The organism is Paenibacillus sp. JNU01 (assembly GCF_059130585.1).
Map to the genome: position 1 here is coordinate 2,883,572 of NZ_CP169723.1, position 115,343 is coordinate 2,998,914.

General features: G+C 46.5%; 99 protein-coding genes and 2 pseudogenes (2 of these 101 running past the window's edge). 17 read left to right on the forward strand and 84 right to left on the reverse strand.

Translation table 11 applies throughout. From position 1 onward, the window contains the following. From NLBNIHML_RS12625 to xylA, 10 genes and pseudogenes are all read right to left on the reverse strand, one after another. Positions 1 to 2,040: the beginning of a collagen binding domain-containing protein gene (locus NLBNIHML_RS12625; RefSeq protein ID WP_494354482.1), read on the reverse strand. The gene continues 2,484 nt to the left of window position 1, outside the view; 2,040 of the gene's 4,524 nt are visible here — the first part of the coding sequence; its start codon is at positions 2,038 to 2,040; its stop codon lies beyond the left edge, outside the window. Positions 2,041 to 2,203: 163 nt separating this feature from the next. After that, positions 2,204 to 3,331, reverse strand: coding sequence for a transglutaminase domain-containing protein (locus tag NLBNIHML_RS12630; RefSeq protein ID WP_494354483.1), 1,128 nt, complete (start codon positions 3,329 to 3,331; stop codon positions 2,204 to 2,206). Between the two features lie 198 nt (positions 3,332 to 3,529). Then, a complete protein-coding gene (locus NLBNIHML_RS12635; RefSeq protein WP_339237764.1) occupies positions 3,530 to 5,917 on the reverse strand; it encodes an S-layer homology domain-containing protein in 2,388 nt (795 codons plus the stop codon). A gap of 225 nt (positions 5,918 to 6,142) precedes the next feature. Beyond that, complete coding sequence (locus NLBNIHML_RS12640; protein ID WP_339237766.1) at positions 6,143 to 7,069, reverse strand: alpha/beta hydrolase; 927 nt, start codon at positions 7,067 to 7,069, stop codon at positions 6,143 to 6,145. Between the two features lie 166 nt (positions 7,070 to 7,235). Continuing rightward, positions 7,236 to 7,862 (reverse strand): bifunctional 4-hydroxy-2-oxoglutarate aldolase/2-dehydro-3-deoxy-phosphogluconate aldolase, encoded by a 627-nt coding sequence (locus NLBNIHML_RS12645; RefSeq protein WP_339237768.1) that lies wholly within the window; start codon positions 7,860 to 7,862, stop codon positions 7,236 to 7,238. A gap of 249 nt (positions 7,863 to 8,111) precedes the next feature. After that, positions 8,112 to 9,182 carry a glycosyltransferase gene (locus NLBNIHML_RS12650; RefSeq protein WP_445252847.1) on the reverse strand — a complete coding sequence of 357 codons (1,071 nt, stop codon included), beginning with the start codon at positions 9,180 to 9,182 and terminating at the stop codon, positions 8,112 to 8,114. A gap of 489 nt (positions 9,183 to 9,671) precedes the next feature. After that, positions 9,672 to 10,298 (reverse strand): annotated as a pseudogene (locus tag NLBNIHML_RS12655) (glycosyltransferase family 2 protein); the annotation flags it as partial. Then, the gene (locus tag NLBNIHML_RS12660) at positions 10,286 to 11,158 is read right to left on the reverse strand and encodes a glycosyltransferase (RefSeq protein WP_339237772.1); all 873 of its coding nucleotides are present in this window, start codon (positions 11,156 to 11,158) and stop codon (positions 10,286 to 10,288) included. The gene NLBNIHML_RS12660 and the pseudogene NLBNIHML_RS12655, both read right to left, overlap by 13 nt. 61 nt (positions 11,159 to 11,219) lie before the next feature. Next, a complete protein-coding gene (gene xylB / locus NLBNIHML_RS12665; protein WP_339237774.1) occupies positions 11,220 to 12,713 on the reverse strand; it encodes a xylulokinase in 1,494 nt (497 codons plus the stop codon). 947 nt (positions 12,714 to 13,660) lie between these two features. Beyond that, positions 13,661 to 14,977 (reverse strand): xylose isomerase, encoded by a 1,317-nt coding sequence (gene xylA, locus NLBNIHML_RS12670; protein WP_091019299.1) that lies wholly within the window; start codon positions 14,975 to 14,977, stop codon positions 13,661 to 13,663. Positions 14,978 to 15,175: 198 nt separating this feature from the next. On the opposite strand from xylA, the gene NLBNIHML_RS12675 reads away from it, so the two are divergent. Beyond that, complete coding sequence (locus tag NLBNIHML_RS12675) at positions 15,176 to 16,342, forward strand: ROK family protein (protein WP_494354484.1); 1,167 nt, start codon at positions 15,176 to 15,178, stop codon at positions 16,340 to 16,342. A gap of 147 nt (positions 16,343 to 16,489) precedes the next feature. Beyond that, a complete protein-coding gene (locus tag NLBNIHML_RS12680) occupies positions 16,490 to 16,687 on the forward strand; it encodes a hypothetical protein (protein ID WP_339237780.1) in 198 nt (65 codons plus the stop codon). A 128-nt stretch (positions 16,688 to 16,815) separates the two neighbouring features. Here the strand turns inward: NLBNIHML_RS12680 and NLBNIHML_RS12685 are convergent, their stop codons facing one another. From NLBNIHML_RS12685 to trxB, 3 genes are all read right to left on the reverse strand, one after another. Next, entirely contained in the window at positions 16,816 to 18,648 is a 1,833-nt protein-coding gene (locus tag NLBNIHML_RS12685) for an AraC family transcriptional regulator (RefSeq protein WP_494354485.1), read from the reverse strand. Between the two features lie 374 nt (positions 18,649 to 19,022). Further along, on the reverse strand, positions 19,023 to 19,253 hold the full coding sequence (locus tag NLBNIHML_RS12690) for a glutaredoxin family protein (protein WP_339237784.1): 231 nt from the start codon (positions 19,251 to 19,253) through the stop codon (positions 19,023 to 19,025). A 70-nt stretch (positions 19,254 to 19,323) separates the two neighbouring features. After that, positions 19,324 to 20,265, reverse strand: coding sequence for a thioredoxin-disulfide reductase (gene trxB, locus NLBNIHML_RS12695; RefSeq protein ID WP_105601888.1), 942 nt, complete (start codon positions 20,263 to 20,265; stop codon positions 19,324 to 19,326). Positions 20,266 to 20,521: 256 nt separating this feature from the next. Here trxB and NLBNIHML_RS12700 point away from each other — a divergent pair, with 256 nt between their 5' ends. Then, a complete protein-coding gene (locus tag NLBNIHML_RS12700) occupies positions 20,522 to 21,253 on the forward strand; it encodes a ZIP family metal transporter (protein WP_253440965.1) in 732 nt (243 codons plus the stop codon). Positions 21,254 to 21,430: 177 nt separating this feature from the next. Here NLBNIHML_RS12700 and NLBNIHML_RS12705 read toward each other — a convergent pair whose 3' ends face one another. The 23 genes from NLBNIHML_RS12705 to NLBNIHML_RS12815 form a co-directional block, all read right to left on the reverse strand. Then, positions 21,431 to 21,925 carry an alpha/beta fold hydrolase gene (locus NLBNIHML_RS12705; RefSeq protein ID WP_494354486.1) on the reverse strand — a complete coding sequence of 165 codons (495 nt, stop codon included), beginning with the start codon at positions 21,923 to 21,925 and terminating at the stop codon, positions 21,431 to 21,433. A 118-nt stretch (positions 21,926 to 22,043) separates the two neighbouring features. Further along, a complete protein-coding gene (locus NLBNIHML_RS12710) occupies positions 22,044 to 23,993 on the reverse strand; it encodes a heavy metal translocating P-type ATPase (protein WP_494354487.1) in 1,950 nt (649 codons plus the stop codon). Between the two features lie 427 nt (positions 23,994 to 24,420). After that, positions 24,421 to 25,728, reverse strand: coding sequence for a homocysteine synthase (locus NLBNIHML_RS12715; RefSeq protein ID WP_339257438.1), 1,308 nt, complete (start codon positions 25,726 to 25,728; stop codon positions 24,421 to 24,423). A 241-nt stretch (positions 25,729 to 25,969) separates the two neighbouring features. Next, the gene (locus NLBNIHML_RS12720) at positions 25,970 to 26,815 is read right to left on the reverse strand and encodes a sugar phosphate isomerase/epimerase family protein (RefSeq protein ID WP_339237793.1); all 846 of its coding nucleotides are present in this window, start codon (positions 26,813 to 26,815) and stop codon (positions 25,970 to 25,972) included. 37 nt (positions 26,816 to 26,852) lie between these two features. Continuing rightward, positions 26,853 to 27,605 (reverse strand): 2-dehydro-3-deoxy-D-gluconate 5-dehydrogenase KduD, encoded by a 753-nt coding sequence (kduD, locus tag NLBNIHML_RS12725; protein ID WP_339237795.1) that lies wholly within the window; start codon positions 27,603 to 27,605, stop codon positions 26,853 to 26,855. 78 nt (positions 27,606 to 27,683) lie between these two features. After that, positions 27,684 to 28,442, reverse strand: coding sequence for a DeoR/GlpR family DNA-binding transcription regulator (locus tag NLBNIHML_RS12730; protein ID WP_339237797.1), 759 nt, complete (start codon positions 28,440 to 28,442; stop codon positions 27,684 to 27,686). 221 nt (positions 28,443 to 28,663) lie between these two features. After that, entirely contained in the window at positions 28,664 to 29,503 is an 840-nt protein-coding gene (gene kduI, locus NLBNIHML_RS12735; protein ID WP_036606918.1) for a 5-dehydro-4-deoxy-D-glucuronate isomerase, read from the reverse strand. 214 nt (positions 29,504 to 29,717) lie between these two features. After that, a complete protein-coding gene (cyoD, locus tag NLBNIHML_RS12740) occupies positions 29,718 to 30,047 on the reverse strand; it encodes a cytochrome o ubiquinol oxidase subunit IV (RefSeq protein WP_091019256.1) in 330 nt (109 codons plus the stop codon). Then, a complete protein-coding gene (gene cyoC / locus NLBNIHML_RS12745) occupies positions 30,048 to 30,668 on the reverse strand; it encodes a cytochrome o ubiquinol oxidase subunit III (RefSeq protein ID WP_253440979.1) in 621 nt (206 codons plus the stop codon). It abuts the gene before it with no gap. After that, complete coding sequence (locus tag NLBNIHML_RS12750; RefSeq protein ID WP_124118137.1) at positions 30,669 to 32,639, reverse strand: cbb3-type cytochrome c oxidase subunit I; 1,971 nt, start codon at positions 32,637 to 32,639, stop codon at positions 30,669 to 30,671. Between the two features lie 21 nt (positions 32,640 to 32,660). Then, positions 32,661 to 33,635, reverse strand: a complete 975-nt coding sequence (cyoA, locus tag NLBNIHML_RS12755; protein WP_494354488.1) for a ubiquinol oxidase subunit II — start codon at positions 33,633 to 33,635, stop codon at positions 32,661 to 32,663. Between the two features lie 318 nt (positions 33,636 to 33,953). Then, entirely contained in the window at positions 33,954 to 34,217 is a 264-nt protein-coding gene (locus NLBNIHML_RS12760) for a hypothetical protein (protein ID WP_091038518.1), read from the reverse strand. 373 nt (positions 34,218 to 34,590) lie between these two features. Beyond that, a complete protein-coding gene (locus NLBNIHML_RS12765) occupies positions 34,591 to 35,937 on the reverse strand; it encodes a GH1 family beta-glucosidase (RefSeq protein ID WP_339257447.1) in 1,347 nt (448 codons plus the stop codon). Positions 35,938 to 35,953: 16 nt separating this feature from the next. Then, positions 35,954 to 38,335: a glycoside hydrolase family 95 protein gene (locus tag NLBNIHML_RS12770; protein WP_494354702.1), complete on the reverse strand. Its 2,382-nt coding sequence runs from the start codon at positions 38,333 to 38,335 to the stop codon at positions 35,954 to 35,956. A 194-nt stretch (positions 38,336 to 38,529) separates the two neighbouring features. After that, a complete protein-coding gene (locus NLBNIHML_RS12775; protein ID WP_445252588.1) occupies positions 38,530 to 40,227 on the reverse strand; it encodes an ABC transporter substrate-binding protein in 1,698 nt (565 codons plus the stop codon). 322 nt (positions 40,228 to 40,549) lie between these two features. Then, positions 40,550 to 42,253: an ABC transporter substrate-binding protein gene (locus tag NLBNIHML_RS12780; protein ID WP_339237807.1), complete on the reverse strand. Its 1,704-nt coding sequence runs from the start codon at positions 42,251 to 42,253 to the stop codon at positions 40,550 to 40,552. Between the two features lie 375 nt (positions 42,254 to 42,628). After that, positions 42,629 to 44,317: an ABC transporter substrate-binding protein gene (locus tag NLBNIHML_RS12785; RefSeq protein ID WP_339237809.1), complete on the reverse strand. Its 1,689-nt coding sequence runs from the start codon at positions 44,315 to 44,317 to the stop codon at positions 42,629 to 42,631. 187 nt (positions 44,318 to 44,504) lie between these two features. After that, on the reverse strand, positions 44,505 to 45,407 hold the full coding sequence (locus NLBNIHML_RS12790) for a carbohydrate ABC transporter permease (protein ID WP_278298248.1): 903 nt from the start codon (positions 45,405 to 45,407) through the stop codon (positions 44,505 to 44,507). Between the two features lie 15 nt (positions 45,408 to 45,422). Further along, complete coding sequence (locus NLBNIHML_RS12795; RefSeq protein ID WP_339257451.1) at positions 45,423 to 46,406, reverse strand: ABC transporter permease; 984 nt, start codon at positions 46,404 to 46,406, stop codon at positions 45,423 to 45,425. Positions 46,407 to 46,683: 277 nt separating this feature from the next. Continuing rightward, complete coding sequence (locus tag NLBNIHML_RS12800; RefSeq protein ID WP_494354489.1) at positions 46,684 to 49,593, reverse strand: glycoside hydrolase family 2 protein; 2,910 nt, start codon at positions 49,591 to 49,593, stop codon at positions 46,684 to 46,686. Between the two features lie 174 nt (positions 49,594 to 49,767). Next, positions 49,768 to 51,366, reverse strand: coding sequence for a response regulator (locus tag NLBNIHML_RS12805; protein ID WP_342571083.1), 1,599 nt, complete (start codon positions 51,364 to 51,366; stop codon positions 49,768 to 49,770). Further along, the gene (locus NLBNIHML_RS12810; protein ID WP_339257457.1) at positions 51,359 to 53,149 is read right to left on the reverse strand and encodes a sensor histidine kinase; all 1,791 of its coding nucleotides are present in this window, start codon (positions 53,147 to 53,149) and stop codon (positions 51,359 to 51,361) included. Before NLBNIHML_RS12810 ends, NLBNIHML_RS12805 begins: the two co-directional genes overlap by 8 nt. Before the next feature lie 232 nt (positions 53,150 to 53,381). Further along, positions 53,382 to 54,560, reverse strand: coding sequence for an MFS transporter (locus NLBNIHML_RS12815; protein WP_494354490.1), 1,179 nt, complete (start codon positions 54,558 to 54,560; stop codon positions 53,382 to 53,384). A gap of 141 nt (positions 54,561 to 54,701) precedes the next feature. Between NLBNIHML_RS12815 and NLBNIHML_RS12820 the strand changes: the two genes are divergently transcribed. Continuing rightward, the gene (locus NLBNIHML_RS12820; RefSeq protein WP_339257460.1) at positions 54,702 to 55,313 is read left to right on the forward strand and encodes a TetR/AcrR family transcriptional regulator; all 612 of its coding nucleotides are present in this window, start codon (positions 54,702 to 54,704) and stop codon (positions 55,311 to 55,313) included. A 96-nt stretch (positions 55,314 to 55,409) separates the two neighbouring features. On the opposite strand, the gene NLBNIHML_RS12825 is transcribed toward NLBNIHML_RS12820, so the two are convergent. From NLBNIHML_RS12825 to NLBNIHML_RS12845, 5 genes are all read right to left on the reverse strand, one after another. After that, positions 55,410 to 55,832, reverse strand: coding sequence for an OsmC family protein (locus tag NLBNIHML_RS12825; protein ID WP_017692209.1), 423 nt, complete (start codon positions 55,830 to 55,832; stop codon positions 55,410 to 55,412). A gap of 278 nt (positions 55,833 to 56,110) precedes the next feature. Continuing rightward, positions 56,111 to 56,857 carry an amino acid ABC transporter ATP-binding protein gene (locus NLBNIHML_RS12830; protein WP_339257462.1) on the reverse strand — a complete coding sequence of 249 codons (747 nt, stop codon included), beginning with the start codon at positions 56,855 to 56,857 and terminating at the stop codon, positions 56,111 to 56,113. A 16-nt stretch (positions 56,858 to 56,873) separates the two neighbouring features. Continuing rightward, the gene (locus NLBNIHML_RS12835) at positions 56,874 to 57,518 is read right to left on the reverse strand and encodes an amino acid ABC transporter permease (protein WP_494354491.1); all 645 of its coding nucleotides are present in this window, start codon (positions 57,516 to 57,518) and stop codon (positions 56,874 to 56,876) included. Between the two features lie 32 nt (positions 57,519 to 57,550). Next, positions 57,551 to 58,402, reverse strand: a complete 852-nt coding sequence (locus tag NLBNIHML_RS12840; RefSeq protein WP_339257464.1) for a substrate-binding periplasmic protein — start codon at positions 58,400 to 58,402, stop codon at positions 57,551 to 57,553. A gap of 158 nt (positions 58,403 to 58,560) precedes the next feature. Beyond that, complete coding sequence (locus tag NLBNIHML_RS12845; protein ID WP_339237825.1) at positions 58,561 to 59,193, reverse strand: TetR/AcrR family transcriptional regulator; 633 nt, start codon at positions 59,191 to 59,193, stop codon at positions 58,561 to 58,563. 238 nt (positions 59,194 to 59,431) lie between these two features. Here NLBNIHML_RS12845 and NLBNIHML_RS12850 point away from each other — a divergent pair, with 238 nt between their 5' ends. After that, positions 59,432 to 60,217, forward strand: a complete 786-nt coding sequence (locus NLBNIHML_RS12850) for an undecaprenyl-diphosphate phosphatase (RefSeq protein ID WP_494354703.1) — start codon at positions 59,432 to 59,434, stop codon at positions 60,215 to 60,217. Between the two features lie 284 nt (positions 60,218 to 60,501). Here NLBNIHML_RS12850 and NLBNIHML_RS12855 read toward each other — a convergent pair whose 3' ends face one another. From NLBNIHML_RS12855 to NLBNIHML_RS12880, 6 genes are all read right to left on the reverse strand, one after another. Beyond that, positions 60,502 to 60,684 (reverse strand): hypothetical protein, encoded by a 183-nt coding sequence (locus NLBNIHML_RS12855; protein WP_339237829.1) that lies wholly within the window; start codon positions 60,682 to 60,684, stop codon positions 60,502 to 60,504. Between the two features lie 211 nt (positions 60,685 to 60,895). Beyond that, positions 60,896 to 61,222, reverse strand: a complete 327-nt coding sequence (locus NLBNIHML_RS12860; RefSeq protein WP_017692202.1) for a thioredoxin family protein — start codon at positions 61,220 to 61,222, stop codon at positions 60,896 to 60,898. 86 nt (positions 61,223 to 61,308) lie between these two features. After that, entirely contained in the window at positions 61,309 to 62,217 is a 909-nt protein-coding gene (locus tag NLBNIHML_RS12865; protein WP_494354492.1) for an aldo/keto reductase, read from the reverse strand. 181 nt (positions 62,218 to 62,398) lie between these two features. Then, positions 62,399 to 62,569 carry a hypothetical protein gene (locus NLBNIHML_RS12870; RefSeq protein ID WP_339237833.1) on the reverse strand — a complete coding sequence of 57 codons (171 nt, stop codon included), beginning with the start codon at positions 62,567 to 62,569 and terminating at the stop codon, positions 62,399 to 62,401. Positions 62,570 to 62,723: 154 nt separating this feature from the next. Continuing rightward, a complete protein-coding gene (gene gpmA / locus NLBNIHML_RS12875; protein ID WP_339237835.1) occupies positions 62,724 to 63,467 on the reverse strand; it encodes a 2,3-diphosphoglycerate-dependent phosphoglycerate mutase in 744 nt (247 codons plus the stop codon). Between the two features lie 63 nt (positions 63,468 to 63,530). Beyond that, a complete protein-coding gene (locus NLBNIHML_RS12880) occupies positions 63,531 to 64,103 on the reverse strand; it encodes a DUF420 domain-containing protein (RefSeq protein WP_017692198.1) in 573 nt (190 codons plus the stop codon). A gap of 376 nt (positions 64,104 to 64,479) precedes the next feature. On the opposite strand from NLBNIHML_RS12880, the gene NLBNIHML_RS12885 reads away from it, so the two are divergent. After that, complete coding sequence (locus NLBNIHML_RS12885) at positions 64,480 to 65,670, forward strand: cation:proton antiporter (RefSeq protein WP_494354493.1); 1,191 nt, start codon at positions 64,480 to 64,482, stop codon at positions 65,668 to 65,670. Between the two features lie 686 nt (positions 65,671 to 66,356). Continuing rightward, positions 66,357 to 67,010, forward strand: a complete 654-nt coding sequence (locus tag NLBNIHML_RS12890; RefSeq protein WP_342571088.1) for a transcriptional regulator — start codon at positions 66,357 to 66,359, stop codon at positions 67,008 to 67,010. Positions 67,011 to 67,634: 624 nt separating this feature from the next. On the opposite strand, the gene NLBNIHML_RS12895 is transcribed toward NLBNIHML_RS12890, so the two are convergent. From NLBNIHML_RS12895 to NLBNIHML_RS12940, 10 genes are all read right to left on the reverse strand, one after another. Further along, positions 67,635 to 68,120 (reverse strand): DedA family protein, encoded by a 486-nt coding sequence (locus NLBNIHML_RS12895; RefSeq protein ID WP_339237841.1) that lies wholly within the window; start codon positions 68,118 to 68,120, stop codon positions 67,635 to 67,637. A 13-nt stretch (positions 68,121 to 68,133) separates the two neighbouring features. After that, positions 68,134 to 68,679 (reverse strand): CDP-diacylglycerol--serine O-phosphatidyltransferase, encoded by a 546-nt coding sequence (gene pssA / locus NLBNIHML_RS12900; protein ID WP_253441014.1) that lies wholly within the window; start codon positions 68,677 to 68,679, stop codon positions 68,134 to 68,136. Positions 68,680 to 68,700: 21 nt separating this feature from the next. After that, the gene (locus NLBNIHML_RS12905) at positions 68,701 to 70,449 is read right to left on the reverse strand and encodes a sensor histidine kinase (RefSeq protein WP_339257470.1); all 1,749 of its coding nucleotides are present in this window, start codon (positions 70,447 to 70,449) and stop codon (positions 68,701 to 68,703) included. Next, positions 70,446 to 71,126, reverse strand: coding sequence for a response regulator transcription factor (locus tag NLBNIHML_RS12910; protein WP_494354494.1), 681 nt, complete (start codon positions 71,124 to 71,126; stop codon positions 70,446 to 70,448). The genes NLBNIHML_RS12905 and NLBNIHML_RS12910 overlap by 4 nt, the downstream gene beginning before the upstream one ends. A gap of 251 nt (positions 71,127 to 71,377) precedes the next feature. Next, positions 71,378 to 72,190 (reverse strand): bifunctional hydroxymethylpyrimidine kinase/phosphomethylpyrimidine kinase, encoded by an 813-nt coding sequence (gene thiD, locus NLBNIHML_RS12915; protein WP_278298228.1) that lies wholly within the window; start codon positions 72,188 to 72,190, stop codon positions 71,378 to 71,380. 105 nt (positions 72,191 to 72,295) lie between these two features. Continuing rightward, a complete protein-coding gene (locus tag NLBNIHML_RS12920; RefSeq protein ID WP_342571090.1) occupies positions 72,296 to 72,994 on the reverse strand; it encodes an ABC transporter permease in 699 nt (232 codons plus the stop codon). Then, on the reverse strand, positions 72,987 to 73,910 hold the full coding sequence (locus tag NLBNIHML_RS12925) for an ABC transporter ATP-binding protein (protein ID WP_339237853.1): 924 nt from the start codon (positions 73,908 to 73,910) through the stop codon (positions 72,987 to 72,989). Before NLBNIHML_RS12925 ends, NLBNIHML_RS12920 begins: the two co-directional genes overlap by 8 nt. Before the next feature lie 126 nt (positions 73,911 to 74,036). Further along, a complete protein-coding gene (locus NLBNIHML_RS12930; RefSeq protein ID WP_339237855.1) occupies positions 74,037 to 74,969 on the reverse strand; it encodes a sensor histidine kinase in 933 nt (310 codons plus the stop codon). After that, the gene (locus NLBNIHML_RS12935) at positions 74,966 to 75,631 is read right to left on the reverse strand and encodes a response regulator transcription factor (protein WP_494354704.1); all 666 of its coding nucleotides are present in this window, start codon (positions 75,629 to 75,631) and stop codon (positions 74,966 to 74,968) included. The genes NLBNIHML_RS12930 and NLBNIHML_RS12935 overlap by 4 nt, the downstream gene beginning before the upstream one ends. Before the next feature lie 212 nt (positions 75,632 to 75,843). Continuing rightward, on the reverse strand, positions 75,844 to 76,689 hold the full coding sequence (locus tag NLBNIHML_RS12940) for a DegV family protein (protein ID WP_339237859.1): 846 nt from the start codon (positions 76,687 to 76,689) through the stop codon (positions 75,844 to 75,846). Between the two features lie 305 nt (positions 76,690 to 76,994). Between NLBNIHML_RS12940 and NLBNIHML_RS12945 the strand changes: the two genes are divergently transcribed. The 4 genes from NLBNIHML_RS12945 (at position 76,995) to NLBNIHML_RS12960 (ending at position 80,333) form a co-directional block, all read left to right on the forward strand. Beyond that, a complete protein-coding gene (locus tag NLBNIHML_RS12945) occupies positions 76,995 to 77,771 on the forward strand; it encodes an ABC transporter permease (protein ID WP_494354495.1) in 777 nt (258 codons plus the stop codon). Then, the gene (locus tag NLBNIHML_RS12950; protein ID WP_494354496.1) at positions 77,768 to 78,568 is read left to right on the forward strand and encodes an ABC transporter permease; all 801 of its coding nucleotides are present in this window, start codon (positions 77,768 to 77,770) and stop codon (positions 78,566 to 78,568) included. Before NLBNIHML_RS12945 ends, NLBNIHML_RS12950 begins: the two co-directional genes overlap by 4 nt. A gap of 22 nt (positions 78,569 to 78,590) precedes the next feature. Continuing rightward, positions 78,591 to 79,559 (forward strand): ABC transporter ATP-binding protein, encoded by a 969-nt coding sequence (locus tag NLBNIHML_RS12955; RefSeq protein ID WP_494354705.1) that lies wholly within the window; start codon positions 78,591 to 78,593, stop codon positions 79,557 to 79,559. Between the two features lie 96 nt (positions 79,560 to 79,655). Next, the gene (locus NLBNIHML_RS12960) at positions 79,656 to 80,333 is read left to right on the forward strand and encodes a M14 family metallopeptidase (protein ID WP_494354497.1); all 678 of its coding nucleotides are present in this window, start codon (positions 79,656 to 79,658) and stop codon (positions 80,331 to 80,333) included. An 89-nt stretch (positions 80,334 to 80,422) separates the two neighbouring features. Here the strand turns inward: NLBNIHML_RS12960 and NLBNIHML_RS12965 are convergent, their stop codons facing one another. The 10 genes from NLBNIHML_RS12965 to NLBNIHML_RS13010 all read right to left on the reverse strand — a co-directional run bounded on the left by NLBNIHML_RS12965 (position 80,423) and on the right by NLBNIHML_RS13010 (position 91,185). Then, entirely contained in the window at positions 80,423 to 80,824 is a 402-nt protein-coding gene (locus NLBNIHML_RS12965; RefSeq protein ID WP_339237867.1) for a MerR family transcriptional regulator, read from the reverse strand. Positions 80,825 to 80,850: 26 nt separating this feature from the next. Further along, positions 80,851 to 82,347 carry an alpha/beta hydrolase family protein gene (locus tag NLBNIHML_RS12970; RefSeq protein WP_494354498.1) on the reverse strand — a complete coding sequence of 499 codons (1,497 nt, stop codon included), beginning with the start codon at positions 82,345 to 82,347 and terminating at the stop codon, positions 80,851 to 80,853. Positions 82,348 to 82,427: 80 nt separating this feature from the next. Further along, the gene (locus tag NLBNIHML_RS12975) at positions 82,428 to 83,990 is read right to left on the reverse strand and encodes a glycoside hydrolase family 32 protein (RefSeq protein WP_494354499.1); all 1,563 of its coding nucleotides are present in this window, start codon (positions 83,988 to 83,990) and stop codon (positions 82,428 to 82,430) included. A gap of 42 nt (positions 83,991 to 84,032) precedes the next feature. Next, entirely contained in the window at positions 84,033 to 84,863 is an 831-nt protein-coding gene (locus NLBNIHML_RS12980; RefSeq protein WP_494354500.1) for a carbohydrate ABC transporter permease, read from the reverse strand. Next, positions 84,860 to 85,744: a carbohydrate ABC transporter permease gene (locus NLBNIHML_RS12985; protein ID WP_494354501.1), complete on the reverse strand. Its 885-nt coding sequence runs from the start codon at positions 85,742 to 85,744 to the stop codon at positions 84,860 to 84,862. Before NLBNIHML_RS12985 ends, NLBNIHML_RS12980 begins: the two co-directional genes overlap by 4 nt. Positions 85,745 to 85,896: 152 nt before the next feature. Beyond that, entirely contained in the window at positions 85,897 to 87,225 is a 1,329-nt protein-coding gene (locus NLBNIHML_RS12990; RefSeq protein WP_472476294.1) for an ABC transporter substrate-binding protein, read from the reverse strand. Positions 87,226 to 87,385: 160 nt separating this feature from the next. Further along, the gene (locus NLBNIHML_RS12995; protein ID WP_339237876.1) at positions 87,386 to 88,366 is read right to left on the reverse strand and encodes a LacI family DNA-binding transcriptional regulator; all 981 of its coding nucleotides are present in this window, start codon (positions 88,364 to 88,366) and stop codon (positions 87,386 to 87,388) included. A 92-nt stretch (positions 88,367 to 88,458) separates the two neighbouring features. Next, complete coding sequence (locus NLBNIHML_RS13000) at positions 88,459 to 88,902, reverse strand: FixH family protein (protein ID WP_472476292.1); 444 nt, start codon at positions 88,900 to 88,902, stop codon at positions 88,459 to 88,461. 19 nt (positions 88,903 to 88,921) lie between these two features. Next, positions 88,922 to 89,371, reverse strand: a complete 450-nt coding sequence (locus tag NLBNIHML_RS13005; RefSeq protein WP_472476290.1) for a disulfide oxidoreductase — start codon at positions 89,369 to 89,371, stop codon at positions 88,922 to 88,924. A 191-nt stretch (positions 89,372 to 89,562) separates the two neighbouring features. Next, a complete protein-coding gene (locus NLBNIHML_RS13010; protein ID WP_445252849.1) occupies positions 89,563 to 91,185 on the reverse strand; it encodes a copper amine oxidase N-terminal domain-containing protein in 1,623 nt (540 codons plus the stop codon). Positions 91,186 to 91,519: 334 nt separating this feature from the next. Here NLBNIHML_RS13010 and NLBNIHML_RS13015 point away from each other — a divergent pair, with 334 nt between their 5' ends. Beyond that, on the forward strand, positions 91,520 to 91,726 hold the full coding sequence (locus NLBNIHML_RS13015) for a hypothetical protein (protein WP_091019193.1): 207 nt from the start codon (positions 91,520 to 91,522) through the stop codon (positions 91,724 to 91,726). 200 nt (positions 91,727 to 91,926) lie between these two features. Continuing rightward, positions 91,927 to 93,036, forward strand: a complete 1,110-nt coding sequence (locus NLBNIHML_RS13020; RefSeq protein WP_494354502.1) for a stalk domain-containing protein — start codon at positions 91,927 to 91,929, stop codon at positions 93,034 to 93,036. A gap of 136 nt (positions 93,037 to 93,172) precedes the next feature. Here the strand turns inward: NLBNIHML_RS13020 and NLBNIHML_RS13025 are convergent, their stop codons facing one another. From NLBNIHML_RS13025 to NLBNIHML_RS13035, 3 genes are all read right to left on the reverse strand, one after another. Then, the gene (locus NLBNIHML_RS13025; RefSeq protein ID WP_339257492.1) at positions 93,173 to 93,562 is read right to left on the reverse strand and encodes a hypothetical protein; all 390 of its coding nucleotides are present in this window, start codon (positions 93,560 to 93,562) and stop codon (positions 93,173 to 93,175) included. A 2-nt stretch (positions 93,563 to 93,564) separates the two neighbouring features. Further along, positions 93,565 to 94,617 (reverse strand): hypothetical protein, encoded by a 1,053-nt coding sequence (locus NLBNIHML_RS13030; protein ID WP_494354503.1) that lies wholly within the window; start codon positions 94,615 to 94,617, stop codon positions 93,565 to 93,567. A gap of 90 nt (positions 94,618 to 94,707) precedes the next feature. Next, complete coding sequence (locus NLBNIHML_RS13035; RefSeq protein WP_494354504.1) at positions 94,708 to 96,423, reverse strand: DUF6138 family protein; 1,716 nt, start codon at positions 96,421 to 96,423, stop codon at positions 94,708 to 94,710. 328 nt (positions 96,424 to 96,751) lie between these two features. Between NLBNIHML_RS13035 and NLBNIHML_RS13040 the strand changes: the two genes are divergently transcribed. Next, positions 96,752 to 96,994: a DUF7662 domain-containing protein gene (locus NLBNIHML_RS13040; protein WP_339237895.1), complete on the forward strand. Its 243-nt coding sequence runs from the start codon at positions 96,752 to 96,754 to the stop codon at positions 96,992 to 96,994. A gap of 67 nt (positions 96,995 to 97,061) precedes the next feature. Here the strand turns inward: NLBNIHML_RS13040 and NLBNIHML_RS13045 are convergent, their stop codons facing one another. The 4 genes and pseudogenes from NLBNIHML_RS13045 to NLBNIHML_RS13060 form a co-directional block, all read right to left on the reverse strand. Beyond that, positions 97,062 to 98,714 (reverse strand): extracellular solute-binding protein, encoded by a 1,653-nt coding sequence (locus NLBNIHML_RS13045; protein ID WP_494354505.1) that lies wholly within the window; start codon positions 98,712 to 98,714, stop codon positions 97,062 to 97,064. A gap of 120 nt (positions 98,715 to 98,834) precedes the next feature. Further along, positions 98,835 to 99,692, reverse strand: a complete 858-nt coding sequence (locus NLBNIHML_RS13050; protein ID WP_445252985.1) for a helix-turn-helix transcriptional regulator — start codon at positions 99,690 to 99,692, stop codon at positions 98,835 to 98,837. A 447-nt stretch (positions 99,693 to 100,139) separates the two neighbouring features. Then, positions 100,140 to 100,427: pseudogene (locus NLBNIHML_RS13055) on the reverse strand (response regulator); the annotation flags it as partial. Then, complete coding sequence (locus NLBNIHML_RS13060; RefSeq protein ID WP_494354506.1) at positions 100,402 to 102,162, reverse strand: sensor histidine kinase; 1,761 nt, start codon at positions 102,160 to 102,162, stop codon at positions 100,402 to 100,404. The gene NLBNIHML_RS13060 and the pseudogene NLBNIHML_RS13055, both read right to left, overlap by 26 nt. Positions 102,163 to 102,480: 318 nt before the next feature. Between NLBNIHML_RS13060 and NLBNIHML_RS13065 the strand changes: the two genes are divergently transcribed. Next, positions 102,481 to 103,401 (forward strand): ABC transporter permease, encoded by a 921-nt coding sequence (locus tag NLBNIHML_RS13065; RefSeq protein WP_124118238.1) that lies wholly within the window; start codon positions 102,481 to 102,483, stop codon positions 103,399 to 103,401. Positions 103,402 to 103,435: 34 nt separating this feature from the next. Next, the gene (locus NLBNIHML_RS13070) at positions 103,436 to 104,314 is read left to right on the forward strand and encodes a carbohydrate ABC transporter permease (protein ID WP_494354507.1); all 879 of its coding nucleotides are present in this window, start codon (positions 103,436 to 103,438) and stop codon (positions 104,312 to 104,314) included. 64 nt (positions 104,315 to 104,378) lie between these two features. Here NLBNIHML_RS13070 and NLBNIHML_RS13075 read toward each other — a convergent pair whose 3' ends face one another. The 6 genes from NLBNIHML_RS13075 to NLBNIHML_RS13100 form a co-directional block, all read right to left on the reverse strand. Then, positions 104,379 to 104,567 (reverse strand): aspartyl-phosphate phosphatase Spo0E family protein, encoded by a 189-nt coding sequence (locus tag NLBNIHML_RS13075; protein ID WP_253441053.1) that lies wholly within the window; start codon positions 104,565 to 104,567, stop codon positions 104,379 to 104,381. Between the two features lie 249 nt (positions 104,568 to 104,816). Continuing rightward, a complete protein-coding gene (locus tag NLBNIHML_RS13080) occupies positions 104,817 to 105,839 on the reverse strand; it encodes a hypothetical protein (protein WP_494354508.1) in 1,023 nt (340 codons plus the stop codon). Positions 105,840 to 105,862: 23 nt separating this feature from the next. Further along, entirely contained in the window at positions 105,863 to 106,861 is a 999-nt protein-coding gene (locus tag NLBNIHML_RS13085) for a cysteine peptidase family C39 domain-containing protein (RefSeq protein WP_339237903.1), read from the reverse strand. Between the two features lie 98 nt (positions 106,862 to 106,959). Next, on the reverse strand, positions 106,960 to 107,859 hold the full coding sequence (locus NLBNIHML_RS13090; protein WP_494354509.1) for a helix-turn-helix transcriptional regulator: 900 nt from the start codon (positions 107,857 to 107,859) through the stop codon (positions 106,960 to 106,962). An 83-nt stretch (positions 107,860 to 107,942) separates the two neighbouring features. Beyond that, positions 107,943 to 108,131: a hypothetical protein gene (locus NLBNIHML_RS13095; protein ID WP_076253532.1), complete on the reverse strand. Its 189-nt coding sequence runs from the start codon at positions 108,129 to 108,131 to the stop codon at positions 107,943 to 107,945. A 250-nt stretch (positions 108,132 to 108,381) separates the two neighbouring features. Next, positions 108,382 to 108,705: an ArsR/SmtB family transcription factor gene (locus NLBNIHML_RS13100; protein WP_339237907.1), complete on the reverse strand. Its 324-nt coding sequence runs from the start codon at positions 108,703 to 108,705 to the stop codon at positions 108,382 to 108,384. Between the two features lie 205 nt (positions 108,706 to 108,910). On the opposite strand from NLBNIHML_RS13100, the gene NLBNIHML_RS13105 reads away from it, so the two are divergent. After that, a complete protein-coding gene (locus NLBNIHML_RS13105; protein ID WP_494354510.1) occupies positions 108,911 to 110,278 on the forward strand; it encodes an MFS transporter in 1,368 nt (455 codons plus the stop codon). An 81-nt stretch (positions 110,279 to 110,359) separates the two neighbouring features. Here NLBNIHML_RS13105 and NLBNIHML_RS13110 read toward each other — a convergent pair whose 3' ends face one another. The 4 genes in view from NLBNIHML_RS13110 to NLBNIHML_RS13125 are tightly spaced (at most 33 nt apart) and all read right to left on the reverse strand, a layout consistent with a single transcriptional unit that may run on beyond the window. Continuing rightward, a complete protein-coding gene (locus NLBNIHML_RS13110; RefSeq protein ID WP_472476269.1) occupies positions 110,360 to 111,382 on the reverse strand; it encodes a BtrH N-terminal domain-containing protein in 1,023 nt (340 codons plus the stop codon). Next, complete coding sequence (locus NLBNIHML_RS13115; RefSeq protein WP_472476267.1) at positions 111,379 to 111,942, reverse strand: beta-sandwich domain-containing protein; 564 nt, start codon at positions 111,940 to 111,942, stop codon at positions 111,379 to 111,381. The genes NLBNIHML_RS13110 and NLBNIHML_RS13115 overlap by 4 nt, the downstream gene beginning before the upstream one ends. Before the next feature lie 33 nt (positions 111,943 to 111,975). Next, on the reverse strand, positions 111,976 to 113,742 hold the full coding sequence (locus NLBNIHML_RS13120) for an ABC transporter ATP-binding protein (protein ID WP_472476265.1): 1,767 nt from the start codon (positions 113,740 to 113,742) through the stop codon (positions 111,976 to 111,978). Beyond that, a protein-coding gene (locus NLBNIHML_RS13125) for an ABC transporter ATP-binding protein (RefSeq protein ID WP_472476263.1) crosses the window boundary here: on the reverse strand, positions 113,739 to 115,343 show its 3' portion. It continues 141 nt past the right edge of the window; the window shows 1,605 of its 1,746 coding nt (coding positions 142–1,746); its start codon lies beyond the right edge, outside the window; it ends in the stop codon at positions 113,739 to 113,741. The genes NLBNIHML_RS13120 and NLBNIHML_RS13125 overlap by 4 nt, the downstream gene beginning before the upstream one ends.

Consider the following 115,343-nt stretch of genomic DNA (forward strand, 5'->3'; position numbering starts at 1 on the left):
ATCAATTGTCCACGTGATCGTTTTGTCTTTGGCGCTGTATTCGCCCTTTTTGTTACCATTTTGAATGGTGTACTCTTGCGGTTTGACCATAGCCGACTTGGTAATCGCAGTCTGTGCTACATTGGACTCTTTCCAATCGACCTTGGCCGAGTTGCGATATTCATTATCCGTTGGCATACCTGCCGTCGGATCAAAGCTTGTCGTATAGGTAATGACATGTTCCGTGTTAATGGTAACGCCGTCCTTTAGGCGAACGGAGAATCCTTTTTCATACGTAGGATCAGCCGGGTCTGGAGTCAATTCAAAGTCGTCTTTGTTAACCCCAGTCACTTGAAGACTACCCGGAATTAGCTTCATGTGTCTGCCTTCATAATTGTCGGTAATGACGATATCCGTCATGTCCTGCAAATCACGGTTCAACACCATCTGCCATTCAATTTCTTTGGTGTTGAAGTTTTCACTTTTTACGCTTTTGGCAAAAATGACTTCCCGAATGTCTTTCCGGCCTGTTTTGGAAGTATTATCATACATGTTCACTGTGTTCGTAATGGTATCGTTTGTATAGACACGATGAATGGATTGTGTATCATATTCAATCTCATAGGCCTTGGTAATGTCGTTCTTAAAATGTAATCTGAAGCCGTCATCAAATCCTGTATTTATCGTTTCAAGTGTGTATTCATTCGGATTCACCAGCGTTCTGTTCGAAGCCGCTCCGCTCGCATTAATATCAACTTGGTATACGTTGACGGAATTGTTGATCAGTTGCTGTTTGGCCGTATCAAAACGGTCTTCAATCCATGCATTCGCTTGCATGATTTCTTGCTGATTGTAGTTATATTGCACTTTCCATGTGATTGTCTGTGTCACCGGATCATACGCACTATCTTGGCCGGACTTGTTCAAAGGCTCGTTAAAACTCACACGAACTCGGCCAATATCCGTTTCGTTATGCTCGCTCTGATCCGTTGTAAGCGCAACCTGGTTTTGAAACTCCACATTGGTGAACGGAGCAGTGGTTGGTGCTTTAACACTTGTCGTATAGGTTACACGATAGGCCTTATCCGTGTCTCCCAATACAATTGGAAACTGTGGTTCCGTTTGAACTATTGGACCTTCTTTTACAGATCCATTCAATTGCACTTCCAATTCACGAATTTCGATATTGCCCTTGAGTTCAAGGTTTGTTGGCAATGTATCTGTAAGAAACGCATTTTTCAAAGCCTTCTCGCCTTGGTTAAAATCTACAGTCCATTTAATTTCATCCGAGTTGAAATTGTCTTTGTTTGCGCTTCCCGATTTCTTCAATTTATCTACGGCTGTGTTGGCAAAATGCACATTAATGCTGCCTTGCCCTACAGAGCTAAAGTCTATCTGTTGTTTCAATCCATCTTCCATCTTGCTCTCATCAAACTTAATCCACACGTAGAAGTTGCCTTCCAACTGCGCATGCTCGATCAGTTCGTTAAAGGTAAAGATGATTGTGCCATCTGGATTCACCACATACTCCCCAACACCGCCATCCAGATCGCCCTTAAGCTGTGATCCAATGATGAATTTATCCGGCAAGTTGAAGGTAAACGTGGAACCATCGCTGTAGTTGTGGGTGTCATTTGCAAGCCCCCATGTAAAGACGACAGCCACCTCATCCTGAATGGATGGACGAATATCCTCAATCTTATCGCCTTTGATATCAATCGTTCCATTTCCATTATCTTGCGGTGCCTGATTGTACATCTGCACACTCGTAATTAATTGCTCTGTAATTACCGGACCTGCAGCTGCACCAAGCAGATGCATCGTATTATCCTCCTGATCTTCCGGAGTACTGACATCCTTATCTTCTTCCGGAATGGCAGGATCTTCTTTCACTTCTCCCGAACCTGCCGAACCGTCTTCTACCGCTGTATCACTGATTGCACTGGCTGGCAAATTAGTTAATTCATCCTGAGCATGCATCGTTGGTGTTAATATCCAACCCTGCATCATTTGTGTGACCAGCAACAGAGCAATGATCACTATGCTCACTTTTTTCCTCATTTTTTGCATATCCTCCTCGTACGTAATGTTGGCATGCGCCGAAGAATAGAATAGCAAAGCGACATATACAAAAAATAGACAACACTAAAACCCTCGTCGTTGAACACAAATTGAACGCAAAAAAGGACACTCCTCAAGCGGAGCATCCTGCTTATAACGATGTTTATAACGTCCAGTTAATTTTGACACGTAGATCTGTGGTACCTTCCATTTTGGACACATAATAAGATATCGATTTCATGCCAAGCTGGTACAAATCCTGTAAATCTTCGATCAGTCCAGCCTCCGTACCCTTGTACCTGAACGTGAGCGAGGTTCCGCCTTCCTTCAGTGTACCTTGAACCTTGGTCTTCAGCGCAGCATGACCTTTAACGGCATCCTGTTCATCATACAGGGAATAGTCCAGAGCATGGTACAGCTTCTGATAAGCGGCCTTTTTGCTATCTCCAGCCTTCACGAGCTTTAATAAAGCTTCTCGATATGGGGCTGGCGCAGCGGGGTACTTGCTTTTGCCTGTCCAGATATGGTCACGTGCCATCTCATCATCACTCAGCAAATAATAGCTGTGGCTTACCTTACCTTTCCGGTCAGGAGTAGGATCATCCCAGGTAGTGTCCATGTGATACCACTTGCCGTCCAGGTTCACGATATTCCAGGCATGAAGCTGCCCGCCTGCTGTACCTTCCACAATCCGGTTATCGATCCCTACTCGCTCCAGCATTCGATAAGCCAGCAATGAGTATCCCTGACAGACGGTACTGCCTGTAACAAGCCCGTCGTAGGCCGTATATTTCTTGAGCGAAGTATCGTAGGACAGGTTAAGCACAATCCAGTCATGGATGACCTTAACCTTCTCATGATCCGTCATGCCGGGTTTGATGATTTCTTTCAACACGTTCGTAACTTTACGATTCACATAATCGGTCTGTTCCTTGGTCTCCCGGTAGGAAAGCGTCACATGTACTTCGGCCGATACATTGGAGCCTTTATAATTAAATGCGTAACTTTTAACGGTATATTGGATATAGGGGTCACTCTTCATTGCCTCATCGATGGAGGTTTGTAATTGTTTTTTGAGGCCTTTCACATTGCCTTTGTATGTAAAAACAAGTTCCTCCGTCCGCTGTGACATTGCGGTAAGCAAGGTCTGGCGCAAATCCGTTGCCGTGGATATATCCGATGTTCCTGATGCAGCATACAGTTGATCCAGATCAATCGTACGTGGTAACGCTACAGCAATCAGACAGCCTGCCAGCAGTACGGTGATAATTCGTTTCCCGTTCTTACCCATGAAAGGAACCCACCCTTCTTTGCAAAGTTCTCACGCCTTATTGTATCACAAAAGGCTCTGGCGTCATTCTAGTTTTGTAAAAGCAAATCAAAAGAGACCTTCTATGGAAGGTCCCTTTGATCTTCAATTCGTTGAATCACGAGTACCCGTTATCTTCATCCTATGATTCGGACGGGCGTAATATGTGTGATTCCTCGTCTAATACAGACGATTGCCACTCATAAACGTATCGGTCTTGCCTTGAAGTTTGGCAAGTCGTTCCAGTACCTGTGAAGCTTCAGCTACCGTCACTTTGCGTGCAGGCATGAAACGTCCCTCAATTGAAGGAAGTAATCCCAGCTTCAAACTCAGGGAAACCGCCCCTTTACTCGAAATGGCACTGGCATCTGCGATATTGGGAAGATCCGATGGCAATGTGTAGAATCCGGCCAGCTTCTCATAGCGCAGTATGCGTACAAGCAGCACCGCCAATTCTTCACGGGTCATCTCTTCTTGCGGGTTCAGATTCTGTTCTGGGTCCGCTCCGGCAAGCCAGCGTTGATCGATTAACACCTTGATTGCCTTATAATAAGGGCTGTCAGGGGTTACATCAGCGTATAGCTTGTCATCTCCGTCCCCACTATAATACAGATCCATATTCGGGTTAATCGCTCTTGCCAAATAGTTAAACCAGTCTCCTCGGGTGATCACCCGATCCGGGAATACACGTCCCTGCTCATCCGCTAGCAACACGCCATGCTGTGTCATATTGCGAAGCGCATCTTCGGCCACATGGCCTGAGATATCCGTAGGTTCTGTCTTGCTTGCAGCACCTGTCTCCCCGTATTGAAGCTTCCACTCTCCCGTGTTAGCATCCAGTACTTCATAAGTGCCATAGATGGAATTCTCATCACGGGTTGGCATATAAGCAAGGTTAACTCCCACCGGAATAACTTGACCATTATTCAGACCATACCCGCCATAACGGGAATATGCGAGGATCAGCTTGAACTCCTCCAGATAGAGCGCCTTGGCCTCTTCATAACTGATGGCTGGCTTATCATCTGCTGGCAATTGTTCAGGCGTTGCTGCAATGCGTGTATAGAACTCGTTCACGGTTCCATCGTTCAACACCTGCACTTGTGCTGTATCATCTTTCACCGGAATTCCATTCAGATAGCGTTGGAACATAAACGTACGAGCATCGTCTACCTCAATAACGTTAGCCAATCTAAATTGCTCCGTTGCATCTGGAACTAACGCAATCACCGTGTTCATCGCCAGTTTCTCAGCTTGCTTTCGGGTAATTAATTTGCCTGTTTTCTCTTCAGTCTGCTTTTCCTGCTCTGGTCCAATGCGTTGCATCATCGTATAGCTGTAGATCTGCCCAGTCACTGCATCCACCTGTGCTGAAATATCCCGCATGAACATATAGGACGTATTGGCACTTCGATCACTCCAGCTCAGACTCCATACCTGATTGTTCGGACTTGCAAAAAAACCTTTGCTTAACTGGCTATGCTCCAGCTTGTAACCTTTGGGAATATCAAAGTTCGTTACCACCCGATTGGCGGCCTGCTGTACATTTAATCTTGTACCATTGCTTGGAACAAAAGGCGTCACGTCCCCTTGCAACTTCGTATCCTGCTGTAAAGAATCCTCGTCCACTGCTTTGCCTGTTAATGTATTAATCCGTTCCAACGTATTGGCTTCAATCGGAACAATACTGATATTCTTCGGTGTATATCCAAGGTAATACTGCTGACCCTGTTTGGAAGACGAGCGATCTTTGGAGATATAAGCCAGCTCTACATCAAACTGTTCTTCAAACTGCTGTCTGGCCTTCTCTTCCGAAGCTGTCGGTTTCGATGAAGGATATTTAGCAGATGTAGTACCTCGTGAGTAACCTGTCACCAAACCACTTTCATCCACATTGATGTGGACTGTCTCTGCGTCAGATAACAATCCGTCATGTTTTAACTGGTAAGCATATCGGTATTCTGTTCTGCCAAACAAAGACTCTTGTTCGATGGAAGAATACAGATCTCCTAGCGGAGCATACTCCGTATCCTTCAAGCCTGGAATCGCTTGATACAACAGTGCCACGGCCTTCTCTTCAGCTTCAGCTTTCGTTAGCTTAACATCCGATCCCGAGACATGTTTATCCAGAATATCCGATGGTAGATGTACACTTAACACTTCCCCTGTGCCTGCATGTACAGTCCCACTGAATCCCGATGTATGATTGCCTTGTGTAATCTGGAATCCAATCTCCCATGCCTTGTAGTCTGGCGGTGGATAGGAATTAGGTGAATCGAATCGTGCAGATGAGATCGTTGCTTTTTTTAACAATGGAAATAATCTAAGTATATTTTCACTGGCTTGCCTGGATGAGATTTTCGCTCCCTCTGGCACGTCATTGCTGGTTGCGTCTAGTTGTTCATTTTCCCCCGTTGTTGCTTCGTTCACCTGCTCTGCTTGCGCGGCTGATGCGCTGCCTGCAAAACCTGGTGTTTGCGAAGCAAGCAGCAGTGTTGCCATCGCTGCAGTTGTTGCTTTGGTTGCGAACATTTTGATACGTACATTGAACTTCCAATTCAAACTCAAATCTGGACCTCTCCCTTCAATTTCATACAAAGAAGCATAACAAATAACCTCGCATGAATATTGCCAGTCTACTCTATGATACCATAAGCTTCCTTTTTAATCGTCTTTTCCCGTCAATTTTACAATTGTGAATTTCTGCATATTGCTCATAAAAGCAAAAAAAACGCCAACCACGTTGGCGTTTTCTCTGTTAGCCTGCACGCTTATGTAGGCTGTTCTATCCTGTTAACTACTCGCTATAGACGAATCATTCAACTTCGCCTGACCATGAACATGGGTTTTCAGAAATGGAATAACGGTATCCCAGAAGGCAGGATCTTCCTCGGAACAACTGTGACCTCCGCTATTAACCCATAGATGTTCCACAGGCGGATCGGCTTTGGACATAAAATATTCAAGCTCACTCGGAGGAATAAAATTATCTCCCTTGGAGTGCACCATGAGCAACGGGAGTTGCATCCCCCTGCGCCGTTCATTCAGCATCATCACCGGATCGCGCTGACGATAGGATTTCAGAGATTCACCCAGTCGCCAGAACCAGATTCTCGGAATTAACTGGGCCAGGGGAAACAGAGGCAGACGTCGGCGTCTCAGCTCCGAACTGACAATAACCTCAAATTGCGATGGCATGGAATCCGTAATTACTGCTGATACCGGAATGCCTTCAGTCACTGCAAGAATCGTACCCAGTCCACCCAGTGAATGTCCAAGCACTCCGATAGCAGATGAATCAATCTCTGGCCGTGCAGACGTATACTGCAATGCCGCCAGCAGATCATCCCGGAACAGATAGGCAGATGCAGCACGAACTGGATCACTGGCCCCATGACTGCGGACATCATACATAAACAGGGCATATCCTGCTTCCCAGATCGGCCTCGCATAACGTAGAACACGAGAGCGATTGGAGCCCCAGCCATGTGCAATAATCACGAGCGGCCATGGTTTCGGAATATCAGCTCTGGCCGGGATGAACCACCCATGCACCCGACCTCCCCCACTGTCAAAGGTCACATCCTCAAATGGCATTGGAGGTGTCAGTGTGATCGGAATCTTCTTGGGTGTCTGGCTCTTTACCGCCGCCTTCCATAATCCACCTGCCGTTACTGCAGCAACGGCCAGCATGCCGCCAATCATTGTTTTAGCTTTCACAGGGCATCTCTCCTCTCCGAATTCTGGCATACATCCATCATACGACACTAGAATGAACGGCACGTTAAATGACATCGGTTCTTATGATAACGAATAATCCAGCAATTGATCTAAAGCTACCTTAATATATACCCAAATGGACATATCCCTCATCTTTCGCTGAAGTCTAAACTTCAGCTGCTTCCACAAATCTCCGTGCACATGCTGCAATCTGCTCATGATCTCCTGCTACAAGGGCTTCACGTGGTAAAAGTGCACTTCCCAGACCTACGGCAGCAGCACCTGCTGCATAATAGTCAGCAATATTCTCCAGTGTAGCGCCGCCTGTTGCCAACAGTGGGATATGGTTCAGCGGAGCTTTAATCTCCCGCAGATACGGTATGCCCAGGCTCGCCATCGGAAACAGCTTCACAACACGTGCTCCCGCCTCATGGGCTGCGACAATCTCCGTTGGTGTCATGGCTCCAGGCCAGATCTCGACACCATGTTCTACAGCATATTCAATGACAGACAGATCGACATTGGGGGACACCAGAAACTGTGCTCCTGCAGCGACCGCTTCCTTCGCCATCTGCACATTCAGTACCGTACCAGCTCCGACATAAGCCTTTCCTTCATGCCGCTCACGCCAGTCTGCAATAATATCATGTGCTCCAGGTGTGTTCAGCGTGACTTCCATCAGTCGAATTCCACCACTCGTCATGCCTTGTCCAGCTGTTACTGCCGCTTCACGGCTAATACCGCGCACAATCGCGACCAGCCTCGACTCCAATAGTACTTCCGTCAGATTCATATCCAGTTCCCCTTATTTCATCAATTCGGCAGCCGAAGACAGGTAATCATGTTCACTGCTTTTCCGTTATTCATTATTGTAAAGCATATCCTCCCCTGGATGAAATACATTAATCCATTTCCAAACTGAATCCGTCTTTTGATCAGTACTAAGAAGTCATTGCATTGCAACGTAAAAAAACCTCTCCATGGACATGGGGATGATTCACCCATTCAATTCCACGAAAGAGGCATCATTGAGACCTTCATGCTAAGCCTTTTCCAATACGTTATCCTTCTCCAGATCTTTAAAGTAACGATCGTTATATAACATGCTCGGATGTGTTGGATGATAGGCGAGTGCGATATCATTATGTTCCCGGGCCTTGGCACGGTTACCCATCCGGTCATAACAGACACATAGTTGCAGATGCGGCATCCAGGTCCAGGCTGCTTCATTTAGCACCACCATAGGATCATCAGGACGTACAGCACGAGTCGCTTGTTCATACCAGAACAGGGCTTTGCGATAATCTTCACGGTCGGCAAAATAACCACCCAATCGACAGCAAATCTCGGCTCTTGGCAGATCATAGGCGAATGATCGGAACAATGCTGTTACTTCCTGTTCTGATCGTTTAAGTGCAGCTTCACAATCCGCAATTTTCTGGCAAGCCGCAATCTGGTCTTCCACCCAACCCAGCCCGGTGTCCAGAAACTTTTCATAGTACTTCACCGCATCCTCATGCTGTCCATGGTCCTTCAGTTCATTGCCAAAATAGTATAAGTCACGCGGTGAGAATTCCTCTCCGGTCTGTTCCCTCTTGCGATAGATCCGCAGATTCCGATCGGTATACTCCTTATCTTTCTTGTGGGTAACCGCTATGTCACTATGCAGCAGATTGCCTGCTACAGCCAGATATTCATGCACCGCGCCAATCCAGCGAAATTGCCGATCTCGACGCACCAGGCGATTCCGGCGCAGACTGTAGGATACTTTGCCTTCTGCCGTAAATGACAGATTGTAATCCATTGTGACACTATCAACAGCCGGGTCCAGCGAACGTTTCAAGGCAATAAGCTTCGCCCGATCTTCCGCTTCAAATACATCGTCGGCATCCAGCCACAGAATATATTCGCTCTTCGCCTGATCGAAGGCAAAGTTGCGTGCTGCTGCAAAGTCATCCACCCATTCAAAATCAACGATACGATCCGTATATCTGGAAGCGATCTGACGGGTACGATCCGTTGAACCGGTATCAACGATCACAATCTCATCGGTAATGCCGTTGACCGAGTCCAGACATCTGGCGAGGGATGCTTCTTCATTTTTCACAATCATACAGAGCGTAATGCTGATCGTCTCTTCCCCACGTCTGGCTCTGCGGTTAAAGGCAGCTACCCCCGGCAGTTCGGACAAACGGTAGATGTGGTACGCAGGGAGATGCGTATCAACGAAAAGGCGAAAACCAAGTGCCTGCGCACGGATACAGAAATGACGATCTTCTCCCCAGAAGGATACATTCGGAATCTGGTCATAGGAAACCCCGGCGGCCAGAACATTTTTGCGAATGAGCGTACATGCCCCCAACCCTCCAACTTCGTAACAACCTGGTATCCGCAGTTGATTCAGAAAAGCAGTCGTTTGCGCGCCCTCGTCTTCCGCTTCATTTCCGGCTGAAGATTTGCCGCCTCGACGATACAAAGCATACTCATCTTGCAGCCATACCTGAGGCATTTCCCTGGCCCCCGGCTGCCACCGGGTCCAAAAGATATTGGACACGATGTCTTTGCCACTCGATACGAGTTGTTCCAATGTCCGCGGATGCAGCACCAGATCAGAGTCTATCAAGAAAACAGCATCGTACTCGTTGTCGCGTGCATAATTCAAAATGCGGTTTTTTAGACCAGCTACACGCCAAATCTGTTCATCCTGCCAATAGTGGCCTCCCTCATCCTTGGTGTACAACCCTTTGTTGTCAGGACTATCGCTGCTATGTTCATCTGCCTGAATAACCGTCCCTTCATGCTGGAGCACAAATTCACGTAATATATTCGACGCAGCTTCTTCCTCGTTATCGTCAACAAACAGATAATCCGTCTTCACTGTTGTTCGTTCTAGTGCATGCAGAGAATCCAAAAATTCACGCAGCACCGGAGTTGTCTGACGAACCGGGCTGGCAATCAGTATTCTTTCCTGGACAAGCGTTTCAAGATTCTCCGGTTGGCGGGTTTCCTTCGATATAACAGAACGCCTGGACGGTCGATGATTACTCTGGCTCTTTACTTGGCTCTCTACATGGCTTTCATGTTGGTTTTGATGTTGCTTCTCTTTCTGTTCCCCATTTATTTGGGAATTCGGCTCTATTGGAGGTTGGGATTCCTCTTGCGATTGCGATTGGTGTAACGGGTCTTTCTTGCTCAACGTGCTCACTCCCCCTCTCCTTATTCGACCCATGCCAACAGTCGTGGCTCTTGATCCAATATCGATTCGTACTGTTCCTTCCAACCGTATCTTGCTTCAGGGTCCAATGCTTGATAGCGCTCATATTTGCGGATGCGGTCTTCTTCCCGCGCCCATCCATAATGCTTCACCCGGGGAGCATGACATCCATAACTCCAATGCTGGATCGTTAACGGAAAACGCCCACAATGCTGGGGTGTTTCCTTCCATTCATAGCTCATCCCCGGATGATAACGAATCAGAAACGGCCGATAGTAGGCATGGGCTTGCCAGAACTCATCTTCCCGGTAATGCGTATCACTCCACATATCAAACAATCTGAAATAAATCGCATCCTCGTTGCCACGAAGCAGCAGATCGCGTACAGCCCCAAAGTCACTGGTTAGAATCTCATCCGCATCCAGATTCAAAATCCATTCCGGATCGGTCGCCACTGTTTCTTCCCATTGTTGTTTCCTCAAGCTTACTTCGTCTGCAAAACGTGAAGAAGCGTTCTCCACCAATACAAGTGGAATACCGTCCAGAAGTTCCCGGCACATCGCCACCGTTCCATCCGTGCTTCCATCATCAATGATTACTGCACGATCAATCCAGGCACGATGTGTCTCCAAAGCCTGCTTGAGATAACGATTCTCCTCATTACGAACGATCATCGACAAGGTAATATGTGGTCTTCCATGTACCTCATGTTCATCCAAAGCTTCACCCCCATGCTCAAGCTTCTTCCTATTAAAATCGCCGGACACCCGATGTCTGGACAGATCACAATCCTCTATTCTCAATCTATGCAGAGCCGGAATGCGGATATGCAGGACAAGGAAACCTTTCACGGGGTTAATCTTGTTGAACGACAAAAAAAGCACCCGCCTGTGCGGATGCTTCTGCATGTATGATATACATGTTTCATGTGATGAATTAACGGTATTCAGCCAAACGATCATTGAGACTACGTGTCTGTCCATAGACTTCCTGGTACAGTGCGAACAATCCATCATAGACAGCAACCGTTTCCGGGTTCGGCTCATAGGACTTCGCCGGACGAATAAACGCCGTTGCACATTCCTGCAAAGACGAGAACCAGCCACATCCATAGGCAGCCAGCATTGCTGCCCCCATAGCCGGACCCTGTTCGCTCTCCAACTTCACAATTGTGGCGTTGAAGACATCTGCCTGCATTTGCAACCAGGCTTCATTTTTGGCACCACCCCCAATGGAGATGACTTCATTAACGGTTTTACCTGCACCGCGCAAAATATCAATGGATTCACGCAGCGAGAAGGTGATGCCCTCCATCACCGCACGTCCAAAGTGCTCCAGCTTGTGCCCGGCATCCATACCGATGAAGCTGCCCCGGATATTCGCATCTGGATGAGGTGTACGCTCCCCAACGATATAAGGTGTGAACAATAATCCGTTGCTGCCGGCCGGAATCTGATCAATGCCCTGTAAGAGCACATCAAAGGATTTGTCCGCTGCAAACGTATCCTTGAACCAGGACAAGCTATATCCTGCGGCAAGTGTTACCCCCATAATATAGAAGGCATCTTTCTCCCCGTGATTGAAAAAGTGTACTTTGCCTTCGAAATCGAGATCTTTACGCTCTTCGTAGGAAAGCACCACCCCGGACGTTCCGATGCTGCACATTGTCTGTCCTTCACTCAGAATGCCTGCGCCAATGGCACCGCATGCATTGTCCGCGCCACCTGCGTATACTTTTGTCGCAGCTGCCAGACCTGTTTGATCCGCAATCTCAGGCAACAGGGTACCCACTTCCTCAAACGATTCCACTAGACGTGGACATAGGGAGATCGGCAGCTTGAATGCTTCTGCAATCTCATTGCTCCACTGCTTGCCCGCAACGTCCAGCAGCAAGGTACCTGCTGCATCGGAATAATCCATGGCATAATCCCCTGTCAGGCGATAACGCACATAGTCTTTGGGTAACAGGAATAAGGATGCTTGCTGTAACAATTCAGGCTCGTTCTCCTGAACCCACAGAATTTTTGGCAAGGTAAAACCCTCAAGGGCGCGGTTCCGGGCAATGCTTAACAGCTTGCCATCCAGCACTTTTTCAATCCGGCGGCACTGAGCCGTTGTGCGTGTATCATTCCACAAGATTGCATTCCGCAGTGGTTTACCTTCGGCATCCACCAAAACCAGTCCATGCATCTGTCCGGAGAAGCTCAAACCTTCAATTTCCGAAGGCTGCACGCCAGATACTTCGAGCAATTTGCGCAGGGAAACAATCGTCTGCTCTACCCAATCTTCGGGATTTTGTTCACTGTATCCAGCCTTGGGCTGGTACAACGGGTATGCCTCCGATGCTTCAAATGCCACTTTTCCTTCACGATTGACCAACACGGTTTTAACCGCACTGGTTCCCAGATCGACACCAATTACGTAACTCATAGGTTAACTCCTCTCGTTTGTAACAGGATTGTATAAATGAAACCCTTGATGCTCATGTGGCCACTCCGTGATCAGAAAACCCTCGGATCGCCGTTACCCCCGGATTTCCGTTAACCCCTTTGGCAAGGGTGAAATCCGGGGATAAATGCGACCGCTTCGCTTCCTCGGGTCCTTTCTGCTCACTCCGTTCTGCATGTACCATTTTAGAAGAACATTTATATCAAAACAGTAAAAACATACTCGTTTTTGTAGCGAAAAGATGATCCAATGACCTTGATTCGTCATTGGTCATAAATGAAACCCTTGATGCTCATGTGGTCACTTCGTGATCAGAAAACCCTCGGATCGCCGTTACCCCCGGATATCCTTTATCCCCTTTGGCAAGGGAGAAATCCGGGGATAAATGCGACCGCTTTGCTTCCTCGGGTACTTTCTGCTCACTCCGTTCTGCATGTACCATTTTAGAAGAACATTTATATCAAAACAGTAAAAACATACTCGTTTTTGTAGCGAAAAGATGATCCAATGACCTTGATTCGTCATTGGTTATAAATGAAACCCTGATGCTCATGTGGCCACTCCGTGATCAGAAAACCCTCGGATCGCCGTTACCCCCGGATTTCCTTTATCCCCTTTAGCAAGGGTGAAATCCGGGGATAAATGCGACCGCTTTGCTTCCTCGGGTCCTTTCTGCTCACTCCGTTCTGCATGCACCATCTTAGAAGAACATTTATATCAGCAATTTAAAAACCTCATTGTTTGTTTAACCAAAAAACCGCCCCCGTCTTCCCAAGGGAAAGTCGGGGACGGTCCGAATGTCATGCTTGTTCAGGCGTTCCATGGTACAAGCTAATCTTGTGCATAGGCTAGTTTGGACACTGATGTCCAACACATATGAGTTGAATAACCATCGGTGGTCGACGTGACCAACCCTGCCTAATCCACTATTAATCAGCCAGAATGTACTGGTTCAGTTGTGCTCTCAGCAATTCCTGACGTCCGGATTGGTTTTTGCGTGGGCTTTCATTGTTGAGTGCATACTCAGCAAGGGAAGCAAGTGTTGCTTTACCTGCAACCACATCTGCACCAATGCCTTCGCTGAAGCTGCTGTAACGTTTTTCGATGAAGTCATCGAATACGCGATCTTCGATCAGTTTTGCAGCTACTTTCAGACCTTTGGCATACGTATCCATACCTGCGATGTGTGCCAGGAACAGATCGTCTGCTTCGAAGGAACCACGACGTACTTTCGCGTCAAAGTTCACACCGCCGCGGCCAATACCACCGTTTTTCAATACTTCATACATTGTCAAAGTCGCATCGTACATATCAACTGGGAACTCATCTGTATCCCAACCGATCAGCATATCACCTTGGTTCGCATCAAGGGAACCGAGCATACCGTTGGTACGAGCAACGCGGATTTCGTGATCAAATGTGTGACCAGCCAGTGTAGCGTGGTTCGCTTCCAAGTTGAGTTTGAAGTGTTTGTCCAAACCGTATTTTTGCAAGAAAGCAATGGAAGTTGCTGCATCATAATCATATTGGTGTTTCGTCGGCTCTTTTGGTTTAGGCTCGATCAGGAATTGTGCGTCAAAGCCAATTTCCTTCGCGTAGTCTACAGCCATGTGGAACATGCGAGCAATGTTGTCTTGCTCCAGTTGCATGTCTGTGTTCAGCAATGTGTCGTAACCTTCACGTCCGCCCCAGAATACATAGTTTTCAGCGCCCAGACGTTTACCCACTTCCAGACCTTTCTTGATCTGTGCTGCAGCATGAGCATACACGTCTGCATTACAAGTCGAAGCTGCACCAAACATGAAGCGTGGGTTCGAGAACATGTTCGCCGTGTTCCAGAGCAGTTTTTTGCCGCTGGATTTCATATGATCTTCAATCAGATCAACGATTGTATCAATGTTGCTGTAGAACTCGCGCAGGTTGTTGCCTTCTGGTGCAATGTCCACATCGTGGAAACAGAAGAACGGGAGATTCATTTTTTCCAAAAATTCAAATGCCGCTTCCACGCGTACTTTCGCGAGGTCCAGACCCGAGTATTTATCCCACGAACGAACAGCTGTCTCTGCACCAAACGGGTCACTTCCGCCTGCAGTTAATGTATGCCAATAAGCCATACCGAAACGGAAATGTTCTTCCATCGATTTGCCGGCTACCACTTCTTCTGGATTATAATGTTTAAAAGCAAAAGGATTCTTGGAATCTTTACCTTCGAATGAAATTTTATTAACGGATTCAAAATAGGCCATGTGTAAAATGCCTCCTCAATAGTTTTAAGAAATCGTTTACACCGTTATCCTAACACATCGAATTTACTTTGTCTATTGGTTAAACAAAGTAAAATAAAATTGTTTTTTACACGCTTGTTTACGCTATAATAGTCGAATAACTTGTTTCGGATGTGGGTCAGAGCCCTTTTACCAGAAGAATAGGAGTGCCTTAACGATATGAAAATTACCGGAGACCAGATGTTGGTCAAAAAAATAAACAAATCGATCGTTCTGGATACGATCCGGCGCCATGCCCCTCTTTCTCGCGCGCGAGTGTCCGAGGTTACCGGGCTGAACAAAGCAACGGTATCCAACCTGGTTGCTGATCTGATCAGTGATGATCTGGTGCAGGAGATTGGCCCTGGGGAATCCAGTGGCGGACGCAAACCACTCATGTTGCTGTTTCGGGGGACATCCGGCTATGCAGTCGGTCTGGAACTCAGTGTGACCCATTTAAAAGGCGTGCTTACAGATCTGGAAGGACACATCATTACAGAATACGCAGTGACCTTGGAGCATCATGACGTGTCCTCTGTATTGGAGCAATTAAAATTGGCAGCAAAACAGCTCATTAAAGCAGCTCCTGCTTCCCCTCACGGTGTCATAGGCATCGGTATCGGAGTACCCGGCATGGTCGATGAGGCAGGAACAGTCCTGTTTGCACCCAACTTGGGGTGGGAGAAGGTAGCGCTGCGCTCCATGCTTGAAGAAGAATTTGAACTGCCTGTCACCATCGATAATGAAGCCAATGCTGGCGCTCATGGAGAGTTAAATTTTGGTGCAGGCATCGGTGTCCGTCACATGATCTATATCAGTGCAGGCATGGGGATTGGTTCAGGCATCATGGTAGATGGTGAATTATACAAAGGCGCGTGGGGTTACGCAGGGGAAACAGGCCACATGTCCATTGAAGCGGAAGGTCTGCCTTGTTCCTGTGGAAATCGTGGTTGTTGGGAGTTATACGCATCGGAAAAAGCCTACGAACACCCAGATCATCAGCTGAAATTACCTGCTCATACCACACGTGAGCTAATCCATTATGCAGAGCAAGGCCATAAGAATGTTCAGGAATTATACGACACGATTGGACGCAAACTGGGTATTGGCATCACCAATATTGTCAACAGTTTCAACCCGGAACGAATTATCATTGGTGGTCCGCTCTCTGAAGCAGGTCCCTGGATAGAAACAGCATTAAAACAGGTTGTGGAGGAACGTACATTACCTTATCACCGTCGCAGTTTGCAGATTGAATGGGCAGCTCTGGGCAGCCGTTCCACCCGTGTTGGTGCCGCTTACTCTGCAATATCCCAATTTTTAGGAAAAATAAGAGTTTCCGTCTAATAACAGCTGAAAATTGACATCATTTCGCCCCATTTCCTCCCTTTTTGTTAAAGAAATCCAGATGTATAATGGGGTTATGTGATTTTTGTCATGGCTGTGTCGATATAGCTGTGTTAATTCCGATAATGAAACGGAGTGAAAAGAAGCGTGACCTACGTGGATACTTCAGATATCTCGGCGCCAGTATTTGTCACCGTCCTCCTGTTCCTGATTGTGCTTGCGCCCCTGTTCAGCCTTGGCATACTCCGATTGTTCCAGAGCAAAAAGAAGGCTGGTTTCATGTACATGCTGTCAGGAGTGCTGGTATATGTTGTATTTCAGACTTTCATGAGTATTTTTTTCTAAAGAATATATTTAATTGAATTGCTAAATCCCCTTTCGCAGTAATTCCTGAAGTTCACATGTTAGCATGTGCTCCAAATTATAGCGGCAAGGGGATTTTTCATTTTATCTTGATAGATTAATCATACTCACTACTTTTGAGTATTCTCCAGAGCTCGTTCTTCCATCATGTCGACAATATCCTGAATCTGACCCATGACGGAAATCGGATCGGAAAAATAAAATTTATATCCATCAATCTCGTATAACTTATTGTTTTTGACTGCTTCTAACGTTCCCCACACCGGATCGCTCGCATAGTCGTATGATTCCGCTTTGGCATTCACGGCCATAAATATGTAATCACCAGCATATGATTCGGCGAGTTCATTGGAGATCGTAGCCCAACCCACTTTTGGATCAATGCTGCGTATTACGTTCTCGTTCATAGGCAAGTCCAATTCACCATGGATCGTTCTGCCCGTATGCGCATTACCATAAAGCGTGATGTCTTTGCTTAAGCCTCCGTCAAACACAGTAACGGTTTCTCCCTCTTTGATTATACTGCTTAAACTCTCCTTGGCCGAAGTCACCTTTTGTTCAAAATCGGTAAGCCATGCCGATGCTTCAGCCTCTTTCCCCAATATAACGCCAAGCTCTTTAACCTGATCACGAACGAGGGCAGAGTTGTCCAGAAAGACGGTTGGGGCGATTTTGGAATAAACATCGTAACTTTTGGCATTGCCTGTAACGATTAGGTCAGGGTTCAGTCCAGTTATTGCTTCAAGATTGTCCGAAATATCCTCGATACCGGAAACCTTGCCCTCCAAATAATGGTTTTGCATGAATACGCCGTTACTTCCCACAGGCTTCACATCCAAGGCCAGAATATGACCTAGGAAGAAATCCGTGACGACACGCTGCGGATTAGCAGGCACTTCGACCTCACCCATGGAAGTATTCACTTTACGTGTCGTTGCTTGGGCATTTTCATTTGTGTTACTTTCGCTTGAACTGTTCGCTTGAGAAGCTGTTGCTTCCGATTGAGCTGTACTTCCATCTCCCGTTGCGGCCCCTGTATTCCCTGAAGAACCGCCACTACATGCATTTAACAGCAACCCAAAAGCCATCAGCAAAGCCACCGGGACTCTCTTTATATTTTTTAACATTTCGTCAGACCCTCCATCTAAGTAATGATAATAATTATCATTATCATATAGAGGAATATAACATGGGGCTGGAGAGCCAACAATATGATTTCTTCCTGCTGAGGATGTAACATCTTCATCTACGAATCGCTTACGGTACTTCTGTGGAGAAACACCCATATACTTTTTGAATGCATTACTAAAATAGTACGCATCCTGATACCCAATAGCTGACGCAATCATTCGTAAGGGAAGCCTTGTTTCGGCTAATTGCTTGCAAGCTTTTTGCATACGCAAACGGATTAGACAGTCAATCGGTCCACGATTAAGCACCTGTTTGAAACAATTCGAGAGATGGCCCGGACTCCGCCCCATTGTTGCCGCCAAAGAGTCCAACGTATGAGGTTTTGCATAGTTCTGCAACAGATACTCCAGCGTCTGTATGACCAACTCGACTGGACTAGCTGTTTTGACGACCGGAGACTGTAGATAATATTGTTCCAACATCTGATAAACCCATTGGTAGAACGATGCCTTGAGTTGAAGCAGAACCGAAGGTCCTTCCTGCTGCTGGGCCTCTAGCATACGATTTGCAATTTCGTATAACATCATTGGCTGCGTTAGTGTCACACGATATGTAATTTGAGTTGGATCTTTGCGATCATCTACAAACAACGGCTCATCGTCGTACGTTTGACCCCGTTCTGCTTTATACGAAATCACTATATACTCTGCTCCGTCTGAACCTGCGTTAACTTCAAACAGACTTCTGGAAGGAGAATGAATGATCTCAAAATGATTGATGGAAAAGGTCTTCTGATTGAGCAATACCAGCAAGTTCCCTCTCTTTATACAAAAAAAACTGCTGGGCTGCATCGTGAATAATATTCTTTGACCCTTTGCAAGAATAGTTCTTTCAACATGGATATCCCGTATACTCGCCTGTTCCCAGAAGAGAAAATGCTCCTCCTGATCTATAATCATGCTGTTTGTTCACCTCAATTAAATGATAATTCATTGCAAGATCATCTTACAACTTCACAATGTTTAGGACCAGCTTCCAATTCATCCAATACACTCATAGAAAACGCACAAAAAACCGTACCCTTCGGGGTACGGTTCTTTCTATATCCTAACGGCTCGCGAAAACCGGAATTGCATATGAATTGAAACGTTCTTCAACACATCATGTTCCAGATGATCAGCGTAATTTAAGCGTCCAATACTTTGGCAAATTGAGTTTTGTTCATACCCAGAATGCGGTGTTCACCAATGACAGTCAATGGCACGGCACGTACACCCATGTCCCACACTTGTTGTGCAAATTCATCGCTAGTTTCGATGTTGCGCTCTTCATAAGAGATCCCTTTGTCAGCCAGGAATGTTTTTACGGATTTGCAGTTCGGGCAGTTCGTTGATGTATATACAATTACGTTTTCCATGTTTAATTCACCTCATATGGTTTATATTATTCTATCGTTTGGTTGAAATCAGTGGAATCAACTCATTCTATTACAGAACAACTGCGCTGTGCTCCAAGCTTTCAATGTATTTCTCGGTGTCCATGGCAGCCATACATCCGCTACCTGCAGCTGTAATTGCTTGTTTGTAACGTGTATCCTGAACGTCACCACATGCGAATACGCCTGGGATGTTTGTCTCGGATGTACCTGGTGTAGTCAGGATATATCCGTGTTCGTCCGTAGTGATCTGTCCGCCAAGGAAACCAGTGTTTGGTGTGTGACCGATAGCTACGAATACGCCGCTTGCCGGAATCACTTCTTCTACACCTGTTTCGTTGTTCAATACTTTCAGACCTGTTACGCCGTTGTCACCAGCAAGGACTTCAAGTGGTGTACGATTCAAAGCCATTTCTACTTTTTCGTTGCTGCGTGCACGATCCTGCATAATTTTGGAGCCACGCAGTTCTTCACGACGGTGTACCAGCGTTACTTTGGAACCGAAACGGGACAGGAAGCTTGCTTCCTCAAGAGCAGAGTCACCACCGCCGATGACGATGATCTCTTTGTTACGGAAGAAGAATCCATCACATGTTGCACATGTGCTGACACCGCGGCCCACATTCGTTTCTTCACCAGGGATACCCAGGTATTTAGCAGATGCACCTGTAGAGAGGATCAATGTTTCCGATACGAGTTCACCCATACCTTCAACTTGAATCTTGAACGGACGCTCGCTCATGTCGATGTTGTTCACCCAGCCTGTACGGAATTCAGCACCGAAACGTTCTGCTTGTTTACGCATGTTGTCCATCAGTTCAGGACCCATGATGCCATCAGGGAAACCTGGGAAGTTCTCCACTTCCGTTGTTGTTGTCAGTTGGCCACCAGGTTGTGGACCTTCAATAACGAGCGGGTTCAAGTTGGCACGTGCCAGATAGATTGCTGCTGTCAGCCCTGCAGGGCCTGTTCCAATAATAATTGATTTATACATGTATAGTTCCTCCCCCGGGTTCTGCAAAAAGGTTAGTCCCTCCGGCATCAAAAGCTGTTGCTTTTGCATACACTAGAACGAAAAGCCTAGATCATGTCCACAAGACCTGCCTGCGTAATGACAATAATCCTATGCAGAAACGGAATTCTAATTTATAATCATTCTAATCTGTTGTTCATTATGATCTCTTTTATGTACGGTGTCAATGCTCGGCAGCGATTATGAAGAAGTCTTCATCAGGAGGGAAAATGGAAGCATGAACGATGCACTCATTGGCAGTATTATATCAGCCATGTCTACCGGCCTAGGGGCCGTACCGATTCTATTTATGCGCAAAATATCGCACCGTCTGCGTGATATCTTGCTGGCATACGCTGCAGGTATTATGACCTCAGCCTCGGTTTATAATCTCATTCCGGAAGCGCTCGGCCAATCGAATCTCTTTGTACTCGCATTTGGTATTATGCTTGGTAGCCTGGTGCTACTGGTGCTCGAGATGAAGATTCCACACGTTGATCTGGAGAATCCCGAGAAAATGCCTTTCAAAATTGAAGCCAAAGCCTTCATGATTATTGCAGCGATTACCATGCATAATCTGCCAGAGGGGTTATCGGTTGGTGTCAGCTACGCAAGCTCGGATGAGAACCTGGGCAATCTTATTGCCTTCTCCATCGGATTGCAGAATGCGCCGGAGGGATTCCTGGTCGCCCTCTTTCTAGTGAACCAGAATATTGGCCGCTTCAAAGCACTGGGCATTGCCACCCTCACCGGAGCAGTAGAGATTATTACAGCGATGATAGGTTATACATTAAGCAGTCTCGTATCCGGCCTTGTCCCTTATGGTCTGGCATTTGCAGCCGGTGCGATGATGTTCATTGTGTATAAAGAACTCATTCCCGAAAGTCACGGCGACGGCAATGCACGAGTGGCAACTATCTCGTTTTTACTCGGACTCATCACGATGATCGGTCTGACCGAACTGTTTTAATTGAAGAATGTATACTTACTATGCACGTTAAACCTTGTTTAAGACTCTTACAGTACAGAAAAAAGAACCCGAGCGAACAGCGCCTAAAGCTGTCGACCGGGTTCTTTTTTTAGCCACAAATGAAGATTCCATGAAATTAATGGGATAGGTTGTAAGGAGCATGATGCCCTCTTCTGATCAGGATTGAATGAAACGAATCAATTCCGAATTGAATCTTTCCAATTCATCATAGAAAGCACCATGACCACTCTCTTCAAAAGCAATCAATTGAGACGAAGCGATGCCTTTATGCATCTGCTCTGCGAATTCGAACGGACAGATCTCATCCTTTTTCCCGTGCAAAATGGCTGTCGGCACCTGAATGGAACTCAGGTCACCTCGTAGATCCTCATCCCGCAGGGCAATTGCACTGCGAATGGTACCATAAGATGAAGCCTCCATACCAAGCGCGTGGAACCAATCCATGAATGGATGGCTGTGTTCTTTCGCGAAGAACATGCCGCCAAATGTCTCCAGCAACTTCGGACGATCTGCAAAAATCGGTTCAATGATCTGCTCGTTCAGCTGCTCTGGAGTCAATCCATACGGATAACCTTCGCGCTGTGTGAACACAGGGGCTGCCGCAGATAACAAGGCCAGCTTGGAGACACCATGTCCCTTATGTCTGGCCATGAATGATTGCAACTTTCTCTTCGAATCATTACCCGTTGACCCAAGGTTCAAACGTGAGCCCTTCAACCAACCGCATACTAATCATGAAACCAATCAACCATTGTCTCTCCAAATCTGATTACCGTAGCAGCCTAAGCCCATTCAGGATAACCAGAATTGTACTGCCTTCATGACCTACCACACCCAGAGGCAATGCGACGTCTTGGAGGAAGTTACCTGCAATTAAGGCCAGAATAACGGTGATGGCAAAACACATATTTTGCTTCACCGTACGCTGTGCTCGGCGTGCCTGCCCAATCACCCAAGCGATCTCTTCGATATTGTCGTTCATCAGCACCGCATCAGCAACCTCCAATGCAGTTCCACTGCCGGACAATCCCATTCCCATACCCACAGTCGCTGCTGCAAGTGCCGGAGCATCATTGACACCATCTCCCACCATTAGCACTGGACCATACTGTTTGCGGAGCATTTGGACCTGCTTCACTTTATCTTCTGGCAGTAAGTCTGCATAGACCATGCTTACCCCCGTTTCACGTGCAATTACAGAGGCTGATTTGGCTCGATCACCTGTTAACATCGCAACTTTAACTCCCATCGCTTCAAGCCTTCTCACTGCAGCTGCTGCCTGAGGGCGTACCGTATCCCGCATGGCGATCAGCCCAGCCATTTCACCATCAGCCATAACAACGGATACCGTTTTTCCCTCCCCCTCAAGACGGGAGCGTACTTCGTTCCATTCAGAAGACTCCATCGATTCCAATCCATTTGTTTTGCCAATGCGCCAGACTACATCGTTCACCGTTCCTTCGATGCCCCAGCCTGTTAGCGCCTGTACATGCTCCGCTTCCTGAAGTGTAATGTTCTCCTTGTTCGCCTGATCTACGATGGCACGAGCCAAGGGGTGCATGGAGATGTTCTCAATCGCTGCTACCGCAGCTAACAGCTCAGCGCGGTCTATATTTTCAGCCGTAATAATATCTGTAACTTGCGGGGTGCCCATGGTCAATGTACCTGTTTTATCAAAAGCAACGACCCGCGTGCGTGCCATATTCTCCATATGGGCACCACCCTTGAAGAGAATGCCACGGCGCGCACTGCTGGACATCGCGGACAGCATGACAGGCATGATCGAAGACACCAATGCACAAGGTGATGCAACAACCAGAAATACCATCGCTTTATAAAATGCCTCGTTCCATGTCCAGCCAAGCAGCAGTGGAGTTCCTGCAATCACAAGTAAAGTCACCCCTACAACAATGCGTGCGTATATCCCTTCAAATCGCTCCATAAAACGCTGGGAATCCGGCACTTCTGCCTGCGCTTCTTCCACCATTTTAATGATTTTTCCGAACAGTGACCCTTCAGCCGATTTGGTGACCTCTACGTATAAGGCGCCCTCCCCGTTTACCGTACCTGCATAGACCTCATCCCCCGCAACTTTGTCCACAGGTAGGGATTCTCCGGTGATGGACGATTGATTGATAAAAGAACTCCCCCGGTACACGACACCATCTGCTGGAATGAGTTCTCCCGGTTTCACCAACAGCAGATCACCTGGCTGGAGATCATCAATAGCCACAAGGTTCATCTGTCCATCCTCAATACGCAGTGCTGTCTCCGGCTTCAGCGCGAGCAACGATGAGATATCCTTATGACTGCGCTCTGTCGCATAACTTTCCAACGCACCACTGAGTGCAAAAATAAAGATCAGCATCGCGCCTTCATTCCAGTAACCAATAGCTGCTGCCCCAAGAGATGCGGCAATCATCAGCAGATTTACATCTAGATCACGGTCCTTGACCAGTGTCTCGATGCCTTCCTTCGCTTTGGTCCAACCCCCCACGGCATACGCCACAATGTAGAGCATGATGGATAAGGTACCAAAATACGGTGCAGTTCCCCAGGCAATCAGCATTAAAAGCCCGCTGCCCAATGCAGATTGCATCTCTTTATTCTGTACCATGGCTCGAAAATCAGGCTTTTTGCCGCGATTGGGGCCAGGTGTTTGGGACGAGCGTTGTTCTGTTTGTTTCTGTCTGTGTAGAGGTTGATGTATCGCTTGCATATAAATCACAATCCTTTCGAATGTTAAATTTGCGGATGACGAGTCTGCCTATTCCGCTCCCAGAAATGAAGTTGTATTGAGAATGAGAGCCATTGTTAATGCCCTAAAAATGACACATGCTGCTGCGGGAATCCCGCAGCAGCATGGTTTTGTGAATGGTTTTGCAATCATCTCGAATGAGAATGATAATCATTTTTGTTCTCATGCAATTATTTTTACCCAATACAACTTTTAATCAGTATATGCCTGTGATCCTCATTTGTAAATGGGTATTTTTCGGACGGTTACTTTTACTCCTACATGCATATTCAAAAAGACAAAAAACCGCTGTCCATAAAGACAGCGGCTTAAAGCATCTATTGATAGGCGTTTGACCAATTTTATAGCATATCGCTTAAGTGAATGTTTCACATCCACCCAATACCATTTATGCGCCTACACCTGCTCCCTGACTTGCTTTGATCGCTTGCTCCAGATCATGAATAATGTCTTGAATGTTCTCTGTGCCAATAGACAGACGAATCAACTCCGGATTAACCCCTGCGGCAGTTTGTTCATCTTCAGTCAACTGCGCGTGAGTCGTACTTGCCGGGTGAATGATCAGTGACTTGGAATCGCCCACGTTTGCAAGGTGAGAGAACAGTTTAACATTTTCAATCAATTTACGACCCGCTTCCGCACCACCTTTGATTCCAAAGGTCAGAATGGCGCCCTGCCCTCTTGGCAGATACTTCTGGGCAAGCTCGTAAGAATCGTGGCTTGGCAGACCCGCATAACTTACCCAGGACACATCCTCATGTTTCTCTAGGAATTCCGCAACCGCAAGGGCGTTGCTACTATGGCGCTCTACGCGCAGATGTAATGTCTCCAGTCCCTGCAGCAACAACCAGGAGTTAAATGGAGAGATCGTTGCACCCAAGTCACGGAGAAGTTGTACACGAGCTTTGATAATATAAGCAATCGGTCCAACTGCTTCCGTATATACAACACCGTTATAACTGGCGTCCGGCTCCGTCAAACCAGGGAACTTGCCGCTTGCTTTCCAGTCAAATTTTCCGCTATCCACGATAACGCCACCAATGGATGTACCATGACCGCCAATGAATTTCGTTGCAGAGTGAACGACAATATCTGCTCCATGTTCGATTGGACGAAGAAGGTACGGGCTCGGGAACGTATTATCCACGATCAAAGGAATGCCATGTTCATGAGCGATCGCTGCCACCGCTTCAATATCCAGCACATTCCCCTTTGGATTACCGATCGTTTCGGCATACAATGCTTTCGTTTTCTCCGTAATCGCTGCCCGGAAATTCTCAGGATCACTGGAATCCACAAATTTCACGTCCAGACCCAGTTTCGGCAAAGTTGTCGAGAACAGATTGTATGTACCTCCATACAAACTCGCCGAAGACACGATCTCATCGCCTGCACCGGCAATATTCAGAAGCGAAAACGTAATGGCTGCTTGACCAGAAGCAGTAGCCAGCGCCCCAGCTCCGCCTTCCAATGCAGCAATCCGTTGCTCAAATACGTCAGTGGTTGGATTCATCAGACGGGTATAGATGTTGCCAAACTCTTTCAAACCAAACAGATTAGCTGCATGCTCAGTGTCCTTGAAGCCATAGGATGTTGTCTGATACAAGGGAACTGCTCGTGCGTTGGTAGTTGGATCAATCTCCTGACCTGCATGAATTGCCAATGTTTCAAATGAAAGCTCACGTTCGTTTGACATAAATCTGAATCCTCCCTTGATATATACGTTCTATAAGTTCATGATGTCTTGACATGGTGGTGTATGTTTTCCATATTCTCTCACAAGATGTCGCATTTGAAAAGACTTATTTCCGATTTTTCCGATGAGAAATATTAAATATATACATTATCATTTCTATACCAAAAAAACCTTTGCCCTCGCAAAGGTTTTTCGGCTGCTGATGAAGATGCGCTGCATCACTTTTCAAACCGGCTGTCTTTTAGACTCGAACTGCATCCCATACTTCACGCAAATGTTTGGCCGCAGGCACAGCTTGCTCCGCAGTTACACCTTCAAGTGAAATATCGATATGCGGCTTATACGTTTTTAGCAATTCAAAAAATAACGGGTAATCCAGTATGCCTGCCCCAGGTACCGGATTAAACTTCTCTCCCTGTGCATCGAAGGCGACATCCTTGGCATGGATCACAATCATGCGCTGATATAGCGATTCCATCACCTCGCGCAAGAAAGCTCCTTGATCTGCTGCATGTGGTTGTTTGATCAGATTACACGGGTCGAACAGCATTCCCAGATTGGATGAAGGAATCTCTTCAAACAAACGTGTCATATGTTCATGAGTATGAAGGGTATGTGTGGACACAGGCTCAATCGCTGCATGCACGCCCCATTTCTCCGCTTCCTCGGCCAACTCCTCAACCGTTTCTTTCAGCACACTCCACGCCTTCTCTTCATATCCATCCGGATGCGTATCCTGATAGGTGTCCAAGCTTCCGGTCTCCGTTGCGACCATGCTGCAACCGAAATCCCGGGCATAACGCAGATGTTCCTTGAATCGATCAATATCCGCACGACGGCTTACCGGATCAGGGTCAATCGGATTAATATAACAGCCCAGTACCGCAATCTTCACTCCGCGCTGTGCAAATTGATCTCCAATCTCATTCGCCAGACCGGGGCTCAGCTTGCCATTCGATGAGTCCACATCGGATAATGCTTTGGCAAGTGCCAGCTGTACAGAGTTGAATCCGTTATCTGCAATTGTCTGCGCGAGCTGTGCTGTAGGCTGTTTACCAAATGTATGTGCCAGAATACCAAGTTTCATCTCACTGCCTCCTTATGCTAATCCGATGATCAAGCGATTAACGTGCCATCCAGCCACCATCGACATTCAGCACATGACCATTCAGATAATCCGAAGCGGCAGATGCCAGAAAGACAACCGGGCCTTTTAGATCTTCCGGTGTTCCCCAACGCCCCGCAGGAATACGGGCTGTAATATCCCGGTAACGATTCTCGTCCGCACGGATCTGAGTAGTATTATCGGTTTCCATATAACCAGGTGCGATACCGTTAATCTGGATTCCCTTCCCTGCCCATTCGTTGGCGAGTGCTTTGGTTAAACCGGCAACACCATGTTTGCTGGCTGTGTACCCTGGCACGTTAATCCCACCTTGATAGGACAACATGGATGCAATATTAATGATTTTGCCGCTTCCGCGTTCAATCATATGTCTGCCAGCCAATTGGCTTAGGAAAAATACCGTGTTCAGGTTCAGACCAATGACATCATGCCAGTCCTTCCCTGCATGATCAGCCGCAGGTGTGCGGCGAATGATTCCCGCATTGTTGACGAGAATATCAATTCTGCCTTGGAACGCAAGCGCCTGTTCGAACACAGCCGCCAACTCATCTTCACGACTTAAATCCGCTTCAATCACATAAGCTTTGCGTCCGAGTGCTTCAATGGCACTTGCCGTTTCGGCAGGTTTGGAATAAGAGACCAGCACCACATCAGCGCCTGCTTCCGCCAAACCAATGGCCATCCCTTGTCCAAGTCCTCCCGAAGTACCTGTTACCATTGCAACTTGTCCGCTTAAATCAAATGGGTTCATGAATGATTCCCTCCGCATGGTTGTAATATGCATTTTATCGATCTGTCCGTTCTTTAATCCCATGAATCATGAATGAGGTTAACTTTGATAATCCACTGTGACACCGCTCTGCTCGTATAAGGCAACTGTCTCTTCATCCAAACGATGATCACTGATAATATAGTCCAGTTCCGAACACTGGGCGAAAGTTCGCAGTGCAAATTGTCCGAATTTATAATGATCCACAACACCATATACCTGCTGGGAGGCAGATATCATTGCTTTTTTCAAGGGAACCAGATCTCCCGTGTATATGGATAATCCAAATTCCGGATGAAGTGCTGTCGTGGATATAAAGGCTTTATGAATGTTAAGACCGGAGATAAATGCAGCCGTGTCATCCCCCACCAGCATATTCCGTACACGAGCCCCGCCAGGCACAACCAGTCGTACTTGCTCCTTCTTGGTAAGCTCCGCAATAATGAACAAGTCGTTGGTCACCACCGTCAGCGGCTGATTGTCGAGACGTTTAGCCATCTCGAGCGTGGTGCTTCCACCATCAAGAGCAACGATATCGCCAGGTCGAATGTAAGCCAGGGCCCTTTCAGCAATCTCCGTTTTCTCCGATTGATGCTTCTCGGTAACTCCCCGGCTGTTCAAGATGCCATACTGGTCATTCTGAGCCAGCATAGCACCACCATGAACACGTACGAGCAGACCCATACTTTCCAACTTGTCGAGATCCTCTCGCACTGTTTTCCCAGTCACCTGCAACAGCTCACTCAGATCACTGACGGTTACTTCCTGGCGCTCCAGCAGAGCCTCCATAATTTTTTCATGTCTTTTCAATGGATTCATCCTAATCAACTTCCTATACCACCTGAGTCAAATGGCAGTTTCACACTTACACTTCGGGTACAGAAAACCTTCCGATCACTCTTATCCCCATATTTCCTTTGATCCCTTATTTAAAGGGAGAAATCTGGTGATAAAGGCGCACGCTTCGCTTCTTCTGGTCCTTTCTGTCCCCTCCGTTATAGTGTCTACCCTGTCAATTTAACTCAGACATCTGTAATTTATTATTTCAGGTCTTTCATCGCTACGCCGTCCATATCTTCGAACGTCTGGTTCTCACCAGCCATCGCCCAACAGAAGGTGTAATTGCTCGTACCCACTCCACTGTGAATGGACCAGCTTGGGGAGATGATCGCCTGACGGTCGCGTACAACCAGATGCCGCGTCTCGTTTGGCTCACCCATCATGTGGAATACAACGCCATCCTCAGGCAGATTCCAGTACAAGTATACTTCGGAACGGCGGTTATGGGTATGTGCAGGCATGGTATTCCACATGTTACCCTTGTCGAGTTCGGTAATACCCATTACCAGCTGACAACTCTGAATTCCACCTTCTCCTTGGTGAATGTAACGATAGATCGTACGCTCATTGGAAGTTTCGATGCTGCCCAGATGATTCGGCTGAGCCTGCTCTTGTGTTGCTTTTACTGTTGGATAGGTATGGTGAGCCGGTGTGGATACAAAATAGAATTGTGCAGGTTGAGCCTTGTCACTGCTCGTGAACACAACTTCTTTCACACCTCTACCGATATAGAGACATTCCTTTGCTCCAATCTCATAACCTTGGCCATCCGCTGTTACTGTTCCATGACCACCTACATTAATGATACCGATTTCACGACGCTCCAGGAAAAAGTTCGTTCCGATATCCTTCAGGTTCACTTCAAGGGTAATGTCTTTGCTCTCAGGTACAGCCGTTCCCACAATATAACGATCCACATGAGAATATACCGTTACCAATTCATCGGTAGCAAACAGTTGCTCCATCAAAAATTCCTCACGCAGGCGAGATGTATCATACGTTTTCACTTCATTGGGATGTGCAGCATAACGATTTTCCATTATTAATCCATTCCTTTCGTCATTTAAATTAGTTGGAATTGAGTTTGAACATGTTCATATAAGTTCATTTTAGTTCATTATGTATCTTTTGTGTACCTTTATTTTTAAAATGATTTATTTCATTAATAATTAACGATGTTTATTTCTTAATAAGAACAAAAAAAGATCTCCCCAGTCTGTATCACAGACCGGGAGATCTTCTTTGATTCACATATTAATGTGCAACAGCGTTGTTAAGCATGATCCAGATCGAACCAATTACGATGGTCATCATAATCAGCAATCCGAAAATAAGTGCCATTACATTCCAGCGTGGTTTTTCTGTTTCACGAATATGCATGAAGAAGAAGAGTTGAACCACAAACTGAAGTGCTGCTGTACCCAGAATCACAATAAGTGTTCCTGTTTTGCCCATCATGTCGTTCAGAACCACCACAAGTGGAATGATTGTCAGTACGACAGACAGAATGAAGCCGATGACATAAGACTTCAGTGAGCCATGTTGTTCATGGCCGTGGGAATCATGTGAGTTGTGCTCTGCCATCTACATCACCCCCATGAGATAGACGATCGACAGGAGGAAAATCCATACGACGTCCAAGAAGTGCCAGTACAAGCTGATAACGTTGATCTTACCACGAGTAACGTCGGTAATCCCACGTTTTTTCAGTTGGAACATGAGTCCGATCATCCAGATCAGACCAAGCGATACGTGAAGTCCGTGAGTACCCACGAGGGTGAAGAATGCACCCGAAGCTGCACTCGTCGTGTAACTGAATCCTTCGTGAACCATCTCAATAAACTCATAAACCTCCAGGGCGATAAAGCTTGCACCCAGCACAGCTGTAACAATCAGCCAGTTAATCAATTGTTTCACTTTACCCTGGTTCATTGCCAGAACGGCAAGTCCGCTCGTAAATGAACTCGTGAGCAAGATAAATGTCTCGGCGATAACGCCAGGCATTTTGATCAGTTCGGACAAAATCGGTCCGCCCGCCGAATTGTCACGCAACACAATGAAGGTTGCGAACAATACGGAGAACAAGATAACGTCGGAAATCAGGAAGAACCAGAAACCGAGAATTTTCATTTCCTGTGGATCATGGTGGCCATGGTCATGACCATGCGCATGATTCTCACCGTGCTTAGCGGCTGCTTGAGCCATCTATACCGACCCCCTTAACGACGCTTCGGTACGCTTAATTTCGTCGACCGGAATGTAATAATCCGTATCGTAAGAGAATGAACGGGCGATCATACAGATGCCTACGCCAGCAAGTCCGAGAATCGCCATCCACAGCCATCCGAATACGAAGCCAAAGCCGGCTACAAACCAGAAGACAGACATGATGAACGGAATCGAAGAATTCTTCGGCATATGAATTGGCTCATATACAGGCTCAGGCGGATGAATGCCTTTCGCACGACGTTCTTTCTCTTCCCACCACTCATCAATATCATCTCCGCGCGGTGTAACAGCGAAGTTGTACTCTGGAGCTGGTGAAGGAATCGACCACTCGAGCGTACGACCATCCCATGGATCGCCGGAAGCTTTAAGTGTTTTGTATTTGCGAATACCGTCTGCAATTTGTGCAACTTGGAACAAGAATCCGACACCCATCAGGAATGCCCCAATTGTGGATACGAAGTTCAGTTCCCACCAGCCAGTATCCCAGCCGTATGTGCTCAGACGACGTGTCATACCCATCAGACCGACAGCGTACTGCGGCATGAAGCAGACATAGAAACCAATATTCCAAGTCCAGAATGCCCATTTGCCCAGTTTCTCTTCGAGTTGGAAACCGAACATTTTAGGCCACCAGTAATACAGACCAGCGAAGTATCCGAAGACAACGCCACCGATCAATACTTGGTGGAAGTGGGCAATCAGGAAGTAACTGTTATGGAACTGGAAGTCAGCAGGAGCAACGGATAGCAGAACGCCTGTCATACCCCCGACAATAAAGCACGGGATAAAGGCAAGTGTCCACATCATCGGAGTCGCCATGCGAATCCTTCCTCGATACATGGTAAACAGCCAGTTAAATATCTTAACCCCTGTTGGAATGGCAATCAACATCGTAGTTACGGCGAAGAATGCATTCACGTCCGCTCCTGAACCCATCGTGAAGAAGTGATGCGCCCATGTGAAGAAGGACAGGAAGCTGATGATTAACATTGCAAATACCATTGACTTGTAACCAAACAGTTTTTTCCGCGAGAAGGTACTTACAATCTCGGAGAACACACCGAATGCCGGCAAGACGACAATGTATACCTCAGGGTGACCCCACATCCAGATCAAGTTGATATACATCATTGGGTTACCGCCCAGATCAAGTGTGAAGAAATGCGCCCCGGCAAACCTGTCGAGGAATAGCAATGCGAGGGTCACAGTCAAGATCGGGAAAGCAAACAAGATAATGATACATGTGGAGAATACCGACCATGTGAACATCGGCATTTTCATCCATCTCATACCTGGCGCACGCATTTTAATGATGGTAACCAGGAAGTTGATACCGGTAGCCAGGGAACCGATACCCGATATCTGTATACCCCATATATAGAAGTTCTGTCCGACCCCCGGACTGTGTGACAGCTCCGATAGAGGTGGATAACTCAGCCATCCTGCATCCGGTGAACCACCGATAACGAAGGACAGGTTAAACAGCATTGCTCCCAGGAAGAATAACCAGAAGCTTAATGCATTCAGAAACGGGAAGGCAACGTCCCTTGCTCCGATCTGTAATGGCACGATAACGTTAAATAAACCAAACATGAATGGCATCGCCATGAACAGGATCATGATCGTGCCGTGAGTTGTAAAGACCTGATTATAATGTTCAGGATGTAAGAAATCCATGTTAGGCATAGCCAGCTGCAGACGCATCATCAATGCATCCACACCACCACGGAACAACATGATAATGGAAGCAATGATATACATAATACCGATCTTTTTATGATCGACGGTAGTTAACCAGTTACGCCAGAGCCAGCCCCATTTTTTGAAATAAGTCAGCACCGTTACGATAGTTATCATCGTAATACCGATGGCCACGTCTGCTCCATAGATCAGCGGGTCGCCAGTTACGAAAAACTCCGATGCGAACTCTTTAAGTCTCTCTAACATTGGGGGCCTCCTTTCGAATCTTTAGTTAGCACTCTTGTCCTCATCTTGATTGGACACATCTGTTTGACTTTGAATGGCTCCAGAAGCTTCACTTGAACTTCCATGCTTACTGTGAGCACTTTGACCATCGACAACATACTTGGTCACAATATTTTGGAACAATCCTTCTGGGAAGGCAGAATAATAAGCTACATTGCTTGTTCCTGGTTCAGCCAGTGCAGCGTAACCCTCTGTAGTCAATTCCTGAGAATTCTGTTTCACTTCAGCGACCCACTTGTCAAAATCTTCGTCCGATGTAGCATTCACATCAAAACGCATTTCTCCAAAATGCTCACCTGTGAAGTTAGCGCCTGAACCCCAGTACTTGCCTTCATGATCTGCTTGCAGATACAAGGTCATCGCCATACCCGACATCGTATAAATCTGTCCTCCAAGTTGCGGAATCCAGAATGAGTTCATCGGTGAATCCGCAGTGAGTTCAAATTTCACGGGCCGGTCTGCCGGAATATTCAGCGTGTTGACCGTTGCAATCCCTTGCTCAGGATACATAAACAACCATTTCCAATCCAGTGAAGACACTTGGATGGTAATTGGTGCTTTCTCGTGAGCCAACGGCTTCGAAGGCTCCAGATCATACGTGTAACGGATAGTAACAATGGCAAGCAGTCCAATAATAATAATTGGAACCGTCCACCAGATTGCCTCCGCCTTCGTACTATGAGACCAGTTAGGCTCATAAGCAGCTTCGTTATCCGGCTTATCGCGGTAACGCCATACGATTACGGCAGACAAAATGAGTACTGGCACAATGATGACAGCACACAAAATTGTCGAGATGACAATCAAATCTCTCTGCGAAGCGCCAATTGGCCCCTTCGGATCCAGAACAACGTATTGTCCGCCTGCCAGCATTGGCCAGACAATCAATGCAATTGTAACCAACGTCAGGACAACCGGAATGATAATCCGGATTAGCGACCTAGGTTTCTTGTTCATTTTGATCCCCTCTCCTTAAATTCGCTCATACTGAAAAATCAGTATACTACTCTCTTCCTACTAAAGATATCAGAAATGAACAACTTTTTTGTTCTTGTTAACAAATTTGTCGATTTTACACCTTAAATGTGTGAATTTTTTCTCACAAATCGCTTGCACGGTTGATATTTGTACATTGTAATCTTTACACATCAAGTCACAAAATAAAACCCTTTGCAGTCCCGTTGATCAGTGTCAACGAATCCGCAAAGGGCTTTATTGACTGGATTCCGGGTACTTATCCAGTCTTATTATGAACGAATTAACGCAGGATTATAATCAATCGGCGCCTTCGTCTTCCCGGCGTGTATGAACAAGGCCAATTGCTTTGGCAATTACGTAAATAAACACACTACCTACAAGGAATCCAATACCGACCATCAAGCCAAGATTACGATCATTAAAATCATTCAAATTGATCAGACACATGACCACTCCCGTAATGAGTGCGACCCATGCCAGAACTGTCATCGTCAAGACGGCGCGCCGCATATTTTTGTCTTTGCGCTCCAATTGGCTGACCATTGCTGTCTTCGATGCCATAGTAAACACTTCCTTTTCCCTTTTTGTAAGTGCTTTCCTTATACCAATATACCACATCAGTATGAATTTTAGTCAACAAATGTTCAAATTTTATTCGCAATTTGGACACTTTATTTTATTTTCAACTGTTGACAAAACATTATTCAATTTACTCATACTTCTTATAACCCAAAAATCGTCTTTTCATAACAGGAACTCTACTTGACCTTATGAAACCTTTATGAACTACTCTTTGATAACTGTAAAAATACAAAAAAGACGGTGCATTGGAATACTCCAATGTTACCGTCTTTTTCTTCATTAATAAGGTATCCATGTATAATGCAAACCTGATTTCCCCTTAAAAATACTTTTGCATTTATTGGGGACCCCCTTAGTTCCTTGTCTCCAGCCAATTATTCTTAATGACATTCTGATACCAGTAATAACTCTCCTTCGGTGTTCTTACAAGTGAACGATAATCGACATGAACGAGACCGAAGCGCATCCGGTAGCCTTCTGCCCATTCGAAATTGTCCATTAATGACCATGCCATGTACCCTTTCAGGTTAATACCGTCATTAATGATGCGGTGGATTTGGGCCAAATGCTGCTCATAATATGAAATCCGGCGATCATCGTTAATTTTGCCATTCTCCAAATCATCATTAATACAAGCACCATTCTCCGTGATATATACATCCACATTGCCGTACTTTTGCAAGTAATGCATGAATTCATACAAACCGCGTGATTCCACCGGCCAGCCGATATCTGTCTTGGTCAAGCCCATATCAACTTCTTCCGATTGAAGAACACCCGCTTCCGGATTGAAGCGATTAATTCCCATCGTGTAATAGTTAATGCCGAGCAGATCGATTGGTTGCGAGATAATCTCCATATCGCCTTCCTGGATTGGCACCGTAGCTCCTGCTTCTGCGAACCAGTCCACCATAAATTGCGGATACGTGCCTTTGTAGATCGGGTCTAGGAACCAATCGGTATTAAGCGCAATGGATCGATCACACGCTGCCTGGTCTTCAGGAGATTTGCTGTACGGCTCAGCCCAGCACACGTTCGGAGCGATACCAATCTGACCGGTTGTTCCCAGGCGACGGAACGATTGAACGGCTTTTCCATGAGCAACCAGCAATCCATGTGCTACATTAATTGATGTTTGCAGGTCTTTGTTTCCTGGCGCATGAATCCCAAGAAGGTTCGACAGGAATGCGATACACCAGGGTTCATTAAACGTTAGCCAAAAGTTGATCTTGCCCGAGAATTCCTTGAAAATCACCTCGGCATATTTCACAAAAGCGTCTACAGTTCTGCGGTTGCCCCAGCCACCGTCATCCTCCAGCGTTTGTGGAAGGTCCCAGTGATACAGGGTGAGGAACGGTTCAATACCCGCCTCTATCAATGCATCCACGAAGCGATGGTAGAAGTCCAGTCCTTCCCGATTGATCTCTCCATCTCCGTCAGGAATAATGCGCGGCCATGCAATGGAGAACCGGTACGTATTAATCCCGAGTTTCTTCATCAGTTCGATGTCTTCCTCATACCGGTGGTAACTGTCACATGCGACATCCCCATTGTCTCCGTTAAATACTTTGCCAGGTGTGCGAGCAAATGTATCCCAGATGGATACCCCGCGTCCACCTTCCTGTGCCGCTCCTTCTATTTGATAGGAAGCTGTTGCTGTCCCCCATCGAAAATCTTGTGGAAATTGAAAAATGGTCATGGTTAGCTCCTCCGTCTCATGATGACACGCGGATCGTTTGTCCTGCGGTCATTGTTAAAATAGTTACATAATCGCCTTGGGGCGTAAGCTCTGCCTTCGCTTGTTCATTTCCTTCCACACGTAACGGATAAGTACTGCGAAGGGTTAGTGAATCACTTCGATCTGCTTTGATAACCGCTGACGCAAGCTTGTTGTCCGTCCACGTAATTGCTACCGTATAACCACCTCTAGCACGAAGCCCTTCAACACGACCTTGAGTCCAGAGTTCAGGCAGTGCCGGTAGCAAATGTAACTCGTTCAAGTGGCTCTGTAATAACATCTCAGCGATTCCAGCCGTACCTCCAAAGTTACCATCGATCTGGAATGGTGGATGGTCATCGAACAGATTCGGATGTGTGGATCGGGCCAGTAACGTGCGCACAAACTGATGTGCATGGCTGCTATCCAGCAGTCGTGCATACAGATTGATCAACCATGCACAGCTCCATCCTGTATGCCCACCACCTTGTGAGATACGACGTTCCAGCGATATTCGTGCTGCTTCCACCAGTTCCGGTGAATGCACTCGATTGATCTGCACCCCGGGATACAGTCCATACAGGTGAGAGACGTGACGATGCCCCGGCTCGGATTCGGCAAAATCCTTAAACCACTCCAGCAATTGTCCTTCACTTCCAATACGGAATGGATAGAGTTTGTCCAGCGCCTCACTCCACTCGCTTGCCAACGATTCATCTATATTTAGCTGCTTCGAGGCTTCAATACAACGGCTAAACAATTCACGAATCAAAGTCATATCCATCGTTGAAGCCATGGATATACTGCGTGCCTCTCCAGCTTCTGTCAGAAACTTGTTCTCTGGTGAAGTGGATGGAATTGTAACCAGATATCCCTCAGGTCCTTCCACCAGCCAGTCGAGACAGAACAACGCCGCTTCCTTCATGATGGGGTAGGCACGTTCCTCAAGAAAACGTTGATTACCGGTAAATTGATAGTGCTCCCATAGATGCGAGGTAAGCCACACACCGCCCATCGGCCAAAAAGCCCAGCTTGCATCTCCACCTGTCGGCGTAGAGGTTCTCCAGATATCTACATTATGATGAGCAGCCCATCCACGGGCTCCATACAGAATACGCGCCGTTCTGCGTCCTGTATCACTGAGATCGGTCAACATATCAAACAGCGGCTCATGACATTCACTCAGATTGCAGACTTCTGCCGGCCAGTAATTCATCTCCGTGTTGATGTTGATGGTATAGTCACTATGCCACGGCGGTTCTACCTGATGGTTCCAGATTCCCTGCAGATTGGCAGGCTGGCTGCCCGGCCGCGAACTAGCCATTAACAGATATCTTCCATATTGGAAATAAAGTGCTTCTAACCCGGGGTCTTGTTCCCCTGCCTGATAGGCCTGTAGCCGCTCATCCGTAGGCAATTCTGCGTTAACCGATGCACCTAAATCAATAGAGACTCTGTTAAACAATGCGCGATGATCTTGTACATGTCTTTCCCGAAGCACTTCCGCACCATGTGTGATCGCTTTGGAGATCATATCCACGCATTCCTTTTCGAGCAACCGGTTATCCTTCACAGGCAACACATCGTAACTTTCAAAGGACGTAGCCGCTGCCAGATAGAAAACAACCTGATCAGCACCCTGAATGTGCAACTTGCCTTCCAGGTTGGAGACCTTTGCGTGCTCCCCTGTTGCCGTAACTGCTACACGTACTGCATATGCGGTTCCCCGATCTTCTTCATTCAGGACGGATTCCGGGTGATCTCTAAAATAATTGGATTCCACGTGACTCGGGCAACGGCTAAACATCGTGAGTGCATCTCCTGAGGTCTCAACGCAATAAGGGTGGGGACTGTCTAGCGTAACGCTGGCATTCAGAGCAGCCTTTCGATCCGTAGTCCATGTGCAAACCATCAGATTATCCGAAGCACTGGAATACACTTCACGTACATAACGAATTCCTTCCCGTGAATACGTCGTGGTAGCAATACCCGACTCCAGATCAAGTTCACGCTCAAATGCTTCATACGAAAGATCGTCCAGACCCTCATGGTGTAACAGAAAATGCCCCATTGGCTGGTAAGCCTCCACGTCACGGCCGAGCATCTCTCGGTTCAACAAATCCTCAGCTTCACCATACTGTCCAGACATGATTAACTCACGCGTCTGCTTCAAATACCGCTGACTGCTGTATTGAATCGTATCCCGCGGAAATCCTGACCATAATGTATCTTCATTGAGCTGAATTCGTTCATCCGCTGCGCCGCCATACACCATGCCTCCAAGACGGCCATTTCCGATGGGTAGTGCTTCTTCCCAGCGTTTTGCCGGTTGTCGATACCATAAACGGTTGATTTTAGTTAGGTTATTGTGTAGGGACATCATTAACTCCTTTTCCTCAATTAGCTATCGAAGTATTTATGTCATAAAACGTTTTCGGTAAGTGCTTACATTAAGGAGATTATATGTGATTTCCAAATTTGCGTCAATGTAAATCATCACACCTCATCCACATAAAAAAAGGCCCTTTTAAAGGGGCCTTTTTTTATTTCAGCATGGGTTGAGGACAATCCATGTTATTTTATATCTTTTCCTGTCCAAAGGGAGACACGGTCTTTCACCCAAACGGTATATTGTTTCTCCATCTCCACTGCACCTGCTTTGTCCAATTCATCCAGGAAAGCATCATAGGTTGCGTCAAAGTTTGCTGGTGAAGTCAGAACAGCCTCCGGAATACGTTTACGAACGATATCCTGTGTTTTTCGGAACGTTACTTCATAATCTGTTCCTGAAGGTACAGACATGTTGTATGCTGCTCCCCATTCCTTGAGCTTCAGATCATCTTCGGAAGGATAGAAATCTTTCCATGTTGTAATACCGTAGGCTTTCAACGTTTCCTTCTCGGCTGCAGTATAACCCGCTTGAATCTGCTCAGGGAAGTTCGTTGTATAATAGTTATCCGTAGAATCTTTCACACCATCGCCGTATCTTGCACTAAAGGCACTATACATCCCGATACCTGTTTCTTTGCTGAAATTCGAATTGTCATTGGTTTTGCGATCCTGAATCTCGTCAGGAATCACACGTTTGCCATTTTCGACGTTATAGTGTTGGCCTTCAATACCCCAGTTTCTCAGCACTTGTCCTTCATCAGAAGCAAGCCAATCCAAGAATTTGATGATACGTACCGGATCTTTGGCCGAAGTTGTGATCCCGATGCCATAACCGTCAAATCCGGTTGGTTGGAACGTATGATCTACAATATCCTTGTTCAAAGACACGGAGAAGTGAGCATATGTGGCATCGTCCTTGCCTGCTGATTTGAGTGCATTTTCAGCTTCTTGATAGTTCCACTCTTGATCGATCAGACCGAGTACACGGCCACTGGCAATTTTGGACTTATATTGATCATCCTTTTGTACAAATGTATCCTTGTCCAACAGTCCTTCATTATACATTTTGTTCAACCAACGGAAGTACTCTTTCTCTTCTGGACGCTTGTAGTGAAGCATCGCTTCATACGTTTCAGGGTTAATGTAGTATTCACCATCATCAGGGGCACCTGTTGCCTGGAAGGCCGGGTTCGTTACCGTGATCATGATCTTCCAGTCATCTGCATTCAATGTCAACGGAATGGTTGGTTGACCATCAATGGTTGGATGTTTTTCATAATAGGCTTTTAGTACATTCTCATAATCCTCAAGTGTCTTCACTTCAGGGTATCCAAGCTCTTTCAATACTCTTTGTTGAATTTCGAATCCGCCACCTGCATCAAATACAACATTATCTACACCCATGTTTGTTGGGATCGTATATATCGACTGATCTTCCGTGTTATATTTCAGACGGTTCATCTGGTCGCCATAGATTTTTTTCAGGTTCGGAGCATGCTCTTCAATCAGATCGGTCAAATCCAGCATTGCACCTGCATCCACAAGCTTAGACAAGTTACCTTTAGGGAAGATGAGGTCAGGGTAATCACCGCTGGCCGCCATAAGTGCAATCTTCTGATCGCCACCGTTGTTCACATCATACTCAGCTTCAATCGTAACGCCTGTTTGTTTAGTAATCTCTTTACCGACTGCATCTTGCATCTTGTTCCAGGTCGGGCTTGGATCTGCACCGAAGAACGTCACTGTAATTGGTTCAGTTCCACTGGACTCCGTAGTTTCTTTTGTTCCCGAATTCCCGCATCCAGCTGTGACCAGCATTGCACTTGCGAGCATCAACATTGCAAACGTCTTGGGTGTATTACCTTTCATCTTGCCTCTCATTGTCTAGTTCCCCCTATTATTTATGAAGGTTTTATCTGTATAACAGGCTTTATGCCTGAGGATACCACTTTTTTGAATGCGCTTACGACTTATGCTGTAAAAGCCTGATTTTCAAAGATAATTGTCAGCAGCAACTATTTTACAACATTGTTCTTATAACAGACATAAAACGTTTTCGAAACATACTATAAAACGCTTACTGAAAGTGCTTACATGATAGATTATAGGCTATCCATCCGCTTACGTCAACAATAAAAAAAGCCCTTTCTCAAGGGCTTTTTTCGCTATGAAAATCCTTCACTTTAATGCTTGGTTTTCAACCTTATTTCACGTCTTTACCAGTCCAGAGGGATACCCGATTTTTAATCCATACCGTATATTGTTTTTCCATCTCCACTGCACCTGCTTTATCAAGTTCAGCCAAGAGACCATCGTATACGCTGTCGAAGTTTTCAGGTTTGGCAAGAATCGCCTCTGGAATACGTTTGCGTACGATATCCTGTGTTTTTTGGAACGTTACGTTGTAATCCGTGTCAGAAGGTACAGGCATGTTATATGCTGCGCCCCAATCTTTCAATTTCAGATCATCTTCGGAAGGGTAGAAATCTTTCCAAGTTGTAATACCATAAGCTTTCAATGTCTCTTTCTCTGCTGCAGTGTATCCAGCCTGAATCTGCTCAGGGAAGTTGGTTGTGTAATAGTTATCCGTAGCATCTTTCACGCCATCTCCGTATCTCGCACTGAATATATTGTACATACCCACGCCAGACTCTTTCGTGAAGGCAGAGTTATCATTGGTTTTGCGATCTTGTACTTCCGCCGGGATAACGCGTTTGCCATTCTCTACTTGGTAGTGCTTCCCTTCAACGCCCCAGTTTCTCAGGACTTGACCTTCATCAGATGCAAGCCAATCCATGAATTTGATAATGCGCACTGGATCTTTGGCCGAAGTTGTAATTCCAATGCCGTAACCATCAAAACCTGTCGGCTGGAATGTATGGTCCACAATGTCCTTGTTCAGGGACACGGAGAAGTGAGCATATGTTTTATCGCCACCGTTGGACGATTTCAAAGCATTTTCCGCCTCACCATAGTTCCATTCCTGGTCGATCAGACCAAGTACGCGGCCACTGGCAATTTTGGATTTATATTGGTCATCTTTTTGAACAAATGTGTCTTTGTCCAGCAGACCTTCATTGTACATTTTGTTCAACCAACGGAAATATTCCTTTTCCTCAGGACGTTTGTAGTGGAGAACGGCTTCATAGGTCTCAGGATTGATATAATACTCACCATCATCCGGTCCACCCGTAGCTTGGAATGCAGGGTTCGTTACCGTGATCATGATCTTCCAGTCATCTGCGTTTAATGTCAACGGAATAGTCGGTTGACCATCAATCGTTGGATGTTTTTCATAATACGTTCTCAGTACGTTTTCATAATCCTCAAGCGTTTTCACTTCAGGGTAGCCAAGCTCTTTTAATACTCTTTGTTGAATCTCGAATCCGCCCGTAGCGTCAAATGCAACGTTATCTACACCCATATTGGTCGGAATCGTATAGATCGCTTGATCTTCCAAGCTATATTTCAGACGGTTCATCTGATCACCATAGATTTTTTTCAAATTGGGAGCATGCTCCTCAATCAGATCGGTCAGGTCCAGCATCGCGCCTGCATCCACAAGCTTCGACAAGTTGCCTTTAGGATAGATAATATCAGGGTAATCACCACTCGCAGCCATCAAAGGAATCTTTTGATCTCCACCATTATTCACATCATACTCAGCCTCAATTGTAACTCCCGTTGCCTTGGTAATCTCTTGACCGACAGCATCCTTCATGTTGTTCCAGTTCGGACTTGCATCTGCACCAAAGAATGTAAAGGTTACTGGACTGGTTGTGTCTCCGGAATCAACCGGCTTTTCTGAAGCGTTACTTCCTCCTCCATTGCTGCTGCATCCTGCTGTAATTGCAAGAGCACTGGCTAACAGAAGCATTGCGAATGTTTTTGGTGTTTTGCCCTTCATGTGTAATCCCCCTTATGGATATAATGAAGCTGTATATTTGTATAACAGGCTGACCTGCACATACCGTGACCAGATGAAACGAATGTCATTTTCTTGTTCTTATAACATTAGAAGCGTTTTCTGAAAAATGAAAAACTGCCCTACACTACCTTACTTCCTTCCCCTTAGGGAATTTTCACCCCTGCAATCTGGCTACATATCACATGATGTACAAGCAAATGTAAGTGCTTTCATAATTGAATAATAATGCCTCTTAAAGTCCTTGTCAATAGTGAATTTATAAAATTGAAAACGTTTTTTAGAAAACGTTTTAGATAAAAAAAGAACCCGTATAACACGGGTTCTTTCTCTTTTTAAATCTGTCTTGCTTATTGTTTATTTAGCCTCTTCACCGCTCCACAACTGAACACGGTTTTGAACGAGTTCTGTATATTGTTTTTCCATGTCCTCTGCTCCTGCTTGGTTCACTTCTGTAATCATGCCATCATAGATGGCATCGAACTGCTCAGGAGTACTCAAAATGGCTTCCGGAATACGTTTCCGGATGATATCCTGGGTTTTCTTAAAGATGACGTTGTAGTTGGAGTCCCCTGGTGTTGGCAGATTGTATGCTGCTCCCCATGGTTTGATTGGGAACTCGTCTTCACTAGGGAACATATCTTTCCAAGTTGTAGCTCCGTAAGCTTTAAGTGTTTCTTTTTCAGCATCGGAATATGCCGCCACGATCTGTTCAGGGAAATTCGTAGTGTAGTAATTGTCCGTTGAATCCTTCACACCATCTCCATAGTGCCCAGAGATATTGGTGTACAGTCCTATACCCGTCTCTTTCTGGAACACAGCTGCATTATTCGTTTTTTGGTCCTGAATGTCGGCAGGAATGACACGTTTGCCGTCCTTCACTTCATACTGTTTACCTTCAATTCCCCAGTTCATCAATACTTGCCCTTCTTCAGAAGCCAGATAATCGAAGAATTTGATCGTACGAACCGGATCCGGATTGGTCGTTGTAATCCCTACACCCCAACCGGATACAAAACCAGGGTCTTGGAAGGTTTGATCCTTGATATCCTCGGAGAGGGTAACCGGGAAGTGTGAATACGTCGCTTCAGACTTGCCCGCGGATTTCAAAGCATTCTCTGCATCGGAATATCCCCAATCCTGGTCAATAACACCAAGAACACGCCCACTTGCAATTTTGGATTTGTATTGGTCTGTTTTCTGGATGAAGCTGTCCTGATCCAGCAATCCAGTGTTATACATATGGTTCAACCAGCGGAAGTACTCTTTTTCCTCTGGACGTTTGTAATGCAGCATTGCTTCGTACGTTTCTGGATCGATGTAATATTCACCATCATCCGGTGCACCCGTTGCCTGGAAAGCCGGGTTCGTTACGGTAATCATGATTCTCCAATCATCCGCATCCAGTGTTAACGGGATGGTTGGCTGACCATCAATCGTAGGGTGTTTCTCTTTGTACGCCTTCAAAACATTCTCGTAATCCTGAAGTGTACGCACTTCCGGATATCCGAGTTCTTTCAATACACGGTGCTGAATTCCAAATCCACCACCTGCATCAAAGTATTTCTGGTCTACCGCATAATACGTCGGCAGCACATAAATAGCCTGATCCTCATTACTGTATTTCAACCGGTCCATGTAATTACCATACAGCTTCTTGAGATTGGGAGCATATTGGTCGATCAGATCTGTCAGATCAAGCATTGCTCCGGCATCCACCAGTTTGCTAAGTTCTCCTTTGGGTGACACGATATCCGGATAGTCTCCGCTCGCCGCCATTAAGGAGATCTTATCCTGACCACCACTAACGGCAAATTCACCGTTAAGCGTTACCCCTGTTTTTTCTGTAAGGACTTTACCCACTTCATCCTTCATGCCATTCCAGTTCGGACTGGGATCAACACTGAAGAAATCGAAAGTAAGTGGAGTTGTCTCTGCGCTGGTATCCTTGAACGACGTATCACCGCCGCTTCCTCCACCACAACCTGCGAGTAAAGACATTGCAAGCACTGGTGCCAGTGCAATCTTCATTTTGGAACTTGCCATAATGGTAATCCTCCCTGTTTCATATGTCTGTTTTGTCCGGGACTTTTTTGTCCCTGTCTATAGCTTCATGAATACCACACCGCAGCCCTATACGGTGAAGCGCAGACCAAATGGCTGCGCTTCGGGTATCCTGATGCTTCATTTGTAGATGTACGGCCACTCTATGTGGCAGCCTATACAAGCTTGCTTATGCTTTTACTGCGCCCAATGTCATACCGCCAACAAAGTACTTCTGTAGGAACGGATATACAATCAGGATTGGAACCGTTACAACGATCGTAATCGCCATTTTGATTGATTCAGGTGAAATCTGTGTCATCTGTTGTGCCATGTCATTGGCATTCCGTCCAGCACCTGAGCCTTGCTGCGTACTTTGCAGTACTTTCATCAGCTCATATTGGAGCGTGGTCAGATGTGCCTTCGAACCATTATACAGGTACGTATCGAACCATGCATTCCATTGACCTACAGCCAGGAACAATGCGATGGTTGCAAGTACCGGTTTACACAGTGGCAGGATGATTCTGTAATAGATCGTAAAGTCATTCGCACCGTCCAGCTTCGCGGATTCCTGCAATGCATACGGCAGACCATCAATGAATGAACGGATAATGAAGACGTTAAATGCACTGATCATGCCTGGCAATACATATACCCAGAATGTACCGATCAGGTTCAGGTCACGCATCAGGATGTATACCGGAATCAGACCACCGGAGAAATACATCGTGAGTGCAAGTGTTGTAGAAACAAATTTACGAAGTCCAAAGTCAGGTCTGCTCAGTGTAAAAGCGATCATGGAGGAACTGATCAATCCGAGCACAGTACCTACAAGTGTACGCAGGATGGAGATCTGCAAACCTTGTAACAATCCATCATATTGGAAGATCGTTTTGTAGTTCTGTAATGTGAATTCGCGAGGCCACAAGTAAATCCCGCCACGTACTGTATCTGTCGAGTTATTGAGTGAGATGGCTAGTACGTTAAGGAATGGATATAGTGTTACGATCAGCACCATGGTCATCGCGAGGATGTTGAATATATCGAACAGTTTATCGCCCCGAGTAGCATTGAATGCTTTGTTCGCCATAATGTCGTCCCCTCCCTACATGATGCTTTCTTTGGTGAATTTTTTGAACAAGCCGTTCGCAGTAAACAGAAGGATGATACTGACAACGGAGTTGAATATACCTATGGCTGTACCATATGAGAATCGTCCCATATTCAAACCATAATTGAGCGCGTATAGATCAAGGACTTCCGAGTAGTCTGTGACCAGACTGTTGCCGAGCAAGAACTGCTTCTCGAAACCGATACTGATAAGATGTCCAATCGACATGATGAAAAGTACGGAAATCGTGGTCCGAATGCCAGGCAGCGTGATGTGCCACATTTGTCTCCAGCGGTTCGCTCCATCTACACGGGAAGCTTCATACAACTCTTGGTCAATACCGGTAATTGCCGCAAGATAGATGATGGCATTCCAACCGGTTTCTTTCCACATATCTGAAGCGGTTACAATGTACCAGAACAAGTTCCCCTTGGCCATGAATTGGATCGGCTGGTCAATAATGTTCAGGCCTACCAAAATGTCATTGATAATCCCTCCATCGGTGGAGAGCATTTTGGTAATGATCCCGGCTACAACGACCCAGGATACAAAGTGAGGCAGATAGGATACTGTCTGCACGGCACGTTTGAAGAACATACCTCTCATTTCATTCAGGAGAATAGCGAAGAAGATCGGTACGATAAAACCGACAACTAGTCCCATCAAGCTCATTGCAAGCGTATTCCGAAGTACCAGATAGAAACGTTCATCACTGAACAGCTCTACAAAGTGTTTAAAACCAACCCACTCTTGATCACCAAACGATCTGGCAGGTTTATAATTTTGGAAAGCCATCGTCCATCCCCATAGTGGCAGATAGTTAAATACGAAAACCCAAGCTACGAATGGCAATGACATGAGATAGAGATATTTCTGCTGTTTCATTCTGTCCCAAATTCCGTTCCGCCGATTCTTTAAAGGCGGTTTGGGGTCACTGCTTCTGTTCGCGGAAGCGGATTTTTTTGTTAGCGTTTCCATCTCCGTTCCCCCTCCTCTGTTTTATAGAATAATCATACTCGATAGAGCGTTTTCAAAATACCATCTGGATTTTAGAGAAAATCATATAAAAATTAGATATAGGCATATATAATCAGACATTATTTCGTTAAAATCAGTGATAAATTCTACTTTCAAATGCATTAAAAGCAATATAAAGGTAAAATTAAGTTTTATATGTAATATTCGAAAACGTTTTATAGTAATCGTTTACTTCAACATAAAGGCACACAAAAGGGACCCTTGAAGGTCCCCGTGTCTACAATGTAAATTGAATGGTCTGCAGTTTGGCGATCCCGAGCAATTGTGCAACCGATATGGAGCTTTCCGGTTGAAAGTGATCTCCATGCAGATACGCAAGTATTTCCTGAAATAAATAGGAGGCTTCCGGACGCTTCATTAACGACAGGTTAGTAAAAGGAAGTGAGGACACCAGAATCTTGCCCTTCCCTATAGTTGCCTCAAATGCATAAGCAAGTCGTTTGGCCCGATGGAAGTGGTCCACCACCTCGATCAGCGGCTCCACTCCTGGCAAAGTATCCAAACATATCGCTGGTGTACCATTTACAAGATGATACCAATGCCAGTCGGAAGCTCCATCATGAGGGAAAGAGCCCAGCAGTGGTACCTGATCTTTCAAATACATGCCCATCGTTGCACCAGGCTGTGTAGCGAACATAAGGTAATTCCAGAATACAGGCAGATATTTGGTCTCCACTGAATCATATAGTCCTTCTGCGATTGGCTGTAGCCAAACAGTTCCACCGTTGACTACATAATCAACAACATTGGGTGTTAAGGACTGAGCGATAATCAAGTCGATCTTTCCATGTTTCAACAACCGGAATCCATCGATGTGATCTACGCGATCATTATGCGCTTCACCTAGGAATGGCTGCAACTCTACAACTGTATTCCAGATCCGATTCGAACCCGGATGGGACTGATACAAAGGAAACGACCAGCCACGCCATACATTGGTTGCATGAATGTCCGAATCACCCGACCGCAGCTCTGCTTCAATCCGAAACGCTGCCGCCCCCTCACGAGGCGCAGTAGCAACAATGCTTCCCATTGAAATGACGGACCCACATTGAATATCTCCGGTTCTCCATTCCCCTTCGGTATGTACCACTTCATCGCTAATCAACTTCCAATGTATGGTAACATTTTCAAGTGGAACTTTACCATAGTGAGATATGCGAACATCCACATCAATGGATTCTCCAGCGTAAAATGTACGCTCCTTGCAGCTTAGCAACACGACCACATCGGAGTTGAACTGCATGAATTCTTCAGGTGTTGTAATGCCTTTGTCGTCCCAGAATACATCCAGAATACCCGTCGTAGCATGTCCCTGACCCGGAAAATCACGGATATCCAGCAATTGCACGCCCGCAGCATCCGGTGTTCGTCTGATCCGCTCCATGGCTTCTTTTAAGGAACGTACCAGATGTGTACCGCTGGCTTGTTGAAAATGCTCCAGATCTGCCATCATTCCTTTGCGAGTAAGCGATTCCTCAATGGGTAGCAACCAGGAGGGACGCAGAACGCCCGTATATTTGTCTCTTTCCTGAGGCCGCACATACATGGTGTATTGTGCATGTTCATGTCCAATTACCGGATGCTCTGCAAGTCTGGTAACGGCATGATAGTCCAGTGTTGTATCTGGTACAGCAGAATATGCAGACTCCAGCGGGGGATGCCAGTTCAACGACTGAATATAATAATCCCCTTCCCGCCCTTGCGCTGGAAGCTGTCCAAAACCTGTATTATCCGTATATAAACGGGTTGGGTCCATCTCTTTTGCCCTGGAGACCCATGCATTAAGTTCCGGATGGCCATTCGCACCGATAAGTTCATTCCCCATGGAAAACATGACAAATGAAGGATGTCTGTGCAATGACAGGAGCAACCCGTCCAGTTCCTGTGTCAGATAGGTCAACACTTCAGCCGGCGCTGACTGATCTGACTTTTCAAAGAATCGAGACCAATGGGGCAGCTCTGCCTGCACCAGCATGCCCTCTTCATCAGCCGCATCCCAGAAAGGCTCCGGCGCGCTCCACCCATGCAGCCGGACATGATTGAAGCCATACGATCTGGCGACTCGAAACTGGCGAATGTAATGTGCCTTGTCCCAGACGGGATAACCTGTGAGTGGAAAGATGCAGCAATCCACATAGCCGCGTAAATAGACAGGCGTTCCATTCAATTTGAGCTGCTTACCATCTGCAACCAGAGAACGTACACCAAATGTTTGCTCTACCTGATCCAGTTCCCGTTCACCATCAAACAGACGGACCACGGCTTTATACATTTTGGGAGATTCATCCGACCATCTGGCGACAGACTTCTCTGCCCCAAGTTCCAATCGCCAATGATCAATTACAGCTTGGCACTCAGTTGAACCTACTGAGCTTGGATCAGTTGGCGGTCGAGCTTCCAGCTTCACATGAGAACTATATCGATCAAGCCACGTGCCATCAGGATGCTGGATATCCACATGTAATTGAACAGCTCTATCCGCTTTACTTGCGGGAGCGCTTACAGTACAGCCCACCAGAATGGTCCCATGTTCAGCATCGGGTTGAATGCGTAACGTCTCTAGTCGACATGGAGGCAGACAGTCCAGATAAACCCCACCGGTAATTCCACCCCAGGCTGTAGCTGTATGCAATGAATGTATATGGCTTCCAGCCAGCGGAAGTTTCATCGTATTATCCACGCGCATCTCCACCCGATTCACTTCTCCCTGCTTCACCAGAGAGGTGACATTCCACTTTTGTTGATTCACCAGACTATCCTGCTGCCCGGCATAATGCCCATTCATCCAGAGATCCGTTGTCCAGCGAACCCCTTCCAGTCGAAATACATACTGGCAGCCAGGGTCATCTGAAGGAATATGAACATCTTGAGCATACCAGGCCGAGCCTTCATACTCACGTATTTTGGTCCAGGTATCGAGCCTTTCGTATTCAGGCTCTTCTCCGTATCCTTGCTCTTCCCATGAACCGGGAATCTGAATGGTCTCCCATGATGTATTTTCACACTGTGAAGGCAGTAGTATCTTTTGTGCAATATGCTCATCGGGCTCCAGATCCAATCGAAACTGCCATGTTCCATTGAAGTTCAATGTATGACGTGCCTTAGCTATATCAGACAAATTCATATCGTATAACCATCCCTTCACCTGAGTTCTTGTAAACTCAGTCTATGATGTAGTGCCCTCCGTGACCATTGCTTATCATGGGAAGTGCATGGACAATATGATGAAGCTGGAACATGTCAGTGATGTCGAAAACGTTTTATTTTATAAACAGGGGCAAGGCCCATTACTTCGTACTCATTCCTCGTTTAGGTCAGCCATTGATGCTTTGGACGAAGATTGGGTTCTCGCCTGTTTGTAAGCAGAAGGAGATTCCCCAACATATTTCTTGAATTTACTGTGGAAGTAGTCCACATTCGCATACCCGACTCTCGCCGCGACCTGATGGACCTTCAATCCTTCATCCAGCAATTCCTTGGCCTTTTCCATACGAACCTTGTCCAGGAATGCATTGAAATACTCTCCAGTATGATTCTTGAACAACTTCCCCAAGTAACTGCTGTTATAGTTAAACACTTCAGCAAGTACCTCCAGCTTGAGATTTTCGCCAGGGTTACGTTGGATAAATTCAATCATCTGTTTCAATACAGTATCCTTGCTCCCCCCACCCATACGTTGAATAAGGCGATTAAAATGTTCCAATGCCATGACCTTGAGATCCGACATCGTAAATTGATGATAGACTTCATTAATCAGAACCGAATGTTCCTGCATAATGGAGTGCATATGTTGATTCGTAGCTGCAAGCTTGTTGAACGCTAGGGAGAACACTTGTGAGAAGGCCGTTTTGATCGCTTGCTCTGTTCGGTGATACGGGACCAAGCGCTCTTCCATCTCAGCCAGTACCCGCATAACGGACTCACTGCTACGGATGTCTAACGCATAATACAGCTTGTCACCGAGTTCGTCCTCAACGGGCTCATGTGTTCCATCCACAGCTTCAGCTCCTGGCTTAGCAACGCCTTTGCCTTCGCTACCTTCAGTCCACAGCATGATGCGCTTCTCTGTGAACAAGAAGCGTTCACCGAGTGTACGATTCGCCTGCGTGAATGAACGCGCAATTTCAGAAGTGAAATGTACGGGTTCACCCGCAGCACCATACATGTGGACCTCCCATTCTCCCAGAAGTCCTTCCAGCTCATCATAAAGAATTCCTGCAGATGACTCGGATGTGATTGTTTCCTTGCTTAACAACCCCAGACCGGAATGGAACGAGAATACGATGCCCCGGTCTTTCTGGTCAAACGCTTCAATCAGTTTGCGTTTCATAACACTTCCTCGTTGCAGATCGGGGGCCGCATGCATCTCAAGCAGAATAATCTGATAATGAGGCCAGTGCAGCCCCAGGCTATCTTCTTCCATGCTGCCCGCACCTTCCAAACTGTCAAAGAGCAACGCCTCAATCTGGTGCTCCAGATAGACAGTATCTTCACCAGCTTGACGTGCCATTGTCTCCCGTTCACGGGTCAGGATCGTAGCAATCCGCTCCAGTTCGCTGATGATCTCATCTTCATCCACCGGTTTGAGCAGATAACCATCCACACCAAAACTGATGGCTTTCTTGGCATAATCAAAATCGGCATAACCGCTCAATATCAAAAAGTGCGAATCCGGATGATTCCGGCGCACTTCTTCAATCACATCCAGCCCGGTCATACCGGGCATGCGAATATCAATAATCGTCAGATCAGGCTCCAATTCCTCAAACCGGGAGATAGCCTCACGCCCGCTGGCAGCTGTCGCGATGACCTGGAATCCGTATTTTTCCCAATCGATAATGGTTGTCAGTCCCTCACGTATGCTCGGTTCGTCATCCACCAAAAACACTTTATACATGTTGGTCCCCTCCTGCTGGCAAGGTGAAAGAAACCTCTGTTCCTTCCCCATATACACTCTTCATCTGCAATCCATATGGCTCCCCGTACGTCAATGTTAAGCGTTGATGTACATTACGCATGCCGATCCGACTCTTCTCCTGTTCCTCCGGTCCACAGATAAACTGCATCACCTCAGCCAGTCGTTCTGGCGTTATGCCTGCACCATTGTCATCCACACGGATCTGCACAATGTTCTCTACTAAACGAATACTTATATGAACACGGACTGTGCCCTCTTTGTTCTCCAGACCATGGACAATCGCATTCTCAACCAAAGGTTGAATAATGAGAGGCGGAATGTACATCTTCTCCACCTCGGGATCAATATCGATCTGGAATGCAAGACGGTCGCCGTAACGGAATTTCTGAATTTCCAAATAGGAACGTACCATTTCAAGTTCAGCCCGGAAGGTTGTTTTTCCACTGCCAATCTCCAGACTCTTGCGCATCAGCTTGCCCAGCAGTCTGACGATGTTGGCAATCTCCGCTTCTCCCTTAATATGCGCTTTCATCCGAATGGACTCCAGTGCATTAAACAAGAAATGTGGATTGATCTGGCTCGCCATCATTTTCAGTTTAATCTCTTTTTGGGCGATTTCCAATTGATTGTTCTGTTCCGTCGCTTCTACCACCTGTGTCATGAGTTCATTGATACTTTTCACCATATAGTTGAACTGTCGTGACAATTGTCCAATCTCATCGTTTCCATCAATCCGCGAAGTCACGTTCAGATCACCTAATGCCAGCTTGTTGAGGTGTTTACTCAGCCGGAGCAATCGGTTGGAAGTGAGGAACGAGATGATATATACGAACAATAGGGCGATAACGAGCACAAGTATAATGAAAATCATGCCAATCATGCTGACGGTGTTCGCGTCTTTGACGATATTTTTGGTGGCAAAAACCGAAATAACCTTCAGACTGTTCATGCTCGATCCAGGACCCAACTCATCAATAACAATGTTGGAGGGCTCCCCCCGGAAATCTGCTTCAATGGTTCCCTTTGCCTGATTCTGCAGATCAACGCCAAAATCAAGCTCGTCCAGCGTTTTCCCTACCAGTTCGGTATTCTTTGCTGCAACCACATACCCCTGCTCGTCCGTAATCATCGTCTCAAACTGTTCCTGACGGAGCAATCCATTCAGTTCATCCTGATTGATGACAATCATCAATACGCCCTCGGTCCGATATTCGGCAAAAGGTACTTTGCGTACCAAGCTGAGCTTGTGTACAGGATTATCTTCCTTGTCCGGAATGTAGAACCACCCGATGCTGGTTGTTTTCAATGCCTGTTGGTACCAGTAGCTCTCTTCCGTCTGCTTGTCTACCGGGATGAATTCGAGGTTGTTGATCAATGTTGGGTTAGTTGAGTAAAAACGAATGCCGGCGATCTCACGGTACAAACGCCTGTACTCCTGAAAGTCTTTGTACGCAAGATAAGCCGAGGTTAGCTCCACAACGCTCTTGTACCGTTTATTCACGATCTCCTTGAGATCCGCATTAAACATTAAAAGATTGGATATATCCGTTGGTACACGCAGCATCGTCGCCGTCTGGCTCTTGATCTTGTCCACATTGATGATTGTCTGTCCTATCGCATTGTCCAGGGCTTGCTGGCGAAAATAACTGGTCACAGCAAGACCAACAATCAATACCGGAATCATGACAACTAGTACATAGGAAATGAGCAATTTATGCTTTAATTTGAGATTATTGGTGGTTCGTATCAGCCTTTTAAACATGTCTGCACCTTCCGTCATCTGTATAAGCGCTTACATATAAAGAGCAGGATCAGGATGTTCTGTCCTCTAAATTAATCATACCACATAACCGCCAGAATTCGGATTGTCATCACAATGGATATATCTGTTGTCGGGTAACAAACCAGCATAGTCTCTAAAAATAGTCTTTAAAAAAAGAAGCCGCCATTAACATGGCGGCCAGATTTACCGAATTATTTCTGCTGCCAGAAGTTTAGTGACTCCTAGATGGGCGAAATCCATATCTTTTGGCACGCCATGCAACAACCAAAGCCATCAATGTTAAAGCCAAGATGGCCCAGTTAAATGACGAAGCTCCCCATTGATTCAGAAGAACACCTCCCGCCATTCCCCCAAGGGCAATAGCCAGATTCCAAACGGTTGTATTAATCGGCATGACGAGATCCACACCTTGTTCGCCCGTAGCTTGAGCAAGTCCGGTCTGCAACAGGGTAGCCGCACCTCCAAATGTCAGCCCCCACAGTGCAACAGAACCGAAGATGACAACCACATGCTCACTCCAAAGACCTAATACAAGGGAAATTAAAGCAAAACCCGCAAGGCTCAGAAGAACCAGCATACGCAACCACCGATCAATGAAAATACCTGTAATCCAGATGCCCACCAATGCCATCAGACCAAATACAAGTAAAATGAGTCCAACCTTGGATTCCAAACCGAAATCGGTGAGAAAAGGAGCAATATACGTGTATAAAATATTATGAGCCAACATCCAGGCTAAAACGACAGTTAAAATGGGAATTACACCGGGGGTAAACAGAACTTGCATGACAGAGATACGCTTATCCGCTGACTGTCCCGGATAGTCGGGTACTTTCCAAAGCACCCAGAAAATCAGTATAAACGCCAGCAATGACATCAGCCAGAACACCGAGCGCCAACCCATTAATGAACCCAGCAGCGTACCTGCCGGAACACCAAATGATAAGGCAATCGGCGTGCCAATCATAGCCACAGCCATCCCCCTTCCCTTGAGATGCTCAGGTACCATCCGTAATGCATAACCACCAATCAGGCCCCAGGAGACACCGGCTGCAACACCGGCCAAGGAACGAGCGAATAGTGTCAGCACATAGTTTGACGAAAGGGCAGTAATGGTGTTGAAGACAAGAAAACCGATAATAGACAGAAGTAAAAGCGGACGACGACGCCAGCCCTTTGTCAGCACCGCCACAGGTATGGCAGCAACCAGCGACCCAACAGCATAAAAGGTGACAAGCTGCCCCGCCCCTGCCTCAGAGATCTGCAGCCCTTCTTTAATTTGCGGCAGCAAACCCGCAGGAAGTGTTTCGGTCATAATGGCTATGAAACCCGCCATAGCCAAGGCCAACAGCCCCAACCATGGAAAACGATGAGAAGATATATCCGACATTTGTGCAGCTCCTTTTAAGGTAGTATGGAATAAATAATTGAATTGTGGATCGATCATTCCTTATATTATTCACACTGCCTCACCTTGTCAATGACTTTTGGATCGATTAGTATATAATTAAGAAAAAGGAGGGAATATTTTATGGCGAGAACGGGACGTCCACGCATTTTCGATCGGGATGAAGCCCTATTACAGGCGATGATGCTCTTTTGGGAGCAAGGATTCGAGGCCACTTCCTTACTTCAGCTTCGAGCAGCTATGGGGGATATTTCAGCAGCCAGCTTTTATGCAGCCTTTGATTCCAAAGAAGCGTTGTATAAAGAAGCAGTAGAACGATATATGGTTACGTTTGGACGTGTGACGGAAAGCTTCTCGGATCTCACACTCTCACCAAGAGAAGCGATTGAAACAACACTAAGAAGTACCGCAAAAATGCAAACAGACAGCGCGCATCCATCTGGCTGTTTAATTGTGCTGTCAGCTAGCACATGTTCTTCCAAAAACAATCATATTCGTGACATTGCCGCTGAGAAAAGAAAGCTGACTCGTAACCGCCTGCAGGATTGCATCCAGCGTGCTGTGGATGTCGGTGAAATTCCTGCTTCCACGAATGTAGCCATGCTAACCACCGTATTTGATACCTTTATGCAAGGCATATCTACACAAGCCCGCGATGGCGTTCCTTTTGCAACGATCGATGAGGCTATCACGGAATTCATGGGCATCTGGAACCTTGTTCAACATTCAGCCTGACTTTATCTACGAACTATATGGATCGGTTAAAAAAGCCAAAAAAGGCACTCCCACAATTGGAAGTGCCTGCTCAGTATAAATTTTATGCGCGTGCTGTTAAGGACGAGGTGTGCTAACGCCGTTCAGGATCAGCTTCGGATGAATGTCAGCGTTCAGTGAAGCGGAAACTGCACAATATTTTTCCTCAGCCATCTGGATGGCTTTCCAGATACGGTAATCTGGGATATCCCCATCGACTTTGAAGATCAGATCAATGGATGTGAAGCCTTTCGGCATCTCTTCGCTGCGTGTCCCCTGCGCTTCAATCTCAATCGACTCAATTTTGTCCAGGAATGCGTCCAGAATCATCGTAATATCGATTCCCATACAGCCGCCGAGACCTGCCAGTAACAATTCCATCGGGGTTGCACCCTTGCTGTCACCACCATAAGCAGCAGTGGCATCCATGCCAACCGCGTAGCCAGACGGTCCTTCGGAAGTAAATGCGCGTTTGCCTTTCCATACGGTTGTTACATTCATGATGTTATCCTTCTTTCTTAAAATAGGTTAAGTTCAAGCGAAAAAGGTTTGCACTTTCCACTCCGATGACAGAACAACCTTCCGATCGCTGTTATCCCCAGATTTTTTTGATTCCCTTCTTCAAGGAGAAAATCAGGGGATAAAGGCGCACGCTCCGCTTCTCCAGGTTTCTTCTGTCCTCTCCGTTCTTGTGCAAAAAGTTTAGTTGAACTGGTATCGTTCACGACCTTAAATACCCGCTTAGGATACGTTCGTTCTTCCGATCGCTGTTATCTTCATCAAAATTCAGTAATTTGTTGCAAGAACCGGCGGGTGCGTTCTTGCGTCGGATGTTCAAAAAAAGCCTGTGGACTTGCTTCTTCCACGATCGATCCATCCGCCATAAAGACGATTTTGTTCGCCACATTACGGGCAAACTTCAATTCATGCGTCACGACCAGCATCGTCATGCCTTCCTCTGCCAGCTCCTTCATGACGGAAAGCACCTCTCCGACAAGTTCGGGATCAAGGGCAGAAGTTGGCTCATCAAACAGCATCACTTCAGGCTCCATCGCAAGTGCACGTGCAATGGCGACCCGCTGCTGTTGTCCACCGGACAATCGGGATGGATATGCATCCTGCTTGTCCGACAGGCCCACGCGATCCAGAAGAATCCGGCCACGTTCGGCCGCTTCGTCACGCTTGATTTTTTTCACCGTCACAAGACCTTCCATGACATTGCCCAGCACCGTCTTGTGCGGATACAGATTGAACTGCTGGAATACCATGCCGGTCTGGCGGCGAATCTCCAATACCCGGGCACGCTGTACACGCAGCGAATCAGCACTGTTAACCACAACACCGTTCACTTCAATCTGTCCTCCAGACAGTTCTTCCAGTCCGTTCAGGCAGCGCAGCAAGGTACTTTTGCCTGAACCACTCGGACCGAGCAATACAACAATATCTTTGGCATCGACATGAAGATCGATGTTCGTGAGCACTTCATTTTGTCCAAAACGTTTGGTAAGTCCGGTTGTTGTAATCATCGGTTCTCTCCTCCCATCAGTAAGCGCGGGCTAACCGGCGCTCCACTTGTTCCAGAATGGCCGAGAAGCCGATACTCATAATCCAGTAGATCACACCGATCGCCAGATAAAACGGCATATTCACCGCATATTGTGATACCAGCAGTTGTGCCGAGCGCAGCAACTCAGTAACACCAATCGCAGCCACAAGTGATGTTTCCTTCAACATGCCAATAAACGTGTTCCCCATCGGCGGGATGGCGATGCGCACAGCTTGCGGGAAGATAATGCGTCTCATTGCTTGAGCCGGGGTCATTCCGGTTGCGTATGCAGCTTCCATCTGTCCTTTCGGTACAGCCTGAATCGCTCCACGGAACGTCTCCGACAGAAACGCCCCTGCATTCAGACTTAGTCCCAGACAGGCAGCTGTAAGGGACCCCAGGGTCACTCCATAATCGACCAATCCGTAATAAATGACGAATAATTGCACCAGCAGCGGGGTTCCCCGCATGATGGATACATAAAACCTTGCGATCAGCCTAAGCCATATCGGACCCTTCAGACGAGCAATAGCAACAAGTAATCCGATGATGAATGCAAAAAACATCGAGATCACCGTTACGTATAACGTATAGTAAGCCCCCTTCAGAAAGAAGGGGATATTCTCAAATACCAGTTCCATGGGTTAAATCTCCCCTTCGCCTTGCCAGTTCATTATTGCGCAGGCTCTTCACCAAACCATTTTTTGAAGATGGTGTTATATGTGCCATCATCTTTCATGCCTTTGAGCGCGTCATTCAATGCTGCAACGAGTTCCGGATTGTCTTTGCGAACAGCGATACCTGCTTGGTCACTCTTGATTGCTTCGCCTACAGCTTTGATCTTTAATCCATTGGCATCAACAATCGGTTTCAGTGCGTACATGTTGTTAATTGTGGCGTCAATCCGTCCAGCATTCAGGTCTTTCAGTGAAGAGATGACATCGTCATAGGTTTTAATCGTGAAGTCTCCCACTTTAGGCAACACTTCATTACGCAGATACGTCTCATCATTTGTACCCAGACCTACGCCAATTGTTTTTCCTTTGAAATCTTCTAGCTTGGTGATATCGTTATTGTCTTCTTTTACAATGATTTTCACTTGGTTCGTAATATACGGATCACTGAAATCGAGAACTTTCTTACGATCATCGGTAATGGTCATCTGGCTGATAATGGCATCCAGCTTCTTCGCTTGCAGACTTGGTGTCAGACCAGAGAACTCCTGGGATACAAATTCAACCTTAACCCCAAGACGCTTCGCAACCTCACGTGCGATATCTGCATCATAACCGTCCATTTCTTTCTTATCGTTCAGGAAGTTGTATGGTGCGTATGTGCCCATCATGCCCACTTTAATCACGCCAGCAGACTTGATCTGCTCCAGTTCATTGCTTGCCTGTGCACCATTCGTGCCCCCATTGTCTGTTGCCTTACTTCCACAAGCACTAAGTACCAGCACAGTCATCAGCAGAATCGCTGTCAAAGACCAGCCTTTACGCGTTTTCGATCCATATGTTTTGTTCATTACGTTAACTTCCTCTCATTCGTGTATTGATCTGGGTGTACATTTGGTTACGTTATTGTGATCAAACAGCAGTTGTACCCATTATTCCCTGCTAGTTGTGTAATCATGTGAATCTCTGGTCTCTCGTTGAAAAATAAAGCTGCGGACTTTGCACATGCTTATGTACCCAATAGTCCGTAAAATTCAAAGCTTGCTGCCTCAGCTGCCAACGAAGAAGCTGTCATGGCGGAGAACTTGCTGTGCAACTCATCCGAACCGAACAACCAGCGCGATATCATGCCTTCGATCATGCTTACCAACAGCGCTGCTCGCAGCGGTACATCCATGCCCTGAGGCAACATGCCGAGTTCGATGGCACGTTCCATATTGTGTCGGAACGCAGTCTCGACGGCATTTCGTGTCTCCTCGACCAGTCGTTGTACGGATTCTTCAGTCACGATGCCTTTAAGCAACAGTTCCATAAAATATCGATTCTGTGCGGCGAACATGAACAGGTCAGTGAATAGCCTCTCCGATGCTTTCACCATATCTTCTACCGATCCGGCATCCTTGCGGTATCCTTGTCCAATCGCCTCAAGCAATTCCTCCTTGCCCGTTAATATAATTTCTGAAGCAATGGCTTCTTTGCTTTTGAAATGCCAGTAAAACGTCCCTTGCGCCACACCAGCCTCACGGACGATATCGGAAATTTTCGTCTGATGGTAACCTTGGGTTGCAAAACGCTCCATTGCTATGCGTATTATTTGGTCCCGCCGTTCTTCACCGGGTTCCAAACCGTTGATTTTGGTCATTGCTGTAACCCTCCCGATTGATGAGTCAGTCAGTTAATGTATATCCTATGGGATAACTAGGTTTTTGTCAATATAGTTTTAAACAAATGATTACAAGCATAAGTTGAAGTTGAGTGCATTTGTGATCATAATAGGTGATAGCCTTGTTCAAATGAACAGGCATGGTCAAGCAGGACAGCCTGTGCTGTCACCTGCATATCAAGGAGGAAGAGAATTGGACATTATATCATCCATTATTATGGGCATCATCGAAGGTTTGACTGAGTTTTTGCCCGTGTCCTCCACTGGACACATGATTCTGACTGCCCACTTGCTGGGTTTATCGGAGGACAACGAGTCAGTCAAAACGTTTGAGGTGGTTGTTCAACTCGGAGCTGTACTTGCTGTTGTTGTACTGTATTGGAACAAGTTCATTGATATGTTCCGCTTCACCGGAGGCAGTAGACCTTACTCCCGCCGCCTCAATCTGGGACATATCTTCCTGGCGATGGTTCCTGCCGTAGTCATCGGACTTGTATTCCGCGACTGGATCAAGGCACATTTGTTTGGTCCGGAGACAGTGCTGTACAGCCTCGTTATAGGTGGTATATTGATGATCGTGGCCGAACGCTGGAGCCGTAAGAGTGAACGAATTACTACCCATGATGTCGATGATATTTCCTACAAACAGGCATTCGCGGTGGGGATATTTCAGATCTTGGCATTGTGGCCAGGCTTCTCCCGTTCCGGATCAACGATCTCAGGCGGTCTCTTTGCAGGGATAAGCCGCGTAGCTGCTGCGGAGTTCACATTCCTCGTGTCTGTGCCAATTATGATTGGTGCTACGGGATATGACCTGTACAAAAGTATTGATCACCTGAACGGCAGTGATTTCCCGATCTTTGCGATAGGATTCATCGCTGCTTTCATCGTCGCCATGCTTGCGATCAAGACGTTCCTGTCCATTTTGAAAAAATTGAGCCTGACCGTCTTTGCCGTGTATCGCTTCGTCTTGGCAGCCGTGTTCTTTATTATTTTAATGTAACCTTACATTGCAATGAATTAAGACAGGCAAAATCAATGGCGGCCTCACATTCCATTTGGAACGAGGCCGCCATATTTATGCTATATGTCATGCTTCTGTTCATTCACGATTCCGTTGATCTATGATTTTTGGGCTATTTAGAAACAGGAATAGCTGTACTTAGATGAAGTCTTGCTCTTCGTGACTTCCTTTTTGGTTGGGTGGGACCATTGGTGATGCCGACTAGGTTCACTATGTATCGTGGACATTCAGATTCATGTTCACTTCTCCAAAAACAGTCTGGCTTAGGACCACTCTTTCACTTGAATGCTCCGGTGTTTCTTCCAATATTTTAATCTTTCACGCAGATTATATCTATTCTCCTTTTGTTGCTGCAGCAATTGCTTGACTCCGATCATCAACAATCGGTATCTTCGGTCATCATTGTGGCTTAATTGGTGCATTTCCTCAAAAATTTCATTTTTCATACGGATCTTGTTCACTCCAAATATTCAGTTTGTTCTCACAGTATACATGGCAGCACTGAACAAATTCTAAACAAGCGCTAGTCCTCAACTTCACTTATTCGAATACACATTTTGCGTGCTGGAATGAAGCAGAAAAACCCCTTCCTGTCGTCGGACAAGAAGAGGTCTCCATAGTTAAGTTAATTAACAAGCTGCTTTTGCCTTCATACGCTTAAACTTTGGATTCAAGCGTCTCCAGATACTCGGAGATTTGAGCAGGTGTTTTAGCCCATTTGCTATGCAGATGTGCGATTTTCTTGCCGTTTTGGAAGACAAGCAGGCTTGGAATACCGCGTACACCATTTTCTTCAGCAAACGGCTGGAACTTTTCTGCATCTAGGGCATAGAAGGTTTTGTCCGTATGTTGGTCGATAACATCCCCGATAAAACGATCCAGGTTTTTGCAGTCTGGACACCAGGTTGTATCAAATTTAATGACGGTAAAACCATCAGAGTTGATTGTATCCAAATATTGCTGTTCACTTTGAATTCTTTCCATATGTCTTCTCTCCCTTATATGTTGCTTTTAATGGCTGATCTTCATTGTACCTTGTATAGTTACAATTGAAAATAGGCTTAATGGCGTTAGCGATGCTGCTTGTATAGATTAGCGGGACTAAGCTCACGTATTTGCTGAATTTCTACGGTGGTAAGTGCAGGCGAATTCGAAGCGGCAATATTGTGCAGCAACTGGTCTCTCGAGCTAGCACCAGGGACAACGGCTGCAACCGCAGGATGGGATAACGCATACCGAATAGCCGTCTGAGCCATGCTGCGTTGGTCCGTAACAAGACGACTTAACCCTTGCCGAATGGTATATAGTTGCTCTGGCGTATAGTCCAGATAACCTTTGTCTGCCTTGGCAGATCCGGAATCGGCGAGCACACCGCTAGCTACGGGCCCACGGGCAATTACACTGATTCCCTTTTGTTCCAATAAAGGCAGCACCTCTTCTTCCGCTCTGCGATCAGCAACACTGTACTGGTTCATCACACTGACGATGGATGCCCTCTTTACATACTCCCGAATCACATTAGGACGAATGGAGGAAATTCCGTAATATCGGATAAGTCCTTCCTTCTTCAGTTCCTCAAACGCTTCGATTGTCTCTTCGATGGGATCGTCCAATGTGCCGCCATGCAGCTGGTACAAATCAATGTAATCGGTCTGCAACCGCTTCAAGCTTTCATGTACAGCCTGCTTAATGTAGGCTTTGGATGGGTCCCAAGACCAACCCTCTTTGCCGGGCATACGACGATTTCCTACTTTGGTCGCCACAACGACTTGGTCCCGGCGCCCCTTAATAGCTTGTCCTACAATCTCTTCATTACGCCCTGCGTCGTAAAGATCGGCTGTATCCAACAGGTTGACCCCATGATCCAGAGCCTCATGAATCAGGCCCATAGCGGGTTCAATTTCGGTTCCAAGTGACATACATCCCAGCCCAATCTCCGACACCATCAGTTCGGATGTACCCAGACGATTTTTCTTCATATGTGCATCTCCCTCCATACGTTCTGCAAGTATCCATTGTATCATTCTTGCTGGCAAAAATCGCATTACACATGAAAGCCATGGGTTGCTCTCAGATTGCACAAAAAAACCTGGAAAGACTTCATCTCCAGGTTTCTCATGATCATCATGTTCATTCAAACGAAAAACGATCGATCAAAATCTATTTCACTTCCACGCGTGGTCTGGATTGACTTGTTCCATTGGACGAATTGGAGCTTTTCATCATACCCGAGACCGTGCTGAACAGCTTATCTCTTGCTTGTTTGTTCCTCATCAGATAAGTCACACCTGCGCCGATCGCCGTCATAAGTATTCCTCTTCTTTTAGACATGTGCTTCTCCTCCTTCAGGATAAATGTACATCGTGTCTTGTTTGACAATTACCCTTTGGGAGCAAAACGAAACGAAGTACAGGCTTGATCACACAAAAAAAGATGACCTCCGAATCGTTCAGAGGTCATCTTTCAAGCCACATTTGCCGTCCGCTTAATCGGACGGTGTTGCCATATGGGTCATTTCTTCATGTTTGTAGGTTGAACCATCCGCGGTCAGATAAAAGTGTCCGAGAGGATGCAGGTTTTCGTCCAACTCATAGACAAGCGGGATGCCTGTCGGGATATTGAGCGCCACCACGTCTGCCTCGGACAATTGGTCCAGATGCATGACGAGTGAACGAAGCGTATTACCATGCGCAGAGATCAGCACTCTTTTGCCCGCAGATACCATCGGTTTAATCTCCGCATTCCAGTACTCCAGCACACGCTTGGATGTATCCATCAGGTTCTCTGTAACGGGGATGGTGCACCCGAGCCGCTTGTACTTGTCCAGATCCTGTACATATCGTTCATCGGTCTCATCCAATGCAGGGGGAGATACGTTAACGGAGCGTCTCCATTCCTTCACTTGGTCTTCCCCATACTTCAGCGCAGTCTGCTGTTTATTCAGTCCTTGCAGCGCACCATAATGACGTTCATTCAGCTTCCAGGTCTTCGTAATGGGAATCCACATGAGGTCCATCTCATCGAGCGCAATATCCAGTGTACGGATGGAACGTTTCAAGACGGAGGCATAGGCATAATCAAAATCAAACCCTTGCTCCTTCATGATCTTCCCAGCTTTACGAGCTTCTCCGTAACCATCTGTTGTGAGATCGACATCCGTCCAACCCGTAAAACGATTCTCTACATTCCACATGCTCTGTCCATGACGAATCAAAACAACTCTGTACATAACCGTGAACCCTCCTTCCATGGAAACATTACCCTCAAGATGAGCAAGATATGCTTAATTACATTAATAATACGGTGCCATCATCAAGTATACGACGACACCTGTGGAACTGACATACAGCCAGATTGGCATCGTCCAACGTGCAATTTTGCGGTGTTTCTTCAATTGATTCGTCCAGCCCCACACAAGTGTGAACAACGCCAACGGAACGATCAGGGCTGCCAGTATACTATGGGTAATCAGAATGAAGAAATAGATGGAACGAATGATGCCCTCGCCGCCATATTTGGACGTCTCTGGTGAGAGGTAGTGAAACGTCAGATAGGTCACGAGGAATAAAAGTGTTGTTGAGAATGCAGCAAGAATAAATCGTTTGTGCAACTTCACATTCCGCTTGATAATAGCAATAAGCGCTGCGAGCAGGAAGATGAAGGTAAAGCTGTTAAACACGGCATTAAACCGTGGCAACACCGTAATATCAAAGGTCACATCACCTTTGTATCCAATGGACGGTGCGAAGAACAATAATAAAATAATGACATTAGCGAGAATGGAAATCGTAATAATGATGCCTGCGAAATTTTTATTGCTCGTCGGGGATGGAATGTTCGGCTCCCCTTTGTTATTTTTGCCCAATGCAAAATCCTCCTCATATCCTAACTTCTATGTTCTATATCATTATATCTCGGCAATTCCGGGCTGTTAAGTGACAACACTCTGAACAAAAACCGTTGCACTCCCCTATAAAATGCCCCTTTGCGGCTGTTTTCAACCAAATCCACCGCAGCTCCCATTTACCCAAGTCTTTATTTGTGGTATAATTAATGCAATTAATCACATACGCGTTGAAACTGGAGGAGCCTGTCACCAAGGGCCCCTCTTTGTCTTTTTCAGGCACAGAACGGCACTTTTCTTAATGCCTTTCTGTGTCTTTTTGTTTTTTGAAGCTGAGAATGGATAGCCCTTGGGCTGGTAATCCTATAAAACGCAACTGCTGGAGAGGAGCACACTTATGGAATTTGTTTTGGTTCTTGCACTTATTTTGATCTTCACCAAACTTGCGGGTGATTTGTCCGTTAGACTCGGTCAACCTTCTGTTTTAGGGAAACTGATCGTCGGTGTCATCCTAGGACCTGCGCTGCTTGGTTGGGTTCAACAGAGTGATTTCGTCCATTATATGGCCGAGATCGGGGTACTTCTTCTGATGTTTATTGCCGGACTTGAAACTGATCTGGAACAATTGAAGAAAAACTGGAAAGCAGCGTTTGCTGTTGCTGTAGGTGGTATCATTTTACCCTTCATTGGAGGTTATGGTTCTGCCATTGCTTTCGGAATGTCGCAAACGCATGCTCTGTTCTTTGGACTGTTGTTCTGTGCAACGTCTGTAAGCATTTCGGTTCAGACACTAAAAGACATGGATCAACTCAGCTCACGTGAGGGGACAACAATCCTTGGTGCAGCTGTCGTCGATGATGTCCTGGTCGTTGTCATTCTCGCTGTTATGATGAGCTTGCTAGGTACAGGCGGTGGAGATACTTCGATCTCTCTACTCATTGGTAAGAAGTTATTATTCTTTGTTATCATTATCGCTGCCAGCTGGTTCCTTGTTCCACGCATCATGAAGTGGATGGCACCATTGAAGGTAACGGAAACCGTTATTACTGCGGGACTGATCATTTGTTTCGGATTTTCCTACTTTGCGGAGTGGATGGGTGTTGCAGGAATTATTGGTGCTTTTGCAGCAGGTATTGCGATCTCTCAAACCAACTTCAAACATGAAGTTGAAACCAAACTTGAACCAATCGCCTACGGAATTTTTGTTCCGGTGTTCTTTGTCAGTATCGGCTTAAATGTGACCTTTGACGGGGTGGGTTCACAGATTTGGTTTATTGTTGTCATCAGTATAATTGCCATATTAACCAAACTTCTTGGTGGAGGAGCCGGTGCACGTCTTACCGGATTTGATCGTACGTCATCCTTGGCTATTGGATCAGGAATGATCTCTAGAGGAGAGGTTGCACTCATTATCGCGTCAACGGGCCTTGCTTCCGGATTGCTTGATTCGGAGTACTTTACCAGCGTCGTGATCATGGTTATCGTGACCACATTGGTTACGCCTCCTCTGCTCAAAATTACCTTTGCACGCAAAAAGGGTGAAAAGCGAGTCGAAAAAGGAATTGAAGAATCACATCTTGGTGGATGAGGGCTGGCTGGGCCTGAAGATTGATCACTTTTTCTAAGGAACCCAGTACGTCTTATTTGGTCCTCTGGCTCTCTTTTTCAATTCTAAGAAACATCAGACACTTTATTTTCCAAATTTCCATAGCAAAACGCTGAAAATGGCTGTATATTCCGATATAGCGTTTCTCAGGTTCCTTATATTACTGCTAGTGCTTCGAATCCCTGAATAAGACGTCTCAGATTCCTTAGTTTTTATTGACGCTCTGCGCTTTTTTTCCAAGCATAGGCCCGGACGGACGACCCATATCGGCTCTACGGAGAACTTAATTAAATGTAAACCGCCTTGAAAGGGCGAATACTCTACTTTTACAGCGTCTACATTGCACTCGCACATTAAGGACGGCGTTCACTCACGTTCAAAGTGTAGCACTTATCAGATCCGAATACGCCAGTCTCGATTTGGCTTTCAGACTAAGGGCTGAGATACGGTCTAGTTGAAAGGTATTGAAATCATTCCGTATTTGAAGCTATACTTGATTTAGAAAAGCAATATATCGGTCGTGAAGCACACGCCGCTTTGATCTATTCTTCCCCTTCGACATGAAGGTTGGAGAGGGTCAGAGCGGCTTTTTGTATTTTCACATAACGACTTGAAGCACTATTCACGTTCGTTTTAATTTATTTTATTTTTAGAGGAGATGAAAGACGATGAGCATTGATTTTGACGAGGCTTATGAAGTTTGGATGCACTCCCTTTTGGAGAAGGAGACGAACCCCCGAGTGCTTTCCAGAATAGAAAATGGACTGGAACATAGCACATTGGAATTTTTGCGTTCCGTTTGGTTTCCAGTGATGAAAAACTTTAACCATCTGCAACCCGAATGGGAGGTTCGTGATTTTCATAACGGCTATCGGTATCTGGATCTTGCTTACCTGCCAGGAAACGGTATCAAAGGGGGGATTGAGATTCAAGGTTACGGGCCACATGCTCGTGATCTGGATGTACGGCGTTTCAAAGATTTATGCTGGCGACATTGTCTGCTGACGTTGGATGATTGGATTTTTCTGCCGATCGCGTATCTCTCCATTAAGGATGAACCGAAACGGTGCCAGCAGCTAGTGCTGTCTTTTATGGGAAAATTCATGGCCACAGATGTGCCCCCGTCCCTTAATTGGCTGGAAGCCGAGACTGTTCGTTATGCCAGACGCATTATCCGTCCCTTTGCCCCGTCGGAACTTGCTACGCATCTGCGAATCACAGATCAGCACGCTCGAAGAGTTCTTCACAGTCTAATTGTTCAAGAGGTATTACATGTCGCAAGTGGCACACAACGATATCGAACCTACATCTTACGAACATGAGACACGCTATTTCACCCGTACGGCACATGTTCATTTTTTAACGAACTCAGGACACCTTATTATGATGATATGGAGTAAATCAGGGCAATTGGAGGGGCATTTTCGTGAAATAAGGTTTACCGGATTCGTTAGAATTCCAACATGCCTCATATCTCGATAATAAGCTCACCTGAGTTCGTCAGCATTTTTGGATATGCCCTTTGAAACGTTTTGAAACGCTCAGAGTTACTAGACTACTCTTAAAGCTCAAAAGCTCAATGCGAACCACTGGAGTTACTGGGGTTTCAGATCCATGAGTCACTAACGAGTTACATGGGGAGTTAAACGGAAATTTACACGAAGAGTTACATAATAGAGTTACTTGGAGTGTTATATGGAGAGCTACTTGGATTGTTATATGAATTGTTATACGAAGAATTAATCAGAGAAATAGCTGGATTAGCTCTGAACTTGAACTGCCTGCAATAGCTTATGGGATAGTCTACAGTTCCGAGAAGTAAGTTACTTGAAGTTGATTAAATTACTTAGAAGAGGCCTCCCATCCTACAGAGAAAACAAAAAAAGACCACCTTACACTCAAGAGGTCTTCCATCTATGCCCGTTCTGACAGCAGGCTGTCCCATTTTAAGTTAACACGCCAACATAAAAACCAATTGAAATAAAGACAGCACACCATACAAATGCGCCGATGCTGGATACCACTACATATCTGCCAATCGCCATACGACTAATCCCGGAGAAACAGCACATCAGATGACGTATGCCTGGAATGAAATAACCCAGGATGATGGACCAATACCCATATTTGAGAAACCATGACTCCACCCTGCCGAATCGTTTGGCATTCACGCCGACCCACTTGCCGTATTTTTCAATCAGTGGTCGGCCGGCCTTCTTACCAATCGTATAGCTGAGCAGCCCTCCGGTAAATGCGCCACCGAAACTGACGGCGATGGATACCGAGTAATTCAATACCGAGATGGAGGCGAGATAACCGACAAAGGTCATCATCACCTCATCCGGAATCGGCATCCCGATAACGCCAAGAGCCAGTAGTCCGTATATTGCGAAATAACCATATTGACCAATAAATTCTTTTGCAAATTCCATACTGACTCGCTCCTTATTTCGGTTCCACAATATCCTTCTCATGTGAGGCTAGCACTTGTTTTAGAGACGGGAATCGGATTTGGCTCACCATGAGACCGGATAATACAATAATGACAAGATAGGCTACACCGTGTGTGAAATAAGGACTCCAGAGGGCGAAAAAGGACATCAGACCTCCGGCAAATGTAATCGGCATCCCGACAAAACCGCTGCTTGCTGTCTTCTGACAGTTATAACGGGCCAGGCGCAATGCACCGCAAACTGGAAACAATGCGGTCAGTGCCATTCCCAGCACACTCACTTCATTCATGGAGTTCAGGTACAGAATCAGCACAGGGGCTGTTCCGAATGAAACTACATCCGCAAGCGAGTCCAGGGCTTTCCCGAACTCACCCTCACAGTGCAATTTGCGGGCTGCATAGCCGTCAAACAGATCAAAAAACATCGCTACCCATATCATCATCACAGCCAGGGCAAATTCACCATGAATAGCCATAATGACTGCCAGCATGCCTGAACTCAGATTCCCCAAGGTTAAAATCGATGGTAAAGACTTCATAAGAGTTGACTCCCTTTCGTACTAGGCTTTAGGAAAAATAATATAAAAACGGACTCCATCCGGTGTATTCTCCACTCCATAATTGCACCCATGCAGATCGAGAATCTGCTTCGCAATGGCCAGACCGAGCCCGGTTCCCCCCATTTTGCGATTACGTGAGCGCTCGACCCGATAGAACCTCTCCCATATATACTGCCGCTCAGCTTCAGCAATGTGCTCGCCCTTGTTCTCAATGGAAATATGGACAAAACCTTCACGCCTGCTGATCTCAATAGTTATATCGGTATGTGGTAATGCATGACGTATAGCATTCATCATGATATTGAAAATAACTTGCTCCAGCTTGCTGCGGTCACCTTCAACCGTCTGTTCTGTTGTGGATACAAGCACCACATCCAATCCTTTGTCCTTCAGTTGCGGACCCAGACGGCCGGCGATATCTTCAATCATGTCAGCTAGTGCAACAGCATCCGTATTCAATTGAACCGCTGAGGATTCCAGTCGCACCAGATCCAGCATCTCTTCAACCATCGTTTCCATCTTGATCGCCTCATCGGCAATGATCTCAATGTAGCGCTCCCGCTTGCTCTCACTCACGCCGTCCTTCAGCCCTTCGGAATATCCCTTAATGATGCTGATTGGTGTCTTTAGTTCATGAGATGCATCGGCAAAAAACTTGCGCTGTCGCTGTTCAATCTGCTGCTTCATTTCCATATCCGTACGCATCTGTGTGTTGGCCTGCCTCAGCTCTTCGAGTGTCTGACCCAATGTCCCCGATAAAGCATTAAGGCTGTTAGACAGACTGCCGATTTCATCGTTACGCCGGATGGGTGATTTCACCGTGAAATCCAGCGTAGACATTTTCTTGGCAACATGGTTCAAGGCCAAGAGCGGCTTCGTTACAATTCGGGACAGAAGCAACGCCAGCAACAGAATCAATATAAATGCCCCAATGCCAAAATATGCATAGAACAAACGTGTTGCCTCATTTGCTTCCCTCATCTCCTGTAGAGAGGTGAGTGAGAAAATCAGTTGCTGCTCAGGTCCGGAACGATGCACTGGAGCAATAGTGATCACATTGCGAACACCACTCCAGCTATCCATCCATTCTTCGTTGAGCATTTTGCCGTTGGCCAACGCAAGTTGGTCTTCTGTGGACAAAGGGAACCGACTATCCAGTGCCTGCACCAGCAATCCCTGCCTCTGGCTCCACGTTGCCAGATTGGGAAGAACTACCTCGGTCAGTACGCCTGACCATTCCTTTACCGGTTCAATGGATTCCTGAAAGCTTTCTGTTCCCCATGCAGCAGAAGTAGCATCCTGGATTTTGTATGGATAGACCATGGACCCGCTGGCCGGGCCTTTCACCGTGAGTTCCTGCCCATATTTCAGATGAGATGTAATCCAGCCAGCATTCTCACTATTGATAAACAAGGACAAGGACACCTTCACGTGACTCCCATCCTGCTGTAACAACGTAATATGGAACGGGTCATTAACCAGTCTTCCGGTGTTGGTCAGAATCACCAGATGTGACTGATTCTGACGCATGAACTTACCGGTTTCCTTGGCTAGCTGCAGATCACTCCAATGGCCATTAGAGTATTGCTGTTCGAACTTGGACAGCTTTTTCTTCATACTGCTGACCTTCTGATGCTGATAGAAGTCCGGGAACCAGACCAACTGGGCAAATACCGTTGTTCCATATAGAAGAACCAGACATCCTGCCATGACCAGGAAAAGCTTCATCGTTACGCCATTTCTTCTCATGCTTCTGCCTCGAAACGATATCCGGTGCCAATCACCGTCCGGATACACTTGGCTTCATCACCTAATTTGCCGCGCAGCTTCTTGATATGAGTATCCACAACACGTGAGTCTCCTTCAAAATCAAATCCCCAGATCCGATTCAAAATGGCATCTCGGGACAACACAATGCCTGCATTTCGCACCAAATAAAGCAACAGGTCATATTCCTTTGGCGCAAGCTCGACTTCAACTCCGTCCTTCTCCAGCCGCCGAGCCCATGGATCAAGCGTTACCTGTCCGAAGCGAATGACACTTTGCTCTCGTCCAACTGCGCCTTCAACACGCTTCATTAATGTCTCTGCACGTGCAACCAGCACACGTGGGCTAAACGGCTTCGTGACGTAATCGTCTACGCCCAGCTGAAATCCATGAATTTTATCGTCATCCTCGGACCGTGCAGTCAGCATGATAATAGGTACGGTGGATTGGGATCGAATATGCTCACATAACGTCCATCCATCCATTTCCGGCATCAAAACATCCAAAATGACCAGATCCACCTCATGCAGAGCCAACAGTTCCAATGCCTGTACTCCATGTTCTGCTTCTATAACGTTCCATTGTTCTTTTATGAAATAATCGGCCACAATCTCACGAATGCGGCTTTCATCTTCCACCAGAAGCACTGTTCTGATCATGGCCGACTCTCCTTTTTAGATTTCTGATGATAACATACCTATTCCATGTGTCGTTCATGTGTCCAGACATGTTTTGGAATGAACTCCATGATATATACGATTAATATAAGCCAAAAGTTACTAATTTTTATCAAAATTCGCACAAAAAAGAAGCCGTCAACGAGCAAGCTCTTGCTCATTGACAGCTACTTGGATGAAATCGACGTGTGTTATCCAGAATTGAAGCGCTACTGCGCGCTCACAGGTAACACTTAGCGTTGTTGCTCCAGACGGTGTGCCACATGCAGTGTAGGACCAACAAAACGATTCAACGGGAATCCGCCGGCAATCGCTTTAGTCACGAAGGCTTTACCTTCACGAACAGCCTCTTTCACTGAAAGACCACGAGCCAAGCCTGCGGTAATCGCCGCAGACGTAGTGCAGCCCGCACCATGCGTATATCCAGAGCCCACAACATCGGCTTCAAACCATTCGTAGTTGGTTCCATCATAGAGTAGATCCATTGCTTTACCCGGGCTAATTACACCTCTGTCCTTGATCAGAACATGTTTCGAGCCATGGGCATGAATGGTTGCTGCTGCTGCTTCCATCTGTTCCTTGGAACGAATCGGTCCACTTTTCGCCAGTTGAGATGCTTCGAACAGATTAGGTGTAACCAGATCCGCACCTGGCAACAGGAATTCGATCATCGCTTCCGTATTTTCAGGTTGCAGCACTTCATCTGTACCTTTGCAGACCATCACGGGATCAATAACGATCTGTGGCAGGCCACTGCGGCGAATATGTTTTGCCACCAATTCAATAATATCTACAGAACCGAGCATGCCTGTCTTCATGGCATCAAAACCGATGCCGTCCAGAACCGTGCGAAGCTGGGCTTCAACCACATTTAATTCCACAGGAAAGACCTGGTGATCCCATGTATCGGGCTCCATCGCCACAACTGTAGTCAGTACGGTCATACCATACACACCCAGCTCCTGGAAAGTTTTCAAATCAGCTTGAATCCCTGCACCGCCGCTCGTGTCCGAACCAGCTATTGTTAATGTTTTTGGAATCGTCATGATCGTTGCATTCTCCTTCGTGTCTCAGTTGACATTATCCTATCCCTTGTACGAGCGGATGTCAATGGCATCTGAAGCCATACGGAGCATGGTTTTCAGGATGATTCAGTTCACATCTTTGGTCTCCAGACGAAACATGGACAACGAAGCAATCCATATCCCTACAGCTCCAAGGGTCAGAGGGATAATAATCAGTGAATGAATGGAATACTCCGACCCGTTAAATCCGGAGCAGACAATCAACACTAGCAGAAGAGAAGAGGTCATTGTAGTTGTAACTGAATGCTTACGCATACCAAAGAATAAGGGAATGAGTGCCATGCTGGCTGCCGATAAGGAACTAATACCATACTTCAACAGAAATCCCAACATATCCTGATATGTCAACGAGCCAGGAATGAAAGGGTAGAATTGATTAGCAATCAACAGCAGTGAGCCCATCAACAGGTCGGTAACCATAATCATCACAAAGGTGAAAAGAAACACGATAATCAATTTGGCTGCAATGATTTTATGACGCTGGATTGGATAGGTGAACATCACGTTCATCGTTTTATTTCGATACTCACTGATCACCAGCTTGGATAATAAAGCTCCTGCGAACACGATAAAGGTTGCCCTCACAAACGTATCAATAATCATAAAGGCCATCTGATAATCGGCATAGGCATAATCGTCTGCTCCAATATCCACAAATCCTATCATAATCAGAAAAAGAAGAATGCCCACATTGGCAATACCTGCAGCTGCAAAATTCCGCGAAAAGCGGTGCTTCCGCATCTCAAGCCTGATCAGTTTAAGCAACGTCATCATCCCCTTTCACAAGCTTCATGAAGTGTTCCTCAAGGGAATGAGCCCGTTTGGATAAGGATTCGATCTCAATGTCATACTGGATCAGCTTGGTGTTTAGTTCCGAAGGAATGATTCCCGGATCATAAATGCGTACCGTGTGGTCATCGACCAATTTATAATTACTCAAACCAAGTTGATGTTCAATGACATAGGTCGCTTTGCGGATATCTACCGCCTGTAGCTCAATGTACTCATTTTGACTTCCCCGAATGCTCTCCATCGATACTTCTTCGACCAAGCGACCACCGCGAATGACACCAACCGTGTCGGCAATCTGCTCTATCTCGCCAAGGATGTGACTTGAGACCAACAGGGTGATGCGATACTCGTTGCTAAGGCGCTTGAACAAATCTCGCATTTCCCGGATCCCTACAGGGTCCAATCCGTTGATCGGTTCATCCAGAATGAGCAGTTCAGGTGTGGTTATGAGTGCACGAGCCAGTCCGAGCCTCTGCTTCATGCCCAGGGAGAAGTCCTTGACCGATTTCTTGCCCGTATCCTTCAACCCTACCATCTCCATCGTGTTGTCGATGATCTTTTTGTTGTAGAATCCCATGTATTCACAGTGAAGCTCCAGATTCTCGCGAGCAGACAATCTATCATAGAAAAAAGGATATTCAATAATGCTGCCCATTCGCTTCAGCACTTCATAGGAGGTCGGCGTAAGCTTCTCCCCAAACAATTCAATCTCCCCTGAGGTGGGTTTGACGAGATTGGTCAGCATCTTCATGATGGTTGTTTTACCTGCACCATTCGGGCCAAGAAACCCATAGATCTCACCTTGCTTAATACTCATATTGACGTTGGATACAACCTCTGCCCCTTCATATACTTTGGTCACATCTATCGTTCGTGCGATATAATTCATCGTCTTGTTCTCCTTTACGTCCCCTGTCCGGGTTCCTATATCTGTATTGTAAAGAGAAAAGTCTGCTTTTTTATTAATCAAATCTTACAAAAACCTTAAGCTTGCCCGATAACACCAAAAACAGTTCTACCAAGCCTTGAAGGTCACTGAAAATACAGTCCGTTGATGTGGCACACTATGTAAATGAATGCTTCCACCCATCCGCTCAACTAACCGCTTCGTGATCGTTAGACCAAGACCGCTGCCCTGATAGAGTCGATTACGGGAATCCTCCAGCGTATACATGCGTTCGAACACACGATTATGCTCACTTTCCGGAATCCCTTTGCCTTGATCCCAGATTTGCAGCGTAACATGTCCACCTGTCGAACGTTCAATAGATAGCCCCAACACCTTACCCTCTGCTCCATATTTCATCCCATTGGTAATCAGATTATCCAACACTCGGTTCAGAGCTTCTTCATTTGCTTGCACGAAGATATCCCCCTCAGGTATCTCCAACTGAACGTGCAACCCGAGCTTCGTCAACATTTCATAAAAGGAGAGCATCTTCACGCGGCTTAATTCGCTTATATTCACCCGACTAAGCACCAGCTCCGTGTCTCCGGATTCCAGCTTCGCCAAGTCAAAAAAGGAATGGATCAAACGCAAAACTTCCTGCGCCTTATCCTGGATTTTCTCCGTCATAATCTTCCGTTCCTGATCGGTCAGTGATGAACTGTGCAGCAAGGTCTCACTGTAACCCAGCACAACTGTGAGCGGCGTTTTCAGGTCATGTGAAATGTTGGAAAGCATATTGCGCATTTCCTTCTCCTGATTCGTATAACCGGCCTTAGCGCGATGCGCATGGTCCAACAGCTGGTTCATGTCTTTCAGAAGCTGGCTAACCTGCTCATCACTGTTGAATACAAGCAAACGCTCAAAGGTGCCTTGATCCAGAATTGCGGATATTTTCTGATGAATATAGGACAGGTGTTGGCTGCGTTTCCGCAATCTCATCCACAATCCAATGACCAGAATGGCTAGAATACCTGTTGTAATAGCAAAAATCAGTGTCATGTCTGCTCCGCCTCCAGCTTATATCCGATGCCCCAGAGTGTCTTGATATACTGGGGATCTGAAGGATCAGCCTCCAGTTTCTCACGCAGACGACGCATATGTACGTTAATGATATTTTCGTCCCCATAGTAATGATCATCCCAGACCGAGGCGTAGATCTGGGCCTTGGTAAACACTTTGCCCGGATGGGTGACCATTAGCTTCAGAATGCCAAACTCCTTGGATGTTAGCTTGACGGGTGTACCTTCACGCTCCACCTCGTACGTCTCCATGTCGACAACAAGTCCTCCAATGTGAATACGCTGATCTTTAGCCACTTCTGCCACAGGCTGAGCGGTATAATTGGCGCGACGAATGGCAGCTTTAATGCGGGCGGTCAGTTCGATTAACGAGAAAGGTTTGCTCAAGTAATCATCTGCGCCGAAGCCCAGACCGAGCGCTTTATCCACCTCCCCATCCTTCGCAGACAGAATGAGCACAGGCACCAAACTCACTGCCCGAATGGTTTGCAGTACATCCATCCCACTCTTGCGAGGGAGCATCAGGTCCAGAATAACCAGATCATATCCCGGTTGTGACTGGCTGAACTGGCGTTCTGCTTCTAATCCGTCATATGCATACGTGACGTCGTAGCCCTCTTTTTCCAGATAAGGTCCGACCATTTCACTAATGGAACGATCATCTTCAACAAACAACAAGCGGTGACTTGACACGTGTTTCCCTCCAACATGAACATTTTTCCTATATTACCTCACAGTTTGGTTGAATTGGCAATGACATACGAAAAAACCTGACAGGAAGTACACTTCGATATAAAGTGTGTTTTCCTGCCAGGTCTATGAGCGTTTATAGATGATTGCTTGTTCGTTTAATCTCAATATCCGTTCTCGCTGTGTATCCAGCATAGTCCAATGGTTCCTGCACCTGCATGTATACTCACCACAGGGATGAACGGCATGATTTCGGTCTTTAGTTTGGGGAGCAGATTGGCAATCTGCTTCTTGATCGTGACGGCTTCTTCCTGATTGTTCGCATGCATAATGCATACATGCTTTACTTTCTCCATATCCAGCTTAAGCATATCCAACATGCGATCTTTCGTTCTCTTGAATGTGCGAATCTTCTCATTCACAACCACTTTGCCCTCTTCAAATCGGAGCAGCAGATGGATCTTGAGCAGTTGACTGATGATCAGCTGTGTGCCGGACACCCGGCCACTGCGATGAAGATGCTGAAGGCTCGCTGGTATGAGGTAAAAGGACATGTTATCAATCATTTGTTCAATATTTACTTTAATCTCGGAAGCCGAACATCCCTGCTTCTGCCATTCCAATCCTTGCATAACCATCTCACGAAGAGGATAGGCACCTGCCTTTGAATCAATTGCGGTCACCGTCACTCCTGCAATCTCTGCAGCCTGCATGGACGTATGCAGCGTTCCGCTAAGCGCTGTAGAGCAATGAATCGTAATAATCTCATCGTACTTGTCTTTGAGCGATTCATACAGTTCAATGAACTCGCCAATAGGTGGCTGCGAACTGCTCGCACGTGAAGCCTCCGCAAGTTTCTCATAGAACATTTCAGATGTAATGTCATCGGTTTCCCGGTAACATTCCTCTCCAAATACGATGCGCAGCGGTACGATGTAGATATGATTTTGCTCCGCAAAAACGGGATCCAGTGTACTGGTACTATCGGTGACCCATGCAATTTTCTTCATGACATCCTTCTCTCTTGCCGGATTGTTCGTTCTGTATCCTCAATCGTCAGGCACAAGCCCGGCGGTTTATTTAAAGTTTGAATATTTTACATTGTAAACGTTTGCGTTACTGCCCCTCAATTATAAATGACTGGACAGACCGTTGTCTTGTGGCGCAATCATGAACGCCCCTATTAATCCCATTATTAGCTAAAAAAATGTCTTGCCTGTGAAGGAATAAATTGGTATGCTGTTGTCCTTCTCTCTTTTTCGCCTTGACTGAAGTGAACGGAAACGCCGTTCAATCCACTTATCGGAGGTGTCACATGCTTTATTTCACTCTGGCTTCCAAAGCCTACTCCCGGAATCTGCAATACCGCGGGGCACACATGGTACATAACTTGGCAAGCGCCATGTTTGGTTACATGTATGCCTGCCTCTGGATCGGCATCGGGGCCGACCATACGCTCGGGGAATACGGGACACAAGGGATGATCAGTTACATTGCTTTCACGCAATCCTCTCTCTGGATCTCGGGTTTTCTCACGAATGGATTGGGCATTCCCCTATCCGTCAGGACAGGGCAAATTGCACTGGATCTGATGAGGCCTGTTCATCTGTTCACCCACCTGATGGCACGCGAATGGGGGCAGATTGCCTACCAGTTCATGTACAAAAGTATTCCAATCTACCTGCTCTTCTCCATTGTCTTTTCCCTGCATTGGCCCTCAGACGTTTCAACACTTGGTTATGCTGCACTTGGTCTTGCCGGCGCCGCATACTTGTCCATCTGTATGAACTACATCATTGGTGTCACGTCGATGTGGACCACAGAGTCCTCCTGGCTTCACTGGGGCAATCACGCGATGATGAATCTGCTGGCTGGTTTTTTCATTCCGCTGGAATGGCTGCCGAACTGGCTTGAACAACTTGCCTGGATATCCCCCTACCCATTCCTTCTCTATGTACCTACCCGAATCTATCTTGGTTTCGAAGATGGCTCCTTGTTATGGGGAACCTTGCTTTGGTGCGTCTTTATGACGTTGATCTGTCTTGTGATCACCCAAGTGTTACGTCGTAAAGTGGAGGTGCAGGGCGGATGAAGCGAACTTCCTGGTTCCATTTATATAAAATGCTCATTCGAACAAGCATCCGCAGCCGGATGCAATACAAGTTCAATTTCATCATGGCGTCCGTACTGGCCGCTTTAATTCAGATCTCCGAGTTCCTGATGGTTGCTCTTGTACTGCACCGATTCGGAGCAATTAAGGGTTGGTCCCTCCATGAGATCGGTTATCTCTTTGCGATCATGACGTTATCCAAAACACTGTATCGGACATTCGGCAATGAGGTGCATCATCTGGAAAAATATCTGGTTAATGGTGAGCTTGATCAACTGTTAACACGTCCCATGCCCGTATTGCTGGCACTGCTGCCGCAAAACTTCCGCATCATGGCTGGAGAAGTCCTGCAAGGCGGATTCATTCTCTGCTGGTCTTTGGCAGGCATGATGCATAGCGGACAGATCGGCTGGATCGCCATTCCCTTCTCCCTGCTCATTATCCTGACGGGAGCAGTCATTCTCTTTTCCATTGGACTCGCGACTGCCACACTCGGATTCTGGACCACACGCATCGAGGAATTACAGACGATTACTGAAGATGCAGCACGAACGGCTGCCCAATATCCGCTAACGTTATATCCCAAATGGATGTCTGGCATTCTGCTAACAGTGATTCCCGTAGGGTTCGTCAACTATATTCCATCACTCTATCTACTGCGGGGTGAAGGAGGAGCGTGGATTCTTATTGTTGTTGCGGCGGTTGCCGTACTGAGCTTGGCTGCAAGTCTGCGTTTCTGGCAATTCGGCTTGACTAAATATCAAAGTACAGGTAGCTAAGGAGGCGAAAAGAATTATGAACATGATCACAGCACGACATCTGCAAAAGGAATTCAAAACTCCTGTTATTCGCGAAGGACGTTTCTCCGGATTACGTACATTATTTTCACGTGAGTATGTGTCCAAGGAAGCAGTATGCGATATCAGTTTTGATATCGGCCCAGGTGAGTTTGTAGGCTACATCGGTCCAAACGGGGCCGGCAAATCTACAACGATCAAAATGCTGACAGGTATCCTGCACCCCACCTCGGGCGAGGTACGGCTTGACGGTATGAACCCGCATCTGGACAGGCGCAGAACCGTGGGTCGACTCGGCGTCGTGTTTGGCCAGCGTAGCCAGCTCTGGTGGGATCTGCCTGTGAAAGATTCATATGATATTCTGGCCGAGATGTACGGCGTCCGGACCGAGGACAAAAAGAAACGGCTGTCCCAGTTCGCCGAGCTGCTGGACCTTGAATCGTTCTGGGCCACGCCTGTCCGCAAGCTCTCGCTTGGACAACGCATGCGTGCGGATCTCGCAGCTTCCATGCTGCATGATCCCGAACTGCTTTTTCTCGATGAACCCACGATTGGACTGGATGTGAACGCCAAACGGAACATACGCCAATTTCTACGTACATTAAATGAGGAGTTTGGCAAAACGATTTTGCTGACCACCCATGACATGGACGACATCGAACAGTTATGCAGCCGGGTCATGGTGATCAACCATGGTCAGCTTACATATGACGGCTCGATCCCTTCTCTGCGTGACACTATCGGTCTGCCGACACTTATCCGAGTTACGTATCGGGGTTCATTTCTTATGCCTGATACCATACCGTCCTCCATTCAGATCACAGCAGTGGAAGGGCAGATTGTCACTGTGGAAGTTAACCGGAAGGAATGGAGAACGATGGACATTCTGAAGCAGCTTGAACAATGGGGTGAGATTGAAGATGTGGAGATGAAGGAACCCGACTTCGAAGATATCATCCACCGGGTGTATTAGTTGGCCCATTTTGTGAGGAAATAGGATGAAGACCTGTTCTTACGCCGTTACATGAAAGAGGGACATGGCGTACTGTACTAATGGAGGTGAAGCGACATGCTTGTGACCAAACATGTCCTGGCAGCATCCAGTGTACACGCCACTCCCTATTTCATCGTACGTGGCATGATGCCGGGACCGGTAATGTTTATTACATCCGGGGTTCACGGGAACGAAACGGCGAGCATGGCTGCTGCGCAAAAACTCGCAGATGATTGTGCGACTGGTCGCCACAGCATTCGGCGAGGGCTGTTAATTATCGTGCCACGTGTGAACCAGCAAGCCTACGCCAAGAAAATCAGAGGCAAGCCAGATCTGAATCGTACGTTTCCACGCCGTATGTCAGGCAAGGCCAAGCATCCGCTCGCTGCGGCAGTTTTTCGTTTGGCGCGTGAACATCGGGCCGATTGGTGGCTTGATCTGCATGAAGCCAATGGCCTGTCTCAACAGAGTTCCCGAGTGCTTGGACAGACGTTGATCACCAATCCCGGCAGTCGCACCATTCCAGCTTGCAGGAAAGTTATTGAACGGATGAATCGGTCGATTGCCATTCGTGATCGTCATTTTAACCTGAAGCAGCATGAATTGCCGGGATCTGCCCGTACAGCGGCTTCAAGAGTACTACAAGCTCGTTCTGTTACCGTGGAGACCTGCTGGAGTCTGAAGCGCGCGACCCGTATCAAGTATCAGACGGAGATTGTGCACCATTTTCTGCGTGAAGCGGGCATGTCATGATAAGACCATTAAGATAGAGATAAAATAAACCTCGGACAGAGCGTGCCCGAAGTACATCTTAAGGCGCTCTTTGTCCGAGGTTTTACAGTTTATAACTCTTTCTTTTGCACCCTGAACGATTGAATATAATTGTCGATATCGTCCTCTGGTGTATGCAACAGTCTAGCCAGATGAATCTGCATCTCTTCCAGATGCTCAATATGCTTCTGAATATCAGCGATTCGGTCACGGACGAGTGTTTTTAACGTATCCTTTTCCATGTCTTCCTGGCTAAGCAGTTGCAGGGTCTCTTGTATCTCCTTTAAGGAGTAACCCAGCAACTGGGCATCCTTAATGAACTTAATTTTGACCAGATAATCCTCGGTATACACCCGGTATCCGTTGGAGGAACGACGGGGAGCAGGCAGAATACCACTATCCTCGTAGTAACGGAGGGTTGCCATACTCACACCGGTACGCTTGGCCAACATTCCTCTTGTCATGGTTTCCATGCCTACCCCTCCACCCTTCTGCAGACTTATTGTGCTTGTTCGTTACGTATCTTGGTATATTTGGCATCGTAAGTGACCTCAGGAAATTGAGATGCAGGGCCTTGCAATAACGGCTGCTCCTCCCCTTTGAGATACCGGTCAAAGAATGCGAGCGCATAGGATCTTGTTATATCCACATTATGTTCTGGCGTCATGCCTCTGGCAAACATTTTCGGTGAAATCAATGAAATATCCGTAAAGCTTTGATGGAAGAAATTCTCCACCGTCAGATAATAGGTATCATTCAGACTGCTTGTCATCACATGGTCCAAATCCGGCTCAAACTCAGGGTAGAACACGTTATCTTTGGATGTAGCATTTGGATCGAAGCTTTTAGCCGTTTCGCCAGACATGATGTACATAAAGGGTTGTTTTAATGCCGTCTTGGAGATGCTGCCCCAGAAGCCGCCTTCCAAACTGAGTCCTGCACGTAAACGTTCATCCTGTGCGAGTGCTTCGGCTGTTGTAGCCCCGCCATAAGAGTGCCCCATAATGCCTGTATGATTCAGGTCAAGCTTGCCTTCCAACACCTGATTGGGATCATTCAGATTCCACTGTTCAAGCGTGTCGAGTACAAATCGTGCATCCGCTGCACGAATGCCTACTCCCTCCACATTATATTGATACAGTTCTTCTGACGTTGCAAATTCAGGTCCGGCTTCATAAGACACTTTACGCCCATCGGGGAAGGTAACGCGAGCTGAGGTATACGGATGATCCATACCAACAACAATATAGCCATGGCTGACCAGTTCCTCGACAGCAGTCATGCTCTGGAAACGGGCAGAACGGACACCGGGAGAGAACAGCACCACCGGATAAGAAGGGCTTGCGACTGATATGGCTGCGCCTTTAACCACATGTGTCGGAATAGTATCAAGGTAGCTGAACACCTTGGGCGGGATACCAAATACCAGACTGATGGCTTCTCCAAGTTCAGACGGGTAAGATTCAGGAGTTATTCCCTTTGCATCCTCCGGGTTCACTGGATACCACACGTTAATCATCAGTTCCCGTTTGTCCCCGTTTTCGGGAGTAAACGTCTCTTCACGGGTTTCATCCACCAATTGTTGCGAAAATGTACCGATCGCAAACTGCCCCGTAGGATCAGGAATCGTAAATGCTGGAAAATACCAAGTGAGCAGTCCCGAGCCAACGCCAGAGACCAGCGCCAGCATCGCAACCAGCGTGAGTTGAAGCCAAGAACGCCATCTTGGTTTCTGCTTCTCTGCAAAATGCCCAGTGACTCTGTTACGATACTCTTTCACTACCTTAATGATTAATACGATGAAGATTATGCCTGCAACAAGATACGTTGGCAGCAGCATCACGCGAAACGAATCTAAGATACCGTGAAGCAGCAATGCTAATATCAAGGCAGCCGACATTCCTGCCGCAAGTTTCCGACGCTTTGAGTACATAGGTATACACAACGCTGCGCCAATCGTTACAAGTACCAGTATCCATTCCATTAGTTTCATCATTCATCCTCCAAACATTGTTGATGAAACCAGAATAAACCTTGAAGTATACTTCAAGGTCAAGGCTGAATTTTAGAAACAATTTATCGAGGAATTCGTATATCCCATTTGCGAAGTTCGGTCAATGTACACGTTCCGGACGCGAAAGCCTTAATACCTGTTGAGTTCGGCCCAGGATATATCCGTCCTGTCATTACCTGCTCTCCCTGCTGAATGAACACCTCAATGGAGCTGACATCCATAAAAATATGAAGCTCCAGTTTCCCGTCAAGCAGTTCCACGGTCGCAGCACGTTCTCCCCCCGGCCCTTGTCCGGCTCGCTCGCGATTTAAGCATAGACGACGCTGCTGCACATCATAGGAAATCACGGTTTCTTCATCCTCACCCGTGCGCAGCTTCAATCCGAATTGTCGTGCCTGTTCCGCTTCGAATACAGCATACATTTCGTAACGGTCTCCGCTGATTCCAAGATCAAGATCATGTTCATCACCATTTAGTTGTATACCGTACTGTTCGTTGCCATCCGACCTGTACTGTATAAGTTCGGGAAGCGGCTGGAATATCAATCGGTCTCCCCTACGAATTAGCTGTCTCGGCAGAGTCATCGCTCCAGCCCAGGCATGAGACTTTTGTGTCGGAATTTCCGTTTCCCACGTATCCATCCAGGCCACCATGATTCGTCGTCCCTGTGCATCCTCCATCGTCTGAGGTGCGTAAAAGTCGAAGCCACAGTCCAGCGGAACGTACTGCTCGTATTTCAGTACACCTTGGTCTTCATCCAGCGTTCCCATCATATAAACGGTTGAATGCAAGTTGCGATAGTTATCTCCCTGAGCAGGCATACGCTGCGGAGACATGATCAGCACATCTCGGCCATCCAGTGTGAACAGATCGGGACATTCCCAATTGTCGCCAAGCGTCCCGTCACTCTGGGCCATAATGTTAACATAACTCCAATCCAGCAAGTCCACTGAACGGTATAACAGAATGACACCTTTGCCCGCAGCATCATTCGATCCAAGGACACAATAGTACACACCGTTTCGTTCAAACACTTTCGGATCACGGAAGTCCTTGGGACTGGTATGCTCTGGGATTTGATCCAGCCGAATGACCGGATTCATTGCGCTTTTGACAAAATCAATTCCATTCTCCGAGACAGCGATATTCTGTGTCTGCAAGTAATCGTTATCCTTGTCGGGTCCAGTCACCACATGCCCCGTGTACATCAGCACCAACTTGCCATCCTGCACGATTGCACTTCCAGAGAAACAGCCTCCACTGTCGTAGCTCTGATCGGGTGCCAGTGCAACAGGTAGATAAGACCACGTAACCAAATCACGGCTCACCGCATGGCCCCAGTGCATCGGCCCCCATACCGGTTCGTAGGGATAATGCTGATAGAACATATGATACATCCCACCGAAGTATATGAAGCCGTTGGGATCATTCATCCAGCCCACTTCCGGCATCAAATGATAGGCCATTCGATAGGTTGGATCAACCTGATGCCGATGTTCCTTGATATATGCGTTGGCCCGGGCGAGTGTATAACTCTCCTTCGTGTGAGCCGAAGCACTCGTCAGTCCAAGGTCTGTCTCTTGCCTTGTGTCTATTTCCTGTTTCTCGTATCGTTCCTGGTTCATATGTCCTTCACTCCTGTCTCTCTATATATCACCCAACTGAACTTATTTGATAGCCCCTTGCATGACCCCCTGAATAATGTACTTCTGCGCAAACAGATACACGATCAGTACTGGCAGCAAGGTCAAGACCAGACCAGCCATCAATGGACCGTAATCAACTGTGTATGTCCCATAAAAATAAAACGTGGACAGCGGCAGCGTACGCTGCTCGGATGATGTCAGCACCAGGGATGGCAGCAGAAAATCATTCCATATCCACAATACATTCAGCACGCTAATCGTTACGGTTGTTGGCAGTAACACCGGCAGTACGATGCGGAAAAAGGTTTGCACTCTGCCGCAGCCATCCATTAGAGCCGCCTCTTCAAGCTCCAGGGGAATACTTTTGATAAAGCCATGATAGATAAATACGGCGAGCGGACTGCCAAAGCCAATATACATGTAGATCAGCGACCACTTGTTATCCAGCAGGCTGAGCGAGCCGTATATTTTAACCAGCGGAATCATAATAGCCTGAAACGGAATAATCATCGCAGCTACCATCAGGAAAAAGAGATACTGGTTCACCTTGCTATTGTGACGAACAAAGTAATGGGCTGTCATCGCCGCAAAAAGAGCAATCAGTAATACACCTGCAATGGTTATGAGCAACGAATTGCTGAAGGCGGATACATATCCCATTTTGTCAAACGCATTGACATAATTATCGAATTGAAAGGAGCTTGGTAACCCTAGCGGATCGGAAGTAATTGCCTGGTTAGCCTTGAACGAATTGACGATGAGAAGTACAAACGGAAATACAAACAAAATCATTACAACGATTAAAGCACCAAACTTGATCCAGTTAAGAATCCGCGATTGTCCAGCCATCATGCCTCGACCTCCAGTTTTTTGCTGAAATAAACCTGGAGCAGTGTAATGGCCGCTACAAGGATAAACAGCACAAAGGCTTCTGCCTGCCCCAATCCGTAGTCACGAGCAAGAAAGGCCTGCTCATAGACATGCATGGATACCATCTCGGTGCTCTTGAAGGGCCCGCCACTGGTCAGGGAGACGTTCAGATCATACACCATGAAACCCCGTTGCAGTGACAAAAAGATGCAGACAATAAACGAAGGAACCATCAGCGGCAATACAATACGCGCCAACATTTTGCGATTACTTGCCCCATCTATGCTGGCTGCTTCCATAACATCCTTCGGCACATTCATCAGTCCTGCAATGTAGATAACCATCATATAGCCGGCATACTGCCAAACAGTCACCACAATGAGTGCCCAGAAAGCTTTGTCCGGGTCAGCCAGCCAGGAGGTGGAAAACAGAGTGAGGTTCATTTTTTGTCCTGCGAAGACGAGTACCTGATTAAAAATAAACTGCCAGATGAAACCAAGCACGATTCCACCCACCAGATTCGGCAGGAAAAATCCGGCCCGAAACCAGCCCTGCGCCTTCATTCCCCGGGTTACCGCGTAAGCGAGCAGGAAAGCAACCGCATTGGTGAGCACAACGGTAATAAATACGTACTCCAGCGTCATCCCGAATGATTTCCAGAACACGGTGTCCTTGAACACACCAATATAATTATCCCAGCCAACAAAGTTTTGATCGATGGCAATGCCATCCCAGTTCGTAAACGTCAAATAAATACCATACAGAAATGGAATAATCATCACTGTAGCAAACGCAAATAATGTCGGGCCAGTAAAGATCAGGCGGGTTCGCAGACGTGTCCATATTCCTTTTTCGGTCAGCATTGTCAACCTCCACTCTATCCAAATAATTAGCCTAACGGTTATGCCGGAAACAACGAACAGACCTCGTGTGCAAGTTGTACATTCATCATCTCCGGCTTACCGCAAGTCTCTCTCTATGTGCTGCTCAGGGCTAAAATTAATTCCTTTATCCTTTATTTCACGTTGCTCCAGTATGCCTGAATTTCGCTGGCAAGTCCGGCACGGTCAATGACGTCAGCCAAGTATTTCTGCATGGACGCACCCAGTTTGGACCAGTGATCCGCAGGGAGTGTACTCATTGATTCCTCGATTTTGCCTGCCTTGATGTATTCACTAATGGACTTGCCAAGCGGATCGGTCGGCTCCAGTGTAATGTTGCTGAATGCCGGAATAATACTGGCTTGATTCACCAGGAAATCCTGACCCTTTTCGTTATAAACAATCCACTCCAAAAATTTCTTCGCAGCTTCCTGTTGTGCTGGTGTGCTCTTTTCCTTATCCAACAATATTCGTTTGGATACGGCAGCAGAGATTTGCGTATTACCGAAATCATCTGCATTATTGCTCACAGGTACTGGCAGGAAGCCGTATTTTCCATCTGCTGTATCAAAGCTTGAAATTTGCGGCCATGCCCAGTTGCCCTGGAACCAGATGCCAACCTCACCCTTGCCAAGCACCTCAGGTCCACGTTCATAAGTTCCGGACAGGGGAGAAGCCTTGTCAATATTGTAGGTTTTCATCAGATCAAATGTATCTAACAAGCCATTAAACACGGCGTTGGAAGCAAGGTCCACTTGACCTGCCTTCAGATCAGTTATGAATTGATCCACCTTCGCACGGTCCGGCGACTGCCCACCATATGCAAGCCCCAGATAATGCGCCCCAAGCGACCAATCCATCGGAGATACAATCAAAGGTGATTTTCCAGTAGCAGCGATCTTTTGGAACAGCTCATCAAGCTGTGCAGTGGTCTGTACAGACTTTGGATCAAATGTTCCACCTACCGCCTGATCCAAAACATTCTGGTTATAGATGAATCCATATCCTTCAATAGAGAACGGGAAGGCATAATTTTTGCCATCAAACGTCGTAGCCGCTGTGCTATTCTCCACAGCGTCCTTCATCCAAGACTCGGATGTGAGATCCAGAACACGATCCTTGAATTTCTCGACATCCCCTGTATCCAGCATCATCATCGTTGTAGGACTGCCGGAAGCATACAAAGCAGACGCTTTTTCAAACGGAGACTGTCCACTGCCTACAGGTACAATTTCTAGTGTGACATTTGGATTTTCGGCATGGAAGTCTTTAGCCGCTTGCTCCAGCTGACTGTTAATTTCCGACTTGGAATTGAGCAAGGTGATTTTGACACTCTCACTGCTGCTCCCCTCAGAGGAGGAGTTGGACTCCGTCGCTGCTTTACTTCCACATGCTGACAATACAAGCATCATAATCAAAGACAATACCGATAATTTCATCATCCATCTCTGTTCTCTTTTCATCTTGTTATGGCCCCCGATCAGTAGTTTAAAAGGAAACGCTTACAAATCGAATTATAATGTCAAAGGTTTGACATGTCAATCGTTTGACATGCCATTTAAAAAAAATATTGCGCCTTGATTTTTTCGAGGCAAAAGGACAAACAGGAAAAAACGACCTGTATCAGGTCGTCTCTCTCTCCACTAAGGTTACTGGCAAAATATGTTCCATTCCGATCTTCTCTTCCGCGATCTGACGCCGAATCAGATCAATCGCCAGCTTAGCCATAGCCTCCACCGGCTGCCTAATCGTTGTTATGCCAGGCACCGTATACCCTGCCGCACGACTGTCATCATAACCTACAATAGCGATCTCATCAGGTACCTTGCGCCCACCTAACACGATCTGCTTCAGCGCATGCACCGCCATCAGATCACTCGTTACAAACAGCCCATCCACCTCCGGGTGTTGTGCAAGTAGCTTATCCACCAATTCCGTATACTGATGCTGATCAAACACATTCAGATCGGTTTCATGAATCATGACCGGCTTGACTCCATGAGCCTGCAATGTATCAACGAAACCTGTCGTCCGGCGATTGGAGAGCATTTGCAATTCCAAATTACCGCAAATATGTGCCAAATGCCGTCTGTTCTTCGAGAGTAGCAATTCAGCAGCCATAACCCCTCCCTGATAGTTATCAGATGAGATAAAAGGGATGTCTTCACCGATCTTACGATCAAAGGTCACGATTGGGGAATGCAGGTTCATATACTCATCGACTTCCAGTGTATGACTTCCCATAATAATGCCATCCACGCGATTACCCTTGAGCATTTCCACATATTCACGCTCTTTGGAAGGGTCCATGTGGGAGTTGCATAACATAATTTTAAATCCATTCTGGTATGCATGGTACTCAACATAGTTAGCCAGTTCTCCAAAAAACGGATGAGATACATCGGGAATAATCAAGCCTATAACATTGGATTGCTTACGCAGAAGAGAACGGGCAATTTCGTTGGGGCGATAGTTCAGTTCGTCCATGGTTTGATACACTTTATCCCGAGTCTTCTGACTGATATATCCCCGGTTGTTTAATACACGCGAGACGGTAGTTACAGAAACTCCTGCCCTGAGTGCAACATCATGAATAGTTGCCATAACAGCCTCTTTTCCTACAACATTCTTCATACCTTTAACATTATAAACCTATTACTCACCCTGAACCAAACCCTTGGTATCCGCCCGCTGCTTCATTCCGCCACAATTCTTGCTCTCGGCATGCTATGCATTGCTCCGTGCGTAACATGGACCTGTACCACATACGTACCTGGTTCTTCAAAGGTATGCTGGATTTCATACAGCCCTTCCTCTGTCTCATTGGCAGTAATAGCCCCTTGATTCTCCAGTTCTTCAGCTGTCATCATACCTTGCTCCGGAGATACAGAAGGCGGATCATCAAGCTCATTCCAGATCTGGAATTGCACATTGTCGGCATGACTTAACGGTGTATCTCCCTGTGTAAGCTTCACCTGCAACCGTGTTGGTTTATGAAGAGTAGTTTTCTCCGGAACGTCAAGTTTCACCCGGACCATCTCTGGCATCTCCCCGGAAGCAGCCTGTTCCTCATATGAGCAGCCAGCGACCAAAAACATTAGCACCAAAAAGGGCATGAACCAACGAGCTTGTCCGCTCATCACCATCTATCCTTTCTTATCAAGAAGATTTGGGTGTTTTGCTGATACCCCACAGCATCACAATGATGATAATAAAGGCGATCAGTGCCAGTAATGGAATGGTGATGAAACCAAACCAGTTCAAATAGTCGGTATAACATGGAACCTTGCCACACGCTACGGCATTACCTGTAGCCGAAAAAATACGCTGGATCGTTACATGATATAACGAAATGCCGCCACCGACGAAACTAAGTGGGAGTACGTATTTCGTGATGCCCACGTCATCCTTAAAGTAGGCAATGCCCAGCAAGATGGTTAGTGGATACATGAATATACGCTGATACCAACACAGATCACATGGAAGATAGCCCTTGATCTCACTAAAATAGAGACTCCCCCCTGTTGCAATAACCGATACCGCCCAAGCAACAAATAACCGGGTATCCACATTTTTCGCTGGACGCTCCGATTTTGATGATGTACTCATTCCTCTGTCCCCCTCTTCATTTTGCTTATGCCAAATTATCATACCTCATTCTGGACTTCATCGGCTATTCCAGCTGTTATGTAGGTCATTCTCGATGATTATACCAAATATTTGAACTTATGGGTGAAACCAAAAAAAGCTGCCGTATGGGGCAGCTCTTATTGGTTGATTCTGTTATAAAAAACGTTGTATTACATGGATTTAGTCAGTGTAATAGAACCATCTTTTTGTGCCCATTTTACATCCCAGTTCAGAAGTTCAGCAATGAAACGCAGAGGTACTTGCGTACGTCCATCTTTGTTTACGAATACCGTTGCACCCACGTTTTTCTTCACGCCGTTCACTTCCATAACGTTGTTGTTCACCCAGAATTCAAGGGTATCATCGCCAGCCATTACCGTTACTTGTTGTGCTTTTTTGTCCCATTTCACTGTTGCGCCAATACCTTCACTCAAGAAACGCAGTGGAATGTATGTTGTGTTTTTCCAAAGCACTGGTGTGGTATCCATGTTGGTTGTCTTGTCGTTAATTTTCAGCATTTTGCTGTTCAGTTGCATCCACACCGTTGTCATTTCTGGCGCTGGTGCAGGTGTTGCTGGCTCTTGGAATTTGTCGTTAAATTGAGTCACAATTGCGTTACCCAAAGCTTGACCTACACCAAACATCACTTTGAAGCCTTCACGATTAGTTGTATAAGAAGCATCATAATTGCCTGCTGCATATTGATTCAATACGTTTTGCACTTGATTTTCATGTGTTGTCAGCGCTTGTTGTCCTGCTGCTTTTGGCAGATTACCAGCTGTTGCGGAATCCAGGAATGCTGCGAATTCTGTTGTAAATCCGTCAATACGTTTCTCTACTGCTGCACGAGCCGCAGCATCGTTGTTTTTCACAGCTTTTACATAATCGCTTTGCGCATTAACGTGATTGGTTACCCAAATTTTCTCGAAAGCATTGGCACCATCGTTACCGTAAACGGAAGCAATCGCTGCTTTGAAGTCAGCTGTGTTTCCAGCTTCAGCTGTAATCAGTGCGTTGGAAGCGGCTGTACGTCCATCATATTCCTCTTGCATTTGCAGAGCCGAAAGCGCAAAGTGCTCGGAAGCCAAATGGTTGAGTGCAGATCTCAGATCAGCTGCTTTTGTATCTGCTTTGCTATTTTCGAATTTCTCAGGCATTTGTGTAGTAATTGCTGTGGAAAGTGCCTTACTTACGTCGAACATTTCTTTGAACCCTTCACGGTAAGCCTTGTATGCATCAGCGTAATCTCCAGCTACATACTCATCAAATACTTTTTGCACGAGATCTTCATGTACTTGCAGAGCTTGTTTGGCTGCTGCTTTTGGCAATTTACCTTCGGTAGCTGTGCTCAGGAACGTGGAGAACTCATCCACGAAACCGTTGATGTTTGCCTGTGCTTGTTTGATGCCAGCCTGGTTGCCCATTTTGGTTGCTTTCACCAAATCATCGGTGTATTTGTTATGAGCACGGAAGATACGTTCGAATTCTTTGGCACCTGCCTCACCATATAGGGAAGCGATTGCTGGCTGCATATCCAGTGCATTCTGGTCGAGTGCTTTGTAGGCTGCATCTGCATCTTTTGCTCCGTCATATGCTTTGGCCATTGCCGTTACTGCGAGTGCAAAGTGTTCGGACAGCAGGTGGTCCAGGTTTGCTCTCAAGTCAGCCGCAGGTGTATTCACGGAAGCTTTCATCATTGTCATTGGTGTCTGTGGAGCGGATGCTGCTCCAGCGATCCCCGGCATCAACAGTGTCAAGCTAAGTACAGGTGCGATAAACTTCTTCATCTTCATTTTCATTACGTGTTCACTCCTCGATTATGTTTTGTGTATAATTTCTTTCCTCGTCGTCGTCTTCATAGGGTGTAACGCAGGGTTTTCTATTCTGGATCACTCTGTGGGCAAAAAAAATTACAGCCTTCAGTGAAGAAAGCTGTAGATGCCTGATGTATCAAGGTTTTTTTGAATTAAAAAAACTAAAATTATAGTGATCTTTCCGTTCCAAGACTACCTACATACTGTAAGACAGATACTTTATTTCCCTATATTTCTCAATTAAAGCTTACATCAAAGGTTATCCTGAAGTACAATGAAGACATATCAACTTATTCGCGAAGGAGGTCCATTCATGACCTGGTTGCCTTATGTTTTAATTGTCGGTATCGCCTTGTTTGGGGGTATTGCTACCCTGATTATCGGTAATTCCAAAGCCAATCAGACCAGCAACCCCGAATATGATCGACGCACAAAGCAAAACCTCAGTAAACTTTCCTATGTATACGTTGGTGCGATTGTACTTGGTTTTGGCGGACTAGTCCTCTATCTCTTCAACTAAAATGTTTCGATTCAGCAAAGAATACGTTCAAACATGCCTAGCAGCTTCCGTTTTCGTTCTACATCCTCCGTATATACACACATGTTTACAAGTTGGAGATAATTCAGAATTATTCTGGATATGTTCGGGGTTTAATATAAAGCCATAAGGGACAGCGAGCCCATTAAATTAAACCAAACCCCAACTTGAAGGAGAGATATATGATGAAAAAGAACATGAAGAAATCCGTAGCAACGATGATGGTACTGGGCATGACATTAACAGGAGCAACGGGCGTATTTGCCGGAACGCAGCTGGAGAAGATCTCGGCATACCTTAACCATGGAATCAGCTTCAATGTAGATGGCGCGGCTTACTCACCAACCGATGGCAATGGCAAAAAACTGGCTCCAATTACCTATAACAACTCTACTTATCTGCCTGTACGTGCGCTTGCCGATGCGCTGCATGTGCCTGTATCCTATGACGGCAAAAAAGGTCAGGTCATTATCGGCCAAGCCACGAGCAATCCTTCGGCCTTGACGAATGTAACGTATAGCGCAGCACAAAAAGAGGCAATTCAAAAGGCTTTTGCACAATTCGATGGGTTCGAGACAGCTTATGCTCCTCAGCAGATGATTGCAGGTGACACGTTTAAAAGTGTAGGGGCAGGTGGCGACGGCGTCAGCTTTGTTTTCAACCATATGAAAGTGGATGTATCTCCAAGAGATTATTCGGACGGTTATACGAGCAAAGACGTAAAACTGTCCAATGGCGTTATCGCCAAATGGTACACACCAGACCAAACGGGCATGCTCACGTTCCAACTGGATGATCGCTACGTTACCCTTAGCTCGCCGGATCATAAGTTGAGTCAAGCTCAGTTGCAACAAGTCGCTGTCTCTGTTCAAAAGACAACTGGCAACAATGATCAGGGGATCACTGCATTCGCTGATGTGAACTACAGCAAGCAACAATTGGATAACATTCGCAAAGCATTTGCGAAGTTTGACGGGTTTACAACAGCTTATGCCCCACAACATATGGTTGCCGGAGACACGTTCAAAAGCGTAGGTGCAGGCGGCGATGGTGTAAACTTTGTTTTTAATCGCATGAATGTCACGGTATCTCCTAAAGACTACTCGTTCAGCTATGATGGCAAAACGGTAAAACTGCCTAATGGCGTATCCGCCAAATGGTATACACCAGACCAAACGGATATGCTCACGTTCAAGCTGGATGATCGTTATGTAACCCTCAGCTCACCGAATAACCAATTGACTCACACTCAACTGGAGCAGATGGCGGTATCCGTACAAAAAGTGAAATAATTGATGCGCGATCCTTAGATCGAAATAGGAAATATAAACACACATCATTTTGGTCCCACTCTATGAGCTGGGGCTGATTTGATGTGTATTTTATCCTTGCCCTTTATGTGTCGCAATGTATGTGAGGAAATATCTTTTAAACATCGTGCTCTCCTTTCTCCAAATGCTTTCTCCCTAGTCTCCAATTCATGAACATATTGATATCTTCGATGGCGTCTAGGATAGTTCCCCTAAATGCACTATTCTCCCTAAGTTCCTTCAGCACAACAGGCTTTACTAGCCGTTTTTCTAATTTTCCTTTGGTACGTGCCGTATGAGCCAAACCCATGACTGCACTGGCTCTGACATTGGCATTCGGATGATCTGCCACCCGAAGACATATATTCTGTGCGACCCTCCAGTCCTGATGAAACATGCCAACGGATAAGGGCAGATATAATAACTCTTCCAACAACTGCCGCTCCATGATGATCTGAATTTCCTCATCCGTATATGGAGCAACAGCTTGATAGATACGTTTCATCATAATTAAAGTACCAACTCCGTTAAACGAACAACCCTGCGATACACCATCGCATCCATCAAATCCTCCCAGTCGAGTTCACTGGCATTAACGTCTCGATAATAGACCGCAGCAGCAGGCAAGAAACCAACCAGAGGCCCTGTACCACCACATATCAGACTCCCGCCGTCTCCGCCTTTGGGCATCACATCCCCAGCCGAATCGAGCGTAAGCTCATATTTGTAGGGATCACCAGCAAACTTTATGCCAAAGAAATTCGGCAGTTCCAGATCATAAGCACGATCATCCTTTTCTTCAACCCGTGAAGAGGCCATCTCTGCCGATCCATCCACAGTTTCATCCATGCCTTCCAGACTTCCAAAATGCCTCAATCTCATCGTATAGTCGAAGCTGTCTCCCCAAGGGAATAACGTGCGACAACCGCCACCATAGATATACTCCCATTCGTCTTCAGTCAGCAGACCAAAGCCCGCCGCTGCTTCCCCTCTCACGACGTCTTCCAGTTCTATTCCCTCGTTGAACCACAGGATTCGCACTTCATCTTCACTTTGGCGAATCAGACGGAATTGTTGATGCAATTCATATTCACGGATCTCCGACTGTTTAAACTGCTCCAGTGCTGCCGGAAAATCAGAATCTTCCTGCGCGAAGGCTTCCTCCTCGGACACTTCAATCCAGCCCAGCGAAATGTTCTCACATTCCACGAGCATGGGCGCAATGTTAACCGTTCTGACAGGTGACATCTGACTCGCTAGAAACGAATCCACGTCCTCCACACCATACTCACTGACCGTTTCATGCAGGTCGGCTGAGGTCTCTTCGTTCATTCCATATTGCCAACGATCCCAGCCGAGGGTTATGCGGTTCCCAGGTACAAATACAAACCTCTCCTCTTCATGCGTAAACACACCTGTCTGGATTCGCCGACCGAAACGTTCAAATGTCTCGAGACCCTCATATACCATACCTTCCGGTAACTGATGAATCAGCTTACGCATCCAAGCCTCTTTGTCCTGGGCATTCAACTCCTGCCACATGTCTCGACTCAAAGCTTCCACAACTTCCCCCGCCTCTCCTAATGCACTTTCAGTTCGCTAAAATGCTCCACTGTCTGGCCCAGTACAATCTTCCTTGCCCTGTTTACATTTTTATTTGCCTGCGGCCTGCAACAGTTTCAGCAATAATTCCTTCCGTCTTCCTTCCGCTTTGCGAGCGAGCGTTGTGAGCTTCTCCACCTTGCCGAAGATTGGGTAAAGTACACGTTCCACTTCGTAATGCTCAAGTCCTTGAATCTGCCTAACCAACCGTTCGAGTATTTCATCATTCTCCAGCTCAGGCTGAATCTTCAGCTTCAGACTATCCGTTGAACGACGCAAGCTGGCGACTAACGCAGGTATGGACTGAGCCGTTACACCCTGTTGTTCCACAAATGCCGCAATGAACTTATCCTGAATTAACTGATGCTCATCATCCACTTCGCCCATGTAATATTCAATCAGCGGGAAATACCGCTCATCCACAAGACCCAGTCCAAAGGTTGCATAACTGCCTGGCATACCATTTTTCTCTCCCTCGGTATCCTCGTAAAACTCAAACTCCTGGATAGCCTCACGCGCATACTCTTCTAGGAGTGGATGTAGCTCCGGGTACTCCAATGCATTGGCAAAGAATCGGTGCGTATCCGACTTGGCGAGTCCTTTGATCGGCAAATACTGTTTTACACTGGACTTGAGCTTGATCTTATAACTTTTTGGAAAGCCCTGCTTCAACAAATGAGTGATAAAGGTAAGTGCCTGCTGATAGGCACCCGGCTCTTCCTTCCGAATGTGAATGGTCATCAGAGCGAATACATCATTTGCTTTGCATTCCACTTCTTCCGTTTTCACATGAATATCCTCTTTCGCATACGTCCCGCTGCCTTCCGTCATCATCAGTGCTGCACGTCTGCTGCCGAGTTGCTTCGCGAGTTCCAGGTAAGTCTGACCTTCGGCTTTGCTATAATTCGGCTCAAATCGTAGAATCATCACCGCCGCGTATAACAGTAGATCTATCGGTTGAGTCCCGGCTACTTGCGCCTTCTGCTTCTTATCCGACGATTGGTCTGCCTGTGATTCAACATCCCATTCCAACGTCGCTCCTGGCTTAAGCGAATAGTCATTGGTACGATATGCAGAAGACTGCACATCATAATACTGTGGCAAGAACTGACTCTCCGCCCATGCCTTCAACGCACGAGTAATATCACCCCGATGTTCGGCAAGCGCCTCCGGACGACCCTGATTCAACTCTTGAATCCGGTCATACTGCCTGAGAATCCATGCCACATCCAGTACAGGAAACAGTTTAGGGTCAAGCAGATGACGCGTCAAAAAAAAGGATTCTAACGGCTTTGTTGGATATGTACCATTCTCCAGCTTCTGATCAATGTATGTATGAATACGCTCAAGCAACTGCTGCTTTTTCTCTTCATTGATATATTCCAGCAAAGTCAGTTGCAGCTTTCCTTCTGTTGTAGGGAATTTACCACGGAAGGTAAATCCATAGTCAATCAACGGGGAATCGGCCAGCTTGTCCAGTCTTCCCTGAACAACCTCTACTAGCCTAGGTCCAATCTCGTTACGAACCTGTTCCTCGGTAAAGGCTCCTGCCTGCTTCGATTTCAGACCATCATCCAAACCCAGATCCACACTGTCTACTGTAGTCCGTCCAGGTCTATAATCCAGCAAAATATCATTGAAAATGCCCATTTGCAGCGTAGTTCGCTTCACAACACTTTCCAAGTCATCCCGCTGTTCCTGTTCATCAAACCATTCATGAATTGTCGTTATCATCTCTTCCATTGCCTGGTCATAAAGTGTACTCATCGAATCTCCTGCCTTCCCATGCATCTAATGATGTTCATCAAACTTGAACCTCTATGAATCCCGGACCAATCCGGGGCATCTCTGTTATAAATACGTATTGATGTTCGTATACTACCTATTATTTTACTCTCTCAAGTACATGGGGAACAATAAGGCAGCAGGGGGAGAAAAGGTGGTGAAAGATAACCATAAGTGGTATTTAAGACATGCCCTAGTCAAAGAGATCTACGGATGCCTTTCACATCTATGTAGGCTCTCGGTATGCCCTCGCTATCATCATGCCCACGTTGTATAATCAATGATATTCCTTTTCAGGAGGTCAGACGAAATGAGCTACAGCAAATACTTCCCTTTGGAAAATTATTTGAATCAGGTTGCAATCACCCTTACATATGCAGAGCTTGAGGAAATTCTCGGATTTAAGTTACCCCCGACAGCCTATAATCGCGAGCAATGGTGGGTGAATAATGCCATGAATCATACACAGGCGCTATCCTGGTTAAATGCCGGATGGAAGGTGGATAATGTGATTTTAGGCAAAAACGTTACCTTTGTCCGCTGCGAGTCATAATATATCTGAGACATACCAAAAAGCAGGTTAGACTGATGAATTCATCAGTTCTAACCTGCTTTGAATATTAATTAACTGTCTTATACCACTCGTTCACTTCGGTGGTAATATCATCGCCGCCCATGGATTTCCACTTCGTCACAAACGCATCAAATTCCTCAATGCCCACCTGGCCATAGATGATCTTGCTGAACGTATCCTTCTCCAGCTTGTCGATTGCGTCCTTCTTCATTTTCATCGTCTCGGTTGGAGCTCCCGTGAACTTGTTCTTGATCGCATTATCTTTATTCGCAACGACCACTTCAGCGGCCGCAAATACTTCAGGTTTGTTGGCAATCTTCGTATTTTTCTCAAAAGGAGTCTCTGGCTCTTTGCCCTTCGCAAGTTCCGCCAGCGTATCCATCATCAGATTCGGAATTCGGGCACCATCATACGTAATCGTATATTTGAGTGGTGATACGCCATCCTTCACTTCAGCTTCACCAACGACTTTGCCATCCACGATGTCATAGTCATATCCTTGCGCGAAGCCATGCTCGAACTCGCTGCCTACTTCCGGGTTGGCAAAATTGTCGAACAGATAATTCTGATATGTGAAGAAAATCTCCGGGTTCGCCATGTCTTTGTTAATCAACACAACGCCGTTGCTTGCACCAGATCCATGTTGGTGGCTCTCACCTGTTGGCCCAGTAGGTAATGCAATGGCTTTGTACGTGGCACCATCCACATTTTTCTTCACATCATCAATCGGCCAATTTGGCATCCAGTGTGGTCCAACGATAATGCCTGCTTTACCTGCGGTAAACAGTTCTGCTGCCTTGATCTCGTCATACACGCCAGCTTCTTTGGGCAGGTAACCTTTGGACAACCAATCCTTCATTGTCGCGAGGCCTTCCTTCACGCCTGGCTGAATGGAACCATATTGCAGTGTTCCGTCTCCAGCATCATTCCACTGTCCAGGCATCGTGTTGTACATGCCGAAGATCCAGCCGGATTCCGTCATCCAGGTATTCAGCGCATTTTTCATGCCCACCGTCAGACCATACGTATCTTTCTTACCGTTCCCATCCGGGTCCTGATTCGTAAAAGCATCCATGACCGTAACCAGCTCATCGATCGTTTTCGGTTCTTCCAGTCCCAGCTTCTTCAGCCAGTCTTCCCGGATAAACATGACCGAATCACCATTGTAGGCATAATCGAAGATTGGAATACCGTAACGCTCGCCCTCATACATGTACGGATACCATTCTTCCGGTGCCGATTCGGATGCCTGTTTCCATGTGTCCGAAGCATACTTGTCAAACAACTCGCCTGCATTCGCAAATTTGCCGGACTCAATTAATTCCCGCACCAGATTGTAGTCTCCCCGAATGGATACAATATCCGGCAGTTCTTCGTTAGCCGACAGGGACAGGCGCAATTTCGTGTAAAATGCATCATTCGTTACCGATACAGCCCACGGTGTGGTCAGATCGATGCCGAGTCGTTCCTTGGCCCATTTCGTATGCACATTGTTCTGTGCGGTTTCCCCATTCTTGAATTTCGTATCATCATTCCAGGCTCGTAGATAACTCATCTGTACCTCAGGTTCATATTTCCCGTCTTGCAGAGCAAGTGGTGCAGCAGCTTCCTTGGCCGGTTCTTCCTTGGCCCCCGAACTACATGCCGTTACAGCAACCATCGTTATTGCGAGTAATGCCGTCATCATTTTTCTATACATGAACTAACCCCTCCTCAGGTAACTTGGATACCCTTATGTGCCAAATGCACCTTACATGAAAAGGATAGTGCAGCCGGGGAGGCAAACATATATCACAATTTCAATGTTCATATCGATTTGTTAACCGTTCCGAAAATCCTGCGGGGTCAGTCCATAATGTTTGCGGAACACCTGAATGAAATAAGGCGTGTTGTTGTACCCCACTTCCTGACCGACTTCATAGATCTTCATCGCCGTATGCTTAAGCAAATGAACCGCACGTTCCATTCTGGAACGGATAATGTAATCACTAATGCCTTCGCCTGTGGATTGTTTGTACATTTTGGACAGATATACCGGGTGCAGATGCACCTCTCCGGCAATGACCTGCAACGACAGATCCTCGCCCAGATGATGATCAATCCATTGCTGCACCTGCCGAATCAGCGTTGATCCGGCATCCTGACCCGCATCGCTGGTGCTCTCAGCCCACTGCTGCATCACAGACCGAGTCCACGTTTCCAGACTACGCAGTGAGATGCCATAGCCATCCTTGAGCAACTGCTGGTACTGCTCGCCAAGCACTTCGGCTAACTGCCTTCCTTCCCGATGAGCCATATAGGAGAAGGCCGCCGCCAGATAATGAAAAGCCACATACACATGTTCCGGGAACACACTGTTCGACAGTTCAGCAAAGATCTGATCAATCTTGCGGTGTGCATCCTCCATGCGCCCCGCTTCCAGCAGCGCCGTCAGACCTGGCGGTTCATACAGCGCCGCAAGTGACTTCAACGTGGCTCCATTGGTTCCCGCTGCCGGATTCAGATGTAATCCTTTGCCCGCATCGGCTTGCTTGCGAAGTGCACTGACGGCTTGATGATATAGCTGAGGCACCTGATCTGGAAAACGTCCCATACGACTAACGGACAGGGAAATGGTCGCATTCAGATACTGCCTCACACTGTGAAGCAACCGTTCTCCAAGTCGGCCCATTAGCATTTCCGGTTCGGCTTGGGTTTGTTTGGGACTGGCCATAAAGACCAGATCATCATATGCGTCATCCGTATGGCAGAGATGATAGGTACTGCCGTAGATCTCTTCCACCACATTGGAGATGGCGTACTTCATCAGTCGAAATGCTCTATGTGTGGGTTGATGGTCATCATACCGGATGAGCAGCAGTTGCATTTTATCCTGTGGCCGGAACCCGATCTCCAATTGCCTCAGCTTGCCTTCGAGTTCAGCATCCGCAAATTTATGCCCTAACAGTACATCCTTCATCAGCTCCGCCCGCTTCTCGGGCAGATGCTCCCTTACCGAATACATGGCCCGCTGATGCAGCATTTGTTTCTCACCCTCCAGGCGAATCTGCACGGCGGCCTGCTGCACGGATTCGATCAGTTCCTCATCCCGGACCGGTTTGAGCAAGTAACTGACTGTCCCATGTTTGAGCGCCTGCTTCGCATAATCGAAGGAAGCATGCCCCGATAAAATAATACATTTGGTCTGTTCCCACTTTTGCCGAATGTGACTGACCAGATCCAGACCGGACATACCCGGCATGCGGATATCCGTGATAATAATATGGACCTGATGTGTTGCCATATGTTCCAGTGCCTCTTTGACTGAATAAGCTTTGAATACCTGGCCAATCCCGTGTTCTCTCCACGGTATGGAGACAGCGATCGACTCTACTGCGGAATGTTCATCATCCACGACCATCAGATTCATCATGCGGTTGTTCCTCCTCAAACCATCGAATTTCTACACTAAGTCCACCGTAGGGAATCGCTCCAAAATGAAGACCAGACGACAGCCCATAACGCGTAACGAGACGCTGATGCACATTCCACGTGCCTGTTCCAATCTCCTCACCCATCGGTTCATTGATCTCCCGTTCCAATTCCGCAATCTCTTCCGCTGTCAGCGTGACACCGTCATTGTCTACAAACAGGCTATATCTTGTATATTTCCGCCCCTCAATATGTTCGGGTACCGCCATCCCCGTTACGACGACATGCCCACTGCCCTCCATCGGCTCAATGCCGTGGATCACCGCATTTTCTACGATGGGTTGAATGAGCAGCCGCGGAATATGGAGCTGCATCAAGTGCTGCGGTACGGCAATCTCGTAGGTCAGCCGGTTGGTCCGCATCTGCTGGATGGACAGATAATGGTCTAATAGCCTGATCTCTTCCTCCACTGTCGTCATGTCATTCTCGCCTCGCGTAATGTAGCGATAGTAATCTCCCAGACTTAGCGACATGGCAATCACCGCTTCCCGGTTGCCAAGCTGGGTCATATTTTTGATATAAAACAGGCAGTTGTACAGAAAATGTGGATTGATCTGTGATTGCAGATGTTTCAGTGTGGCTTCCCGTGAGCGGATACGTTCCTCGTATACCTTCTCGATCAGTTCCTGAATCTGCTCTGCCATATGGTTGAAGCTCTGGGTCAGGTACGCGAATTCATCACGGGAGTGATCGACTGGAATCCGCGTAGACAACTGGCCTTTGCGAATCTGTTGCAGCCCTCTCATCAAGCGATGGATGGGCACCTGAACTTTTCGATACAAAAGTAATGCAGCCCCGATACTCAGCACGAGCAATAACAGAATGGAGGTAATAAACATATTTCGGCTCTTATCCATCGGGTTCAGCAGATCATCCAATACCACCGGGTTCACGTACACTGCTTGCAGTTGTTTGGAGTGCACGTAACTGACCAGATACTGTTTGTCGCCCACCTCCAGCTGATGATTACCTTCCCTCTCCGGTCCGTTAAAGGGGATATCTCGCATGATCGCTTCGACCAGTTCGGGGTCCGCCGTACGGTTCAGCAACGGATCGTTACCTGGTACGAGCAAGAAAGGATCTCCGCCCTGCGTTTCTTTAAAATCATCCAACATGGCAACGATGTTCATCGGGTCAAAATCAATCTCCATCACCGTTCGCACGCCTGCGTTCACCGGTTTTTCATTCCACTCGTAGTTATCCGTGAAAAAGTAGGTGAAACTCCCTTGCTCCAGCTGCCATTGGCCTGGTTGCGGAAACGTCAACATCTTCTCATCGTAAACCGTCCGGCTGGACATGGTGGACAACACAAGTTCCGCTTGCGGCAGCACAATGGTAATATCGTTCTTCCAACGGCTGGTGGACTGGTACAACGATAATTTGTCGAGAATATCCAGATAGATGCTGTTTTTCTCATATTGGCTGGTTGAGTCCGTCATGTAACGGTAATGCAGAATACTCGGATCTCGCAGCAACGTCAGGCCATACAGCGAGAGCTGCTCAATATTTTTATCCACCTGTGAACTGAAATAATTGAACTGGTTCAGACTCGATTGCTGTTTCTCTTCGACGACCATATCCACATTTGCCTGGTTCGCGTACGTATAGAGCAGCAGAATGGGTACAAGCAGGCAGATTAAGAGAATGACCGTCTTCGCAAATACTGTGAATTTCATCGTTTCACCCTGTCCCTGAATTTAAAGTCCTTCTATACCGAAGTCCTATTTTATATTGAAAACCCTTACATTTCTAGTTGATTTTATATTCGCACACTTTCCTGCAACTTGTAATCCCCTGTTTCCATTAACAAGTTAATATTTCAACATCCGCATTGAAATGTTGTTCTATAGTCCGCCCTTTTCCATTGCTATAATTCAGTTGCTCCACTCTGTGCAGAGGCTTGCTCGCCTCATGTTTCCAGGGTTGGACGAGATAAAGGAGGGACCCTGATGGCTATCGAACAACCGTTAACAACCCATACGCCGGTACGAAAAATGACACCTCATCCACGCAAACGTACCCGCTGGAATTTCAAACGCACGTGGCCGCTGCATCTGATGCTGCTGCCTGCTGTCCTGCTCACATTGCTGTTCGCCTATGTGCCCATGGGCGGCATTATTATTGCTTTTCAGGATTTCAAACCGTGGCTGGGGTTCACTGGCTCCAAATGGGTGGGCTGGGACAACTTCCGGTTCATGTTCGAATATCCCGACAGCGTTCAGGTCATCTGGAACACGGTACTGATCGCTTCAATGAAAATTGTGGCCGGACTTATCGCCCCTGTTGTATTTGCCATTTTACTGAATGAGGTTCGGAACTCCACGTTCAAACGTTTCTCACAGACCTTGGTGTATCTGCCCCATTTCCTGTCCTGGGTAGTCCTGGGCGGCATTCTGCTCGATATGTTATCACCGGAAGGTGGACTGGTAAACCAGGTGCTGGCGGCGGCTGGTGTTGAACCAATTTTCTTTCTGGGGGATGGCGACTGGTTCCGTGTAACGGTGGTGGTCAGTGATGTATGGAAGGAATTTGGATTCGGCACAATTGTATTTCTGGCAGCACTTGCAGGCATTAATCCCGCATTGTATGAGGCTTCTGAGGTAGATGGAGCAACGCGGCTCAGACAGACATTACATATTACCCTGCCTGCACTTGTGCCGATGATTATCGTGGTAGGTACGTTATCACTGGGCAATATCCTGAATGCAGGTTTTGACCAGATCTTTAACCTGTACAATCCGCTGGTGTATGAGAAAGGCGATATTATTGATACCTTTGTCTACCGGATGGGGATTCTGAATGGCAAAATGAGCTTTGCGACCGCTGTTGGACTATTCAAATCATTTGTCGCGATGTTCCTGGTCATCTCCGCGTACCGAATGGCGTACAAAATCGCCAATTATCGTATTTTCTAAAAGGGTTAGCATAATGCATTAAGGGGGAATCAAGGTGTATCACAAAACAACCGGGTACCGTATATTCAATGGTTTTAACCTGATATTCATCGCGGCCGTCTCGATCCTGTGCATCCTGCCGCTGGTCCATATTCTGGCCGTTTCCTTCAGTGGTAAGGCGGCAGCATCCGCCAATCTGGTAACACTTTGGCCGATTGATTTTACGGTGGACGCGTACACCAAAACATTTGGTAACAGTAACTTTCTCAGTGCACTCTGGATCTCAGTCCAGCGTACGGTTCTGGGCACACTGCTCAGTATGACACTTGTCTTCCTGACGGCTTATCCATTATCCAAGGAAAGTCTGAACTTCAAGGGGCGCTCGTTATATGCATGGTTTTTCATCTTCACGATGCTGTTCAGCGGGGGATTGATTCCGTCCTATATTTTGATTCAGAAGCTTGGACTGATTAATACGATGTGGGCTCTCATTTTGCCGGGAGCGGTCGCTGTTTGGAACCTGATTCTGATGATGAACTTTTTCCGCAACGTACCGAAAGAACTGGAAGAAGCTGCATTCATCGATGGGGCCAATCATATCACGACCCTGTTCAAAATCTATCTGCCAGTCTCCATGCCCGCGATTGCGACGATCTCTTTATTCACCATGGTAGGTCAGTGGAATTCCTGGTTCGACGGGCTGATCTATATGAATGATGCTTCCAAATATCCACTCGCCACGTTAATGCAGACCATAATCGTACAGCAGGATTTCTCCAACATGAACGTGGATGCAACGCAGCTCCAGAACATGTCTCAGCGTACGGTGAATGCGGCTCAGATCTTTATTGGCGCTCTGCCGATTCTGCTCGTGTATCCGTTCTTGCAGCGTTTCTTCGTTAAGGGAATTGTGCTCGGGGCGGTAAAAGAGTAAGGCAAACACACGGAATCCCGTCATGGGATTCTTCTTCGTTGTATAAGTGCACTCCATAAGCTCATTATTTCAGTTGTTTTGGGATTTTTCTGCCGCGAATAGCGTTGTTATATTCATTAATTAATTCATCCAGCACCATGGATTGGCGAATAACCTCCGGATGCCACAGTTCCGCATATTGATCAGCAATCTGGTAGAGCCTTTGCCGTGCATGTTCGATACATTCCTGAATGGTTTCCGGATTATGTACCATACTCCCGCCCCCTGTTATCCTTGAATATCATCATCCAAAAAAGACCATCTAATATAATATTCGGAACAATAGGGGGTTTGGATTACCCCAAAATTAAAATTTTGGTTATTTTTTCTTGTAAAATTTATTATGGCGGGGTTCACATGAACTGATGTTACACATCTGTTCAAATCAAATAAACCGGATCGGCTGTCGCCTCTCCGGTTTTATTCAGCTGAGCTTTTCAATATGTTAGCTATCATGCTTCATTCATCTTAAACCTACGTCATCAAAACGATTGTGTATCGTCTCTGGAAAGGCACGTTTAATGGCATCAATGGCACGTTGTTCGGTCACTCCTGCCTTTCGGATAAGCTCAATCACGTTTTGCATACATTTCGGTTCCTTCGTATTCCATAAGATCGAATCATTAACTACATCAACAATCCGCGAATACAGTTCTGCGAGCAATGCATACTCATGCATGACATAAACCATCCGATCTGATAGGTACGCCAGCCCTGCAACATAAGAGGCAATGTCCAGTCTTGATCTGGCATAATAGCGCAGTACAGTCGCCGCTTGTTCTGTATCATATGCTCCAGCCTGCAAAGTAGCAGCCATAACCGTATACGCAGCCGCTCCACAGGCATAATCCTGGGAGGGCAGCATGTAGTCATGGGTTTCCCATTTGTATACGGCCTGAATTAATGATTCCTTGCAAACTTCCCATAGATCCACAGATTCATGAGATTCCAGCACCTGATAGTACCAGTATGGCGTACTGTTCCTGCCAAATGAATCATAAGAAAGACGAATGATTTCATCGCCTTTACTTTCACAGATGAATAGCACCTGCTCCACATCATCATATCCGGCAGCAATGACAAATTGATCATGCCAGAGAATCGCACCTACGCCCCGGTCAATGGACGCCTTGATGTCCAGCACGGCCTGCTTCTGATAGAGCGGAAAAGTCGGTTCAAATGAAAATCCACCATGTTGTCCCGTTGTTACGCCAAGAAAATCAGCCGCCACAGAGTTCTCTGCCATCCAGTTGTATGCCGAGATTGATTCTGCGGTCAGACGCCTATCCACCACTAATCGGAATGCACTTGCAGTCATACCTGCAATCATGTGGCGCGGGAAATCCATCCACTGTGTGTGCAATAAAATGCGGTACATCGCATCTGTATACGAACCCACACCATTCCATGATAGGTGTGCATCAGCAGAGGTTGGGGCTTGCGGGAAGCGAATCCAGTCCTGCAATACTACTTTTGTCGCCATCATCCTTCACTCCCTTCCTCTCTCATCTATCGTGCTGAATGTGCTCCCCACCGTGGTATAGTAGACCTTTTACGGTCGGGATACTTCCTGGATATCAATCGAAAATAATCAATAGCCTGCTCTTCTAATGCTTTCGCCTTCACTAGTAACTGTGCTAGATCTTCTGTGATATCTGGTCTCAAGACACGTCTATTCTCCTGCTGAACCATATATCCTTTCATTTGGTCAATTAACGTCCCAAGCTGTTCATAACATGTATAAGCCTGATCCAGTTCGTTCCATATCCCTCGAACATCCTGCAGATACATTCTTATTTCGGTTCGCGAATGGCAGAAGGATTCCAAAATATAACCCGCACCCGACTCATCAAAATCCCCACTCCGTAAAGCCAGCACCCACTCATCATATGCCTTTCTACCTGAAGCAATATTCTGATCAGGTAACAGACGATAGGGAATATCCCAATCCTCTATCGCCAGTCGCAGGGATTCCAGCAGCATCTGTTGTTCAGAAATGCGGACCTGATCACCAAATACTTGACAATACCAAAATCCGGTAAAGTTTAAACCGAAATTGTCATACAACAAAATCTGCGGTTCCTTGCTCCATCCGTCTTGCACATAAAAGATGCGGTCACGGTCATCATATCCAGAAATAACACCGAACTCAGGAATCCAGTAGATCACACCAGTGCCTTCATCAATACTGCGTCTCACCCAATTCACTGCATCCTGCTGGTAATAACCAAACGTGGAATGACGTGTACGTCCCCCATCCCAGATCGTGAATATCCCCAGGTTATCAACTCCGGGACGATGTGCTTCCCCCCATTGTCCATACGCTGTAACCGACATGGGAAGTAGTCGGCGATGCACCGCCAGCTTGAAAGCCATGCCTGTATATCCGGCAAGTACATATTTGGAACCTTGAAACTGGCCCGTATGGGTTAGTATCGCATGCAGACTATCCACGTATGATTTGGACTCCCGCTTCATGATGAGGTTATTTAACACGACTTCAGCCAAAGAAAAAGCTCCTCTCCATGGTGGTTTGCCTGATGTATTTACGAGAAACAGCAGCTTGCTCTGCATCTGCTCGTTTGTTGCCTGTTTACAGACTCACTCTATGTTCCAAGCCTGTGGATCAACCCTTCTGCGCTTTGCTGAAGCTTGCGTCTAAGCCACCCAGGAGACAAAAGCTCTTCCCATTCGCTAATAAACAAATGCTGCAAGAAAGCGTCCGTGTCATAAAATTCAACCGAATAAATCCGATCGTGGCTTGCGCGAATACGATACCCCTGCCACATCTCCATTTGCTGCACTTCCTTCAAACGAATCTCAGCTACAAACGGTTTTCGCACAGGCAATGATTCTTCCCATCCACCTAGCAAGGCGTCTGATCTATACTCAAATCTCTCATCCGATACCGAAACATGAACAATGCCTTCCAATCGAATGGCCACTTGCTGTACTGGGTCTGCTTCATAACCCACCACGTAATCGGCGTTAAACTGGGATATCATCTTTAATGGGCACAAGGAAAACTGCCGTTCTCCATCATGATCCCTGTAATGAATATGTACTCTGCGCAAGTCAGTTATGGCATGGGACAATAATTCAAAGAATTGCAGTTGCTTCGGTTGCGCCGAAAACACCGGAAGCTCGCTACTTCCCATCTGTTGTTCCTCCAACGTAAAACGCTCCAGCAAATGTGCTACACGTTTCACCGCGTCTGCTTGATCATAATCGTAATGTCGATATCGATGCGCCAGATATTTCAGCACACGTTGCTCTTCTTCTGTCATATACAAATGGGGCAATCGAAAAGTCTGATCCTCATAACAATAGCCCCGATATTTTGCCATATACACCAAAGGGGCTCGCAGGGAACTTGCCATATATTCAATATCACGCTGAGCCTGACGACGGGAGATTTCAAATTCACGGGCAAGCCAGCTGCTATTCGGAAAACGTCCACCCCGAATCTGTTCGTCAAACCAGTGAATCCGATGCATGTTACTCATCTTCCCGCCCCCGATCTTTTCCGATCCTATTTCACTTATTATATCAAAAGACATGGCCTGTTCCGAAGAACAGGCCTGATATGTCAGACGTGTGCCTTATCCACTCTGGATTGCACTGCTTTGGAGCATTTCTTGCATACTTTCAGACTTGTACCGTCTGTTTTTGTTTGCGTATACAACAATTTTATTCGGGTACTGCTACATACCGGGCATGTTCCCCGGCCCCTGGAAGGAAGACTCCACAAGACGCGTCCTCTTTTGGTTTTTGCCAATGGTTGTGAACCTCTTTTCAATATGGTTTGTGTGTTCACCGTTATTATATATGGCATGGTACGACACAGAATGTCGCAGCAGTTTTAAAGGTTGTTCAAAAAGTCCCCAATTGATCACGAAGTAGCCCAAGAAGCGAACTCGACATCGAATCTTGCGTTCACCTTCTCGGTGCTGAATCGTTTACTTTTTGAACATCCCGTATTAGAAAATAAAAAATGTCCCCTCTTCGACCTGAAGAAAGGACAACATTTAGGAAAGATCTGTGCTCGACTGAGCTGCGGCCTGCAATAATGGTTGCAGGAGTCCTGGAAAGCGCATTTCCAAATCATCGGACCGCAGGGTGAGAAAATGCTGGGTGCCTTGCACTCTGACCCGAATAACCCCGGCTTCCCGCAGAGTTCGAATGTGGTGTGACATCGTTGACTTCACAACAGGTGCATGAAAATGGCTGCACGGCTGCTCCCCGCTTCTGGCTGCTTCCGCAACAATCCCAAGGCGAGTCGGGTCACTCAGCGCATACAGTACGGAGGAAAGTTCAATATCTGACACCTGTGGATGATGTAAAATTTTCATACGGTAGTCTCCTTTTTTCAGACTATGCATTGTATTCTAACACAGATCCATGATATATTTCTAATGTTCGACACCAATCGAACTTTAATGATTTCGTTATGTAACCCCTGCTGTTAGGCACGGGATTGACATCATACTACATTTTGCAAATGTTACACACCGTTTCTGAAATGTTGCGAAATACACATCACTTTAGGAGGTTTTTATGAACAACACCGCAACCGCATCATCAGGGGAACGGACCGGAATACAGGAAGGATTAATTGTAGGCTTGCTTGGCTTCACCGTTGTACTCGTTGTTATGAATACAATGATGTTTAATCTGGCGCTGCCCAAAATTGCAGCCGAATTCATGCTTACTTCCGTCGCTTCCTCATGGATTGTTACAGGGTATTCCATTGTATTTGCCATCTCCTCGATTACGTTCTCACGTCTATCGGATTTCATACCCATTCGTACATTATTCACAACCGGGCTTACGTTACTTGGTGCAGCATCCGTTCTCGGGTTCTTCAGTAATCATTTCATCATTTTGCTCATTGCACGTCTGATTCAAGCTGCGGGTGCTGCTTCTGTTCCGGGTCTCGCCATTGTACTGATTACACGATACATTCCCAATGATCGCCGGGGTAAATCGATGGCTGTCATCATGTCCGCCAGTTCACTGGGGCTTGGACTTGGTCCCGTCATTGGGGGAAGTATTACTCAATTTCTGGGATGGCATGATCTGTTTATCGTTACGGGACTAACGTTATTCTTGATTCCTGTATTTTTTAAACTGCTTCCTCGGGAAACCCCGCAAAAAGGTTCATTCGACCTGCTGGGTGCCGTGCTTCTTGCGATCGGTACTACCGGTGTATTGTTATTCCTGACTTCACGTCAGTGGTTCACGCTTGTTATCGGTGTAGCGGCACTGCTTCTGTTCTGGCTCCGAATTCGGCGCGCGGCAGATCCATTTGTTCAGCCTGCTTTGTTCAAAAACAAAAAATATATGATGCTCAGCTCGCTGGGGATTGTATCGTATATCAATAACTTCTCAACGCTGTTCCTGCTGCCGCAAATTTTGGCGCATCTATATGGACTGACCCCTGCTCAATCCGGACTTGTCATCTTCCCGGGCGCAGTCGTGTCCATGCTGCTGTCCAACCGGATCGGCCGAATGATTGACCGACACGGCAATACGTTGCTGCTGAAGTTTGCACCATGGTTGCTACTGGCCGCAGCCGGATTGTTCGCCTTATTTGCAGACAATAACATCTACGCCATTATGGCTGTGTATGTCCTGCTCAGCGTTGGTTTCTCATCCCTGACCACCAGCGTGTCCAATGAATTGTCTGGTAACCTGACCATGGATCAGGTGGGCGCAGGTATGGGACTGTTCCAACTCAGTCAGTTCTTCAGCGGTGCTTTCAGCGTTGCAGTTACTGGTGTAGCATTAACAGCTATGCAGAACTTGCCACTCTCCTCGGCGTACACCAATATTTTCTGGGGTATGACCGTAGTAGCACTGGCATCCGTTATTTTCTCTCAGGTGTATCTTAGAATGCAGTCACGGATAAAGGCAGCTGCCTAATATGATACAAGTCATAAAAAAGACCCGTAAAGCGATATTCGCTTCACGGGTCTTTTTGCGTAAAATATACTGACTGACATCCTAACTCGCAACAAAATGTTTGACCATGTCATGAGCCTCTTGTTCTACACCTATAATTTCTCCGATTTTACCCAGAACCCGATTTAACATCTTATGACGACTATCCATATCCAGGTACTGACTCTTCAATGTCATATTAGCAGCAAGATTCCATCGTTGCGCAGCATATTCGTACGTTTCCACCAGTTGATCAATATCAGGATTAAACGGTATTCCTTCTCTTAGGAAATGGCCATACAAATATCTGTTATTACTTATGCTCGCCAAGTCGCCATACATATTGTCCAGGTATTCCTCGGTCAATGCGGATGAATCTTTCATATGCTGACGTGTAGAGTCTATATACCTTTCAATGGCAGGCAGGCCTACTTGCGGATTAACCAGTTCGTACCACTCAACCTGCTTGATCAGCTGCTCCGATTTCCCATCCATGATTTCATGATTTTGATGAAGCATGTTATAGAACTCTCTTTCTTTCACCTGTTGGACAGCATTTCCAACATCCAATGTAGCATAACGATAACGCGTGCCCTCACGAATTAAAGGCGTCTGACCTAGATCAAGCGCTTCAAATAACGTCTGTTCATCCATATTGCCTTTCAAATGATAAAAATCATCGATAAACTCAAACTGCCCGTCTGCATAGTCGGACAAGACAATGCAATGCGACGAATGAAGTAATTGATAGAGTGAATTATACTGCATGTAAAATACATCAACCCATACAATAACTGCTTCTTTTTGCTGAAGTAACGTCATGATTTCCTTTATTACCTCGGTCTGTTCATTTTTTCTGACGATGTTCAGATCAATATGATGAATGCGTTGAAACTCATTTTCAACAGTCATATACGTAGGGACAAGTTTCGGGGTGCCTCTCTCCGGGTCTTCATGGTACATCATTCCGCATTGCTTCCATACCGCCAGGAAATTCGTGATTTCTTTATAGTTGAGAATGCTACTTACACATAGGGTAAAACAATCTTCACCTTCTGTATGTGCTTCTCTTGGCTGAATATTCATATATTCCACTCCTTCCCTAGGGTTAGTGCAAAAATATGCATGCATGGATTGTCTGGCATTAGAATCTTATCAAATGAAATGGGTTCTTCCAGCGTAATCTGCTGAAACCAAATAATAGGCTGTTTGGATGTCAGCAAGGTCCCCTTTTGTGTACACGTCCCACTACACTGAAACATAATCTCTTCATTATAATGTGGAGTCGTCGCGGTCCAGTTGGTCAGATCCAATGATGCTCTCCCCATTCGCTCTCCAGCTCGTTCAAAACTAATGAATTCATGGTATGAACCATTATCTGCCGCACCCAGAATATATAATGTCGAATATAGATCCAATGGTACTGGAATCCGCTGGCTATCCAGTTCTATATTATTAAATGCCTGTCTGGGTAGAGGAAAATGAAACGGAATATCCTGCCATTGGACGTTCTCCTGATCAGGGAGTTCATCACCCGGGTATGAGGAACCAAAGGTCGTGAAATTCCCAATCTGGTTTGTAGCAAGATAGCTAAACCCATTGTTGTTATAGTGCTCTTCCAAAGGTAGTGGACAATAGATGGTCATGTCATTAACCTCCTATAAATCATTCTTTTCACTTTAGGTGGCCGTTGTCCCGATTCCTTGCCTCTGATCCCTGAACAACGTGTCATACACCTCATGCCGCCCAGCCAGTTCAAGATGAGTGCCCGTAGCAACAATCTCTCCCTGATCGAGCACAATCACTTGCTTGGCATCCTGAATAGCTGAATAACGATGCGCGATCACAAGCACCGTTATATCCTGTGCGATCCTGCGGATCACCTCATTTATTTTGCGTTCCGAGTCATTATCCAGTGCAGATGTGGCTTCATCCAGAATAAGCAGTCGGGGTCTTGTTAACAGCACCCTGGCAAGCGCCAACCGTTGCTTCTGGCCTCCGGACAGCTTAATACTTGACTCACCCAGAACCGTATTATACTTGTCAGGCAATTCTTCAATGAAATCATCCAGCAAAGCCATGCGGCAAACCTCTCGTATCTCTTCTTCTGTAGCCCGTGGCTGTACGAGTCTGAGATTATCCAGGATGGACATACTGAACAAGGCATTCTCCTGCATAACCACCCCAATATGTTGATAAAGGTATTCTGATCCCAAGTCACCAATGGGCTGTCCGTCAACGAGAATAGCCCCTTGCTGTGTCTCATTCTGCCCTAGAATAAGTTTGATTAACGTGCTCTTACCCGAACCACTTCTGCCTACGATCGCTGTGTAATCACCAGGCTGGATGTTCAGATTAATCTCATGCAAGACATCACTTTGATTCTCCTGATAACGAAAGGAGACATTCTTGAATTCGAGATGCCCTTGGAACTCTGGCTGTAGTCCGAGCTTTCTCTGTGACACAACGGGAAGTTCCAGCAATTCAACGATCCGTTCAATGGAAGGTGTCACATCATGAAGTTGAACATTGGAGGCATTAATTTCATTAATGTTGTTAATCATCTGTTGATAATATGTCAGAAAAACAAGCAGTCCCCCGATTGTTAATTCTCCCTGAAAAATGAGCAGCCCGCCGATAAAATAAAGATTCATCTTATTAATAAAGTCATCCTGAAAGGTGTAGTACAGCTCATTGGCATACGTATATGCCAGATGTCGGAATTTGATTTTGCCAAAACGTTTCCAATATCCAACAAACTTGATGGATTCCTTGCGTTGCATATTCAGTGCCTTGATTTCCTTCCAGTGTCTGAAGCTGTTCGATATCCATGTCTCATATTCTCCGGTAGTCTGACGGAATTCGGAGACCAGTACTTTGGCCCTTTTTCCCAATCGGGAACTGATGACAAAGGAAATGGGAAGCATAACAAAACCCAGCAAAGCCATCTTCCAATTCAGCGATAACAGAATAACCACATACGCCCCTACGCTGATCCATTTGAACGTATAATCAATCAGATGCAAAAAGATAAAGTCTTTGACCAGTGTGACGTCTCCGTCCAGTCTATTCTTCAGATCTCCTGCACTATAGCGCTCATATAGAGTCGGTTTCATTCGCACTAATCTTTTCCACATATTCAGCTGTAAGTCGAGCTTGGTCCGACCTAATAACCGGTTACTGAACAGCGTTTGTAAACCCAGAGCGGTTGTCTCCAACGCAAATAAGCCCAGGTATCCGGCAAGGATATAGGGCAACATGTTAAGCTCCCGTCCAACCATGACATGATCAATGAGCAGCTTGTACAGATAAGGGATCATGAGCGCAATAGCAGTCAAGGCCAATTTCAGCGTACCTAGAATGAAGATTTGACGGTTCGCATTTTTGATAAACGGCTTAATCTGTTTAAAGAGTGCATACCGGGAAGTCGAGGGTGTCTTCGTCACGACATCAGTCCCTCCTTCCGGATGAAGTCTTCTGCAAATAACTCACGGTAGTGCTCACTATTCTCCAGCAGATATCCATGTGTGCCTGTAGCCACAATGCGTCCCTGATGTACAACGGCAACCCGATCAGCATTCAGGATGGAGGATAAGCGATGGGCGATGACAATCGAAGCCCGATCCTTGCTTAATTGCTGCCAGGAATGCTGGACTGCTTGTTCAGCTTCATAGTCCAAAGCGGAAGTGGCTTCGTCGAATATAATCAATTTGGGTTGCTTCAGAAAAATGCGGGCAATAGACAGACGTTGCTTTTGTCCACCGGAGAACTCCATTCCCCCTGCCCCAATGACGGTGTCCAGACCCTGAGGAAGAGAACGAATAAAGTCCCCAATATAGGCCTGATCACATGCCTCCAGCAATTGATCATCGTTCGCATGGGCGCTACCAAGCATCAGATTGTAACGGATGGTTTCATGGAACAGAATGGCTTCCTGCTGCACAATGCCTACTCTCTTGCGCAGTCGAGAGAGAGAATATTCATCGATATGCCTTCCGCCAATTCGAATCTGTCCCTCCTCCGGGGCATAGAAACCGAGCAGCATGTTCACAATCGTTGTTTTGCCAGACCCGCTCTTTCCTACAAGCGCAACAGATTCATGAGCACCAATTTCCAAGGTGAGACCGTCAAGCACATAGGGACCCTGCTCCTCATACCGAAACCTCACTTGCTCGAGTGACGTTTCCCCATCCTCCATATCAACTTCCGATTGACCACCGCTTCTTTCCGTCTCTTCATCCAGTAGATCAAAGACTTTGCGGGACTGGACCGTCAGCTTGGGCAGATTCACAACTGCCTCGTATATCATCATCATCGATTGATTATTCTTGGTCAGATACGACATAATGGCAACAAAGGCTCCTGCCGTAAGCTGGCCTTGAACAATAAGCACACCAGCAATCGCGTAGATACATAGATCCGACAACAAAAAAATAAATGCATTAGAGCGGGTCGACATCCATTTCATGACTTCTGTCTGATTATCCAGACGAATAACGTCTGCGCTCTGTCCCGTGAACAGTGTGGTGACCCGTCTGCCACTACCCAACAAACGAATATCCCTCATGCCTTGCAGCATCTCCAGCATCCAGCTGACAAATTGACCATATTTCCCACGCAAAATGGTCTGCTGCTTGGTCATCTTACGATTAAAATACTGGGATACCCAGACCGAAACCGGAACCAGCACCATCATGGCCAAGGCTATATACGGATTGAGATAAAATAAAAAAACAAATGAAACCAGCAATTTCGTGAACGGAGCAGCCATCTGAAAAATAATCAACTCTATTAACTGCATGACAGAATCCGTATCTCTTGTTAGACGTGTGACCAGATCACCGGTCTGGGCTTTTTGAAAATAAGATGCTTTAAAATGAAGAATGCGATCAAATAAACTTTTTCGAATATCAAACAGAAATTTAACATTCAGATAAATCCAGATGGATTTAATGATCCAACTTAGAGCCCTTACACCTACATACAAAGCAATATAAGTCAAAATAACATAGCCGAAGAAATGAAGATTACGGTGATAGAATACTTC

Coding starts and splice junctions, on each gene's coding strand:
- NLBNIHML_RS12650 (WP_445252847.1), bottom strand. CDS start 9,182: ATGATTGTGAAAAATGAAGAAGCATCCCTCGCCAGATGTCTGGACTCG.
- NLBNIHML_RS12815 (WP_494354490.1), bottom strand. CDS start 54,560: ATGTCGGATATATCTTCTCATCGTTTTCCATGGTTGGGGCTGTTGGCC.
- NLBNIHML_RS12965 (WP_339237867.1), bottom strand. CDS start 80,824: ATGGAAACCATGACAAGAGGAATGTTGGCCAAGCGTACCGGTGTGAGT.
- xylB (WP_339237774.1), bottom strand. CDS start 12,713: ATGAGTTACGTAATTGGTGTCGATCTGGGAACCAGTGCGGTTAAAACC.
- NLBNIHML_RS12690 (WP_339237784.1), bottom strand. CDS start 19,253: ATGGAAAACGTAATTGTATATACATCAACGAACTGCCCGAACTGCAAA.
- NLBNIHML_RS12810 (WP_339257457.1), bottom strand. CDS start 53,149: ATGTTTAAAAGGCTGATACGAACCACCAATAATCTCAAATTAAAGCAT.
- NLBNIHML_RS13000 (WP_472476292.1), bottom strand. CDS start 88,902: ATGAGCGGACAAGCTCGTTGGTTCATGCCCTTTTTGGTGCTAATGTTT.
- kduD (WP_339237795.1), bottom strand. CDS start 27,605: ATGAACCCATTTGATTTAAGCGGACAAGTTGCAATGGTAACAGGTACT.
- NLBNIHML_RS12675 (WP_494354484.1), top strand. CDS start 15,176: ATGAAAATTACCGGAGACCAGATGTTGGTCAAAAAAATAAACAAATCG.
- NLBNIHML_RS12760 (WP_091038518.1), bottom strand. CDS start 34,217: ATGGCATCGAAGACAGCAATGGTCAGCCAATTGGAGCGCAAAGACAAA.
- NLBNIHML_RS12955 (WP_494354705.1), top strand. CDS start 78,591: ATGATCACAGCACGACATCTGCAAAAGGAATTCAAAACTCCTGTTATT.
- NLBNIHML_RS13010 (WP_445252849.1), bottom strand. CDS start 91,185: ATGAAGATGAAGAAGTTTATCGCACCTGTACTTAGCTTGACACTGTTG.
- NLBNIHML_RS12840 (WP_339257464.1), bottom strand. CDS start 58,402: ATGAACAAAACATATGGATCGAAAACGCGTAAAGGCTGGTCTTTGACA.
- NLBNIHML_RS12980 (WP_494354500.1), bottom strand. CDS start 84,863: ATGATGGCTGGACAATCGCGGATTCTTAACTGGATCAAGTTTGGTGCT.
- NLBNIHML_RS13100 (WP_339237907.1), bottom strand. CDS start 108,705: ATGAAAATTTTACATCATCCACAGGTGTCAGATATTGAACTTTCCTCC.
- xylA (WP_091019299.1), bottom strand. CDS start 14,977: ATGGCCTATTTTGAATCCGTTAATAAAATTTCATTCGAAGGTAAAGAT.
- NLBNIHML_RS13090 (WP_494354509.1), bottom strand. CDS start 107,859: ATGAGTAACATGCATCGGATTCACTGGTTTGACGAACAGATTCGGGGT.
- gpmA (WP_339237835.1), bottom strand. CDS start 63,467: ATGTACAGAGTTGTTTTGATTCGTCATGGACAGAGCATGTGGAATGTA.
- NLBNIHML_RS12935 (WP_494354704.1), bottom strand. CDS start 75,631: ATGGTCGGACCTTATCTGGAAAAAGAGGGCTACGACGTCACGTATGCA.
- NLBNIHML_RS13080 (WP_494354508.1), bottom strand. CDS start 105,839: ATGATGGCGACAAAAGTAGTATTGCAGGACTGGATTCGCTTCCCGCAA.
- NLBNIHML_RS12945 (WP_494354495.1), top strand. CDS start 76,995: ATGCTTTATTTCACTCTGGCTTCCAAAGCCTACTCCCGGAATCTGCAA.
- NLBNIHML_RS12985 (WP_494354501.1), bottom strand. CDS start 85,744: ATGCTGACCGAAAAAGGAATATGGACACGTCTGCGAACCCGCCTGATC.
- NLBNIHML_RS12940 (WP_339237859.1), bottom strand. CDS start 76,689: ATGAAGAAAATTGCATGGGTCACCGATAGTACCAGTACACTGGATCCC.
- NLBNIHML_RS12730 (WP_339237797.1), bottom strand. CDS start 28,442: ATGAATCCATTGAAAAGACATGAAAAAATTATGGAGGCTCTGCTGGAG.
- NLBNIHML_RS12830 (WP_339257462.1), bottom strand. CDS start 56,857: ATGATTACAACAACCGGACTTACCAAACGTTTTGGACAAAATGAAGTG.
- NLBNIHML_RS13050 (WP_445252985.1), bottom strand. CDS start 99,692: ATGCTAATGGGCCGACTTGGAGAACGGTTGCTTCACAGTGTGAGGCAG.
- NLBNIHML_RS12805 (WP_342571083.1), bottom strand. CDS start 51,366: ATGTATAAAGTGTTTTTGGTGGATGACGAACCGAGCATACGTGAGGGA.
- kduI (WP_036606918.1), bottom strand. CDS start 29,503: ATGGAAAATCGTTATGCTGCACATCCCAATGAAGTGAAAACGTATGAT.
- NLBNIHML_RS12800 (WP_494354489.1), bottom strand. CDS start 49,593: ATGAATTTGTCTGATATAGCTAAGGCACGTCATACATTGAACTTCAAT.
- NLBNIHML_RS13110 (WP_472476269.1), bottom strand. CDS start 111,382: ATGAATATTCAGCCAAGAGAAGCACATACAGAAGGTGAAGATTGTTTT.
- NLBNIHML_RS13035 (WP_494354504.1), bottom strand. CDS start 96,423: ATGAGTACACTTTATGACCAGGCAATGGAAGAGATGATAACGACAATT.
- NLBNIHML_RS13075 (WP_253441053.1), bottom strand. CDS start 104,567: ATGGTACATAATCCGGAAACCATTCAGGAATGTATCGAACATGCACGG.
- NLBNIHML_RS12860 (WP_017692202.1), bottom strand. CDS start 61,222: ATGGAAAGAATTCAAAGTGAACAGCAATATTTGGATACAATCAACTCT.
- NLBNIHML_RS12890 (WP_342571088.1), top strand. CDS start 66,357: ATGAGCATTGATTTTGACGAGGCTTATGAAGTTTGGATGCACTCCCTT.
- NLBNIHML_RS12995 (WP_339237876.1), bottom strand. CDS start 88,366: ATGGCAACTATTCATGATGTTGCACTCAGGGCAGGAGTTTCTGTAACT.
- NLBNIHML_RS13040 (WP_339237895.1), top strand. CDS start 96,752: ATGAGCTACAGCAAATACTTCCCTTTGGAAAATTATTTGAATCAGGTT.
- NLBNIHML_RS12970 (WP_494354498.1), bottom strand. CDS start 82,347: ATGATGAAACTAATGGAATGGATACTGGTACTTGTAACGATTGGCGCA.
- NLBNIHML_RS12850 (WP_494354703.1), top strand. CDS start 59,432: ATGGGCATCATCGAAGGTTTGACTGAGTTTTTGCCCGTGTCCTCCACT.
- NLBNIHML_RS12930 (WP_339237855.1), bottom strand. CDS start 74,969: ATGACACTGATTTTTGCTATTACAACAGGTATTCTAGCCATTCTGGTC.
- NLBNIHML_RS13115 (WP_472476267.1), bottom strand. CDS start 111,942: ATGACCATCTATTGTCCACTACCTTTGGAAGAGCACTATAACAACAAT.
- NLBNIHML_RS12975 (WP_494354499.1), bottom strand. CDS start 83,990: ATGAACCAGGAACGATACGAGAAACAGGAAATAGACACAAGGCAAGAG.
- NLBNIHML_RS12790 (WP_278298248.1), bottom strand. CDS start 45,407: ATGGCGAACAAAGCATTCAATGCTACTCGGGGCGATAAACTGTTCGAT.
- NLBNIHML_RS12885 (WP_494354493.1), top strand. CDS start 64,480: ATGGAATTTGTTTTGGTTCTTGCACTTATTTTGATCTTCACCAAACTT.
- NLBNIHML_RS12820 (WP_339257460.1), top strand. CDS start 54,702: ATGGCGAGAACGGGACGTCCACGCATTTTCGATCGGGATGAAGCCCTA.
- NLBNIHML_RS12825 (WP_017692209.1), bottom strand. CDS start 55,832: ATGAATGTAACAACCGTATGGAAAGGCAAACGCGCATTTACTTCCGAA.
- NLBNIHML_RS12780 (WP_339237807.1), bottom strand. CDS start 42,253: ATGAAGGGCAAAACACCAAAAACATTCGCAATGCTTCTGTTAGCCAGT.
- NLBNIHML_RS13005 (WP_472476290.1), bottom strand. CDS start 89,371: ATGAGTACATCATCAAAATCGGAGCGTCCAGCGAAAAATGTGGATACC.
- NLBNIHML_RS13105 (WP_494354510.1), top strand. CDS start 108,911: ATGAACAACACCGCAACCGCATCATCAGGGGAACGGACCGGAATACAG.
- pssA (WP_253441014.1), bottom strand. CDS start 68,679: ATGAAGTCTTTACCATCGATTTTAACCTTGGGGAATCTGAGTTCAGGC.
- NLBNIHML_RS13020 (WP_494354502.1), top strand. CDS start 91,927: ATGATGAAAAAGAACATGAAGAAATCCGTAGCAACGATGATGGTACTG.
- NLBNIHML_RS12750 (WP_124118137.1), bottom strand. CDS start 32,639: ATGTTAGAGAGACTTAAAGAGTTCGCATCGGAGTTTTTCGTAACTGGC.
- cyoC (WP_253440979.1), bottom strand. CDS start 30,668: ATGGCTCAAGCAGCCGCTAAGCACGGTGAGAATCATGCGCATGGTCAT.
- NLBNIHML_RS12950 (WP_494354496.1), top strand. CDS start 77,768: ATGAAGCGAACTTCCTGGTTCCATTTATATAAAATGCTCATTCGAACA.
- NLBNIHML_RS12925 (WP_339237853.1), bottom strand. CDS start 73,910: ATGAATTATATCGCACGAACGATAGATGTGACCAAAGTATATGAAGGG.
- NLBNIHML_RS12905 (WP_339257470.1), bottom strand. CDS start 70,449: ATGAGAAGAAATGGCGTAACGATGAAGCTTTTCCTGGTCATGGCAGGA.
- NLBNIHML_RS12870 (WP_339237833.1), bottom strand. CDS start 62,569: ATGTCTAAAAGAAGAGGAATACTTATGACGGCGATCGGCGCAGGTGTG.
- NLBNIHML_RS12775 (WP_445252588.1), bottom strand. CDS start 40,227: ATGAGAGGCAAGATGAAAGGTAATACACCCAAGACGTTTGCAATGTTG.
- NLBNIHML_RS13015 (WP_091019193.1), top strand. CDS start 91,520: ATGACCTGGTTGCCTTATGTTTTAATTGTCGGTATCGCCTTGTTTGGG.
- NLBNIHML_RS13060 (WP_494354506.1), bottom strand. CDS start 102,162: ATGAAATTCACAGTATTTGCGAAGACGGTCATTCTCTTAATCTGCCTG.
- NLBNIHML_RS12795 (WP_339257451.1), bottom strand. CDS start 46,406: ATGGAAACGCTAACAAAAAAATCCGCTTCCGCGAACAGAAGCAGTGAC.
- thiD (WP_278298228.1), bottom strand. CDS start 72,190: ATGACGATTCCAAAAACATTAACAATAGCTGGTTCGGACACGAGCGGC.
- NLBNIHML_RS12960 (WP_494354497.1), top strand. CDS start 79,656: ATGCTTGTGACCAAACATGTCCTGGCAGCATCCAGTGTACACGCCACT.
- NLBNIHML_RS13065 (WP_124118238.1), top strand. CDS start 102,481: ATGACACCTCATCCACGCAAACGTACCCGCTGGAATTTCAAACGCACG.
- NLBNIHML_RS12895 (WP_339237841.1), bottom strand. CDS start 68,120: ATGGAATTTGCAAAAGAATTTATTGGTCAATATGGTTATTTCGCAATA.
- NLBNIHML_RS12910 (WP_494354494.1), bottom strand. CDS start 71,126: ATGATCAGAACAGTGCTTCTGGTGGAAGATGAAAGCCGCATTCGTGAG.
- NLBNIHML_RS12855 (WP_339237829.1), bottom strand. CDS start 60,684: ATGAAAAATGAAATTTTTGAGGAAATGCACCAATTAAGCCACAATGAT.
- NLBNIHML_RS12765 (WP_339257447.1), bottom strand. CDS start 35,937: ATGACCATTTTTCAATTTCCACAAGATTTTCGATGGGGGACAGCAACA.
- NLBNIHML_RS12835 (WP_494354491.1), bottom strand. CDS start 57,518: ATGGAACTGGTATTTGAGAATATCCCCTTCTTTCTGAAGGGGGCTTAC.
- NLBNIHML_RS13025 (WP_339257492.1), bottom strand. CDS start 93,562: ATGATGAAACGTATCTATCAAGCTGTTGCTCCATATACGGATGAGGAA.
- NLBNIHML_RS12630 (WP_494354483.1), bottom strand. CDS start 3,331: ATGGGTAAGAACGGGAAACGAATTATCACCGTACTGCTGGCAGGCTGT.
- NLBNIHML_RS12845 (WP_339237825.1), bottom strand. CDS start 59,193: ATGACCAAAATCAACGGTTTGGAACCCGGTGAAGAACGGCGGGACCAA.
- NLBNIHML_RS12785 (WP_339237809.1), bottom strand. CDS start 44,317: ATGGCAAGTTCCAAAATGAAGATTGCACTGGCACCAGTGCTTGCAATG.
- cyoD (WP_091019256.1), bottom strand. CDS start 30,047: ATGGCAGAGCACAACTCACATGATTCCCACGGCCATGAACAACATGGC.
- NLBNIHML_RS12705 (WP_494354486.1), bottom strand. CDS start 21,925: ATGGCCAGACATAAGGGACATGGTGTCTCCAAGCTGGCCTTGTTATCT.
- trxB (WP_105601888.1), bottom strand. CDS start 20,265: ATGTATAAATCAATTATTATTGGAACAGGCCCTGCAGGGCTGACAGCA.
- NLBNIHML_RS12770 (WP_494354702.1), bottom strand. CDS start 38,335: ATGTCCCTACACAATAACCTAACTAAAATCAACCGTTTATGGTATCGA.
- NLBNIHML_RS12720 (WP_339237793.1), bottom strand. CDS start 26,815: ATGAAACTTGGTATTCTGGCACATACATTTGGTAAACAGCCTACAGCA.
- NLBNIHML_RS13045 (WP_494354505.1), bottom strand. CDS start 98,714: ATGTATAGAAAAATGATGACGGCATTACTCGCAATAACGATGGTTGCT.
- NLBNIHML_RS12990 (WP_472476294.1), bottom strand. CDS start 87,225: ATGAAAAGAGAACAGAGATGGATGATGAAATTATCGGTATTGTCTTTG.
- cyoA (WP_494354488.1), bottom strand. CDS start 33,635: ATGAACAAGAAACCTAGGTCGCTAATCCGGATTATCATTCCGGTTGTC.
- NLBNIHML_RS12645 (WP_339237768.1), bottom strand. CDS start 7,862: ATGAATCTGACGGAAGTACTATTGGAGTCGAGGCTGGTCGCGATTGTG.
- NLBNIHML_RS12865 (WP_494354492.1), bottom strand. CDS start 62,217: ATGAAGAAAAATCGTCTGGGTACATCCGAACTGATGGTGTCGGAGATT.
- NLBNIHML_RS12710 (WP_494354487.1), bottom strand. CDS start 23,993: ATGCAAGCGATACATCAACCTCTACACAGACAGAAACAAACAGAACAA.
- NLBNIHML_RS12715 (WP_339257438.1), bottom strand. CDS start 25,728: ATGTCAAACGAACGTGAGCTTTCATTTGAAACATTGGCAATTCATGCA.
- NLBNIHML_RS12700 (WP_253440965.1), top strand. CDS start 20,522: ATGAACGATGCACTCATTGGCAGTATTATATCAGCCATGTCTACCGGC.